Here is a 95,394-nt window from a genome sequence, read left to right on the forward strand (position 1 = left end):
ACAAGGCGGGAGCGACGCACGCCTGAGCTCAGCCAAGGCCGCCTTCGATCTCGAGTTCGATGAGCTTGTTGAGCTCTTGGGCGAAGACGAGGGGCATCTCGCGGGCCACCGGGTTGATGAACCCGAGGACAATCATCTTGACGGCCTCGTCTTCGGGGATACCGCGGCTCATGAAGTAGAACAGCTGCTCCTCGCTCACCTTGGACACGCTGGCCTCGTGTTCTAGGACGACGTCTGCGGTCTTTACTTCGTTGTACGGGAAAGTGTCCGAGGTGGAGAGGTCGTCGAGGAGGAGGGTGGCGCAATCTACCTTGGCCTTCGAGCCGCGGGCGTTGGCCCCGAAGGCCACGAGACCGCGGTAGTTCGTCTTGCCGCCGTCCTTACCGATGGATTTGGAGACGACGGTAGCCGTGCAGTTCGGAGCGTTGATGAGCACCTTCGTCCCGACGTCTTGGATTTGCCCCTTTCCCGCGTACCCGATGGAAAGGACGTCTACACGCGCCCCTTCGCCCTTGAGGATCGCAGAGGGGTACTTCATCGTCACCTTGGCCCCGAGGTTGCCGTCCACCCACTCCATCGTGCCGTGGGCCTCGACGCTCGCCCGCTTCGTCACGAGGTTGTAGACGCTCTTGGACCAGTTCTGAATCGAAGAGTAGCGCACGTGCGCACCGCGCTTCACGACCACTTCCACGACGCCCGCGTGGAGGATGTTCGTGTTGTAGAACGGCGCAGCGCACCCTTCGATGTAGTGCACGAAGGAATCCTCGTCGGCGACGATGAGGGAACGCTCGAACTGCGCCATCCCCTCGGTGTTGATCCGGAAGAACGCGTGCACGGGGAGTTCGAGCTTAAGCCCCTTGGGAATGTAGAGGAACGTTCCGCCGGACCAAAAGGCGGCGTTGAGCGCCGCAAACTTGTTGTCGCTCGCCGGAACGACCGTCCCGAAGTACTCGCGGAAGAGCTCCGGGTACTCCTTGAGCGCCGTGTCCGTGTCGAGGAAGATCACACCGCGTTGCTCGAGCTCCTTTTTGAGGCCCGTGTAGACGACTTCCGAGTCGTATTGGGTGGAAACCCCCGCGAGAAACTCCTGCTCTTCCTTGCTCAGGCCGAGGCGTTCGTAAGCCTTCTTGAACTCTTCGGGAACTTCGTCCCACGTGCGGGCGGGACGCTCCACGGGCGGCTTTACGTAGTACGTGAGGTCGTCCAAATTGAGCTCCGAAAGGTCCGGTCCCCACGTGGGCATGGGCTTCTTGAAAAAGATCTCCAACGCCTTGAGGCGGTACTCGGTCATCCAGTCCGGTTCGCCCTTGGACTGCGAGAGGTCGAGGACCAGCTCGCGGACGATCCCCTTGGGAGCGCGGTAGGCCGCTTGGATGGCGTCGCGCACGTGGTAGCGTTCAATCCCTTCCACGAGAGGTTCGCCCACGACGCATCCCCCCTTTTCTTCAGTTTACCCTAGGCCGCCTTCGATCTCGAGGGCGATGAGCTTGTTGAGCTCCAACGCGTACTCCATGGGAAGCTCTTTCGTAAAGGGCTGGAGGAACCCCTGGACGATGAGTTGGGTCGCTTCCGTCTCCGTAAGACCTCGGCTCATGAGGTAGAAGAGCTGCTCCTCGCTCACCTTGGACACGCTCGCCTCGTGCTCGAGGACGACGTCCGCGGTCTTCACCTCGTTGTACGGAACGGTGTCAGAAAAGCTTTGGTCGTCCAAAAGGAGCGTCGCGCAGTCTACCTTGGCCCGCGAACCCCGGGCCTCGGGGCCGAAGAGGACAAGTCCCCGGTAGTTCACCTTGCCGCCGTCCTTGGCGATGGACTTGGAGACGACCGTGGCCGTGCAGTTCGGGGCGTTCACGAGAATCTTCGTCCCCGCGTCCTGCACCTGGCCCTTCCCCGCCAAGGCGATGGAAAGCACGTCGGCGTGCGCTCCCTCGCCGCGGAGGATGACGGACGGGTACTTCATCGTCACCTTGGACCCGAGGTTGCCGTCCACCCACTCCATCGTGCCGTGGGCCTCGACACTCGCCCGCTTCGTCACGAGGTTGTAGACGTTGGGGGACCAGTTTTGAATCGTCGTGTAGCGTGTCCGCGCGCCGCGCTTCACGATCACCTCGACGACGGCGGCGTGCAGGGAATCCGAAGCGTACAGGGGGGCCGTGCACCCTTCCACGTAGTGGACGCTCGCCCCCTCGTCGACGACGATGAGCGTCCGCTCGAACTGCCCCATGTTTTCCGCGTTAATCCGGAAGTACGCCTGCAAGGGAATGTCCAGCCGAACCCCCGGCGGAACGTAGATGAACGTCCCTCCGGACCACACGGCGCTGTTTAAGGCGGCGAACTTGTTGTCGCTCGGCGGGACCACCGTGGCAAAGTATTCGCGAAAGAGCTCCGGGTACTCCTTGAGCGCCGTGTCCGTATCGAGAAAGATCACGCCCTTGGATCCGAGCTCTTCCTTGAGGCTCGCGTAAACGACTTCCGATTCGTACTGCGCCGTGACCCCGGCGAGGAACTTCTGTTCCGCCTCGGGAATCCCCAGACGTTCGAAGGTGCGCTTGATCTCCTCCGGAACTTCGTCCCAGGAGCGCCCCTTGCGCTCCGTGGGCTTCACGTAGTAGACGATTTCCTCAAAGTCGATCCCCGAAAGGTCGGGCCCCCAGCGGGGAAGGGGCATCTCCAGAAAGAGCTCGAGCGCCTTGAGGCGGAACGCCGTCATCCAATCGGGTTCGCCCTTCATGCGCGAGATCTCCAAAACGAGGTCGCGCGTGAGGCCCTTAGGGGCCTTAAAGACGTACGCTTCCGGGTCGCGAAACCCGTAGCGGTAGGCGTCGGGAAGGAAGGAAGCGTCCGCCACGTCCATCACCCCATCCTCGCACCCGGCGGTGCGGCGTTTGCGCCAAATTCGCGTCTCCTACGCGAGTCGAAGAGGAGGCGATCCTTCGCGTTTCCCAGTTCCGCGGGCCACGCCCCGAAGCGGCTCAGCGCGCCTCCGCCGGAACGAGGCCGAGCTTCCGCTCGACGCCCCGGGCGATCTGCTCGGGAAGCTCTCCCGCGGTGAAGTCCCGCAGGACTTCCTCGAGGAAGCCGAGCACGAGGAGGCGTTCCGCCTCCGCGCGCGAAAGACCGCGGCTCATGAGGTAGAAGAGTTGGAGGTCGTCGACGCGTCCCGCGCTGGCGGCGTGGTCCGCGTACAGGTCGTTGTCGTCGATGAAAAGGAACGGGTTTGCGTCGCCGCGGGCGCGGCCTCCGAGCATGAGGAGGCGCGTTGTCTGCTTCCCCGTAGACTTTTTGGCACCCTTGTGGATGTGGGTGATCGCGTTGAAGACGTGGTGCGCCTCATCCTTGAGGATGGCCTTGACCAACGTACGGCTTTCCGTGGCGCGCGACCGGTGAATTTGGGAAAAGGTGTAGGCCCCCCGCTGCTTCCCGGAGCCGATCCCGGCAAAGCGGATCGTCCCCCGCCCCCCGTCGGCGTCGTAGAGGAGCGTCGTGAGGATCGCCCCGTCGGCGTCGCCCAGATCGGCCTCCCGGACGTCAAGCGAAGCGTCGCGCCCCACGCGCCCCGTACGCGCCTCGAAGCGGCGCGCCCCACGACCTCCGACATGCAAGACTTGGTAGTTCACCTGCGCCCCATCCGCGGCAAAGACCTCGGCGACGTGGGTGGCGAGGACGCGGACGTCGTCAGCGAAGAGACGACGCTCGACGAGCGTAAAGCGCGACCCCCGACCGGCGACGACGAGCGTTCGCGTGTGGCGCGCAAGACCTTCGTTACGGTCGGTCGCCACCCAGACGATTTCCAACGGTTCGGCCACCTCCACGCCCGGAGGGACGTAGAGGAAGGCCCCCTCCTGCCAGAGCGCCGCAGACAACGCCGTCAGTCGATCGGACCCGTCGGGTACGGCGGTGCCCAGGTAGGGTTCGACGAGTTCGGGGCGCTCGGAAGCCGCCTCACGCAGGGAGAGGAGGAGGACGCCTTGTTCGCGCAGGTGCGGTGCGATTTCCGCACGCACCAGCGCTCCGTCTGCTGCGAGAAACTCGGCCATGGCCCCCGAAGGGAGAAAAGCGGAGAGCGGCTCGGCGAGTTCCCGTTCCGCAAACTCTGGCGCCCGGTCGCCGAATCCCTCGGGTAGGTGGGAAAATTCCTCGATGCGCAGGTTGGCGGCGTTGTACTTCTCGATGTGCGGGTAGGCCAGTTCTCCCACGCGGGCGAGCGCGTTCTTGCGGCGGTTTAGGAGCCATTCGGGTTCGCCGAGGGCGCGCAAGCGCGCGATGAGGCCTTCCGCTTCGGCCGCGTGCAGGAGTTCCGTTGCCATCGAAATCCCCCCTCACGCTTCCTGGCCGACGACTTCGTCGGTGATCCCGAGCTCTTCCCGAATCCAGTCGTACCCGCGGGCCTCGAGTTCGCGCGCGAGTTCCGGCCCTCCGGACTTCACGATGCGCCCCTGCATCATCACGTGGACGAAGTTCGGCTCGACGTACTGGAGGATGCGCTCGTAGTGCGTGATGAGGAGGAAAATGCGCTCCGGCGAAGCGAGGTGGGTGATCCCCCGGGCGACGACCTTGAGCGCGTCGATGTCGAGCCCCGAGTCGACCTCGTCCAAAATGGCGACCGTCGGCTTGAGGAGGAGCATCTGAAGGATTTCGTTGCGCTTCTTCTCGCCGCCGGAAAAGCCCTCGTTTACGGAGCGCCCCGCCATCTTGACGTCCATTTCGAGGAGGGCGAGCGCTTCGTTCAACTGCTTCATGAACTCCGTAAGGGGGATCGGGCTGTCGGCCGGGCGGCGGGCGTTGATCGCGGCACGGAGAAAGTCCGCATTCGTCACCCCGGGAATCTCGCTCGGGTACTGCATGGCGAGGAAGAGCCCGCGCCGCGCCCGTTCGTCTACCGAGAGCTGGAGGAGGTCCTCGCCGTTGAGGAGGACGCGCCCGCGGGTGACCTCGTAGCGCGGATGTCCCATGATCGCCTGGGCGACCGTGCTCTTGCCCGCGCCGTTGGGCCCCATGATCGCGTGAATCTCCCCACCCCGCATCGTCAGGGAAAAGCCGCGAACGATGGGCTTCCCGTCGACGCTCACGTGCAGATCTTCGATGACGAGTTCCGGCTGCGCCACGTTGATCCCTCCCTGAATAATCGGCCGCTCGGCCCGATCTGGTCGTTAGAAGTACGCACGGAAGCGCTCACACGTAAGTGTGCCCGGATACATACCCCATCGGGTATCGGGGCGCACCCCGCCCTTCCTAATGGGCATAGTACCAAAACGTGGAGCAAGAATCAAGTGATTTTCACCAAATGTTCACACCATCCCATACCGGAAGGTGCGGACGAGGTGAGAACTAGAATCACCTGCAAAACTGAGTCTACTCCTATCTAAGAAAAAAAGCAAGTCGAGAAGCGCAGGGCGCGCCACGTTTCGCGCCTGGGCTCCTCGACCGGAAATCAGCCGTTTGCGGGTTCTTCGTACGGACCCTTCTCCGCAAAGGCGAGGCGGTCTCGGTACCGCGCGGCGAGCACGGAAAACCTGCGGCGGAGTTCCCCAGCCCACGCCTCATCGGCGAGGTGTTCAGCCGCCCCGTACAGGTCGAGGGTGTGGTCGATGAGCTCCGCGAGAAGTCGCTCGTCGACCTCTTCCTCGTCGTCCACCCAAAAGGGGACGGTTTCCTTGAGGGCGTCCCAGTCCACCGTGGCCACCTCGTCGAAGTAAAAGAAGGCCGATTCGATGTGCTCGCTCATCTCTTCGATGATCTCGAACTCTCCGTACACCTTGGGGTGGATCTCCCCGCGCCCGCAGACGGGACATACGAGAAAGGGGACGTTTGCGACGACGATCCCGCCGACCTGAATCTTCGCCTTCGTGCCCACCATAAGCGCTCCGCAGCACTGCATCGTCCCCGCCTCCCCCGCGTCGACTCGGCCCGTCTGCCGAGCGCCGATGAATCCATCTCGCATGTCTGGTTCACCCATTATACCGCGTCTTGCACACCCGGCAAAGAACCAAAACAAAGAAGGCGCGGCGCAAGGCCCCCCATGGACCTCACCGCCGCGCCGACGCGCCTTCCGACGAAGCCGCCACTCCACGTGGATCCGGGAATTTCTACGCTTCGCCCACGTGCGCCCGGTAGGCGTCCGCATCCAAGAGTTCGGCAAGTTCGGAGGGATCGCGCATCTCTACGACGATCATCCACCCGTCCCCATACGGCGAGGAATTGATGCGTTCCGGGGCGTCTTTGAGGCTTTCGTTTACCTCTACGACGCGGCCACTCACGGGCGCGTAGAGGTCGGAAACCGCCTTGACCGACTCCACGCTCCCGAATACGCTCCCCTTGTGCACCTCCGTGCCCACCTCTGGGAGGTCCACGTAGACGACGTCGCCCAGCTCGCTCTGGGCGTAATCCGTGATCCCCACGCGCGCGCGGTTCCCCTCGACGCGTACCCACTCGTGTTCCGTCGAATACTTGAGCTCTGCGGGAAACTCCATTCCCATGCTCCTTTCTCCTCTGACCGACGTGTTCTCGTCCGTTCGTAGGTTGGACCGATCCGCCACCACTATAGCGCCTTTTCCGGCAAAAGACAACGAAACCGCCCGCCCCTCGGCGGCGTCCCCTCTAGCTTTCCCTCGCCCTTCCGGATGCCACGGCAACGGAAGCCGTGGAGCTCCCGCTTCGGACGTCGCACCGCGGCAACATCCATAGGAAAAGGGCGGAAAGGGCGCGCAAGAGGGACGAAATCCACATAGCCCCGATGATCCCGAGCTTTGCCGCTATGAGTACGCCGACCTGCGGGGCGAGGAAACCGATGATGCCCACACCGGCGTTGTACAGGGCGATCGCACCGTTTCGGTCCCGCACCTCCCCGAGGGCGAGGAGGACGTTGAAAATGAGGAGTTGCACGCCCGAAAGAAACAACCCCGTCCACAGGTTCACCAAGGCCAGGTAGGGAAGCGACACGGACAGGACCGTGAGAGCGGGAATCGTCGCCATCCCCAAGGTGGCGACGCCCAAAAGGTGCCGCCCGTCTCGCGCCTCGGCAAGCCTCCCCCAAAAACCGTAGGTCACGAGTTGCCCCAAGAGGGAGGTCACGGTAAAGCTCGCCAGCCAAAAGGCGTCGGCATGGGCGATCTTGACGTTGTACAGGGTAAAGAGCGGCCACGCCATCTGCCAGGCAAAGTGAAAGAAGAGGACGGCGGCCAGAAAGCGGCGGAAGCGGGGATCCCGCAGGCTCTCCCCCAGTTCAGCGAGGGAAAAGGACGGAGAAACGCTTCGGTCCGCGCGCGGCGAGGGCACGCGGTGCCGTGCGAGAAAGTACACCTCCAAGAGGCCTGCCGCGAGGGCGACGGAAAAGAAGACCTGATACGGCCAGAGGAGGCGCTTGTCGAACGCGCTCATGAAGGAACCTACGAGGAGGACGGCAAACATCGAGGCAAGCGTGGCCCAACGGTTTCGGGCGCTGAAAAAGGCGTTCCGCCGTTCCGCCGGGATGATCTCCCCGATGAGCGCCTGCCAGAAGAGGTTGGCGAGGGCCTGGGGAAAGGCCATGACCCCCACGAGGAGGACGAGGAGGTCCGCAGCCCTTCCGAAGAGAAGCCAAGGAAGGAGGACAAACGCCGCAAGCAGGCCACGGGTCGCAAGCAGGCTCCAAAGCGTAAGGCGCTTGACCTCCCCCGCATAGACGCGCAAGAGGACCATGCCGAGAAACGTGGCCAAGAGACTCGTGATCTGCGGGAGGGAACTCAAGAGGGCAACCCGGTAGTCGTCGGCGTGCAGGGCTTCCACGGCGAAGAGGGGAAGAAAGCTGGAGACGAGCGTGAGGGATATCGCCGCGAAGAGGCCGTTCCAAAGGCTCATCCGTTCGTTCCAAAGGAGGTCGGAATCCGCCTCTCCCGGGAGTAAGACGTTGCCGAGACGATGCCAAAACGCCCGAAAAGAAAACGGCGGCCGCTTGACCCGCATGGCCTTCCTTCACTTCCCCTCGGGGATTTCGCCGACGACCGGCTCCGGGCATACGCGGATTCCTTCGCCACCTCCGAAAAGCTCGCGCAGAGACGCGAGGGTGTGGGGAACATCCGCTTCGGGGACGTCGACGGTGAGCTGCACGCGCACGGTGAAGTCCGCGGCAAACGAGCATGCGGTTTCGCGCAGAAGGGACTCCACGGCACCGTACCGGCCGTAGTCGACCGTGAGGACGAGACGCCGACAAGGAACGAGCCGTACGTACCCCGCCGCCTCGAGGGCGAGCTGCGCCGCATGGCGGTAGGCACGCACAAGCCCCCCTGCGCCGAGCTTTTTGCCGCCGAAGTACCGGGGGACGGCCACCGCGGCACATACGAGCCCGAGTTGCTCGAGGAGCTCGAGCATCGGCCGACCGGACGTGCCCTGCGGTTCCCCGTCGTCGTCCGCCTTTTTCGCCGGTACCCGGCCGCCGAGGACGTACGCATACGGGATGTGCGTGGCGTCCCAGTGCCTCCGCCGGAGTTCCGCAAGGAAATTCTGGACTTCATCTTCCGTACACGCGCGGCGGGCGTACCCGAGGAAGCGCGAGCGCTCCACGAAGTACTCCACTTGTGCCGGGCCGCGAAGGGTGCGCACGCCCGCCTCGGGAAGCCAAAAGGACCCCTCTGCCGACGGAACCATAGAAGCCTCCGTTCCGCACTCCTCCGAGAGGCCGTAGTCGGGCCCCGGAACGCCTTCCGAACTGCGCTCCAATTCCCACCCTCCCCGTCGCAAGCACATGTAGGCCACGCCGTGCGCGCCCCGCGGTACGCCATACCCAAAACAAACAAAAAAGAAAGCCCCTCGCGGGGCGTGTGTTCTCCTGGTGCCGAGTCGGAGAATCGAACTCCGAACTGCGCATTACGAGTGCGCCGTTATACCATTTAACTAACTCGGCAGGCCGTACTGCGCCAGGCGCAAGTTCTATTATACACCCAAAGGGGCGGTTGTCAACCCGCCGGTTGCCGCTTCTCCGAAGCCCTTTCTCGGGCTTTGCCTACCTGCCGGACTTCCCAAAAGTGCGTGGGCGGAAACGCGCAATCCGCGCTCCGCCCACAGGTTTCCCAAATATCCCAAGCGTCCGGGCGCATCCTCCCTCATCCTTCCCCTCCCGGAGGAGCTACGACGTCCCTCCCGAAAAACCCGACGACGATCGAACCCGGTCCGCCATGCAAGGCGATTGCCGGGCCCATCTCCGTGAGGAGAAACTCGACCTGGGGAAGCCGGTCGCGAAGGCGCGCCACGAAGCGTTCCGCCTCCGCGCGGGCGTCTGCATAGGCGATCCCGATCCGCTTTTTCCCCAGGTCGATGCGCGCCACAACCTCCTCGGCGATCGCCGCAAGCGCACGTTCGCGCCCGCGCACCCTACGGAAGAGGTCAAACACGCCGTCCCGGATGAGAAAGATGGGTTTGATCTGGAGGAGTCCGGCGAGACGTCCGTGGAAGCGGTCGATGCGCCCGCTCCGCATGAGGTTTTCCAGAGTGTCGATGTACACGAAGAGATGGAAGCGTTTCACCGCTTCGCGCAACTCCGCCGCCGCCTCCGCCAGAGAAGCCCCCTTCTGACGAAGCTCGTCGGCAAACAAGGCGAGAAGCCCGAGGCCGACGGAGCCCGTCTTGGAATCGACGACGACGATCTGGGCGTCCGGATGGGAGGCGCGGAATTCCTCCGCCGCGAGGTAGGCGTGTTCGTACGTAGCCGAAACCCCGCTGGAGACGGTGAGCGCGAGAATTCCCACATCGGGGGCGGCGGCGTACAGTTCTTCGTACGCCCGGTAAAAGTCGTACGGAGAAGGGCTCGACGTCGTGGGAAAGGTACGGGCCTTGCGGACCACTTCCGAAAAGGCTTCTCCGCGAAGTTCGACGTCGGGGAGCTCCCGACCGTCGACGACGACCTTTTGCGGGACGACGGTGAAGCCGGATGCAGTGAGGAATTCGGGAGGGAGGTCGATCGTGCCATCGACGAGGATTCGGAACAAAGGAATCGCCCTTTCAACCGAAAAGTTTCTCGACCCGCGCCGAGGATCCCGTGCGAAATCCAGCCTCTGCTGGGAGGGACGGGGGCGCGGACCGCGCCTCGTGCCAGCGGGCCACGAGGACCTCGAGCAGGCGGGCCGTGAGTCCCCAGACGAACGCGCCGCCGAGTTCGTAGGCGACGCCCTGCATTTCCGCCCGCCGGAAAGGGTAGGCTTCTCCTCCGGGAAGGCGCGCGTAGGGGAAGGCGCCGCGCGGGCGAAATTCCACTTCGAAGGGATAGCGCTCCGCCGGCGCAGCGAGCACCTCGGACCACGGAACAAAGAGGAGTCTGTCGACTTCGGCGGGGTTGGGCCGATGCGGGAGTTCGGCGAGTTCCCCGACGTAGGCGTGAACGGCGTAAGCGTACGGCGTGACGAGCGTGCCCAACTTGCCCCACGGCCGCACCGCTTCCGGCGAAACGCCCAACTCTTCCGCCGCCTCGCGTACAGCGGCCGCAAGGTAGGAAGGATCCCCTTCTTCTACCTTACCGCCGGGAAAGGCGATCTCCTGCGGCTGACTGCGGAGGGAGGAAGCCCTGCGTTCGAGGACAAGTACGGGTTCATCGGCCTCTCCGACAAAGGCAAAAGGAAGAAAGACGGAAAAGTGCCGGAAAGGGGCAAAGCCGATTAGCTCTCGCTCGCTCACCCGTCCCAGGCCGGAAACGTCCTCCGGCGGGAGGAGGATCCGCCCCCACGCCCGAGCCAAACTCTGTCGATCCCACCGGCCGCCCACGTCCTCACCCCACTTCCGTTCGTCCCCCAAACCCTCCCCCGCCGCTCGCCGCGCGAAGGCGGAAGAAGGGCCTCTATGCCACCATCCTAGCACATTCCACTGCGTTCGCAGAACGGGAAAGCTTTCTCCCCGCTCGGACCTCCGCCGGAAACGATCTCTGCGGGAAAGCCCCGTACCCCCGTTCTCAGATTTTCATGCCGCATATGGTACGATGTAGACACGAAACACCTTAAGGCACCACAAAGACCTCCGGAGGTGAAGGTCCGACCGAAATCGGTCGGGCGTGCCATGCGCTACACACCCAAAACGTACGAAGGGTACCACATGCTCCACGACTTCCGCCGCATCGACTTCTCCTTCTGGCGCGCCCTGGACGAACATGAGAAACAGGCGCGCCTCGAATCCCTCCGCGAGCTCCTCACGGGCTGGGCCGAGCTCGAAACCCGGGGCGAGGGACATTCCCGGATTTACGCCGTCCTCGGCCACAAGGCCGACCTTCTCTTCCTCCACTACCGAAAGTCGTTCGACGCCCTCCTTGACGCCCAATTCGCCCTGAGCCGCATCCCCGCAGGGGACCTCTTCCCCCCGGCGTACGGGTACTACTCCGTCGTTGAACTCGGAAGCCACACAGGCGATCCTTCCTCCGATCCCAAACTCATGGCCGAACTCTACCCCACGCCTCCCAAAGACGGCTACGTCGTCTTTTACCCTATGAGCAAGAAGCGGAGCAAAGACGAGAACTGGTACTGGATGCCCCAAGAAGAGAGGGCGCGGATGATGCGCTCCCACGGCGAGATCGGCCGCAAGTATGCGGGCACGATCCTCCAAGTCGTCGGCGGCTCCCAAGGTCTCGACGATTGGGAGTGGAGCGTAACCCTCTTTGCCGACGACCCAATCGCCTTCAAAAAGATCGTCTACGAGATGCGCTTCGACGAGGCGAGCGCCCGCTACGGCCTCTTCGGGCCCTTCTTCGTCGGCCGCGCGCTGGACGAAACGCAACTCGAACGGCTTCTCACGGGATAGCGTATTTGCGAAACCACCGTCCGTACATGCAAAACGGGGCGCCGTGCAGCGCCCCTTTTTTCCTAATCCGGAGGTTTTCCTCGGCAATATGGTGGAGGCGAGGGGACTCGAACCCCCGTCCGAAAGCCTCACCACGGCCGCTTCTCCGAGCGCAGTCCGGGTTCTCTTCTCGCGCCCGAGTCTCCCCCGGACGGGATCCCCGAACGCCAGCCCTCCTTTGTGTCGCCCCTCCCCGGAGGGCAAAGAGAGTGGCCAAGCCCGCTCAGATGTCCCCTATGCCGCCCTGCGGGCGCGGACGACACAGAGGCTGACCGCGCTAATTAGGCAGCCAGAGCAAGTTCGCGTTCGTTCGCACTTCTTGGTGCCCGCGTTGTTCCGGGGCCGCGGCCCCCCGGCTCGCTACGGCCGCTTCAAGGCCCCCGTCGAAACCAAGGCGCCCCCATGAGTGCGGCAAACTATATTGTACATTGAAAAGGACGTAATACGCAAGACCTCCGACCGACACGGCGTTCGGCCAAACCGCACGCGATTCATCCGGAGGCCGTCCTCTCGGAAGACATCTCGGGAACCTCCGCAGGCGGCTTGGGAACGGCGGGTACGGAGCGGGAACCTACGAGACGGTCGACGCCTAGACGCCGCCGGGCCAGGCTTACGCGCGCCCGTTCCACAAACCATACATAAAACCCCGCGTAAATCCCCACGACCACGACGAGGTAGATCCAGAGCAGAGGAGGTTTGAGAAACGCCGCGACGACGTGCACGCCGACAACCAACGCCGCGGGAAGCCGCGCGAGCCGTTCCGGCCAGCCGGCTTCCCTGAGCCCCCACGAGAGGAGTGCCGCCAACCCAATGCCGAAGAGGACACCAAAGACCGCTGCGCTGGTCATTGTCCTTGTCCCCCTACGTTCAGGTCCCAGATCCAGGTCGTCCACTCGTAGCGCACGCGGAGCGGAGAATCCCCAACGAACCAGGGGGCATGCGTGTTTTCCCCGTCCAGACGAAGGGGCGTGGTGAGCGGCGGGGCGGTCGATAGGGCGGCGAAAAACGCGCTCAGCGCCGCGTACGTCCCTTCAAAGGTCCCCTGCCAGCGCAGGCGCTTGAGGGGAATGTTTTGGAGTTTGTCTGGCAGCATCCCTTTGTCGAACGTGGCCTCCTCGACGACGCCGAGGTCGACGATCGTCACCTGGCTCGCCCTGGCCAAGAGTTCCACCTCGCGCATGATCGACCATCGGTCCCCCTTTGACGGAAGGTACGCCGCGGCCAGGGGATCGGCTTGGCTCGGCTTTTCCTGTTCTGCCTGGCGGATCTTGCTCGCGTACACGTCCACTTCGCGCTTCACCCGGTCGCGCTCTTCCGCCGCACTGCGGACTTCCCGCAAACCTCCGAGGAAGAGAAAGGCAAACACGAGCACCGCGAGTAGGAGAAATGCGAGGGCCGTAGCCCCGACCTTGCGAAGTACGCGCGCACTCGAGATCACTTCTTGCTCCCCCCTTGCGTGGGCGGCGTCTCTCCGGACTGCGGGGGCTGCGCCTTCGCCGCAGCCGCCTTCCGCGGGAGGAGCTCCACCGTGGCCGTATACCCGTTCCCTTGGGCGTCGCGGGTGAAGGGCGTAGGCTGCACGGACCACTCGCCACCCGCCTGCGCGTCCAAATAAGGGATTTCCTTGCCCCAGCGGTCGAGCTTCTCCAAGAAGTCCGCGGCGCTCGTGAGGTCGGCGGACCGCACCTTGAGGACCACCCGTCCGTTGTTCTCGAGAACGAGACCTTCCACGGTCACGCCGGGGACGAGGAGCGAAGAGAGCGTCTGGAGGGCGTCCGTCGTCGGGAGGCGATGGTCCCGTAGGAGCTTGACGGCCTCGACACGGGCCGCCTCCGCGAGGGCGGTTGCCGCGACTTTTTGGTAGTCGTTTTTGAGCTGGCGCAGCTGCGCCTCCAAAGACTCGCGCTCTTTTGCGAGCGGAACGAGGGCGGCGTGCTGGGCCTGAAGGAGGGCGAACAGCACGAGGCCGAGGAAACTGAGGAGAAAGCCTCCCAAAAGAAGTTTGCGGCCGAGGACGAATTCCTCGCGTACGGGCCTAAAGCTCACCGAACGAAAACGAAAGCGGAAAGGCAGCGTTTTGGCTTCCGCGCTCACGCTCGCTCCCCTCCTTGTACCGACGCCAGCGCCGCCGTCAGCTCCCGCGCTCCGGTCAGACCCTCGAGAACGGCGCGCTCGAAAGACACCTTGGGGAGGGCGAGGGCGCGCGGTCCGTACTCTTGGGCGAGACGATCGCCCACGGCCTCGAGGAAGGTGGCGCGAACGTCTTCTTCGCCAAAGAGGACGACGAGATCCACGCTACCCCCTACCCCCCATTCCGGCCCCCAAGCGCCTTGGTAGAAGCGCTCGAGCCGCGCCAAGGTGCGGAGGATTTCCTCGATGAGTTCACCTTCTTCGTCTTCGGAAACCGCACCGGGCAAATCCCGCACGAGCACGGGGATCCCGCCCTCGTACAACGCGAGGAGGACGCGCTCCGCGCCCGCAACGACGATCGCCTTGACGCCGGACGAACCCCCTTCTCCCCCGCGAAGGGTTGGCACGGCCCGCGCCAAAGCGGAAAGCGGGTGTTCGACGCGCTCCACGGCAAACCCGAGCGCCTCCCAGAGGTCCAGGTAGGCGAGGAGCGTGTCCCGTTCCACTGCGACGAGCACCGCGCGCACGCGGTCCTTTTCCTGCGCCAGGGGGAGGACGCGAAACTCGGGATCGCGCATGGGCACGAGGCTCATCGCCCGGTGTTGGGAGAGGAGGTAGCCGCGCATATCTGCCTCGGCGAGCGCCGGAAGGACGTACGCGCGCACGAGAAAGTGTCCCGGGGGAAGGGCGACGGCCACTCGCCCCGGCTTCACCCCCTGTACGATAAACCCTTGGTGGAGGCGCCAGAACATCCCCTGCGGGTCGGCGATTCGCTCCCACCCGACCTCGCCTTCCAGAGGGTAGCGGAGTACCGCCGCCAGCCCCGCGCGAAGCGGCGCCGCCACGTACGCGGAACGTGGAGAAAAGTACGCACCGATGTGCACCTGGGAGTTCATCTCGCTCCCTCCGCCTGCCCCGCCGTTCGGGGCGTCCTCGCGTATTGCGCGTGTTTCTCTCGCGGACGGCCGCACCGCCGCCCGAAAAGACACATCGCCCTTTTTCCGCGGAAGAACGCGGAACCCTTTGTTCCTATCCTACCACTCCTACCACGCCGTCGCGCTCCGCACCTTGCGTCCGAAGAGGCAGACAATACGGTCCCCGCCGCAATCTCCGAGGATTTTGTCACTTATTGGCGAAAACGAGGCCGCCCAGCCGCGAGGCGGCCTCAACTTTACAGGAGATGTTGTTATTCCCACTTTTTTTGGCGGATCTGATCAGCTGTAAGAACCTTTCCGGGGTTATTACCAAGCTTATCAGATATCAAAGTGACCTGCTTTAGATCTCCATTCGCTCCGAACTCTACACTCGAGGTACCCTCAATCTTTGCTCCCCACCCGTCATACGGCTGAGTGAGGTATCCACTATTAACAAGGGTCGCCACATCCACCGTCTTATTGGCGAGCTGTCCGTTTTCTTCTGAAATGATATAGAGCCTGGCGGCTTCCGCGATCTGGCCCGCCGTGTTGATCGTAGCTTCCTGCTTGGAACGCTCGATGATGTTTCCGATGAGGGGTACGGCGATGGCGATGATCACGGCGAGGATGACGAGGACGGCCAAAAGCTCGAGCAGGGTGAAACCGCCGTCCTTGCGGCGTAGGCGGCGGTTCTCTTGGGCGTTCGGCACCGCAGGCCGAACACAGGCGGCGCGAAGGAGCATGCAGATCACCTCCGAGGGATGTTGAGGAGACCCGAGGGCCTCCGGGGCTCAGCGGACGTTTTGGTAGAGCGTGAGGAGCGGGAGGATGATGGAGAGGATGAGAAACCCTACGACCACGGCCATGGCGAGGATGAGGATCGGCTCGAGGGAGCGCTCGAGGCGCTGGAGCGCCTGCTCGAGGTCCATCTGGTAAAATTCGGCGAGTTTCTCGAGCACCGCGTCCAGCGATCCCGTCGCCTCGCCGACGGCCACGGTCTGTACGAGGAGCGGGGGGAAGGTTCCGCCCTCGGCCAGGGCCTGGGAAAGCGAAAGCCCCTCGCGGAGACGCGCGCGGACTTCCTCCAGTTCCTGGCCCAAGGCGGCGTTGCCGATCACGTCCTTTGCAGCCCCCAGAGCGTCCAAGAAGGGTACGCCGGCCGCGTAAAACACGGCGAGCGTGCGGGCGAAGAGGGCGTAAGCACCCACACGCACGGCGCCGCCTATGCCCGGGAGGGCGAGGAGGAGGCGGTCGCGAAACCCCTTGCCGGCGGCGGCAAAGAGGAGAGCGAGGGCGACGAGCGCCGCCAACACCGCCCACCAGTACGAGCCGAAAAACCCCGCCACGGCGAGGACGACGCGTGTGACCCACGGGAGGGGCACGTTCATCTGGGCGAAAAGGGACGTAAAGCGCGGAAGGACGAAGGTAAGGAGGAAGATCACGACGAGGACAGAAAAGACGAGGAGGAAGAGGGGGTAGGCGACGGCCCCCGCGAGCCTTTGGCGCAGGGTGAAGCTCCGCTCGTAAAAGGCAGCCGCTTCGTCGAGCGTGCGCGAAAGCTCGCCGGAAAGTTCGCCAGCGCGCACCATGGCGACGAAGAAGTTGGGAAAGACGCGGGGGTAGTGGGCGAGGGCGTCCGAGAGACCCACGCCTTCCCGGAGCTTGTCCACGACCCCGAGAAAGACCTCCCGCGCCCGCGCGTTTCGCGCCTGCTCGGCCAAGAGGGTAAAGGCGCGCACCATAGGCACCCCGGCGTCGATGAGGATGGCGAATTGGCGGACGAAGAGGACGAAGTCCCTCCCGCTCAAGGGCGAGACGAGGGTGATCTCCTGCGACAAGAGATAAGGAGCGTACTCCTCGAGTGCAACTACGGTTCCTTGGCGCGAGAGCTCGCTGTACGCTGTCCGCACGTCGCCCGCCTCGTGCGTACCCTTGAGGCGTCTCCCCGTCCGGTCGAGAAGGACGTAGCGGTATGTGGCCACGGTGCTTCAACCCCCTTGGTCGCCGGCGATCTCCTGAAGGACTTCTTCGACGGTCGTAAGCCCCTGCACCGCCTTGGCCAAAGCGTCTTCCCAAAGCGTGGTCATTCCCCGCTCGCGCGCCATGCGGTAGAGCTCGTCGCGCTTTGCCCCTTCGGAAATCGCCTGGCGCAAGGCCTCGTCGAGGTAAAGGACCTCATGCACCGCGATCCGTCCGAGGTAGCCCGTGCCTCCGCACGTCGGACAACCGCGTCCGCGGGTGAGTTCGGCGACGTCCATGCCCGCCTGATGGAGGAGCTTGAGTTCCCAGGCCTCCGGAGTGTAGGTTTCCGCGCATTCCGGGCAGACGCGGCGCACGAGGCGTTGGGCGACGACGCCGTTGAGGGAGGCGGCGATGAGGTACGGCGGCACCCCCATGTCCACGAGACGGTAGACGGTCCCCACAGCGTCGTTCGTGTGGAGCGTGGAGAGCACGAGGTGGCCCGTGAGGGCGGCGCGGATGGCGATCTCCGCCGTCTCCTGGTCGCGGATCTCTCCGACCATGAGGATGTCTGGGTCTTGCCGCAGGAGGGAGCGCAGCCCTGCGGCAAAGGTGAGTCCCGCCCGCTCGTTCACCTGCACCTGGTTCACGCCCGGGATCTCGTACTCCACCGGGTCCTCGATCGTCGTGATGTTCACCTCGTCGCTCTTGAGGTACTGAAGGGCCGCGTAGAGGGTCGTCGTCTTACCGCTCCCCGTAGGGCCCGTGAGGAGGACGATTCCGTGGGGCTGGCGGATCATGCGGAGGAAGAGCTCGTAGTTGTGGTCGGAAAACCCGAGCTCGTCGATCGTCTTGAGACCTGCGCGGCTGTCGAGAAGGCGGAGGACGATCTTTTCCCCGTGGATCGTCGGAAGCGAGGAGACGCGGACGTCGATCTCGCGGTCGTCCACGTGAAAGCTCATCCGACCGTCCTGCGGACGGCGGCGTTCGGCGATGTCCATGTTTGCGAGGATCTTGATCCGCGCGACGACCATGTTGTAGAGGCGGAAAGGAAGGGTCTGCTCGCGACGCAAGCGCCCGTCGATGCGGAAACGCACCTGCGCCCCATCGGAAAAGGGCTCGATGTGTACGTCGCTCGCCCGCAGGCGTGCCGCCCGCTGCAAAGTTTCCGTGACGAAGCGGGCCGCCGGAGAGCTCACGTCGATGGCTTCGGGGGGACGAGACTCCTCCCCCTTCTCGCCCCCGCCCTCCGCCTCCCCGCTGTACAGGCGGGCCACGGCGTTGTGAAAGTCGGCACTCGAGGCGAGGTACGGCTTGACCTTGAGGCCCGTGACGCGCTCGAGGTCTTCGATGGCAAAAACGTCAAGCGGATCCAAAAACGCGACGTGGAGCACGTCTCCGTCCTGCTGAAAGGGAACCGCCCGGTACCGCTCCGCAAGTTCGCGCGGTACGAGGCGCACGAGGCGGGCATCGGGATGGTACCGGGAAAGGTGCACCTGGGGAATTCCCAGCTGCGAACTGAGCACGCGCAAGAGCTCGCCTTCCGTCACGTACCCCAAGGAGACGAGCACGTCCCCCAGGCGCTCGCGCGTCTTGCGCTGGCGGGCAAGCGCCTCCTCGAGCTCGGCCTGCGTGATGATCCCCCACTCCACCAGTAGGTCCCCCAACCGCTTCCTGGCTTCCGTCGCCATGGTCGCTCTCCCTTCCCTCGGTACTCTCGAAAACCCGCCGCCGGTTATCGGGCCAAAACGGCGCGCCATGTATCGCATCCCCGAAACGCGCGGGACCGTCGGTTCTGTCCTTGCGTGATAAATAAACTCAATAAAGAGAAGTTTGCGTCGGACGCGCTTCTTAGGGAAAGTATACCCCAGAGAATCTCCCGTGGCAAGGGAAGCGCGGATATCCGTTTAGACAAAACTTCTTAGCCATAGAAGGGAGGGTATACAAGTGGGGTCTCTTCCTATTTTCGCGCGGAAAATGGTATACTGCAGGTACCAAGGGTCTCGGATCGAGGAACTCGGCGGTGAGACGACGGCGGCGAAATAGCCTTGCAGAGAAAGTAGGTGGGGCCGTGGCAAGCGCGCGGACGAGGGGGCGGAAAAACGGAGAGAAGGCCATTCCCGAGATTTCTCGGATTCTGGGCAAAAGGCGGAGGTGCGAGAGAGACGGGGGCTTCGGTCTCGCGGAAGTCCTCGCGGCACTCGTCCTCTTTTCCCTCATCGCCATAGTTACCTTGGAGCTCGTCGGCGAGAGCGCCCGCATCGGGGCGATCAGCCGGCAAAAGGCGGACGGACTTGAGCTGGCAACTGCCGTGGCGACCGTGTATACGACGGCTCCGCCAGCAAGTCTCGAAGACGAATGGCAAAACCAAGCTAATCTTGCAAGCACCGCCCCCTGCCCCGGAGCGCCGCACCCGGGGTTTTACCGCCTCCCGCAGGAACGCGAGATTTCCTTAAGGGCCCTTCTTCCGCAAGGAACTTGGGAGGAAGGGTGGGAAGTGTGCACGCGCCTCGAAAAACCGTATGCCGGGGTGTACCACCTCTTCGTCCACGTGCGGGGGCCGCTCACACACGTGGACTATGACGCCTACCTGCGAGGGGAAGGCCCATGAGACAAAACGCACGTGACTTCTATCGCCGAAAGCGACAACCCAAAGACGCCGGAGTCACCCTCGTCGAACTCCTCGCGGCGCTGGCGGTAGGCTCGCTCCTCCTCCTCGGCGTCTACGCGATCACGGGGCTCTTCACCTCCACCATCGGCGTTGAGCACGCGGAACGTTCAATCGACCGCCAAGCAGACGCCGTCGTCCAGTTTGTAGAGCGCTCAGTAAAAGACGCAGATCAACTGACCGCAAACGGGACGGAAATCACGGCTACCCGTAAGGTCGTCGAATCGGAGTCCGCCCCCGCGAAGCGCGAAGTCGTCACGCTCACCCTGGGGACGGGAAAGGTGAGCCGGAGGTGCGTGCTCTACGACGCAGACGATACTTCGCTCCCTTGCACGTCTCCCAAAGGCGACTCCGACCTCGAAGTCCCCGACCTTCTGGACACGAGCGAGGCGCGTGCAGATCTCCGCACCCTCGTGCTGACGCTCCGCTTCCGCGTACCCGGAGGAGAGCGGGAAGTGGTGCGCGTCGTACCGCTCATGCGCTGAAGGAGGAAAACGCCCATGAAGTGGGGGAAGGCGCCGCGAGGCGCAACTCGCGGGACAAGCCGGCTCGTCCTATGGGGGAGGAAAGTCCGGGAAAAGGTGCAGCGCGAGGCGCAAAAGGCGGGCGGGTACGCCTTGGTCCTCGTGCTCATCACGTTTCTCCTCTTTTCGTTCTTGGGGACGGCACTTCTGGAACTCACCGTACTTTCGGCACACACGGGCAAGAAAAGCGACACGCTCCTTCGGGCCCAGAGCCGCGTAGAAGACGCCATGGTGCTCTTCGAAGCGCATCTCGCCAAAGAGCTCAAAGCCCTCTCCCCCGCCCCCGGCGGCGGCACGGGCGAACGCCAGATCCGCCAGGCGGTGGACCGGGCCGTTCAGGCCATGCCCCGAGATCCCAACTTCGCGGCGGAGTTCGAAGATCTCAAGAGCACCTTGGATACGGGGGTAGCGTACAGCGGCGTGCTCACGATGAAGTTCACGGGGCGGGACGCCCTGGGGAGCGAGCACGTCGTCCGGCGAACCTACGCCGTGAGCAACCTCCCCTTCGTCTACGCCGTGGCATCTCAGGGAGAAGTCAGACTAAACGGCGCGCCCTTCATCCAAGGGGACATCGCGGCAAAGGGGCCGCTGTATGTAGACAAGAAGGCGAAGTGGCACGGCTGCTCCCGTGAGCAAAACAACTTGATTGGCTTTCTCCTCTGCCTCATCGACCACTACATCCTGGGAACGGGAAGTACGTTTGAATCCGGCTACCCCGCGATGCAGCGCGCCGACGGGAGCGCGGCGTTCATTTCCCTCGAAAAGAAGGACCTCTACATCGACGGAACTCGCTACGACTTCACAGATGCAAACCTCGCCCGGGCCTTCACCCACACGAACACGATCCCCGCGCCGCAGGCGAGCACGGTGACGAAGCAAGTCTTCCAAATCGACGTGGGGGGACTCGTGGACAAAAGGGCTAAGGAAGCAGAAGCGTGGCGGCAACAAATTCTCAGCTGTATGAACGACCGAAAGAACAGAGGCAACCTCAAACACGGGACGGAATCCTACGATCGGTACTTCGATGGGCGAGGAGCGATCCCTCAACTGGTCGGAGTAACGCGCGGCGAAATGGACTGCGGGAACGAAAGGATTTACCTGTACTACGTCGAAAGCGGGCTTTTGCCTAGCCGACTCGAGATCAACATGAGCCACACGGATCCCGTCGGAAATAGCGGTACGGGGCGAACTGTGGTGTACATCAACCGCGACCTCACCATATCCGCGGAGTACTTTCCGGTGGTGTACTCCGTTCACGGCGACCTCATCGTCGACGGCGACCTCACCCTCAAGTGCAGCAAAGACGGGCGTTGCCCGCGGCTTCAGACCACGGGAAACGTCTACGTCACGGGGAAGGTCGACATCGAGGGAGGAAACCTGGACATCGGGAGCGGCCCGGACAGCTGGATGGTCATCCGCAAGTCGCCGCAGGGGATTTTCCAAAAGTTGGGGTGGTTGATCGGAGATCTCGTGACCTTCCTCACGGGGCTGTACGACCAAACGCCCAAGATCCGTAACGCCGAGATGTACTGGGGCAATTTGTACATCAACGACAGCGTGCACATCGAAAACTCTTTCTTAGGCTCCGTGACGAACAAGCAGTTTGCCAAGCCCGTAGCCGTGTACGTGAAGGGAGACGCGTATCTGGACAACTTTACGAACAAGTACGACCAAAACGAGCGTACGGTGTATCTCCTCGCCGAACGCAACATCTACATGTTTAACAACAACGAATTCCAGGACGAACCGCAAAAGATCAAAGCCTACCTGTACACGAACCGAAAGCTCGCGCTCTACGGCGTCGTCTCGAACGTGGAGCTTCACGGGGGCGTGTACGGAAAAGAGGCCGTGATCCTAAACGCCACCAAGGGAAAGACGAGAAACGTAGGCGGCGGCAACCCGGATCCGGAGAGCAACCAGCTTTCCCTCCCCCCCGAACAGTCGCGGCTTAAGGTCGTCTTCGACCCCGATATGATCCTCCTCCCGCCGAAGGGACTCGAATCCGTCTTCAGCCCCGGCGTCTACTCACCGGGCCAACTCACGCTCGAGCCCCTCACGACCGAAATCGTTCGTTAGTCGACGCGCCCCCTCCCGCCGATTGGGTACCTTCGCCTTCCGCGGTTTTGTCGGACCGATTTCCGCCGCCGGCCGCGTATCTCCCAATCGTGTTTCCCGCGCCGTTTGGCGCGGGATTTTTTCTTGCCATTTTCATCTAGGTTCGATAGAATTCGACCAGAAGTCCCGGGACTATCGTCCTCCGTTCATCCCTGCTACGCGGAAAACTCCCGCCGAACGGGACAAAAGGCCTGGTACGCGGTGCCCGGCACCGTAGACGGCGCAGGAGGAAAAGACCCGTGTGTGAAACTCGCGTACGGGAAGCAGAAGCGTGGGGGAAAAACGAGCGTTTGTGCGAGGGAAAGAAGGCGAAGGAAGCCGCGCCGGGCTTCAGCCTCGCGGAAGTCCTCGCGGCCCTCGTCCTCGTAGCCCTCTTGGCAGCCGTAGGTCTCGAACTCCTCACGGGCGTCGCGCACCTCACCGCCGTAAGGGAAGAACGGGAAGGGGCTTACCGCCTCGCCCGGGCGATCGGCGACCTGTACCGCCACCTCCCCGCCCAAGACGTCCGGCAAGAAGCACAAAACTTTGTGGCCACGGGATGCGGAGAAAACCCGGAATTCTCTCCCCTCCCCGAGAAACGCAAAGCCGAACTCCCCGCAGAGCTCCTCGGGACGTACGTCCCCTGCATCCGCTTTGCGTCTGCGAACGACGGGTACCTCCTCCTCGTCGTGCGGGTTCAAGGACGCACTACCGGAGCCGAAGAACGCGTCTTTCTCCCCGCGGCCCCACCCGGGGTGGGTACGAGATGAGACGCCCTTTCTTCCCCCCTTGCGCCATAGATGCGCGTTCGACGTCGACAAGATCGACGAGGCCCCCACGCGACCTGGGGATGTCGCTCGCAGAACTCCTCGCCGGACTCGTCCTCCTCTCTTTGCTCCTCTTTTTCCTCACGGGGATCGTCTCCGCCATGCTCGACCAGACGGCGGATCTCGAGGCGCAGGCGCGCGCCCGCTCCGAACGGGCTTCGCTCGTCCGCCTTCTCGAACGCACCGTAAAGGACGCGACGGCCCTCGAAGGCGAAGAACCCCCCTGCCCTGCGGAAGAAAACGCTTCCCCAGCTTGGTCCTGCTCCGTGCGCGTCCTCCGCGAAGAATTCACGCCGGACGGGGCGGCGCGCACCTTTGTAACGTCTCTCACGTGGGACCAGGAAAAGGGCGCACTGCAAGTCGTTCGCACCACCCCTGAGGGGTACGGAGGCACCTCCTCCGAGGTGCAGGAGAGCATCTACGCCTTTTCCTACCTACGGGAGGTGGCCTTCCGCCCGAGCGGCGACGTCCTCTACGTCCGTCTCCGGCTGGGCGGCGAAAGACGCCCGCGGGAAGAGACGTTCGCCGTGTGGACCGCCGTGAGACCGTAGCCCAAGGGCGCAGACGGAAAGCCGGAGAGGTCTTGACGTCCCGACGAGCCACAAAAACCCACATCCGTTCCGAGGAAGGAGAGCGACGGAATGGTCCGTCCTTACCGAAGTGCCGACCCACGCCGCGAGAAGGGAGGCGCGCTCCTCGTCGCCCTCCTCTTCTTTCTCCTCTTCGTGAGCGTAGGGCTCGTCCTCCTCGCCGCCGTAGGGCAAGCGGGCATCCTGGGAGCCAAGAGTGAGGAATTTTCCCGCGCGGAAAGCGCCGCGGAGGACGGGCTCACCTGGTTCGACCGCGCGTTGCACGACGAACTTTCCGGACTAGGCAACGTCTATCCCGACACCGCGGAACCTCGCATCCGCGAGGTGCTCGCGCGCATTTCCCCGCCACCGGAAATGGGAACGCGTTACGAGACGGACCTACAGCCAGTGCCCGGAGAAAGCGGCAGCCGATCCTACCTCCTCACGGTGACCTCTACAGGCAGTGTTCGGGGGAGCGAAGTGGCGCTTACGCGGACGTACCTCCTTACGACCGTAGCCGAGCAGTTCCTCTACGCCCTCGTCACCGACGGCGACCTCACCCTAAACGGCGCACCTTACGTCGTCGGCGACGTCCTCGTCGGCGGAAAACTCACCACCTCCCCCTACGCCCAATACATCTGGGGAAGACAGCGCGACCACCTCGTCGGCTATGGCGTCGTGCGGGGTTCCCTCTCCACGCCGCGCACGGATTTCGTCCTCGTCGACGAACGCAAGAGCCAAACCGTCCTCCCCCTCACCTCGGACAACCTCGCCCGCGGCTTTGTCCAGCCGCCCACTCTGGCCCCTTCGCGCGCAAAGGCCGTCCCCCTCGACGTACAGGGAGAAGTATCACGGGCGCGGGCAAACGTCCCACCTACGGCGGACATGCAGGTCCTTCCGTGTCCGTGGTGGAGCTCTACGTGCGAGCTCTCAAAAGACGCAACCTACGGGAAGGGACTTTGGGTCAAGGGGAACCTCCGCGTCAAGGGAAGCGGCACGAAGGTCGTCGTCGGCGGAAACCTCCTCGTCGACGGCTCGCTCACCGTGGACGGGGGTGCGACCTTGGAAGTCCGCGGGAACGTCGCCTACGTGAAGCAAGACGCCGCCGTGAAGGGGAAAGTCGAACTCTCCCCCGGCGGCGAAGCCTACGTCGGCGGAAAGCTCGACGCAACCGACGCGTACCTTCGAGGGACGTTTTACGTCGCCGGAAACGCGACGCTCCTCGAACACCTCTACGGCCGAAGCACGATCTACACCGGAGGCGCGGGGGAGGTACACGAATTCGAAATGCAAAAGGACAGCTTCCTCGTCCTCCTCGCCGAAGGACCCGTGCGCGTGTACAACAACAACCTCTTTCAAGACACGCCTCTCGTCGTGTACGCCTACCTCTATTCGAACGCCGACCTCACGCTCTACGGCGTGGGTTCGCACCTGGAACTCCACGGGGGGATCGCCGGGAAGAACGTGACCCTCAACGTCGCCAAGGGAAAGACGCGCGACGGAGGCAAGGACGTCTCCTTTGAAGAGCCGCAGACGGAGATTTCCCCCGAACGCTCGCGCCTTAAGGTCCTTTACGACGAATCCATGATCCTCCATCCCCCGGAGGGGATCGACCGGCCGGGCCCGATCCGGGCGAAGGTGCTGAGTACGCGCTACGGCCGGTAGCGACAAAGCGCACGGCACGTCGCTCGAACGAGACGCTTTGGACTTTCCATGCCCGCGCGTTCGGAGAAGGACGGCGGCCCGGCGACACGCTACGCTCGCCGGAGCACCGCCACGCTCTCCACGTGGCCCGTCTGGGGGAAGAGGTCCACGGGACGCACGACCTGAAGGTCGTACCCGTGTTCGCGGAACCGCGCCACGTCACGGGCCAAGGTGGCGGGATTGCAGGAGACGTACACGACGGCGCGAGGAGAAAGGGCTGCTGCGGCGCGGATCATCTCGGGGGGAAGGCCTTTGCGCGGCGGGTTCACCACGACGACGTCCGCCCGCCTGCCCGCCTCCGCCCAGCGGGGAAAGACTTCCTCCGCCCGACCAAGATGGAACTCGGCGTTTGCAATGCCGTTTTTCCTGGCGTTTTCCCGCGCGTCGCGTACCGCCTCGGCGACGACTTCCACGCCCGAAACCCGCCGCACCTTGCGGGCAAGCCAAAGAGAAAGACTTCCGATGCCGCTGTAGGCTTCGGCGACCTCGTCCTCCGGACGAAACTCCCCCAGGGCTTCCACCTCGCGGTAGAGGACTTCCGCCTGGCGCGTGTTCACCTGGAGAAAGGAACGGTAGGTCACGTCGAGCTCGAGCTCGCCCAGGCGCTCGCGGAGCGTCTCGCGCCCGTAGAGGAGGCGTGCCTCGTCTCCGAAGACGAAGTTCGTCGGACGGGGCTGGACATTTTGCCAGACGGAAACGAGGGCGGGAAAGCGGCGGACGAGCTCGCGGGCAAAGGCCTGCCCCTGGGGGAACTCCCGACGGGCGGTTACGAGCACGAGCATGAGCTCTCCGTAGGCAAACGACTTCCGGAGGACGAGGTGGCGCACAAACCCCGTACGCCGCGCTTCGTCGTACGGCGCAAGACCGAAGGCGTTGAGGATCTTTGCGGCTTCGGCGGCGAGGGAGGCGAACTCCTCGGGAGCGAGAAGGCAGTCGTCGACGGGGACGAAGGCGTGCGTCCCGCGGGCGTAATACCCCACGCGAAGCGCCCCCGGCGATCCGCCCGCAACCATCTGCACCTTGTTTCGGTAGCGCCACGGCTCTTTTGCGCCGCAAATGGGAAGAACCGGCGGCTCGGGGATTTGGGCAAGCCGCCGGAGGGCGTCGCGGACGAAGGCTTCTTTGTAGCGAAGCTGCGCCTCGTAGGTCGCGTGCTGCAGCGTGCACCCCCCGCACCGGCCGTACACGGGGCACGGCGGAGGGGTGCGGTCGGGTGAGGCCGACTCGAGCGCGAGGAGCTCCGCCCGCGCGTAATCGCGCTTCAGCTGCACGACGCGGGCGCGTACCCGCTCTCCGGGAAGTGCCCCGGGGACGAAGACGACGAACCCGTCGCCCCGGGAAAGCCCTTCGCCTTCCTGCGTAACCGTTTCGACGGAAAACGTTCGCTCCTCACCCATCCGAAGCGGAGGAACGGCATCCTTATGCGCCTGCGTTCGTCTCATCGGTAGGGATGTTCACCGCCCCCGGCGCCCGTCCGCCGCATGGGGCAGACGGCGGACGTTTCTACCAGATCGTCGCACCTCCGTCTACCACGAGCGTCGTCCCCGTCACAAACGACGCTTCTTCAGAAGCCAAAAAGAGCACGGCTTCGGCGATCTCCGCGGGTACGGCGGCGCGGCCCAAGGGGGAGGCAGCCTCGATCTTGCGGCGCGTTTCCTCTTGGGCGAAGAGATCTTCGGTCATGGGCGAGCGCACCCAGCCTGGGGCTACGGCGTTTACGCGGATCCGGTAAGGGGCGTAGCTCACGGACATCGCCCGCGTAAGGGCCAAAACCCCGCCCTTGCTCGCCGTGTACGCATGGGTGTCGTTGGGAGGAGTCGAGCCGACAAGGGCGTCGTCCGACGCGATGTGAACCACCGCCCCACCCCGGGCAAACATGAGAGGGAGAAAAGCACGGGAGACGAGGTACACGCCCGTGAGGTTTACGGCCAACACGCGGGCCCACACCTCGGGCGAAAGAAGGTGCACGGGACCGTCGCCCAAGTGGCGGCCGCTGACCCCGGCATTGTTTACGAGAACGTTGACGTAGGAGACCCGCTCCGCCGCAAAGCGGGCCGCCTGCTCCACTTCTTCCGGGTTTGCCACGTCGACGGGGAGAAACCATGCCTCGGTGTCTTCAAGGCACTTTCGTCCTTCGAGAAGCGCGAGAGTCTCCGCGGCTTCCTCAGAACGTACGTCGAGCAAAAACAGCGCCCGTGCACCTTCTTCCGCAAAGCGGATGGCGATTTCCCGCCCGATCCCCCGCGCCGCACCGGTGACGACTACGACCTTGTCGCAAAAGCGGGCTTTACGCCTGCCGCACCCGCAACGAACGTCCCGCCCGGCTTCCATCCGATCTCACGCTCCGCCCGGCTCTCCCAAGGCCTCGCGCAAGAGTTGGTTGACGAGCTCCGGATGCGCCTTCCCGCGCGTTTCGCGCATGACCTGGCCGACGAGGAAGCCGAGGGCCTTTTCCTTGCCCTTTCGGTAGTCTTCCACGGATTTGGGGTTCGCCGCGAGGACCCGGTCTACGATCTCGCGCAGGGCCTTGGGATCCGCGATTTGCACGAGACCTTCGGCTTCCACGATCTCGCGCGGATCCCGTCCGCTCTCCGCCATGCGCTGAAAGACGGCCTTGGCGATATTCGTAGAAATCGTACCGTTCTCGATCAAGGCGAGGAGTTCCGCCCACTGACGCGGGGTGATGGGAACGTCGCGAACGGCGAGCCCCCGCTCGTTCACGTACCCCAGGAACTCACTCATGAGCCAGTTCGCCAGGGGTTTGGGCGGAGCCCCCTCGCGTACGCCCGCCTCGAAGAGGTCGCTGAGTTCGCGGTTGGCCGTGAGTACGCCGGCGTCGTAGGCGCTGAGTCCATATGTTTCCTGAAACTTTCTTCGGCGTTCCTTAGGAAGTTCAGGGAGTTCCGCACGAATGCGTTCTATATAGCTTTCCTCGAGAACATAGGGAACAACCTCGGGTTCGTGTATCGGTCGGTAGTCAAAACCGCCAAATTTTTGACGCATGGAAAAGGTGCGACGAAGATCTTCGTCCCAACGCCGCGTTTCGCTCACCACGCGTTCGCCGCGGCGGAGGAGGGAAATTTGCCGCTCGATCTCGTAGGCGACGGCGCGCTCGACTCCGGAGATGGAGTTCAGGTTCTTCACTTCTACCTTTGCCCCGAAGACAGGAGAACCCTTCGGACGCACAGATATGTTCGCATCAGCGCGGAGCGAGCCTTCCTCCATACGCACGTCGCTGATTCCCAGGTAGAGTATCGTGAGGCGCAATTCTTCAAGAAAAGCCCGTGCTTCCTCTGGAGAAGAGATGTCAGGTTCGGTAACGATCTCGATGAGAGGGATGCCAGATCGATTGAAGTCAATGAGAGTCGCATTATCGCCATCACCCAGCAAGTGGATGCTTTTCCCAGCATCTTCTTCTAGGTGTATCTCGCGAATTCGGATAACCTTGGACCTCCCGCCTACATCGATGGTGAGTGAGCCGTTTCTCCCAATGGGAGCATGAATTTGGCTAATTTGATATGCCTTTGGAAGATCATGGTAAAAATACTGCTTGCGGTCAAAACGAACGCACCGTTCAATCTCGCAACCAAAGGCTAGCGTGGCGCGGAGAGCGTATTCTACAGCCCGTTCGTTTAGGAGCGGGAGCATTCCCGGATGACCGAGGCAGATGGGACACGTATGCGCGTTGGGCGGGGCACCGAATGTCGTCGGGCAGGAACAAAAAAGCTTCGTGGCCGTGGCAAGTTCTACGTGCACTTCGAAACCAATTACCGCTTCGTACTCCGTCGCATGCGTTTCTCCACGTACCACGCTCATCATTCGTTCCCACCTTCCCGAGACGATAACTCCATAATCTTCCCCCCAAAAGGGGGGCGTGCCTCCAACGGACGTGCTTCCTCCCAGGAAAACGCAAAAGCGAGGACGTCTAGATCGGAGTAGCGGGGCCCGACGATCTGAAGCCCCACAGGCATGCCGTCAGAACCGCGACCGGCAGGCACGCTCACCGCAGGCAGGCCCGCGAGGTTGGCAGGTATCGTGAGGAGGTCTTGCGTGAGTTCGACGACGGGATCGAGGTCCCCGGCGGCGCCTAAGGCCGGAGCCGTCGTCGGGGTCGTGGGTCCGAGGAGGAGGTCGTAGTCGGCAAAGAGCGCCTCAAGGCGGATGGCGAGAAAGCGGCGAGCACGGAGAGCTCGTTCGTACAGGTCAACAAAAGACTCAGAAAGTGTGACATAGGTGCCAAAGAGGATGCGGCGCTTCACCTCCCACCCAAACCCTTGGGATCGCGTCCAAGTGCTCAGCGTATCGACGTCCCCTGCCGGAACGCGCAGCCCAAAGCGTACACCGTCGAAACGACCAAGGTACGATGCGGCTTCGGCGGTCATCACCACGGCGTATACGGCGCTCGCGAGCTTGAGCTCAGGGATGGACACTACCTCAACGTGGGCCCCGAGCTCTTCCATGCGGCGGGCAGCAGCTTCTATGGCAATGCGAACGTCGGGCGATACGCCATCTCCGAGGAACTCACGGACAAGGGCCACCTTTACACCGGAAAATCCACGAGACAACAGAGCGTGCAAACGCTCGACGCGGGCAGGGTAGGCGAGCCGCTGGATTTCTGCAAGCTGATTCGCAAAGGCCGGAGGAAGTTTTCCAAAACTCGTAGGATCCTTGTGGTCGCTCCCGGAGATGTGGACAAAGGTATAAGCAGCATCGGCAACTGTATTGGCAAGAACGCCTACGGTATCCAAGGATGCGGCCATATGAATAAGCCCAAAGCGAGAAATAAGCCCATATGTCGGTTTGAAGCCTACGATTCCCGTGTATGCTGCCGGTTGACGCACAGAGCCTCCCGTGTCGCTCCCTAAGGCAAGAGGGGTGAAGCCCGCGGCAACAGCCGCCGCCGAACCACCGCTCGAACCGCCAGCCGTGCGTGTGAGGTCCCACGGGTTACGTGTGGGACCGAAAGCGCTCGTCTCCGTCGAGACGCCCATGGCGAATTCATCGAGGTTTGTTTTGCCCAAGAGTACCGCACCACCAAGAGCAAGATGTTTCCATGCAGTGGCGTCTACGGGCGGCACGTAGGTTTCAAGTATTCGACTCCCCGCCGTCGTTCGCACGCCGCGGGTGAGAAAGTTGTCCTTTAAGGCGACGGGAATTCCAAAAAAAGGAAGCGTTTGCCGATCTTCCACCCTCAGGTTCCGCGCCTCTTCGCGTGCCTCCTCGCGCACGAGGAGGAAGGCGTGGATCTCGGGGTCGCGCGCGGCTATGGCCTCCAGGTAGTGCCGGGCGACGTCTTCGGGAGTCGCCTCGCCTGAGGCGAGGCGACTCCGCCACGCGAGTACGGAAAAGCCATCCATGGGGGTTCCTCACTCCTCGAGGACATTTGGAACGACAAAGAACCCGTTCTGCACTTCGGGAGCGCTCCGAAGGAGCTCTTCCCGCGAGGGGAATGCCTCCGGCACGTCCGCGCGGAGAACCGGTTCCACCTCGACGGGCAGAATCATGGGAGAAACGCCATCCAAGGGCAACTGTCGCAAGGGGGAAACGTACGCGAGGAGCTCCTCGAGCTCGCGCTCCATGCGAACCTTTTCCTCAGGCGTGAGCTCGAGACGGGCAAGATACTGAAGTTTTTCCCACGTTTCGGGTGAAAGCGGCACCTCAGCTACCCCCTTTCAGAGCGGGGCCGCATCGCACGCGTTTCCGAAAACCGAGCCGTACGGCAACCGCGGCGTGCGGCACACACAAATCATAGCACATCTTTTCCCCGCGCACCGCAAGGGAATCGAAACCGAGAAGCGTCCGTTGGGCGAATAAGAGATGCCACACAGGAACTTCGTGCCTAGTGTGCAAAATCCCCCCAAGCAGGTGGACTTCGGGTGTTCCTTACGGTAGGATATTCTTCGGCGCGTATGGTATGGGAACCGTCTTTCTCAGTCCCATTTTCCGAGGAAATTTCCCGCGCGAAGGAGGGGCCCCCTTCGTGATCTCCGGCGAAATCCCCCTGTCCCGAGAGCGCGCGTACGGATTAGAAAAGATTGGTACGTTTTCTCGCTATGTGGTTTTGGGTATGTTTCTTGTTTCTATTAGCGTGTTTTTTATTACATTTTTAACGGAACTAAATATTTTTTCTGAATTTGTTCACGATCGGCTTATGGTGTCGGCTTTCGCAATGCAACTTATTTTTCCTGCTGCGTTTATTTTTGTTGCTTATGAAAACTTAAAAATAAGATTAAACAGTAAATACGTACCATATTTTTTATTATTGTTTTTGGTGTATGCTATATTTTTATTTTCTCTGTTATCTTTTGTATGGAGCGATTACCCATTATATGCAATTAAAAAGTCAATTACAATATTCGTTCCCGTTATTTTATTATCAGTCGTGATGCTATTCGATGATAACCCAATAAAAACGTTTAACTACGTATCTATAATTTTTGTTGCGACGTCATTATTATCTTCGATTTACGGAGAAATAGTTTTGTTCGCTGGAAAAATAAATCCAATCCCACTCAGCGAAAATATTTACGAACAGTCGATATCTTTAGGTATTTTAAAGGTTTCACAAATTGTTTATGGAACGCTTCCTTTTCTTCGTATATCTTCATTTTTGTCGAATCCGAATAGTCTTGCTGTGTTGAACTCTGTTGGTATTGTCTTTACACTTTATTTATCGAGAATTAAGTATATAAAAAATTCGACCGGGGCTTTCTTGTTGTTCGTTCAGGCGGTTTCTCTGCTCCTCACTTTTTCGCGTGACGGAATCCTATTTGTCGCTCTCATGCTCTTTGCCTATTTCCTGTGGTTTGCGAAAAGAGGAACCTTGCAGGTTGCAGGGCTCCTTTTTGCAGGTGTACTCCTCGTTCTCTTCCTCTTGGAGATTTACCTCGTGTACCAAAGCATACACCCCACCTACTCCCACACCGACGGCCAGTCGTTCCTCGAAAAACGACTTTCCTTGGGGCTGAACGGCAGAGATCGAATTTGGAGACCGGTGGTCGAACAAATCACCGCAACGCCCCTCTTCGGCATAGGATTCGGCGCCGCGACGGAAGCGATCCTGCGACCGTTGGGGATCGAACACACCGTCCACAGCTCGCACCTCCAAATTCTCGCGGAGCTCGGAATCGCGGGCTATGCCTTGTTTCTCCTCGTGTTTTTCACCTTCGGCTGGTTTGCGCTTCGCGCAATGCAAAGGCCTTCCGACCTCGTCGTCCGAAACGTTGGCGCCGCCACGTTTTCTCTGGTCTTCGGCTTCTTCCTCCACGACTTCTTGGAAAGCGTGATCGTCCTGTGGGGGCCGTTTACCCTCCTTACGGCGTATGCGATGTTTACCCTCCTCCACCCTAGGGTAATTGGAGAAGTCGTCCGAAAAGGCGAGATGCGCGGAATTCCCGTATCGGAGGATTCCGTGTATACTTGAGGCACATCGCCTTTTCGTCTACAACCACAGTACCGGGAGGTGGGCAGATTGCCCCTGAGCACGGCCAACCTGGGATACCCGCGCCTAGGCCACCGGCGCGAGCTCAAGCGCGCCTTGGAAGGATATTGGGAGGGCAAGATCGACCGCAAAGCGCTCCTCTCCGAACTGGAAGCGCTCGAACGCGCCCACCTCACGCTCCAGAGGGACAAGGGCCTCACCTACGTGCCCGTGGGCGACTTTTCCGCCTACGACCACGTGCTGGACCACGCCGCGCTCTTCGGCCTCTTGCCCAGGCGTTTCGGCTACCGGGGCGGACCGGTGGACCTCGACCTCTACTTCGCCGTCGCCCGTGGGACAAAAGAAGCGCCCGCGTCGGCCATGGTGAAGTGGTTCAATACGAACTACCACTACATCGTCCCCGAATGGGAAGAAGGAGTCACGCCGGAACTCACCGGCGAAGGGCCAGTCGAACGCGTGCGGCGCGCCCGCGCCTGGGGGATCGAAAACGTTCGTCCCGTCCTCCTCGGGCCGTACACCTTCGTCCGCCTGGCGAAAGGGCCCGGCGTAGAGGACGTACGCCGCGCCGTATCGGCCCTCGTGCCCCTCTACGGAGAGATCCTCCGCCGCTTGGAAGCGGAAGGTGTTTCCTGGGTGCAGATCGACGAACCGGCCCTCGTGCAGGACGTCCCGGAAGAACACCTGCCGATTCTCGAAGAGGCGTACGCCGCGCTCGTGGGCGGTCTTTCTTCCCTCCGCATCCTTCTTCAGACGTACTTTGAGGCCGTCGACCACTACGAACGTATCGTCCGGCTTCCCGTCCACGGCATCGGGCTCGACTTCGTTCACGGGAGGGCGCGAAACGAAGCGGCGCTCGCCGCCCACGGCTTCCCCGAAGACAAGGTGCTCGGGGTCGGACTCGTGAACGGGCGAAACGTGTGGCGAACGCCGCTCGGCGAACGCGCGGAATGGCTCAAGGGCCTCACGTGCTACGTGTCTCCTGAACGCATGATCCTTCAGCCGTCGACCAGCCTCCTCTTCGTCCCGCACACCGTGAAACTCGAAAAGAAGCTCTCGCCCGAACTCCTCCAAGTCCTGGCCTTCGCCGAAGAAAAGCTCGACGAGCTCGCCCTCCTCGCCCACGCACTCGATCCCTCGCCGGAGATTCGCGAAGCGTATCGCGAGGCAGACGAAGCCCTCCGGCGCTTCGCCGCCGCCCACCCCTTCCCCGCCGCCCGAAGCGAGGAACACGTCGGTCCGAGAAAAACCCCCTTCCCCGAACGCTGGCGTCTCCAGCAAGAACGCTTCCGCCTCCCCCTCTTCCCCACGACCATGATCGGCAGCCTCCCCCAAACGGAAGACGTACGGGCGGCGCGGGCGCGCTGGAAGCGCGGCGAGTGGAGCACGGAAACGTACGAAACGTTCATCCGCGAAGAAATCGCCCGCTGGATCCGCATCCAGGAAGACCTCGGGATCGACGTGCTCGTGCACGGAGAATTTGAACGCTCGGACATGGTGGAGTTCTTTGCGGAAAAGATGGGCGGCTTTGCCTTCCTCGAACGGGGATGGGTGCAATCCTACGGCTCGCGGGCCGTTCGGCCGCCGATCATCTACGGACCCGCCGCCTACCTCGAGCCGATCACCGTCTCGTGGACCGTGTACGCCCAAAGCCTCACAGACCGCCCCGTGAAGGGGATCCTCACGGGACCCGTCACGATCCTCCAGTGGTCGTACGCCCGAGAGGACGTACCGCGGGAGACGGTGGCCCGCTCGATCGCCTGGGCGATGCGCGAGGAAGTCTTGGCCCTCGAACGCGCGGGCATCGGGATCATTCAAATCGACGAGCCCGCCTTCCGTGAAGCTCTCCCCTTGAAACACGCGGATTGGGAGGACTACCTCCGGTGGGCGGTCGAAACCTTCCACATCCTCTCCAATGGCGTGCAAGACCGAACGCAGATTCAGTCCCACATGTGCTACAGCAAGTTCGACGACATCCTGGACGCCATCAAGGCCCTCGACGCCGACGTCATCCTCATCGAGACGGCGCGAAGCCACGGCGAGCTCATCTCCGCCTTTGAAGAGGGAGGATACCCCAACGCCATCGGCCTTGGGGTTTGGGACATCCACAGCCCGCGGATCCCGCCGGTGGAGGAAATGGTCGCCCTCGTCGAACGGGCGCTCCGCGTCCTGCCGAAGGAACTCTTTTGGATCAACCCCGACTGCGGCCTCAAGACGCGCAAGGAAGAGGAAGTGCTCGCATCGCTTAGAAACATGCTCGAGGCGGCCCGAATCCTCCGTCAGCGGTACGGCGGATGACGGCACGGCTTTCGAAGATGCGCAAGACGCCCCACTAAACGGTGGGGCGTCTTTTTTCGTTTGGAATTTCACCCGTACGGGACAGCGAACGGCTACGGAACGCGTCCCGGTTCGTAGAGAAAGGAGCCGACGGCGGGATCGCGGATGTAGACGGCGTACGTGCGGCCAAAGCTTTGAAATTCGAGGACGAGAGCGACCTCAGAAGGAACGAGGGAACTCCCCTTTTCCACGGCGAAGTTCACGAGGGCCTGCCGCGATACGGCGTCCGCCAAGGAAGTGGTGAAGACCAGGCGAACGCCGACCAACTTGTCCTGCACGTAGTGGGCGGTTCCCGAAGCGTACACCCCTTGGGGAAAAGGATCCCGAAGCTCGCGGACAAACCCCTGGAACTTTTGGGAAAGAAGGTCCTCCCCGCGGGAAAGAAGCACGTAGCGTTCGCGAAACGTCTCCCACTCCACAGAAGAGCCGCTCCCGTTCTTGGAAAGGCCAAAGGCGACGAACGTGCCGGGAACCGCTTCCTTAGAGGAGGGAAGGCGGTACACGGCGACCCACACGTCGCCGGCAAAGCCTTCGCTCCGCAGGTTGTGGACGATCTTTTCTCCGGCCTTGCGGCCGAAGGTCTCCGCATCCTCTGGGGAGGGGGCGTAGACGCCGAGGCCGAGCGCAAGCACCTCCGGAGGCGCGTTGCGCTCGGGTGGAGAGGTATACAGGTTGTACGCGAGGACGGCGACCGCCCGCGGTTCGCGCCGCACGGCTTCAGCCGCCCCCGCGTCGGACGTTCCGGGCGTCGCGGGATCCGCGGGGTTGACGCCGAGCGGGTTCTTTTCCGCGTCGTACGGCTTCAGCCAGTCCCCGAGTTCGGCAACCGGGGGGTAGAGCCCCGCCCGCAGCCCGAACCGGTCGGGCGGAAAGACGCGGGCGAGGTGTTCGAACATACCCGCTTCGAATTCCTCGTAGGAAAGGCGGACCCCCAGAGCGCTCACGAGACTCCCGCGGGATGCGCGGCCCACGCCTTCGGCGGCGTCGAGCGTCGGGTAGACGGCGTACGGCGCACGACCTACCTTGGGCGAAGGAATGGACGGGCCGACCTGCTCCCCTTGTTGTGCCGGGGGAGCGGTGAGCGGAGCTTCGGGAAGGGAGCAGCCGGAAAGGAACGTCGCGGCCCCCCCGAGGAAGAGCCCGCCCGCGAGGAAAAGGCGGAGCGCCCTGTCCCGCGTACGCATGGATCAGCCCCCCAACAGGGCGAGGAACTCCGCCTCGGTGAGCCGGGGAATCCCGTAGGCTTCGGCCTTGGCCAGTTTGGATCCCGGATTGGCGCCGACGATGAGGTAGTCGGTCTTGCGCGAGACGCTGTCCGTCACGTGGGCGCCGAGGGCTTCGAGGCGCGCCTTCGCCTCTTCCCGCGTCATGGAGGAAAGGGTACCCGTGATCACGACCGTCTTCCCCGCGAGGGGGTGCGGTCCGTGCGTCTCCTCCGCCTCGGGCAGAGGCTCTACCCCGAGTTCTGCGAGGCGGGCGAGGACTTCCTGTACGTGCGGCTCGCGGAAGTACGAGACGATCGATTCCGCGATCACCTCGCCCACGCCCGGGACTTCCAGGAGTTCCTCAAATGTGGCACGCCGGACCGCGTCGAAGGTGCGGAAGCGCTTGGCGAGTACGCGGGCCGTTTCTCGGCCCACGTTGTGTATGCCGAGGGCGTAGAGGAAGCGCGAGAGGGGACGGCGCTTGCTCGCCTCGATGGCGGCGAGGAGCTTGCGCGCCTTCCGTTCCTTAAAGAGGGGCAACGTAAGGAGGTCTTCTTCGCGGAGGGTGTAGAGGTCGGCTACGGTACGGACGAGCCCGCGCTCTACGAGGAGTTCCGCCGTCTTTTCGCTCAGCCCCTCGATGTCCATCGCCTCGCGAGACGCGTAGTGGACGATCTGGCGGGCGAGCTGCGGCGGACAGGAGAGGGTGTTCGGGCAGTAGAGAAACGGGCCGTCGCGCTCGAGAAGCGCGCCGCAGGCGGGACAGCGCTCCGGCGGTCGGATGCGGTGCTCTTCATCCGGAGGGGTATCCTCGGCAGGGCCGAGGATCATGGGGATCACGTCGCCGCTCCGCTTGAGACGTACCTTCCGCCCCAGGGCAAACGTCAGGCCTTTGCGCTCGATGTCCTCGACGTTGTTGAGCGTCGCATGGCGCACGATCACGCCCCCTACCGGAACGGGCTCGAGAACCGCCGTCGGCGTGACGACTCCCGTGCGTCCGACGCGCCACTCCACGCCCACGAGTCGGGTGACGACCTCGAGGGCGGGGAACTTCCAGGCGATGGCCCAGCGCGGGTACTTGGCCGTGGTCCCGAGGATCTCCCGCAGGCGAATTTCGTCGATCTTGATCACCATACCGTCGATGTCGATGTCGAGCTCCGCCCGTTTGGGGGCAAAGGCCTCCACCTCTCGGATGAGTTCCTCGACGTCGGTAAAGACCTTGTGGTAGGGGTGGACCTTGAGGCGCATCGCCTGAAGAAAGTCGAGCATCTCCGTGTGCCGGCGGAAGGTCCTTCGACTCGCGTAGTTCACGTGGTAGAAGTAGATGTCGATCTGGCGCTTGCGCACCTCGGTCGTGTCGTAGTTGCGCAGGGCGCCGGCGACGCCGTTGCGGGCGTTCTTGAGGGGCTTTTCCGGATGCTCTTCGTTGTAGCGGGCGAGGGCGCTAAGGGGCATGATCGCCTCACCCTGAAACTCGAACGTCCCCTCCTTCTCTGGGATGGAAAGGGGGACGGAAGGGATCACCTTGACCGTCTCGAGAACCATCTCCCCTACCGTCCCGTCGCCGCGTGTCGCCGCGGCCGTGAGAAGCCCGTCCTCGTACGTGAGGACCACCGTGAGCCCGTCGAACTTGTACTCGAGGACCAGCGTCGGGCGCTCGGGAATGTCCTCCTCCGGGTGTTCCGCCCGGTAGGCAGCGATGGCGCGGAGGACGCGGTCGTACCAGTCGCGAAACTCCGCAGCGCTGGTCACCTTGTCCAGACTCCAGAGGGGGTTTTTGTGGCGGTGGGGCGGAAAACCTTCGAGGATCGGTCCGCCCACCTTTTGCGTGGGAGAATCGGGGAGAATTACCCCCGTCTCCTTTTCGAGCGCCACGAGCTCGTCGTAGAGCCTGTCGTACTCCTCGTCGGACACGCTCGGCTCCCCGAGCGTGTAGTACTCGTAGTTGTAGCGGTTGAGGAGCTCGACGAGTTCGCGCATGCGCGCCAAGACTTCCGGGGGGAGCGCGCGTTCCGCGGACGAATCCCTCGTCGAAGGCTTCCCTTCGGCGGGATTGGAAAACTCGAAGAGCGACCCTTGCTTCCCGGAGGGCAGCACATCCCACCGCCCAGTTGTATCGGAAGCCACGAGAGATCACCTCCCTCTCCGGGATTCCAGGTTTTTCCCGCCTCTGGAAAGGCGGTTCGGGATTAGCCTGCCACATCAGGAACCTTTCCGGCGGATGATCGGCGCATAGCGGGGAAGAAGGGTTCGCACACCCAACGGATGGGGAAAGGCGACGACGAGTTCGATTTCGTCGCCCCGTTCGCGAACCTGGACGACCGTCCCCTCCCCGAAGATCGCGTGGACGAGGCGATCGCCGGGCTGCCAAGGTTCGTCTTCGGGGCCTGCTTTCCCCCCTGTCTTCCCGAGCCTTTCTTCGCGGGAACTTCCGAAGCGTCCGAAGGACGGCAATCCTGCGACCCCCGCGGTTTCGCGCTCATCCGCAACAGCCGTGGAAAACCTGTGCCGGCGCAGGATTTCCCGTGCCCACGGAGAACGGACGTCTTCGACGACGAGAAGCTCCGAGGGGATTTCCTCGAGAAACCGACTCGGTCGGCTCGGCCGCATGGGAGATCCGTACTGGGAGCGGTACTCCGCGTAGGTGAGAAAGAGGCGCTCCTTGGCGCGCGTCATCCCCACGTAGAGGAGGCGGCGTTCCTCGTCTACGTTGCCCTCCTCGACGGAGAGGTGGTGGGGGAGCAGGCCTTCCTCGAGGCCGAGGATGAACACCACGGGAAACTCGAGCCCCTTGGCGGCGTGGAGCGTGAGGAGGGTTACGCGGTCCTCCGCCTCCTCGAACGTATCGACGTCCGTAAGGAGCGCCACCTCAGCGAGGAACGCGGGCAGGTCCGCTTCGGGATGGAGGGCCTGAAAGGAGGTGGCCATGTTCAGAAACTCCTGCACGTTTTCCAGCCGAGAGGAACGCTCCGGCTCGGGAAGCGCGAGGAGGGCCGCCCGGTAACCCGTCACTTCGAGAACTTCGTCCACGAAACGCGCAAGCGGCAGTTCCCGCGAACGCGCGCCGAGTTCGCGCAGGAGGGTGCAAAATCCGATGAGGACTTTGGCCTTACTTCGGGGGATGTCCGCTTCGTCGGCGCGGCAGGCGGCGTGAAAGAGGGAAGACCCCATAGAATCCGCAAAGTCCCGCAGACGGGCAAGGGTTGACTCTCCGATTCCGCGCCGCGGTTCGTTCACCACGCGGAGGAAACTGAGGTCGTCGACCGGGTTGGCAATGAGCCGAAGGTAGGCGAGGACGTCTTTGATCTCCTTGCGCTCGTAAAACCGAAGACCGCCGACGATGCGGTAGGGAATGCCGGCGGAGAGGAGGGCTTCTTCGACAACGCGGGACTGTCCGTTGGTCCGATACAGGACGGCGATGTCGCCCAACGCGTAGCCCTCGCGCGTGAGGGCGTCGATCCGCTTAACGACGGCTTCGGCCTCCTCGTTCTGGTTGCCGGCGAAGAGGACGCGCACGGGCTCTTTCCCCTCGTTTTCCGTCCAAAGTTCTTTGGGCGGGCGGCCCGGGTTGTGGCGGATCAGGGCGTTGGCGGCATCGAGGATCTTCTGGGTCGAACGGTAGTTCCGCTCGAGGGTGATCACCTTCGCTCCGGGAAAGTCCTCGACAAACGAGAGAAAGATGCGGGGGTCCGCACCGCGCCAGGCGTAGATGGACTGGTCGGCATCTCCGACGACGAAGAGGTTGGCGTGTTCGCGCGTCAGGGCATGCAAGAGGCGGTACTGCATGGGGTTCGTATCCTGGTACTCGTCGACGTGGATGTAGCGAAACCTCGTGGCGAGGCGCGACCCCGCCTCGTGCTCGAGAAGTTCGACGGCGCGGAGGAGGAGGTCGTCAAAGTCGAGGGAACCGGTCTGAGCCTTCCTTTCCTCGTAACGCAGGTAGATCTGGGCGAGCAGGCGCTCCCAGGGACGCGTGGGGTCAAAACGCTTGAGGTAGTCCTCGGGCGAGGTCCCTTCGTTTTTGAGTCGAGAAACCTCTGCCGCATACCGGCGGGGATCCTCGCGCTTGGGATCGAGGTTGAGTTCTTCGAGGATCGCGCGAAAGAGGCTCCGCACGTCGTCCGTGTCGAGAATCGTGAAGTTCTGCGGCAGGCCGATGGCCTCCCCGCCCATGCGGAGAATCCGGGCGGCAAAGCTGTGGAAGGTGGAAATCCACACCTCGCGGGCCGCATCCCCGACGAGGGCTATGGAGCGCTCCTTCATCTCTCGCGCCGCCTTGTTCGTAAAGGTGATCGCGAGGATCCGCGAGGGCGGAACGCCGCGAGCGATGAGGTAGGCAATGCGGTGGGTGAGGACGCGCGTCTTCCCGCTTCCGGCACCCGCAACGACGAGAACGGGCCCTTCCGTAGTCGTCACCGCCTCGCGCTGCTCGGGACTTAAGTTGCACAAAAGTTCCTCCATGTCCGCCTCCCCTTCGCTCTTCGCGCATCGGGTATGCGAAGGAATCTGTCCCTCGGGTAGTTGGGAAAGGAAAAAGTCCGCATGCGAAGTCGATGGCGGGACATCCGCCCGCTTCTACCCGCCATTCTAACGCAAGCAGGGGCACACGCCAAAGGGTGTGCCCCCGTAGAGGACAAACGCTTTTCGCTCACCGTCTGGGATGTGGAACTTCGCGTGCCTCGGCTTCGCCCGAAGGCGGCGGACTTGTACTTGCCTTGGGGGAAGGCGAACCTCCCCGGCACTCCTTGAGCTTGCGCAAGACGAGGGCGTAGCCGTCGCTTCCGTAGTAGAGGCTGCGCTTTACGCGGGAGATCGTCGCCGTGCTCGCGCCGGTTTTTTCTTCGATGGCGGCGTAGGTCTCCCCCTCCACGAGCATGCGCGCAACTTCAAAGCGCTGGGCCATCGCCTTGAGCTCGTTTACCGTACAGAGGTCGTCGAAAAAGGCGTAGCATTCCTCGAGCGTCTCTAGGGTGAGGATGGCTTCGAAGAGAGAATCCAACCCGGAATCGCGGAGCTTCTCCAGGCGCTGGGAATTCATCCGCGCATCCCCCTCAACCGCTCCCGGTCGGTGTGCCTCGCGTATACTTTACCACATCATCGAGGTGAAATACAGGCGAGGCGGCCGGAGGACGGCGAAGAAGCCCCGGCTCTCTCCGCGCTTCCTAGGGGGCGAAGTTCACGTCGCAACCGCGGAGCGGGAGCACCGCGACCCACGTCGTTCCGGGAACGAGGGGAACTTCCTGCGATCCGAGGAACAACCGGTACGGCCCGTTCCCCTCCCACCGGGCCTCCACGGGGACGGCCTCCCCTTTGGCAACCCACCACGCCTCCCGCACGTCGGCCAGGTCGATCTTGAGGTGCCCGGCATCGTCGACTACCGCGTGGGGAACGCGCACGATCACGAGGTTGGACAGCTGAATGGGTGCCTGCGTCTTCCGGTCTACGTCGGGTTTCCCTGCCGTAGCCCGGACGTACGTCCCCCTGTCTTCCGCGTACGTGTAGGTCACGGGAGATGAACCCCAATAGGTGATGTGCACGCGGCCGGCCGGGCGAACGTCGGAAGACAAGGACGCCGGCCCTCCCGGCGCGAAGGAAAACCGCGGAGGTTGTCCCGTCTGCGGAATGCCGCGGGCGGCCATGTACGCTTCGAGCTTTTCGGCGCTCGTGTACAGGTTGTGCGGGGGCTTTCGGTCCGAAGAACGCCAAAAGTATGTGCCTTCGGCGGCGAGACCGTCGAGGTGCGGCGGATCTCCACCCGCGAGGATCGCGTTTGCCTCGTCGCTCCCCCCCGCGTGTACGAGGACGGCCCCGAACGCGCGGGCCACTTCGATGAAATACGGCCGGGCGCTGCGTACGGGACCGATCTCGTCGGGCATGCCGCTGTGGAACACGGCGAGAAAACGCGGAATCCCCCCTTCCGCGAGCATCTCGTAGACGAAATCCGCGGCAAAGAGGCCCGACTGCGGACGGGCGTCCGGCGCGTTTTCGATCACCACAGCCAGCGGCCGCCGGGGGATCGGCTTTCCGATCTCGCGGCCAGTAAGGGGGGCGTACTCCGGAACGGGCTGTGGGGCTTTCGGTGCGGGTGAAGGAACGGGGGCGGGCGGCTCTTGCGCCGGGCGGGAAAGACAACCCGCAAGGGCGACGAAGATCGTCAGGACTACCGCCCACCCCGCGTGCACCCGTAGCCTCTTCATCTCCCGGAGTTCCTCCTTCCGCCGGCCACGTGGGGGTCCGGCCTTGGAAACTCGAAAACTCCGCCCAAGGGATCATACGGCAGAAAAACGCTCGGCATACCGCCGGAGGTGCTCTTCATCGGCGACGTCTTCGCGCAGGAAAAACCCCGCCTCCCGAAACGGGGCCGCCCAGGCGTACGCGCGACGGCGCGCCTCTTCCCAGTCCGCGCCCAATCCCACAACCGTGAGGAGTCGGCCGCCGTGGGAAACGAGGCGGGCGTCGTGGGAACGGAAGACCCCACGCCGGGTGCGCGTAAAGTCTACCCCCTCCGCCGCGCGCACGTTGGCGTAGTACACGCGCAAAAGCGGCGTCTCCCCGCGAGCCACGGGAAGCGTCGGGTCGGCAGGATAGGGCAAAGGAAGTCCCCGAACCGGGGCTTCCGGATAGCCGGGAGCGGCGACGACGACGCCCACCGCCCGTTCTTCGCGAAAGCGCAGGGCATCGGCACGCAGGCGCCCTTCGGCGAGCCCGGAGAGAACTGCGCCGAGATCCCCGGCGACGCGGCTCAAGAGGATCTGAGCCTCCGGATCACCGAAGCGCACGTTGAACTCGAGGACGTGCGGCCCTTCCGCCGTCCACATGAGCCCGAGGTAGAGGATGCCCCGGTAGGAAATCCCCCGGCGATCGAGGGCGGCGAGGAGGGGATCGAGGACTTCTGCGCGTACGCGCGCCTCCGCCGCGGGACCGTACCCCGGAAGCGGGGAAAACCCGCCCATCCCCCCGGTGTTCGGACCGACGTCCCCTGTCCCTAGGCGTTTGTAGTCGCGGACGGGCGGCAGAAGGACCGCCTCGTTGTCGGCGACGAGGGCGTGCACGGTCAGCTCCACGCCCTCGAGAAAGCGTTCGACGACCACCCGGCTTCCCGCCTCGCCGAAGCGGCGGGCCTCGAGCATCTCTCCCAGGGCGGCGCGGGCTTCCTTCTCGTCGCCGGCGACGACGACACCCTTCCCCTGGGCAAGGCCGTCGGCCTTGATCACGAGAGGGTAGGGACCTGAGGCGAGGAGGTCTTCGGCTTCGGAGATATGCTCGACCACGCGAAACTCGGCCGTTGGAATTCCCGCCTCGCGCATGAGCTCTTTGGCGAACACCTTGCTCGCCTCGAGGCGGGCCCCTTCCCTACCGGGGCCTACCACGGGAATCCCGCGCGCGCGGAGGACGTCGGCAAACCCGTGGGCCAACGGCTCTTCCGGGCCGACGACGACGAGGTCGACGCGCTCCGCGCGCACGCGTTCGGCGATCTCTTCCGGCTCAGTCCAGGGGATTCTCCACACGTCGCCGAGGACGCCCATGGCATCTGTTCCCGGCGTGAAGCTCACGCGCCGAACGCTCGGCGAGCGAAGAAGGGCGACTCCCAGGGCGTACTCCCGCCCACCAGACCCTACGACGAGCACATGCACACGGGCCACCTCCCCGGCACCGCGCGACGGGGTGCGCACGGTATTTTCTCCCATCTACGTGCCGCTTCCGTGATCAGTGGCGAAAGACGCGGACGTCCGTGAAGACCATGGCAATGCCGGCCGCATCGGCAGCCTGAATGACTTCCGCATCGCGTACGGAACCGCCGGGCTGGACGATCGCCCGTACGCCCGCGGCGCGGGCGAGCTCTACGGTATCGGGAAAGGGCAAAAATCCGTCCGAGGCGAGGACGGCGCCGCGGGCGCGCTCGCCGGCCTGGCGCAGGGCGATTTCCGCCGAACCCACGCGGTTGGGCTGTCCCGCACCTACCCCCACCGTAACTCCGTCTCGGGCGAGGACGATGGCGTTCGACGTCACGTGGGCGGACACCGTCCAGGCAAGGCGCAGGCTCGGCCAGAGCTCCTCCGGGACCGGATGGGCGCCCACGGTGCGGAAGGAAGGCGCGCGCCGTTCGCGTACGGAGAGGAGAAGCCCTCCCCGGACGCTCCGAAGGTCGAGGTCTTCCGCGGGACGGAGGAAGTCGCGGGGGTACACGAAGACGCGCAGGTTTTTCTTGCGCGTGAGGGGCTCGAGGAGGTCGAGGTCCGTCCCCTCCGGAAAGAGGACGACGTCGAGGAAGATCTCCGCCAACGCCTGTACGAGCGCCTCGTCGGCGGGCCGGTTTACGGCCACGACGCCGCCGAAGATGGACACGGGGTCGGCGTCGTGCGCCCGGCGGTACGCTTCGAGGACGTCCGCGCCGATCGCCGCCGCCGCGGGCGAGGCGTGTTTGAAGACGACTGCGGCCGGAGCGGAAAATTCCGCCTCAAGGTCGGCGAGGAGGCGCAGGGCGCGTTCGACGTCGAGGTAGTTCGTGTACGAAAGGGGCTTCCCACTCAAGAGTCGGAGATCGGCCAGGGAAGGCCCCGAAGCTCCGGCGAGGCGGAAAAACGCACCGCGCTGATGGGGGTTTTCGCCGTAGCGGAGCTCTTTTCCTTCTACACCCCAGACGACGATCGACCGCGGCAGGGGCGAGGGAGGTTCCGAAGCCGCACCGCCCGGAAGGGCCGCTGCCCCTCCGGCAGCGAGAACCTCTTCCCAAGGAAGTGGGGCGCTTTCCTCCTGCGCCCCTTCGTTTTCGGGTTTTTCCGCGGGGGAAGCCGTCCCCAGTTCCCCGAAGCGGCCTTCGCGAAAGGCGTAGGCAATGGCCAAATCGTAGAAGGCCGTACGGCGAAACGCGCGTTCGGCGAGCGCGCGACGTACGGCGAGGGCGCGCTCCGGAGGGGCGTCGAGACCTTCGAGGGCGAGGGAGACGTCCGCAGGAGAAGAGACGACGAAGACGCGCGCGTGGGCCTTCGCCGCGGCGCGGAGGAGGGCGACGCCACCGATGTCCACGAGTTCGACGAGTTCCTCGCCGCGCAAGCCCTTGTCCCGCGCGTCCTCAAACGGGTAGAGGTCGACGACGACGAGGTCGAACGGTACGCCTCCCGCCGCCTCTACGGAAGAGAGGTCTTCGGACGTGGGGCGTGCGAGGATTCCCGCAAACACGCGAGGGTGCAAGGTCTTCACGCGCCCTCCCAAGAGCTCAGAAAAGCCGGTCAACGTATCGAGGGAGATCACGGGGAGCCCAGCCTCCCGCAGGTAGGCCGCCGTGCCCCCAGAAGCGTAAAGTTCTACGCCCCGACGCACCAGTTCTCGGGCAAAGGGGAGATACGGCGGCTTCGTGTAGAGGCTCATGAGCGCGCGGCGTACGGGCATGTCCGAACCTCCTTTATTTCTCGCTCTTTTTGCCTTCGCCTGTGCGGGAGAGCGAAGGCCGCAAAACGATCCGCACGACACCTAAGTTTCGGGTTCTCCTTCTCGCAAGAAGCGTACGCGCCGGCCTTCGAGGACGAGCCCTTCGCGGAGAATCCGGGAGAGCACGGCCGGGTAGAGGCGGTGCTCAACGCGCTTGATCCGCGCCGCCAACGTCTCCGGAGTGTCCGTAGGCCGCACGTCCACGGGGCGCTGGGCGACGATCGGGCCCGTATCCACGCCCTGGTCCACGAGGTGGACGGTCGTTCCGGTCACCTTGACGCCGTAGGCGAGAGCCTGCCCGACGGCGTCCTTTCCCGGAAAGGCGGGGAGGAGAGCGGGATGGAGGTTGAGGATTCTCCAAGGATAGGCGCCGAGGAGCGTAGGTCCTACGAGGCGCATGTACCCCGCGAGGACGAGCCACCGCGGGGCGAAGGGGCGCAAAAAGGCGAGAATTGCCTCCTCAAAGGCTGCCTTGTCGGGAAAGTCGCGCACCGACCGGGCGAAGACCGCCCGTCCCAGGCGGCGAAACTTCCGCACAACGGGGGCTTCGGGCCGGTCGCTCACGAGTGCCACGACGCGGTAGACCCCTTCTTTCCGGACGAGTTGTACGGCGTTGGATCCCTCCCCCGAGGCGAAGACGGCGACAGGCACCGGCTCCGCTCCCGGGTGCCACTCCGGCGGGATCTCGAGGCGTTCGGCGCGTTCTTCTTCAGACACAAGTTCCCCCTCCCCGAATTCTTCCTCTTCGACGCTTCCCGCCGCATCGCGCGAACGCCGAGGCGGGGCTGCGAAGGCGGTTACACGGGAAGCTCCCCGCCGTACCGGAAACGCACGGCGGCCTCTTCCCCACCGCGATCCCGTTCTACGAGGCGTCCGAGGACGACCGGCCTTTCCCCGAGGGCTTCGAGGGCCTGCCGCACGTCGCCGAGGCGTTCCGGAGGGACGACGAAGACGAAGCCGATCCCCTGATTCCACACGGTGTATGTCTCGCGGTCCTCGAGGTTTGCGGCCGCCTGCGCGCGCCGAAAGACTTCGGGAACTTCCCACGCGCCGAGCACGACTTCCGCCGCGAGCGTGGAAGGAAACACGCGGGCGAGGTTTTCGGGAAACCCCCCGCCGGTGATGTGTGCGGCGGCCTTGGCACCTGCGGCAAAAGCCGCCGCGGCCTGACGGACGTAGAGCCGCGTCGGCATAAGGAGCTCGTCGGGGGTGAAGAGGTTTGGGTCGCGGGCGAGGAGGGCGCGGAGCAGGCTGTAGCCGTTTGCGTGAAAGCCGGAACTCGCGAGGCCCACGAGCAGGTCGCCGGCAACCGGCGTCGGCCGCGCGAGGGAGGCGCGGGAGGCGACGCCCACCGCAAATCCCGCGAGCTCGAGGGATCCTTCCGGAAGCATCCCCGGGAGTTCGGCGGTTTCGCCCCCTAGAAGAACTGCTCCGACCTCGCGTAGGGCGTCGACCATGCCCGCAACGAGGCGTTCGATTGCGTCGGGGTCGAGGCGCCCCATGGCCACGTAGTCGAGGAAGAAGAGCGGCCGTGCCCCCTCCGCCGCCAGGTCGTTCACGTTCATCGCCACGAGGTCCCAGCCGGCAACCTCGAGCCGACCGTGGGCCTGGGCGAGAAGGAGTTTCGTACCCACGCCGTCGGCCGAGGCGAAGAGCACGGGGTCGTCGAGCCCCTCCGGAAGGCGGATCGCACCGGCAAAGGCGCCGATGCCGCGCAAGACTTCCGGTCCGTGCGTCCCTCGGACGAGTTTGGCGACGCGTCGGACGACCTCCGCACCCCGATCGAGGTCGACGCCGGCGCGGCGGTAGGCTTCGGCGGAACCCGATTCGCGTGCCCGCTCCATCGCTCGTACCTCCTCACTGAACGTTCGGTTCGCCCGCACCTATCCGTTCCTCGGAACGAGGCAGGCCGTGCACACGCTTCCCCGGGGGAAAAGGGAGGCAAAGGTTTCGAAGTCGAGGTAGGCGAGGGAATCCGCGCCGATGCGCGCGGCGAGTTCCTCGGAGGACATCGCGCCCATGGGCGGGGGTTCTGGGCCAAAGAATCCGTATACGCAAGGCGCGGTCACCGGAGGCGAGGCGATGCGGACGTGAACCGCGCGCGCCCCCGCGTCGCGCAAGAGCTTGAGGAGGCGCGCCGCGGTAGAACCGTACACGAGCGAATCGTCCACGAGGGCGAGGCGCTTTCCGTGCACGAGCTCGCGGACGAGAGCGAACTTGGCCTCGAGGACAGCGTCCCGTTCCCCTTGGGCGAGGAGGAAGCTGCGGGGTGCGGCAGGAGACTTTACGAGCACCCCTTCGAGCGGAAGTCCGAGGGTCTGGGCGTACCCGAGCGCTTGGGGAAAGGCCGTATCCGGGGCGTACACCACCATATCCGCCTCTGCGGGCGCCTGGCGGGCCAACTCCTCTCCCAGGCGCTTCCGCGCCGCGTACAGGCTCGTGCCGAAAAAGCGGCTGTCGGGCCGGGAGATGTACAAAAGCTCGAAGGCGCATACGCCGCGGGCAAAGGGATGCGCCTCGCCTCGAGATCCCGCCTCCCCAGGGAGAGGGCGTGGGATGTAGCGAACCTCGCTTCCGTTCCAGCGCCAGCGGCTCACCTGTCCGGCACGAACTTCCGAGACGGAAAATCCCAAGGCTTCCAAAGGAGACGTCTCGCTCGCCAGCGCTACGAGATCCCCCTTGCGCCCCACGAAGAGAGGATAAACGCCGGTGGCGTCGCGGACGGCGGAAAGCCCGTCCCGGGCCACCATTACGGCCGCAAAGGGTGCAGGCAGAGCGGCGGCCTCGGAGCGGCCCGCAAGGACGGAACGGACGCCCTCGGCCTCTTCAGGAGGTAGCGCCCCGAGGTAGGCGACGGCTCCCTCGCCCGATGCGCCGTCTGTGGTCGGAACGTCGATCCACCCGCCGCCTTCGGCGAGCACGAGCGCCAAAGTCCCTAGCGCACCGCCTTCCAGGCGGACGGGGGAACACCCGCCGACCCCCACGGTCGCACCGCTCCCACCGCCCCGTCCGGGCACCCCTGCGTCGGCCTCGGGGACGGAAACGCGACGCTCGGCGGGGGTGAGCCCGAGGACGCGCCCGCCGCGGTGTAGGAGGGCGTGAACGGCGCGCGAGGCGAGGAGTTGGAGGTCTTCGGCGGCCGACGGCGCCCCCTCCTCTCCCCCGATCGGGGGCAAGTAGAGGGCGAAAAGCCCCCCGCCTTTCACGGCGTTTCCCCCTCCCGAGAAGGCTCGCGGTCGTCTCCCGAGGAGGACGGGGGAGACACGAGGCCGAGGAGGGCGAGCTCGCGGGAGAGCCAACCTCCGATTTCCTCCGGCCCGAGGCGCACGGAAATCCCGCCGATTTCCACGCCCTCCCGCCGCACCTCCCCCAAGGGGATTGCCCGGAGGCCCTCGCCGCGCGCCCGCGCGCAGAAATCGTCTGCGGCCGCCCGCCTGACGACGAACACGCCGTAGGCCCCTTCGCCAAAGAGAAGGGCCAAACCTTCTAACGCCGTGCCCCCGACCTCGCCGAGGGCGACGCCGCTTCCCGAAGAGGTCGCCATCTGGAGAAGCGCGCCGAGGGCTCCGCCTTCGCGGACGGCACGCGCCGCGAGAATCCCGTGGCGGAAGGAGCCGTCGGCGTACAGGCGCGCGAGTGCGCTGCGCAGGCGCTCTTCCCCTTCGCGTTGCGGCGCCAGGGGGATTCGGCTCACGCGCGCGAGGATTTCCCCCGCCCGCGCGCGGAGTTCCTCCGCTCCGTAGGCCGCGGCGAGGAAGGGAAGGAGGCGCAAGGGACCGCTTCCTACCAAGAAGACAGGGGCCGCTTCGTCTACCGCTTCCTCATCCCACGTTCCGGGAACGGCGGGGCGCGGCGAAGAACCAAAGGCTACGAGGAGCGGGGTAGGAAGAATCCCCCGTTCCGCCGTCTCGTTGTACAGGCTTACGTTGCCGCTCACGAAAGGCACCGAAGCAGCGCGCGCCGCGGCGGAAAACCCGAGAACCGTCTCGACGAGCGAGCGGTAGACGTCGTCTCGCTCCGGGGAGCCAAAGTTCAGGTTGTCCGAAAGTCCGAGCGGCGTAAGGCCGCGTACCGCGAGGGAACGGAGGGCGGCAAAGACGGCCATCTGGGCGGCACCGTAGGCGTCCAACGCAAAGGCGTTCCCCTCCCCTGCCCCGCTCATCCCCCATGCGGCGGGAGGTTCGGAGCCCACGTCCACGAAGGCTACGTCGTCGAAGGCCCACCCCCGCAAAGGAGGCTCCGCCCCTTTCCCGCCATCAGGCCGCACCTTCTCTCTCCTCCGGACGAGGCGCCGCGGAAAGCGGGGCGAGGTGAAGTAGCGTTGGAGGAGATCACGAACCGTCGAAGCGTCAAGGAACACGAGGCCAATTTGGGCGAGGAGTTCGCGCTCCTCAGGAAACACGAGCTCCTCTTCCGCCCGCTCCGGACGCGCATCGGGGGAACCTTGCGGTACGGCTTCCCGCACCTCTTCGGCCGCCCGGACGGAGGCGAGCACGTCCTCGCGCACGACGGGAGCGACATCCGTGAGCTCCGCCAGAGGAACCTCCGCGAGTAGGGCATCGCCCCGACGGACGGCAAACGTGCCGGAGGAAACGAGGCGCCCCACGACGGCCGCCGGCACCTGATGCGTGCGGAAGTGGTCGAGAAGTTCCTCGACGTGTGCCGGATCGGCTACGACGAGCACCCGTTCCTGCGTTTCCGCGAGAAGGAGGACCTCCGGGGGGAAATCCCGCATGCGAGGAACGTGTTCGAGGTCGAGGACGACCCCGCCCGGGCCGCGGCTTGCGAGCTCGGCGGCCGAACCCGCCACACCCCCTGCACCCATGTCCTGCACGGCGACGACCCACCCGCGGCGGGCGGCGGCGAGCAAGGCGTCCATCACGCGCCGACCCATCCGCGGATCCGCAGGGGGAACGAGGGGCGGGGCATCGGCGGAATCCCCTTCGGCTTCGGGAGGCAGCGCCTCTTCGGAGGCGAAGGCGCGGGAGGCAAAGGCCGCCGCTTCGTACCCCGCACCGTCCACGGGGCGACCCGCGTACACGAGCACGTCCCCGTCCCGCCCGCCGCGCGCGGAAAGGCGGGGGCCTACGATTTCGCCCAAGGCGAAGACGTTGACGAGCGGGTTTGCCGCGTAGGAAGGATCCGCGGCGTACTCTACGTACGCACCCTCGCCGACGCCGAATTCGGCGACGTACTCCGCAAAGCCCCGGACGAGCGTACGCGTGAACTCCACTTCTTCTGCCAGGTGCGCGGGGCCAACGCGGAGGAGCGCTGCGGCGAGCCGCGGCTCCGCCCCCATCGTAAAGACGTCCCGGTACAGGCCGCCGATTCCCGTGGCCGACCCGGCGTAGGGGTCGATTTTGGACGGGTGGTTGTGGCTCTCGATCTTAAACGCAGCCGCGTTTCCGTCCGCAGCTACCACACCCGCGCCCTCGCCCGGCCCGGCAAGGACGTGGGGACCCTCGCGCGGCAAAAGAGCCAAAAGGCGTTTCGTATGGCGGTAGCTCATGTGCTCGGATGTGAGGATCTCCTTGAGGGCGGCGGCGATCTTCGCGGCGGTCGTCTCCTCCTGCGGAGTGCGCTCAACCTCTGCCATCCTCGCGTCCCTCCGTATGTATCGTTTGGGCGTCGCCCGGCTTCTTACGGCGAGGCAAATTCGGGAAACCGTTCTGCTAGGCGCCGGTAGACGAAGGCGTACCCTTCGAGGAGGTCGCCCAAGTCGCGGCGAAAACGGTCTTTGTCGAGCCGCTCGCCTTCCTTCGTCCAAATGCGCATGGAATCGGGCGAGAGTTCGTCGGCGAGGACGATCTCTCCGTCGGAAGTTTCCCCAAACTCGAACTTCACGTCCACGAGGACGAGGTCGACGGCGGCAAAGATCTCTCGAAGCGCCTCCGCGGCGCGCCTCGCCTCGTCCTTGAGGTACCGGACGACTTCCGGGGACGCGAGGCCGAGAAGGGCGACGTGGTCTTCCGTAAGCAAAGGATCTCCGAGTTCGTCCGACTTGTAGTAGAGCTCCACGAGCGGAAAAGGAAGCGGTTGTCCCTCCGGAATGCCCAAGCGACGGCTCAAAGACCCCGTGGCGAGGAAGCGCACGACGACCTCCAAGGGAATGATGCGGACGCGGCGCACGAGGTGCTCCACCGGCGCGAGTTCGCGCAGGAAGTGCGTCCGTATCCCCTTGGCGGCCAAGGCGCGGAAGAGAAGCGCGCTCGTCCGGGCCGCGAGCTCCCCCTTTCCCGGAAACTCCTCGCGTTTCGCGCCGTCCCCCGCCGTCACGGCGTCGGTAAAGACGACGCGCACGCGGTCGGGATCGTCCGCGGCGAAGACCTTTTTGCTCTTCCCCGCGTAGAGGGGCGTCCCGCGGGGTTCTGCGGCACCGGTGTGGGCGGAGTTGTGCTCGTCCATCGGGATCCCTCCTGAAGGGCGTCTATTGGGCGGAAAAAGGGGCGCTACGCCTCTCCCTCCGCGAACGTCGGCCCCAAAACGCGGCGGTACCGCTCCGCTTCGTGGCGGAGGAAGTGCCGCACGAGGGCGTCGAAAAAGCGCTCTTCCGCCTCCGCCTCGCCCCCCGAGGCGACCTCGGGAAAGACGCGTTCTACCGCAGCGCGGAGTGCGGAATCCTCGAGGATGCGCCGGAGAAACGACGGCGGCCCCTCGAGGGCGCGAAAGGCGAGCTCCTGAAGGCGCGCGTACGCATCCTCGCGGCGGATTCCTTGGGCGACGAGGAGGTCGAGGAGGAGGGAGGAGGCAAACAGGCCGCCCGTGCGCCGCAGGTTTTCCCGCATCCGTGTTGGGTCGACCTTGAGGTGTACGAGGAGTTCACGCGTGCGCCAGAGCATGTAGTGAAGGACCGTCGTCGCGTCGGGAAAGATCACGCGTTCTACGGAGGAGTGGGAAATGTCCCGTTCGTGCCAGAGGGGGACGTTTTCGAACGCGGCGAGCATGTAGCCCCGAAGAAGGCGCGCCAGGCCGGAGACGTTTTCGAAGCCCACTGGGTTTCGCTTGTGCGGCATCGCCGACGAACCCTTCTGGCCAGGGGAAAAGCCCTCCTCCACCTCCTCCACTTCGCTCCGGGCGAGATGGCGCATTTCCACGGCGAGGTGTTCGAGGGATGTGCCCAGAAGCGCGAGGGCGGCGAGGTATTCGGCAAAGGTGTCGCGCGGGAGGACCTGCGTCGCCGCAGGCGCCGGCTCGAGGCCGAGGCGCCGCAGCGCCGCCTCTTCGATTTCCGGGGGAAGGTGGGAAAACGTCCCTACGGGACCGGCGATCTTCCCCCGCGCCGCACGCCGCGCCGCCGCCCGCAGGCGTTCTTCGCCGCGGCGGAGCTCGTCGTAAAAGCCGAGGAGCTTGAGGCCGAAGGTCGTCGGTTCCGCCGCCTTCCCGTGGGTACGGCCGAGGATGGGAACGCCGCGGTAGGTGAGGGACATATCCCTGAGGAGCTGCAAAAGGCGGTCGAGCTCGGCGAGGAGGAGTTCGGAAGCCTCCCGGAGGAGAAGCGCCCACGCCGTGTCTACGACATCGGCACTCGTAAGCCCGTAGTGTACCCATCGCCCGGCGGGGCCGACCTGCTCGGCGACGTGCTCGACGAAGGCGATCGTGTCGTGGCGCGTGCGCGCCTCGATTTCCGCGATGCGCGCAGGGTCGATGCGCACCTCCCGCTTGAGCACGGCGAGGTCTTCGGGGGGGACGACGCCCGCCTCGGCGAGCGCCTCGAGTACGGCGAGCTCTACCCGCCACCACGCGTGAAACCGGTTTTCTTCGGACCAGAGGCGCGCCATTTCCGGTCGCGTGTAGCGCGCGAGCACCTTCCTCCCGCCTTTCCCTAGAATTTTCCGTTGACGGACGCCCGCCTACTCTTCCGCCTCGCGCCTAAGGTCGCGATCGCGGGCGCGGATTTCCTCGCGCCGCGCGGCGCGATGCGAGCGAAGCCGTGCGGCGAGTTCGGGATCTTCTAAGGCGAGGATGTGCAGGGCGAGGTAGGCGGCGTTTTCTCCGGCGTTTACCCCAACGGTCGCCACGGGAACGCCCGGGGGCATCTGGGCGATGGACAAGAGCGCGTCCACGCCGTGGAGCGGGCCCACGGCGAGAGGCAGACCGATCACGGGGAGGACGGTTTGGCCTGCAACCACCCCCGGGAGGTGCGCCGCTAGACCTGCGGCGGCGACGATCACGCGCACCCCGCTCCGCTCCGCTTCGCGCACGATCGCGAGGACATCTTCGAGATTCCGGTGGGCGGAGGCGATCCGGACGTCACCGGGTTCGCCAAAGCGGGCCAAGACGTCGAGGAGCGGCCGAACGCGCTCGAGGTCCGAAGCGCTGCCCAACATGACGAGAACGCGCGCCAATCTCCATCCCTCCGCGGGGAAAGGGTGGGCCGTGCGGGAAAGCGCCCGCAACTCGCCGGAATCGGCAATAACCCCGAACAATCCCAGGGTATTGTACCACACCTACCGCACAAAATGCGAACTCGAACGGGAGAAGAAGAGAAAACGTTCGACGTTGTGTCCGTTCCGGGGAGACGGGGGGGTTCGCAATGCCCCCGCATTTTTGATAGGCTACAGGTGCCTATCGTACGCGGGAGGGATTTCCATGCGGCGCTCGATCGTCCGCCTGATTGGGGTGTTCGAAGAAGCCCTTGCGGTGATCATCATCCTCGCCGTAACCTTCGAAGGCATCGCGATGCTCGGCGACCTCTACCGCTACGTGTCCACCTGGGAACTCTCCACGCACTTCCCGCAATTCCTCGCCGACGTCCTCTTCTACATCATCGGCCTTGAAATCGCCCACCTCCTCATCAGCCGAAGTCCCGTCCTCATGCTCAACGTCCTCATCTTCGCCATCGGCCGAAAGGTGATCATCCAAAGCGAGACGGTCGGGGAAATGCTCGTCGGTTCCTTGGCGATCGCCCTCCTCTACGTCCTCTACCGCATGTTCACCCACGAAGAGGCGTCGCCCCCCAAAACGCGCCTCTCCTTTTCCTGGACGCGCGGTCCCGTCCCCCAAAAGGAAGAGGGGACGAGCGAAGCAGGGAAGGGAACGGCCGAACAACCCTCGGCAAGGTAAAGAAAACGAGCGGTGTCGCAGGACACCACCCGTTTTGCGGCCAAAGCCCGTCGGCAAAGGCACGAGAACGCACCGGTTACGGGATCAAGGCACGAGAAAGACGAAATACAGGAGAAACGCCGCTCCCAGTACCCAAAGGAGAGCGTGTACCTCCCGGGCCTTCCCCCGGACAAGCTTGAGGACGGGGTAGAGGATCACGCCGGCGGCGATGCCGTTCATGATGCTCGTCGTGAGCGGCATGAGGATCAAGGTGAAGAACGCCGGCGCCGCCTCGTCCCACTCGTCCCACCGGATCTTGCGCACGCCCCGGGCCATGAGCACGCCGACGACGATGAGCGCCGGCGCGGTCACGGAAGGGGTAACCACGCCGAGAAGGGGGGCGAAGAAGAGGCTCAGAAGGAAAAGTAGCGCCACGACGACGGCCGTAAGACCCGTGCGTCCCCCGGCGGCGACGCCGGCGGCCGATTCGATGTAGGAAGTCGTGGAAGACGTCCCCAAAAGCGCCCCGGCGAGGATCGCCGAGGCGTCGGCGATGAGGGCGCGGCCGCCCCCCTTGAGCTTCCCCTCCTCCAAAAGGCCGGCCTCCTCCCCGACGGCGACGAGCGTCCCCGTCGCGTCGAAGAAGTCCACGAAGAAAATCGTGAGGACGACGGCGAGGAAGGCAGTCGTATGCGTCCAGAGTCCGGAAAAGTCGAGCTTGAGGAAGGTCGGGGCGAGGGAAGGAACGGCGCCGACCACGTCGCCAAGCCCACGCGGAGCCGGAATCACCCCCGTGAAAATCCCGGCCGCCGCCGTGAGGACCATGCCCCAAAAGACGGCCCCCCGCACCCCCCGGGCGTAGAGGAGGAGCGTCGCCGCGAGGCCGAAGAGCGTGAGGAGCGCCTCCGGTCGGTGAAGTTCGCCGAGAACAGGGATGTTGGCGCCGGAGGCGACGGTGACCAGGCCTCCGTTCCTGAGGCCGATGAAGGCGATGAAGAGCCCGATCCCCGCCGTCGTCGCAGACTTCAACCCTTCCGGAATTGCGGCGATGATCGCCTCCCGAAGTCCGGTGAGCGTGAGGAGGAGGAAGAGCAAGCCGGAGACGAACACCGCGCCGAGGGCGACGGGCCAGGGGATGTGCATCGCCCCCACGACCGTGTACGCGAAAAAGGCGAGGAGTCCCATCCCCGGCGCCTGCGCCACGGGAAAATTTGCATACAGACCCATGATGAGCGTGCCGACGGCGGCGGCAAGGGCCGTAGCGACGAACACGCTTTCCCGCGGCATTCCCGCCTCGCCGAGCACCTGGGGAACGACGAAGAGCACGTACGCCATGGAGAGAAAGGTCGTGAGTCCGGCAAGTACCTCGCGGGAAACCGTCGTCCCGCGTTCGTGCAGAGAAAAGAAGCGCTCCAAAGCAGAAGACAAGCGGCACCCCTCCTGAGGTAACAAAGGCGACGATCGGCCCCGACGGCGACCGGCAACCCGATTCGCGCCTCGGGCTACAGGAGCATCACTCCCACTCGATCGTTGCCGGTGGTTTGTCCGTGACGTCGTAGACGACGCGAGCGACGGCGGGAAGTTCGGTCGTAAGCCGGTGGGCGATTTTGCGCAGGAGCTCGTAGGGGAGTTCGGCGGCGCGGGCGGACATCGCCTCCTCGGAAACGACGGCGCGGACGGCGACGACTTCCCCTTCCCGCCTCCGTCCGTCCTTCGCCCCTACGGTTCGAACCCCCGGAAGCACGGCGAAGTACTGCCAGAGGGTGGGGGCTACGTCCGACGAACCAATCTCCTCGCGCACGATGCGGTCTGCCTCCCGGAGGAGCTCAAGCCTCTCCGCGGTGACCTCGCCGACGACGCGTACGGCAAGGCCGGGACCGGGAAAGGGTTGGCGCTCCACGAGGGAAGCGGGAAAGCCGAGGTGGCGGGCGATCTCCCGAACTTCGTCCTTGAGGAGCGGACGCAAGGGTTCGACGAGCGTAAAGGACACGCGTTCGGGCAACCCCCCAACGTTGTGGTGCGCCTTGACCCCTCCGCGTCCCACGCTCTCGATGAGGTCGGAATACACCGTACCCTGCACGAGGTACGCAACGTCCGGGATGCCGGCAACCTCCCGTTCGAAGACGCAGATAAACGTCTCGCCTACGGCGCGGCGTTTCGCTTCCGGGTCGACGAGGCCACGAAGCGCCGCGAGAAAGGCGTCCCGCGCGTCCACCCGGCGCACGGGAAGGCCGAGGATTTGCGTGAGCGCGGCGGGAACCTCTTCCGCCTCTCCCGCTCGCAGGAGGCCGTGGTCGACGAACAGGGGCACAAGGCGATCCCCAAGGGCTCGGGCGACGAGGGCAGCGGATACCGCCGAATCGAGTCCGCCGGAAAGGGCGACGACGGCCCGACCTTCTCCGAGGTGTGCGGCAAGCTCCGCGACGCAGCGTTCGGCAAACGCGATCGGCGTGTAGGCCGGCCCGCCCCCGACGAGTTCGCGAAGGGCGGCGAGGAGCTGGGAAAACCCTTCGTCGTCGGAAAACGAGACAAAGGCGTTCTCCCGCGTTCCGGAAAGAAACGTCTCTCCGTCCGGCGGAGCCGCTCCTTCTTCCCACAGCACAGGGACCCCTGCGGTGCGAAAGCGGAAAAAGAGTTCGCGTTCTTCCGGGGTCCAAAATCCCTCCTCCGTCCGGGGAAGGACGAGGGCGGCGGGGAGGTCGTCGCGTTCTCCCGGAAGCGGAAGCTCCGCGTAGATCCCCGCCCGGCGCAGGCGGCGAAGGAGGCGTTCGTCGGCGGTAAAGACGAGAACCCACGGGCGGAAACGGCAGGTAACGAGGGACATGGGCGTGCTCCTTCCCTACGGTGGTTTTCCTTACGAGTTTACGGAAGATGGGGGACGGGGGCGAAACGAGGGGACGGCGCGGCAGAGGTACCGCCACAGACAGCGCGGAAGGTGGCGGCGTACGCTCGCCGCAAACTCCCGCTCGCGCGCGAGAAATTCCGCATCCTCCCGAGGCGGAGGTCCGTAGTAGGCGGCAAGGTACGCTTGCGTCAGGCGCCGAAACGAATCTTCTACATCTCCCCGAGGTAGGCGGGCGGCATACGCCCCTACGGCCTCGCCGCGTTCCCTGGGGCCGCCGCACAGCCCAACGATCCACAGGGCCTTGCGGTACCTCCGCCGAAGCGCTTCCCGATCGAGGGGGGGCGAGCGCCTCCCCCTTCGGCGGCGGGAAAAGGCAATCCCCGCCACGAGTCCCGTCACGACGAGGGCGAGCCCTCCGAGAACCAACGTGCTTGCCGGCGCAGGGATCGGGGAAGAGGAGGTTCTGCTTTCGGATGGCCCGGGTGCCTGCGTATCCTTCCCGGTTTCCGGAAGCGGTGCAGGTGCAGACGGCGAAGGGGTCGGTACGGGCGCGTCCGCAGACCGTGCCGTCGCTTCAGGAACGCGCGCCCCGGGGGTGACCTCGAGCGGGACAAACCCCAGCCCCTCGAGGTACACCTCCGCCCAGGCGTGGGCGTCGCGGTCGCGCAGGACGACGTGCAGGCCCTGGGAATCGGAGCTCACCTCGCCGGGTCCGTACCCCACGGCAAAGCGGGCGGGAACTCCGGCCGCACGAAGGAGGACGACGGCGGAGGAGGCAAAATGCTCGCAGTACCCGCGGCGCGTCGCGAAGAGGAACTCCGCCACGTAGTCTTCGCCCGGACGTAGGAAGGGGACGTCCCACGTCTCGTAGGTAAAGTTTCCCTCGTCCCGAAGGTACGCCTGCACGCGCCGGGCGAGGCGCCACGCCTCTTGGGGGGTCTTCGGCGGGCGATCTCCCCCGAGAGCCTCGAGGCGCAGACGGGAGGCTAGCTCGCGCACCGAGGGAGGAAGGTCTTGGGGGAGTTCGAGGGAAGTCGGCGGAGGGGGCGGCGTAGAACGTGGAATTGCCTGTGCGAAGGGAGACGCCTCGAATTCCGGCGTGTAGGGGACGGCGCGCACGGTGTACGGTACGCCGATGGGGACCCCCTGCCACGCCCCGCGTCCGAGGAGGTACAGGGGGTGTTCAGCGCCTTCAAACGAAGCGTACGGGCGCTCGAGCACACCCGGAACGGGAACGTCCCGCAGACGGGCGACGATCTCCAGATCGACGCCGGGACCCGAGGGGACGGCGAGAAGAGGGGCGGCAGGGGCGTCGGGCGCGACCTCCCAACCCTTTCCCGTGTAGACGTCGTAGGCGGCGGTGCGCCAACGCGTCGGAACTGGAGAACCCGCAGGTAAAGAAACCGTCGCGTGCACCTCGCCGTAGGCTACGAAGGGGCCGCCCAAGGGGTGAACCGCGGCGGACGTCCCCGGCGCAGGAGCCCGCGCCGTACGGGCGGAGAGGCGTTGCGTGAGCCCCGGCCACGGGTCGTCCCACGCGGGCGGCGGTTTGGGGAGAGCCGCGGCAGTGCCCAGCACGCTCGCCCCGAGGAGGAGAAATACGAAAAACGCGAGAAAGGCTCTACGGGGGACGAGGAGCCGCAATCCCTCAGCCGTAGAGAGCAGGTAGAGCACGGCCGCGCCGACAAGGCACAAGGTGAACCGCGGCTCGGAAAGCCCGATCGCCTCTCCGGAAAACCCGAGGTACGCCTCGCCGACGCCCACGAGGACGAATGTCAGGAATACCCAAAAGAACCCCAGGCGGCGGAGGGAGCGAAGGGCCAAGAGGTACATCCCCACGATCGTGAGGTCGAAGGCGAACGTCCGAAGCGCCGGAAACGCATCTTCCCGCCAAAGCGCAAGGGCGACTTCTGGACTCCAAAAGAGCGCGGCATACCCGACCTCTGCCTCGCGGAGGAGGGCGAAAAATCCCCGTTCTCCCGGGAAGGTCCCTAGGGAGTAGGCGATCGCCGCAACGCCGGCTAAGGCACGTACCGCAAAGGAGGAAGGGACGCGAAACGGCCAGAGCCCGCCGACGGCAAGGGCGAAAAAGAGGAGCGCGTAGTGGGCCAAGTACCCCCGCTGAACATGTCCAAAGGCGGTGAGCGCCGCAACGGCCGCAAACCCTAAAAACGCAAAGGAAGCCCCCTCCACGAAGGAAAAAAGCCAACCTTCCGGAGCGCAGAGAAGAGAAGAACGACGTGCGGGCGTCGGGGACGTCATGTTCCTCCCTCCCCGTGTCCCCGAAAGGGCGGCCGCGACGCGGATCGGACCGGACGGAATACGCGCATTTCCGCCTCCCAGAGCGAAGCCTCGCGGAGCCTAGGCGCGGTCGACATTTCGCGAAGAAAGACCGTGCGCCGCAGCGGTCCTCGTGTACCTACCTGCGGCGAGAATTCCGGTGCGAGTACGGAAAGAAGGAGCCATTCGCGATCCGGAACGAGGTTCCGGTGCGAAGCGGACAAAGGAGAAGACGAGCCGAGGCGAGGAAGCCCCGCAAGCAGGAGCCCCGCCTTTTGGGCATTTTCGAGTTGGGCGAGGGCCTGTGCCTCATCCGCTCGGAGGGCGGGGTAAGCCGCCACCCGAGCGGGGCGACCGGCGCGGACGGCGGCGAAGAGGGTGCGTGCGGCATCTTCCAGCATCCGTTCGACCGACCCGGAGAGATGCGAATTCGCGCCTCTGGGCCCCCGATCGCTTCCTCCTAGTGAGGGGGAACGTCGGTCGAGAAGGAGAAACAAGGGACGACGGCGAACCTCGCCCCCGCGCACCCAAAGGCCGCGACCGCGGGCAAAGGTCTTCCACACCACGTGGCTCAACGGATCCCCGGCGCGATAGGGGCGGAATTCCGCGGGGTCGACAACCGCCTCCGCGGAGGAGACGCGGGAGGCGCCCTTCAGACGCGCTGGCAGTGCGGGGAGGACGGCTACGTAGGCGACGCGTTCCGGAGAAGCAAGGGAGAACCGATTCCCGTAGAGAAGGGCGGCGGAAGACAGCCGCAGGCGGAGCCGGTAGGCGCCGCGGGGAAGATCTGCGAGCAAAACCCGAAAGGGAACACGCCGGCGAAAGGCCGCAAACTGCGCCGTCCGGACGTCGCCGCGTTTCCCGCCGGATGTGAAGGAAACGAGGGAGAGGGCCACAAGGAAGAGCGTGGGAGGCGGCGGGAGGAAAAAGCGCACCTCTCCCTGCAGGGAAAGGCTCTCGCCGTGAAATACGGGGCGAGAACCCGGCAAGAGGACGGCCCGAGCGGTGAGAAAGGCGGCGGCACGCCACGCTTCGTACGCGGCGAGGAGCGAAAAGGCGTAAAACACCGTATTTGCCAAATCTCCGCCGACGAACTGGCGGTAGGCGTAGAGGGCGGATCCCCCGGCGACGAGGGAAAGGAAAAACGCAAAGGCGCGCAGGGCTTCACGCCAGGTGCGGTGCACGGTGCACCCCTCCTCGATCAGCGCCGCCGTTCTTCCGGCAAGGGGGTCGAGCGGACGACCTCCGCGAGAAGGTCCCGGACGGCCTCTGCCGAGTTCTCTTCGTCCGCGAGGAGGATTCGATGCCCCCAGGCGTACGGGAGAAGCCGCTGAACATCTTCCGGTAGGACGTACTCGCGCCCCCGGAGGTAGGCCCACGCCCGCGCGAGGCGCGCAAGACCCAAACTCCCCCGCGGGCTCACCCCCAGGAGGACCCGGGGGTGCGTCCTCGTCTTTCGGGCGAGGGCGACGACGTAGTCGGCTACGGCCTCGGAAAGGTACACGGCGCGCGCGCGGGCGATGTGCGCCGACAACGCTTCGGCGTCCAACATCTCGGGGAGATCTTCCGGGGAGAGGGGCTCGCGGGTGAGGAGGGCACGTTCCGCGGCGGCCGGAGGGTAGCCGAGGCTCAGGCGAAGGAGGAAGCGGTCGAGCTCCGCCTCCGGAAGCGGGTACGTCCCCTCGAGTTCCACGGGATTTTGCGTAGCGAGGACGAAAAACGGCCTAGGAAGCGGGTACGTCCTTCCTTCTACCGTAACCCGGCGCTCCTCCATCGCCTCGAGAAGGGCCGCCTGCGTCCGCGGCGAGGCGCGGTTGAGTTCGTCGGCGAGGAGGACGTGGGCAAAGATCGGACCGCGGCGAAACTCCGTCTCCCCGCGAGGCGAAAGGTATACGTAACCTGTAAGGTCCGCAGGAAGGAGGTCGGGGGTAAAAGACACGCGGGCAAACGAAAGGCCCAGCACCCGGGAAAACACGCGAAGGAGCGTCGTCTTCCCCACCCCGGGCACGTCCTCCACGAGAACGTGACCCTCGGCGAGGACGGCGGCAAAGAGGAGTTCGAGCACCTCGCGCTGCCCGTAGTAGACCCGTTCCACTTGGGCGAAAAGGGCGGAAAACGCCGTTCCCGCCCCTTCCGCCGCACGCTCCGGCTTGTCCATACGCGGACCGTCCTTTCTCTGAGGCCCCGGGAAGGAGCGGTTCGCCTTTAACTTTACCCCGGAACGAAAGCCGAGGCAAAGGGAAAGTCCACCCCTTTCCGGACCCCTTCTGCGAACTCCCGATTTCCCCCGCGCATACCCTGGGGCGAAAGCGGAATCGGGAGGGGTGGGCGTGGAGCTCTTCCTCATGCTCCTTGGGTTTACCTTCGCCTCCAGCGTCGACAACTACGCCGTGGCGATCACCTACGGCCTCCGACGCGTGCGGATCCCCCTGACCTCGAACCTCCTCATCGCCGGTGTCGCCTTCCTCTTCAGCGCCGCGGGGATGTCCTTCGGCCTCTTCCTCAAAGAGGTGCTCCCCGACCTCCTCCCCACCGTGCTGGGAGCGGCAATCCTCGGAATCCTTGGCCTCCGCGTCGTACTCCTCGCCTGGCCCCGAAACCGACGAACGGCCGAGAAACCCAAGGAAAAGGGCAATACGGAAGCCTGGCCTTCCCTCGAAGACGTCTTCCACTCTCCGGACAGCGTGGATCGCGACGGAAACCGGGTCATCGGGTGGGGAGAGGCGGTCCTTCTCGGGGTGGCCCTCTCGGCAAACGCCCTGACGAACGGCGTGAGCGCGGGCCTCTTCGGCCTTCCGGTCCTCCTCCTCTCCGCACTCACGTCCTTGGGCAGCTTCGTGAGCGTATGGCTCGGCGCGCTTACCGGCGAAACCGTCGCCCGCGTGCGCGTGGGCCCCTTCACCGTAGGGCAATTTGGAACGATCCTCTCGGGCGCCCTCCTTCTCGTCATCGCCTTCTTCGCCTTGTTGGACTGAGGGGAAATCGCAAAGGGGAGCCGAGGAAAACACCCGTTCCGTAAAAAAAACACCCCCGGACGACCGGGGGTGTTGCCTTTGCCGGGATCAGAAATCCATGTCCGGCGGCGTGGGCGTGGACTTCTCCTCTTTTTCGGGAAGCTCGACCACGGCGGCCTCCGTGGTGAGGACCATCATCGCCACGGAAGCGGCGTTCTGCAGCGCAGAACGGGTGACCTTTACGGGGTCAATGATCCCCGCCTGGATCATGTCCACCCACTCGCCGGTCGCGGCGTTGTACCCAATGCCCGGCTTCTCCTTCTTCATCCGCTCCACCACGACCGCGCCTTCCTCACCCGCGTTGGCGGCAATCTGCTTGGCGGGCTCCTCGAGGGCCTTGAGGACGATCCGCACGCCCGTGAGCTCGTCGCCCGTAGCCTGGACCTTCTCCACGGCGGGGATCGTGTTGATCAGCGCGACCCCACCGCCGGGAACGATGCCCTCTTCGACGGCGGCGCGCGTGGCGTTCAGAGCGTCCTCGATGCGGGCCTTCTTTTCCTTGAGCTCCGTCTCCGTAGCGGCACCTACGCGGATGACCGCCACGCCTCCCGCCAGCTTCGCGAGACGCTCCTGAAGCTTCTCCTTGTCGAACTCGGACGTCGTCTCTTCGATCTGCTGCTTGATCGCCTTGATCCGCGCCTGGATTTTCTCCTGCGAACCCGCACCGCCGACGATCGTCGTCGTGTCCTTCGTGACGATCACGCGCTGCGCGCGGCCGAGCTGGTCGAGCCGCGTCTGCTTGAGCTCGAGGCCCAGCTCTTCGGAGATCACCTGACCGCCCGTGAGGATCGCGATGTCCTCGAGCATCGCCTTACGCCGGTCGCCGAAGCCCGGAGCCTTGACGGCGACGGAGAGGAGCGTTCCGCGAAGCTTGTTCACGACGAGCGTCGCGAGCGCCTCGCCTTCCACGTCCTCCGCAATGATGAGGAGCGGCTTGCCGGCCTGGACCACCTTTTCGAGCACGGGGAGAATGTCCTGGATGTTGGAAACCTTGCGGTCCGTGATCAGGATGAGCGGCTCCTCGAGCTCGGCCTCCATGCGTTCTGTGTTCGTCACCATGTAGGGGGAGATGTACCCGCGGTCGAACTGCATCCCTTCCACGACTTCGAGCTCGGTCTGGAGGCTCTTGGACTCCTCGACGGTGATCACGCCTTCGTTGCCGACCTTCTCCATCGCCTCGGCGATGAGCTTCCCGATCTCCGGATCGTCCGCGGAGATCGCCGCGACCTGGGCAATCGCTTCCTTCCCCTCCACAGGCTTCGCGATGCGCTTGAGCTCTTCAACCGCCGCCTGCACCGCCTTTTCGATTCCGCGGCGCATGACCATGGGGTTGGCTCCCGCGGCGACGTTCTTGAGACCTTCGTGGATGATCGCCTGGGCGAGGATCGTCGCCGTCGTCGTCCCGTCGCCGGCCACGTCGTTCGTCTTGGAAGCGACTTCGCGGACGAGCTGGGCACCCATGTTCTCAAAGGGGTCCTTGAGCTCGATCTCCTTGGCGATCGTCACGCCGTCATTCGTGATCAGGGGAGAACCGTACTTCTTCTCCAGGACGACGTTGCGCCCCTTAGGTCCGAGCGTGACCTTTACCGTGTTCGCGAGTTTGTCCACACCCCGCAGAATCGCCCGACGGGCATCCTCGGAAAAGCGAATGTCCTTGGCCGCCACGAGATCTCCCTCCTTCGATTCCCAAAGTGATGTTCCCGTCCGGGATCGGCTGCGCGCACGGCGCGAGAAACCGCCTTACGGCCGCGCGGGGTTAGTCCTCTACAATTGCCAAGATGTCGGCTTCCCGAAGGATCAGGTACTCCTTGTCCTTCACCTTGACCTCCGTCCCCGCGTACTTCGAAAAGATCACGCGGTCGCCGACCTTCACTTCCATAGGAACGAGCTTCCCGTCTTCGTACCGCCCGGGTCCCACGGCTACGACACGCCCTTCCTGGGGCTTCTCCTTCGCCGTGTCCGGAAGAACGATCCCTCCCGCCGTCCGCTCTTCGCGTTCGAGCGGCTCCACGACGACGCGGTCGCTGAGAGGCTTGAGCATCGCCACCCCTCCTCGTTGGAGTTTCTCCCGCCGGTCCGACGGGAAGAAGATTAGCACTCAACCGAGGCGAGTGCTAACACCATGATTTACTATACCCGCTTCTTCCGTCCGATGCAAGGGGGGGAGAAGGTCCTGGTTCCGCCCTCACCCTTGGTATTCCCCGCTTTTCCTCGGATCTTACGCGAAGCGCCGGCATTCGCGCGCGTTTTTCCTTTTCCGTTCGTCTCGAGGGGGACGTTTCAGGACGCGGAAAACGAAACGCCCGGATAGCGCTTTCACGTCCGACGCTATCCGGGCGCATTTCTGACCAAACGAAGAACCCGATCGCCTTAGCTTTTCGCCTGATCGCCGACCTTCTTTTCCTCGGCAACCTTCTCCTCCACCTTACCCTCGATGGGGGGAGCCGTGGCGGTGCGGTCCTCAATGCGATTTTGCGGAGACGGCGGCTTGGTGTCGAGGGAGACGGAGTCTTGAAGCTCCGTAGCCGCCTTTTTGAATTCCTTGAGTGTCGTCCCGAAGGCGCGGCCGATTTCCGGCAAACGGTTCGGGCCGAAGATGATGAGCGCGAGGAGGAGGATCACGAGAAAGCCCCCGACGCCGATGTTGGAGAGCATGGCCTTTACCCCCTTTTCCCCTGGATGAGCTCCAGGGCCGGCTCGATGAAGTCCAAAACGGCCCGCAGGCAGATCTCCGCCGAACGCGGAGCACCGGGGAGGTTCACGAGGAGCGTCGTCTTCCGCGTGCCTATGACCGCCCGGGTGAACAGCTCGTTCGGGGAAATCTGCGAGGCACGGCGGCGCATTTCCTCGGCAAATCCCGGAATGACACGATCGACGACCATGAGCGTCGCCTCCGGCGTGACGTCCCGCGGGCCCAGCCCCGTGCCCCCCGTGGTAATGAGGAGGTCGACACGATCGCGCTCGATCATCTCGATGAGGGCTTCTTTGATCGCCTCGATCTCGTCGGGAGCCACACCGTAAGCGACGAAGTCAACCGGAAGGCGTTCGGCCAAGATGGAGGCGATGAGGTCTTTGCTTTCGTCTTTGCGTTCTCCGCGAAAGCCGCGATCGCTGATCCAGAGTATTCCCAAACGCCACGTCACCGCCCGAGCCTCCCGAACCCATTGTACTCCAGGGATACAACCCCCCGCAACTCTCAGCAGAAGTTGGCGCCGCGAGGGAAAGACAACGTTTCACGTTCCGTCACAATTTCCCGAAGGGGGACGTCCCACGGATCGCGGGGGACGTCGGCGAAGAGGAGCGCGGCAAAGCTCACACCGATCGCCCGGCCGGAATAGGCAGAGAGCGTACGGTCGTAGTACCCTCCCCCGTATCCAAGGCGATACCCCGTCCGGGAAAAGAGAAGCCCCGGCACGAGGAGAACCTCGGGCAATGCCGCCGGTGGCCCGGGCGGGGGTTCCCAAACCCCATACGCCCCGGGAACGAGCTCCGAACGGCGGGCCGGGCGGTACGCGAGTGGTGCATCCGGGCGTTCGACGCGCGGCCAGAACAAAGTCTTCCCCTCTTCTTCCCAAACCCGGTAGAGGGCACTAAGGTCCACCTCCCCGGGAAGGGGGGCGTACACGCCGATCTCCCGCACCCCAGCAGCCGCGATGAGGGCGCGCAAGTTGCAAACGATCGCGGCTTCGGCTTCCCGCCGGTAGGCCTCCGGCAAAAGGGCGCGGAGGGTGCGGGCGGCCCTCCGCCACAGGCGTTTTGCCCGCTCCGTAGGGCTTTGCACCGCGGGGCCACCTCCCTCAGCCGCGGACGCGGTCGGCGAGGTAAGGATCGGAAAGCGGCCACCCATCCAAAGAAAGGGAAGCGCGCGCGGGAAGGTCGAGGTCGGCGGTGATCCCCGCGTGCAGAAGCTCCACCCCGAGGGCGGCGACCATGGCGGCGTTGTCCGTGCAGTAGGCCGGGGGCGGGATCCGCAGGCGTACCCCGCGCGCTTCCGCCTCGCGGGCGAACCGCCGCCGGAGGGCGCTGTTGGCCGCCACGCCGCCAGCGACGACGAGTTCCCTTACGCCCGTCTCGTCTACCGCGCGGAAGGTCTTTTCTGCGAGGACGTCCACGACCGCCGCCTGGAAACTCGCCGCAACGTCTTCGGGGCGAGGGGATTCCCCCGCTGCCTCGGCCCGCTCGAGGAAGTGCCGTACGTGCGTCTTAAGCCCGCTGAAGCTGAAGGCGTACCCTTCGAGCACGACGCGGGGAAAGGAGTAGCGTGCCTCTCCGGATTGGGCAAGACGGTCGATCTCCGGGCCGCCCGGGTAAGGAAGCCCGAGGAGACGGGCTACCTTGTCGTACGCCTCCCCTACGGCGTCGTCGCGCGTGGCCCCCAGAAGGCGAAACGCGAGCGGCCCCTCCACGAGGACGAGCTCCGTGTGCCCGCCCGAGATGAGGAGGGCGAGAAAGGGATAGTGGAACGGGCCCTCGAGGCGCGCGGCGTAGATGTGCGCCGCGAGGTGGTGGACCGGAAGGAGGGGAACGTCCCACGCCCAGGCGAGGGCCTTGGCGGCGGCTATGCCGACGTGAAGGGCGCCGACGAGGCCGGGACCGTAGGTGACGGCCACGGCCCGAACCTCCTTCCGCAAGGACGCCGCGCCGCCGGCCACTTGCTCCAAAAGGGGGAGAATGGCGACGAGGTGCTCGCGGGCGGCGAGCTCCGGGACCACGCCGCCGTAGGCAGCGTGCCGCTCCATCTGACTTGTGAGAAAAGAAGCTCGGACGGAAAAGGTGTCGTCTACGAGGGCGACGGCCGTCTCGTCGCAGCTCGTTTCAATCCCCAAGACGGAGGAAATCCTCGTCCCCTCCTTCCACGAAACGCGTCCACGCGGGAATGCGGGCCTCCATGAGGAAGGCGTCCTCACCGTCGTCTTCGTAGTAGTGCGGGCGAACGCCCACCACGCGAAAGCCGAGCTTGCGGTAGAGCTTCTGCGCGACGAGGTTAGAGCGCCGCACCTCGAGGGTTACGAGGCGGGCCCCCTCGAGCCGGGCGCGCTCGAGGAGGCGGCGCACGATCCCCTCGCCGATGCCGCGCCGGCGGTAGGCGGGATGAACGGCGATGTTGGTCACGTGCGCCTCGCCGAGGTGGGAGAGCACCCAAATCCCGCCGTACCCGACCACCTGCCCGTCCACAACCGCCACGACGTAGCGCGCAAGGGGGTTTTCCCGCAGTTCCCGCAAAAAGCTCGCCTCGCTCCAAGGGGAGGAAAAGGAAAGGCGCTCAAGCGCCGCGACCTGAGGGACGTCCTCTTCGCGCATCCGCCGATACTCCGCCGCTCCGCCCTCGCGTTCCACGACGATCGACCCCTCTTGCCCTGCACTACAGCTCACCGAAAGAAAGTACGCGGGCTCGACGGTAAGGGGATCCGTTTGGCCCTTTTCGAACTTGCGACCCGCCAAGGCCGCGAGAACCGCCGCCCGCGGAAAGCCGAGAGGGGGCTCGAAGAACGCGGCGGCGCTTCCCAACGCGGCGCGGATGCGCGCGGCAAACGGCGCGAGGTCAGTCCCCGCAAAGACGACGGGCGGTCTTCCGTGTGCCTCCCACGCTCTGCGGAGCTCGTCGAGAAACTCGGAAAAGGACGCCTTACGGTCCGCCAGAACGGGAAGGGGAGTACCGTCACGGGAATCCGCGCGGTAGAGGGCGGCGTACACGTTGTCGTTGCGGGCGTCGAGGACGGGGGCCGCCCAACCCGATGCCCCAGCAACCGACGCCGCCCAAAGTTCCAACGTGGAAACGGCGACGAGAGGTTTCCCCAAAGACCAGGCTACGACCTTTGCGGCGGTGAGTCCGAGGCGCAGGCCGGTGAACGATCCGGGGCCACGGGCCACCGCGACGAGGTCGACGTCCTCCGGCCTCCACCCTGCTTCGGCTACCGCCCGCCGAAGGAGCGGGAAGAGGAGCTCTGCGTGGCGCCGCTCCGGATAGAGGTAGGAAAACTCCGCGAGGACGCGCTTACCCTCGCTTGCGGCGACGGCGAGCGGTTCGGTGGACGTCTCCAAGGCGAGAATGCGCACGGGCTTACCCCTCTCCTCCGTCGGCAGGGCGACCTCCCTCCCCTTCCCCGCCTCCCTCGGACGCCCGAAGTGCCTCCTTGGCAAGCGCAAGCGCAAAGGCGGCATCCGGCGTACGCGGCCTTAGGACGACGCGACGGGGTTCGTCGCCCGCCCCCGCGATTTCCACCGCGAGCGTCGGAAGGCGCCACGACCAGTTTCCGCGTTCGGGCCATTCTACGGCGACGATAGCGCCGCGCCGGACGTCCTCTTCGATTTCCTCCATCAAAGGCTCCGCCTCCTCCGGCCGCATCCGGTAAGCGTCCACGTGGTAGAAGGGACGCGTACCTTCGTAGCGGCGAAGGAGGAGAAACGTGGGGCTCGTAACCTCTTCTTGCACGCCGAGACCCCGCGCGAGCCCTTGGGCAAAGGTCGTCTTGCCCGCGCCGAGGTCGCCGTACAGGAGAAAAACAACGCCGCCGCGCAGGCGGCGGGCGAGTTCCGCGGCAAACGACCGAAGCGCTTCCGGAGTGGAAAAGTTGGCGGCAAAGCTGGACGTCGCCGTTCACCCCCGTAGGACGCGGGCGAGGCGCGGCCCGAGTTGTGTGAGGACCTCGTAGGCGATCGTACCCAAACGGTCGGCGACCTCCCAAGGGGAAAGAAATTCGGTCCCCTGCGTTCCGAGGAAGACGACGCTGTCTCCTACGGAGGCCTCGGGTACGTCGGTCACGTCGACGAACAAGGCGTCCATGCTCACGCGACCCACGATGGGTACGCGTCGGCCCCGCACGAGCGCCTCTCCGCGCCCGTCTCCGAGCGCCCGAAAGATCCCGTCGCCGTACCCCAGCGGTACGACGGCGAGACGCGTGGGCCGGCGCGCCACGAAGCCGCCGCCGTATCCCGCCGTCTCCCCGGGGGCGATAAGGTGGAGTTGGGCGATCGGCGCCGTGAGCCGCATCACCGGCCGCAAAAAGGCGAACGAAGATGCAAGGCGCGGCGAAGGGGGGATGCCGTACAGGGAAATCCCCAGGCGGACGAGGTCGTAGCTCCGTTCGGGAAAGCGGACGAAGCCCGCGCTGTTGTTCACGTGGCGCAAGGGGGGCGTGAGCCCTTCCGCATCCAACCGCGCAAGCAGGCGGGCAAACCGTTCGTGTTGCCTCTCGGCATCGTCTACGTCCGGTTCGTCGGCCCGGGCCAGGTGCGTGTATATCCCTTCCACCTCGACCTTGGGCACCTCGCGCAGGATGCGGAGCACGTCGACGACTTCTTCTTCCCGGCCAATCCCCCACCGGTGCATCCCCGTATCCACCTTCACATGCACCTTAAGGCGGGGAAGGCTGGACTTCAGGGAAGTGCGCAGGCGCGAGACGAAGGCCGGATCGAATACGGTAACCGCGATCCCCTGGGCTTGGGCGTCGGGAAGGCATTCGGCGTCAACGGGTCCGAGGACGAGGACGGGCGTGTCCACTCCGAGGGTGCGAATTTCGAGCGCTTCGCTCAAGGTGGCCACGGCAAAGTAGGACACGCCGAGTTCCGCAAGCAAGGGGACGAGCTGACGAACGCCGTGGCCGTAAGCGTTCGCCTTGACGACCGCCATGATTCCCGACGACCGCGGAAGCAGGCCGGTGAGTGCGAGGACGTTGTGGCGAAGGGCATCCGCATCGAGTTCGATGCGCGAGGCACGACAGGTTCGAGGATCCACGCCGGTCCCCTCCTCGTCCTCATCTTACCCGACGCGAAAAGAGGAGGCAAGAAGACCTGCCTCCCCGATGAATGCCCCAGACGTGCACACGAACGTCGGCTATTTCCGCGGCAGGAAGATGGACTGGGCGACGGCGACAAGTTCGTCTTCCGGGACGTCTGTGCTCATGAGGCGGACGTCGAAACCGCGGTAGGTGAAGCGCAGGATCCGCAAGTCGTCGCTCCGCGTGAGCCCCCCCATGTGAACAAGAGGTCGACGGGGACGCCGTCTTGGGCGGTCACCATGAGCTCCCGCGCCGGCGAGACGGTGAGGGTGAAGCTCCGGCTCCCTCCCTCGCGTTCATAAGGTGGGTGTCTATCTCCTGCAGAACCCAGGCGAAAATTCCGAGGGTCATTTCTAAAGACTGCCTCTGCACTTCCTTCTCTAGTTGGTAAAAGTCGCGGCAACAGATGATCAATTCGTTGATTTTATCTCCAAAAATAAGAATCTGGTCCACCAGAGGTTGAATAAAAGTAAACTGAAGTTTTTCGCTTCTATTCATGAGACCTCGCTCCTCCTTGCCCCTTCTTTCAGTCCATGAAAGTTGTCTGTGGGGGGGGGCGAGGTCCACTCCTTCATGAACCTCCTCCGTCACCTACTGAAATTGTACGCTCTCCTGGCCTGACGTGCACTTGATGAAGGAAATTCAATGTTGACCTAAATGAGCCCATTTTCGGAAAAACGGTCGAACGCCGAACACTATTTCCGGCTACGCATCTCGAGGATGGCGAACTTGAGATGCTCGCCTTCGTCAGCCCTGTGGATCACCGGATGGTCCTTTCCGGCCATGCGAAACTCGACGAGCAGGAGGATCTTCAGCGTGTCGAGGGCGGCATCGACGATGACAGTCCGGTTTTCGCGCTGGTCGAAGAAATAACCCGTCTTCTGCCCCTTGGCCAAAAGACGCCCTGGCGGTTTTAGACGCGCACAAGATCCCCGAGTTGGAGATAGCCCTCTACGCGGGCCGCTTCGATCCGGCATAGATCCACGGATGATGCCCCCGCTCGAGTCGCAACCGTTGATTGCACTGATGAAAAAGACGCGACCCACCGCCATGCCCCTTTTGCGGATGGGCGGGGCTCCACCACATTTAAACGTGTTCGGCACCGGCGCTGCCTACCCTCCTGGCTTGTTGCCGGCTGAACGATAACCCCGAAGTCCGGATTGCCCACGCGCCATTGCTGATCAACCTGTATTACCTGTATTGTCCCGTGTCCGCGCTCCGACCCCGATTTCACGGCACTCGGCGTGCCGAGGCAAGTCATGTCGCTTCAATCAACGGGGATCCGAGGAGACGATCCCACATTAAGCCCACATCAGCCTTTGCCCACACGTTCACGTCGTCGTATCCGTGCTCCCGCTGCTGCCGCACTTCCCGAGGCGACGGCCACCCAACATCATTGTTTTCCTATCTGCAGGCGAACCGCCCCCTTTTCAGCCCGCCGAAAAAAGGGGCGCTCTATTTCCTTACCCCCAATGTTTTTCACGGGTGAGCATCCCGAAACCGCACGCCAGCCAACGGCAGGTGATACCACCCCGCACGCCCCTTTCCTCGGCGAACGCGCACAGGGCCGTCTTCCCGACCGTCTCGTCCGATTCCAGATTTCCTAGAAAACACCCCCTTCCCGCAGCGATCTTCTATTCCCCAGAAATTCCCAGAAATTCCGCGAAGTCGTAGGCGTTGGAATGCTTCCGGTAGATCACGCCACCGGCGAACACCTTGCGCTTCGTTTTTCTCAAATCGATTGCGCAAAATAGGGAGACACTACACCTACGACAAAACCATCGAACACTTCCTCCTTTCACCGCCTCAGACACGCCGATGGATATCGCTTCCTTGAATCTCTGGGCGGCCAGCGGGCACTGACTCCATTTCCGTCAACCTTAGCCTCTTGCCGGTTCCATGGAGCATGTCGATAGAGCGCCGTCCCTTTTCCTAACCTTTCAGACCCCGACAAAAACTCACGCCTGATCCGCCTGCGTCCGCGTCTGCCTCATCTTCCCCAACCCGCTGCGCCCAAGACCAGCCGTCCTCGCCAGACACCTTAGAGTCATACCCGGCAGCGCGGCGTGGAAGGTAATCGGCGCAACGGACGGCTTCGGCTTGGCCGTTGGCTCGATGACGCGCAGGTTAGGCAAATCATACCAGCGCGCTAACGTTACGTTTCCCGTCGGCCTTCTCGATGTCGAAAAAGCCCCCTGTGAGTGAAAGCTCACAGGGGGCTTTTTCGAACTGAAAACGTCCTTACATTCTAATCGGTCATCTCAGCCAGCGCACCGGGATCCCCTTCTTCGCCAAGTAAGCTTTGGCCTCGGCCACCGTATGCTGGCCAGAATGGAAGATCGAGGCAACCAGCGCCGCATCGGCCTTTCCTTCTGAAAGCACTGCCACAAGATGCTCCATGGTGCCGGCGCCACCCGAGGCGATCACAGGGATGCCGACCCGATCGGCCAGCCGGCGATGCAGTTCCACGTCATATCCAGCCCGGGTCCCGTCAGCATCCAGCGACGTGACCAGGAGCTCACCTGCACCAAGCCGCTCGGCCTGCTCAGCCCAACGCAAGACGTCCAGTCCGGTGGGCGTCCGTCCTCCGTGCACGTAAACCTCCCACCAGCCGTCGGGGCGCCGCTTGGCGTCAATCGCCACCACAATGCACTGGCTCCCGAAGGCTTCTGCCCCCGCTTGAATCAACTCCGGATTTTGCACCGCCGCTGTGTTGATGCTGACTTTGTCGGCACCGGCCCGGAGCACGGCCCTCATGTCCTCCGTGGAACGGATGCCCCCGCCTACGGTGAGCGGGATGAACACCTCTTCCGCCGCCCGAGCGATCACATCTAGCATGATCTGGCGACCCTCCACCGAAGCCGAAATGTCAAGAAACACCACCTCATCGGCGCCCTCTTGATCATATCTTCTCGCCAGCTCGACCGGGTCGCCAGCGTCCCAGCGGTTTTCATGAAAGCGCACGTTTTTGACCACTCGGCCATGATCGATATCCAAGCAAGGAATGATGCGCTTTGCTGGAACTCCGTTCATTCCTGTCCCCTCTCATCTTCTCCTCACGTTCTCCTCACGCGGAAGACGACGGTGGGCGCCGCTTCTTGAGGGTGCGCAGCCAGTTACCCAAGAGCTGAAGCCCGGCTGTCGAAGACTTCTCCGGGTGAAACTGTACCCCCACCACGTTTCCGCGGGCAACAATGGAGGGAAAGGTGCGCCCATATTCCGTCACGGCGATGACGTCGCTCTCTTCCTGAGCTTCAACCGCATAGGTGTGTACAAAATAAAACCACGTACCTGGTTCCAGCCCTTCCCATATAGGATGGGGGCGGAGAAACATGACCGTGTTCCACCCGATATGAGGTAACTTGACTTCCGCCGGCAGGCGAGTCACCTGTCCGGGCAGAATTCCCAAACCTAAAGTTAATTTATGCTCTTCACTCTTTTCAAATAAAAGCTGCATCCCTAAGCAAATGCCCAGAAGAGGTGTTTTACGAGTCACCAGCTCCCTTAAGGGGGCCACAAGGCCGTGACGCTTGAGGTGATCCATCGCGGCGGGAAACGATCCCACGCCCGGCAAGACGATCCCGTCGGCGGCCTCCAGTTCCTCCGGCGAGACGGTCAAGCAAGCGTCGGCCCCGAGCCGTATAAGCGCTTTTTGCACACTTCGAAGATTGCCAAGGCCGGTATCCACGATCGCGATGCGCATAGCTGAACGGCTCTCCTTCCGCGAAGCTTAATCTCGAAGGCAAAAGCCCGGGGCTCGTTCTTCAGACCTCCTAAAAAGAGGGGGACCGTGTCTATTTTATCATGTCATAAAAACGAACCATCTTCCAAAGGATTACGGATCATGGGAAGCGTACTCGATAATGCTCTGCGCGATCTCGCGCAACGGCTTTCGCTGCCGCATGGCGGTGTCCCTTAAGAGTTTGTAGGCCAACGATTCGGACAGGTCAAACCGATCCATGAGGATCCCCTTGGCCCGCTCGATGAGTTTGCGATCCTCTAGCTTGCGGAGTGCCTCTTCGGCCCTCCGCTTGGCTGCATGCAGGCGTTCGGCAGTAGTCATCAAAACCCGACAGACGGCAACCATCTGCCAGCGAGGGACGTCCCTCGGGAGCACGGTCCAGACAGGCCAGTCCTCAGAGCCCAAATGCTCCCACAGATTCTCAAGGCCACGGGCGGGAATACCAGAAGCTCCCGGCACGTGCCCGGCAATGGCATCGCCAGTTCTCTCCGCCTCAGACGACACCGGATCCGAAATCCAAAGCACCGGCCGCCCCGTCACTCGGCCTAAGGTTCGCGTACGTTCGACCACGTTGTCGACGCCTTCCATACGCAGGACAAACAGATTCGCCTCCTGCCGCATAAGCCATTCTTCAGACGGCCAATCCAGCTGCACCTGAATCAACCACCCCGTTTCCACCAAGCTCCGAGGCAATCGGGCAGCGGGATCCACAAGATCAAAGCCGAGCGCGACGACTTTCGGCTGGGTCATCGCGATCACCTTTCCCCGTGTCCACTAAAAAACATTGGTCCGTCACCTTCGTCTCACATTCCATCGATGACCCTGGCAACGGTCTTCGTCGGCGGTGCGTCCATCGGTACCCTTTGACTGACGCTGTGACCACCCTGTGCACAAAACAAACGGAGGCCGGTACCATGCGGGTTCCTGAAACAGGCTCCGGGGACCGGCCTCTTTGCTGAACACTTCAAGACGAACGTCTCAATACTTCATGAGGTACTCCTGCAACTCCCACGGAGTAACCTGGGTTTGATAAACTTCCCACTCGATCTTCTTCGCCTCAAGGTAATGAGATGCCACATGACGCCCCAGCGCCTCTAGGATCACGGGATCCTGCTCGAGAGCCTGAATGGCTTCCGCGAGAGAACCCGGCAGGCTAGCAATGCCCCGCTCTTTCCGTTCAGCGGCGCTCATCCGGTAGATATTCCCTTCCACAGGCTCAGGGGGCATGAGACCGCGCTTGATCCCGTCCAACCCCGCCTTGAGTGTGACCGCAAGAGCCAGATAAGGATTAGCGGAAGGATCGGGTGAACGCAGTTCAATCCGAGTACTAAGCTTCCGCTTGGCAGGAATACGAATCATCGGGCTACGATTGCGGTGTGCCCACGTCACATAGATCGGGGCCTCATGCCCTGGAACTAAACGCTTGTACGAGTTGACCAGCGGATTGGTCACAGCGGTGATTGCCGGAGCATGTTCCATAATTCCGGCAATAAACTGTTTCGCCACCTCGCTCAGCTGATCCGGCGTTTCGGGATCGTAAAAGGCGTTTTCGCCGCCACGAAAGAGCGACAGATGTAGGTGCATGCCCGATCCATTTACGCCGTAGAGTGGTTTTGGCATAAAGGTTGCATGAAGTCCGTGCTTTAAGGCTATGGTACGCACTACAAAACGAAAAGTGACGATGTTATCTGCCGTCGTTACAGCATCCGCGTACTTAAAATCGATTTCATGTTGGGATGGCGCCACCTCGTGGTGAGCGGCCTCGACCTCGAAGCCCATCTCTTGCAAGGTTAGCACGATTTGAGCTCGCACTTCCTCACTCATGTCGACCGGCGCCAGGTCAAAATAACCGGCACGGTCGGTGCTCACCGGGTGCCCCTGCTCAGCTTCCATACGCTTGAACAAGAAAAACTCCGGCTCCGGACCGACGTTCATAATGTAACCCATCTCGGCGGCCTCGGCCGTCACCCGTTTAAGGACATAACGGGGATCGCCCTCAAAGGGAGTGCCGTCGGGGTTATAGATGTCGCAAATAAGGCGCGCCGTCCGTCGACCTTCAAACGTCTTCCACGGCAAAATGACAAACGTATCGGGATCAGGCCGCAGGTACATATCGGATTCTTCAATGCGAACAAACCCTTCAATCGACGAACCATCAAACATCAATTCGCCTGCCAACGCTTTGTCAATCTGATCCGCCGGAATTTCAACATGTTTGACCATTCCCAGGATATCCGTGAACTGCAGACTGATGGTGCCGATGTTCATGTCGCGAATTGCCGCTTTAATATCCTCGACTGTTTTGACGGCGACGGGCTTCATAGACGACATGCGGACATCTCCTCCTTGTTTGTGATTGCCTAGTCCTTAAGCCTCGAAAAGTAGCAGCTATTCTGCCTTCGCCCCCATCGCACCACCTCCCCGGCGAGAGGCGCTGGACGGCTTAAACAACGAAAATACCCCCCGCGAGTCCAATCGCGGGGGCGCCGTTGCCCACATAGCTATATTAGAGTATACACCGGCCCCATGGCACTGTCAATAACCCCCGAACGGTCATCAACGCTCACGGAAATGATTGGTAATGGGATAACGTCTGTCACGCCCAAAAGCGCGTGGTGTCAGTTTCGGACCAGGCGCCCCCTGGTGGCGTTTGTATTCGCTACGACGCACCCGTTCGGCGACCTGTTGAACGATTGCTTCCGGATATTCGCGGGTGACAACGGCCGATACGGGTAGATCTTGTTCCATGTAGAGCTCCAAAACAGCATCCAAGACGGGGTAAGGCGGCAACTCGTCTTCGTCCTTCTGCCCGGGGCGCAGCTCGGCAGAAGGAGCCTTTCTCAGCACCGACAACGGGATCACCGGCCGACCCTCCCGGCGGTTCCGGTACTCCGCCAGGCGATAGACAAAGGTTTTGGGAACGTCCTTGAGTGGACAAAAGCCACCCGCCATGTCCCCGTAAAGCGTCACGTAGCCCACCGCCAATTCACTTTTGTTGCCGGTCGCCAGAACCAGCCAGCCGAACTTGTTGGACAAAGCCATCAGCAGGCTCCCCCGGATGCGAGCCTGCAGATTTTCTTCCGCCACGTCGCCCGAAAGCGAGACAAAAGCGGAATTGTCGAAGGTGGGCGCGAGGGTGCGGCGATAGGCGTCAAAAATTTCCCCAATGGGTATAGTGAGCAGACGAATCCCCAAGTGGGCTGCCAGTTCCTCCGCATCGCGCATGCTGGCCTCAGAGGTGAAAGGCGAAGGCATCCGAACCCCGATCACCTGCTCGGGGCCCAAAGCGTCAGCGGCGATCGCCGCCACCAAAGAAGAGTCAATCCCGCCGCTTAAGCCCAGCACTGCCTGAGAAAATCCGTTCTTGCGCGCATAATCCCTCACCGACAGGACGAGGGCAGCATAGACCTCGGCCTCCCCTTCCAGCACCGGAACCTCCCGTCGATCAAGCGGGGACTTCCCTCGAGCAGCGCCTCCGGCCTCCGAGAGGCGGACGCCGAATCCCGGATCTTCCGCTTCTGCAACGCTTTCCCCTTCGCCATCGAGGTTTACCGTCCAAAGCGAACTTGCCTGCTCTGCGCCGGGCGGCACGTGACGCCAGCGGGGTTCGTGCAAACGCCTCGGGAAGGCTTCTCCGAAGTCCAGATAACACAACACCAGATCTTCTTCGAAAGCTTTTCCACGGGCCACCACCTCTCCGCCCGCATCGATCACGAGGCTACGACCGTCAAAGATCAGCTCGTCCTGACCCCCGACCAGATTGGCAAAAACGATAGCCACGCCATAGTCGCTGGCTCGGGTACGCAGCATGCTTTCCCGAATCGCGGACTTGCCGGCATGAAAGGGAGAGGCTGAAAGATTCAAAATCACCTCGGCGCCGCCATTCCTCACCTGCTCGCGGTAAGGCCCGACCGGGGCCCACAGATCCTCGCATATCGTGACGCCCATGGTGATGCCTGCCAATCGAACCACCAGAACCCGGTCTCCAGGGCTGAAATACCGCTTTTCATCAAATACCCCGTAATTCGGGAGAAAACGTTTCCGTGCCACCGCCCGCACGGACCCGTTACGGATCACGGCGGCAGCGTTGTAAAGGTCGCCTTCTCGATCGACAAATCCCACCAGTGCCGTCAGCTTCGGCGGAATCCGCTCGGCCACCCACTTCAGCCACCGCAAGTTGGCCTCGACAAAGGCGCTGCGAAAGACAAGATCTTCCGGAGGATAACCCGTCAGGGCAAGTTCAGGAAAGACGATCAGGTCAGCCCCCATCCTCCACGCCTGCTCCGCATAACCCGTGATCTTTTCGGCGTTTCCGGCGAGTTCCCCGACGGTGACGTTAATCTGGGCGATGCCGATGCGCAGCTGTCCCACAGAATACCTCCTTTCCATTTTCATCCGGGAAACCGCACCACCGAAAGGCCACGCCGGGCTCTATCTGCCCCTTTACGGCCCAAATCGGCCGCCCGGCAGAGAGGTTAAGTGCCGGAAACCAACCATCGTTCCAACCCCTCCTGCCATTCCCGTCGAAGCGACTCAACGGGAAGATCGATAAGCGACCGCCGGAGTGCCGCCCCCTCTTCCGGCGACGGCTGCAGGACGGCCAGACGGAACCGGCCGTCGGCCGTGACTTCCCCCAACAAGCGGATCGGGACATCGTGCTCGAGCGCCAGTTTTTGCAACCGCTCCACATCCTCTCGTCCAACCGTGACCAAAACCCGAGACTGCGTTTCCCCAAAAAGCTGGCCGTCCGCCCGTCCCGGCCCGAGGGGCACGGTCACGCGGCATCCCCCCGCTTCCGGCGAGGCCTGGATGCACATTTCCGCGAGCGCCACGGCCAGCCCTCCCTCGGTCACATCGTGGGCGGCGGTGACAATCCCCTGATGGATGGCGGCGAACACGCATTCTTGAAGCCTGCGCTCCAAATCCAGATCGAGCTCAGGGGCATCCCCCGCCACCACCCCGTGAATCACCCAACAATACTCGCTTCCGCCGAGATGCGCACCTTCCGGCTGGCCGAGGAGGACAATCACGTCCCCCGGGCGTTTGAATCCCGGCTGGACATGGCGCTCGACATCGGGAGAAACGCCGACCATGCCGATGGTGGGCGTGGGATAGATCGGCCGGCCCTCGAACTCGTTGTAGAAGGACACGTTGCCGCCGGTCACGGGCGTGCCGAGAGCCCGACACGCCTCCGCCATCCCTTCCACGGCCTCCACAAACTGCCAGTACACTTCCGGCTTCTCCGGACTGCCAAAATTGAGGTTATTGGTAATGGCCTGCGGTTTTGCGCCGACACAGACCACGTTGCGGGCCGCTTCCGCCACCGCGATCGCCGCTCCTCGACGCGGATTCAAGTAGCAGTACCGGCCATTGCCGTCAATTTTCACCGCGACGCCCTTTTTCGTCCCCGGCAATCGCAATAGCGCCGCGTCTCCCCCCGGGCCTACCACGGTTCCCAGACGGACATGGTGATCATACTGCGAGTACACCCATTGGCGGCTGGCGATGTTGGGCGAAGCGAGTAGCTTGCGCAACACATCTCCGTAGTCCTCAGGCTCGGGAAGGCAGGCAAAGTCAAACGCCCGAAGCAGCCGAAGATAGTCCGGTTCCCGAGCATCCGGCATATACTCCGGCGCGCCGTCAGCCAAGGACCGAACTGGAACTTCCGCCACGACCCGAGCACCTTCCTTGACCCGAAAAACGCCGTCATCCGTAACCACGCCGATCACCGCCGCCTCGAGCCCCCACTTGCGAAAGATGCGGATTGCCTCCGCTTCACGGCCCCGCTCCAGGCAGACCACCATGCGTTCTTGGGATTCTGACAGCATGACCTCCCACGGCAGCATTCCCTCTTCCCTGCGCGGCACTTGAAGGACATCGATTTCCATACCTACACCGCCCCGATTGGCCATTTCCACGCAGGCCGAAGTGAGACCGCCGGCACCGCAATCCTGTACCCCCACGACACCCCCCACTTTGTAAAGCTCATGAATGGCCTCCATTAAAAGTTTCCCCATGAAAGGATCGCCTACCTGAACGGCCGGTCGGTCCGCTTCCGATGCCTCAGAAAGCTCTTGGGACGCGAACGCAGCCCCCCCGATGCCGTCCCGGCCCGTGCGGGCCCCCACCACCAGAATAAGGTTGCCGGGCCCTTGAGCGATAGCGCGCTGGATCTCCTCCCGTCGGGCCAGTCCCACACACATGCTGTTGACCAGACAATTGCCGCTGTACGCGGGGTCAAAGTACACCTCCCCCCCCACGGTGGGAATGCCCATGCTGTTACCATAGTGCCCAATTCCCGCTACGACACCTGACAACAGATACCGCTGCCGAGCGTCGTCGGGCCACCCAAAACGCAAAGAGTCCAAAAGAGCGACCGGCCGTGCACCCATGGCAATCACATCCCTCAAGATACCGCCTACGGCGGTGGCAGCACCTTGAAAAGGTTCAATCGCGGATGGATGGTTGTGGGACTCTATCTTGAAAACAAGCGCCAAACCATCTCCTAAATCCACAACCCCTGCGTTCTCCCCGGGACCCTGTAGAACTTGAGGACCTTTCGTAGGCAAGCGACGAAGAACCGGTTTTGAGTGTTTGTACGCGCAATGCTCGGACCACATGACCGCGTACATCCGCAGTACCGTTTCGCTCGGCTCGCTTCCGAGGTCCTCGCAAATTTTGAGGTATTCCTCCTGCCTCAACCCTAAAACGGCCCATAGCGGGAGGCTAGTCGACATGGAACACCCTCCCCCTGGTCAGGTAATGAATCATCGACGCAAAAATCCCACATCCATCTTCCGACCCGAGAATGGCCTCACAGGCCCGTTCTGGATGGGGCATAAGCCCCATCACATTGCCGGCTTTATTCATGATGCCGGCAATGTGATGCAAGGAGCCGTTGGGATTGGCCGTTTCGGTAAGCTGACCGTCAGGGTTCGCGTAACGCAACACCACTTGTCCCCATTTTTCGATCTCGGCCAGCGTGTCGGGATCGGCATAGAAATTCCCCTCACCATGGGAAATCGGGATCCGGAGCACCTGTCCCTCCCGGTAGGCGGAGGTAAACGGGGTGTCGATGCGCTCCACCCGAACGTGGGTCCATCCGCAAACGTAGCGAAGGTGGCGGTTTCGCTGCAGCGCCCCGGGAAGCAAACCGGCCTCGGTCAGAATCTGAAAACCGTTACAAATCCCCAAAACGAGACGCCCTTTTTCCGCGATATCATAAACCGCCTCGATCACCGGTGCCCACCGCGCTATCGCTCCAGCTCTCAAGTAATCCCCATATGAAAAGCCCCCGGGCAAAATCACGGCATCGTAACGCTCCAGATCTTGCTCTGTATGCCACACCAATTCCGCGTCTTGATGCAAAAGATAGCGTAGTACCCGCAAAACGTCGATCTCGCAATTCGTTCCTGGAAAGACCAAAATGCCAAATTTGGCCAAAATCCCTCACCTCTTCGCGAGAAATGACCAAGCCAGTAACACTCTCTCGATATTCACCGATCATCTCCTGCTTCCTTGAGTGTCACCTGGTATGTTTCCAGCACCGGGTTGGCCAAAAGGCGCCGGGCCATCTCTTCTGCCTGGGACTGGGCGTCCGCGGGCGACGGCGCCTCCAACCAAAGCTCGATCCACTTGCCCATCCGAACGCGTTTGACGCCGTCGTAGCCCATCGCGCGCAACGCTCCCTCCACCGCCGACCCTTGCGGATCCAAAACGTCGCGCCGCAAGGTCACTCGAACCTCTGCCTTAAATCGCATGGACCTCGCCCCTTTCCGCGGAAATCGTATCGAATCCGCTACCCCTGTACTATAATACTCTTCCAAAAAGCACAGCCCGGGCGGGGAGATTTCACCGTGAAACCTCCCCGCCCGGGCTTTTATCCCCACGGTGTAACGGCAACAGCGCCGCTTTGGAATCCCCCGCTCGCCGCCTGTGCCGCTCGGACCAGACAAGCCTTCTTCGCCTGCGGAACCCTAGGCACACTTTCACCCCATGCCCCGTATTCGTTTTCCATGCACGCCTCGCCTCGGCCCTTCCCTTCTAAAGCCCATCCTACCGAAGGAACGAACGGATGTCAACCGGCTACTCCCACTCGATCGTGGCCGGAGGCTTGGAAGTAATGTCGTAGACCACGCGGCTGACATTCGGCACCTCGCGCGTGATGCGATGCCCAACCCGCTCCAAAAAATCCCACGAAAAACGGAAATAATCGGCTGTCATGCCATCTTCGCTCGTGACCGCCCGAAGCGCGATGATATACCCGTACCGCCGCTCGTCGCCCATGACGGCCACACTCCGGGAATTGACCAACACCGCAAAAGCCTGCCAGATGACCTCGTAGAGGCCAGCCTTACGGATCTCCTCAAGAAAAATCGCATCGGCTTCCCTCAGAATGGCCAGTTTTTCCTCGGTCACTTCGCCCAGCACCCGGATGGCCAAACCCGGTCCCGGGAATGGGTGTCGGGTCACGATGGCTTCGGAAAGACCCAGCTCTCTTCCCACCGCCCGCACCTCATCCTTGAAGAGAGAGCGCAACGGCTCCACCAGGCGGAATCGCAAATCCGGCGGGAGACCTCCCACATTGTGATGAGTCTTGATGACGGCTGTCGGAGCGCCGGGCGTGGCCCCTGATTCCACGACATCCGGGTAGATGGTCCCCTGAACCAGGAATTCGAATGGGCCCAATCGCCGAGCTTCCTCTTCAAACACCCGAATAAACTCGTGGCCAATGCGCCGCCGTTTCTCCTCGGGGTCCACCACCCCCTGGATCGCCCGCAAAAAACGGTCGGCCGCATTCACGAGCACCAGCGGGACGCCCAGGCGTTTCTGAAAGGTGTGCACCACCTCCTCCCTTTCACCCTTACGAAGAAAACCGTGATCAACAAAGAGGCAAGTCAGGCGATCCCCGATCGCCCGGTAAACGAGGGCCGCAGCCACCGCGGAATCGACGCCCCCCGACAACGCACACAGCGCTCGGCCAGCGCCGATCTCCCGTCGAATCGATTCCACCTGCGCGGCCACAAAATTCTGCGGCTTCCAATCCCCCCGCATGCCGACCACGCGGTAAAGAAAATTCTCTAAGAGGCGGTCCCCTTCCAACGTATGCACGACCTCAGGGTGAAACTGCACGCCGTACCGGCGCCGGGCGTCGTCTCCGATCACGGCGATGGGCGTAACTTCGGTGGAAGCCAACACCCGGAATCCGGGGGGCAGCTTCTTGACCGAATCGACATGGCTCATCCAAACCTGTGTCCGGCGCTGCAACCCCTTAAGCAGTGGTGAGTCCGGTTCAAGGATCTCCAGTAGTGCTTTTCCGTACTCCCCGAGGTCGGCCCGCTCCACTTGTCCTCCCAATTCTTGCACCATCAGCTGCATCCCGTAACAAATGCCCAGAATCGGAACGTCCAACTCAAAAATCTCGGGATGGCAACGAGGGGCATCCGAATCATACACCGAAGAGGGTCCCCCAGACAAGATAAGCCCGCGCACCGAAGGCGTTCGAACACGGTCCGGAGGGGTGGTATACGGCCAAATTTCGCAATAGGCGCCAAGTTCCCGAATTCGCCGGGCTATCAATTGGCTGTATTGGCCGCCAAAATCCAAAACCACAATGCGCTCGGTTTCGGTAGTCGATTCGGTCTTAACCAAAACGGTTTCCCTCCCATCACTCCACCGTGACGCTCTTGGCCAAATTCCGTGGTTTGTCCACGTCAGCACCGCGGGTCACGGCCGCATAGTAGGCCAACAATTGTAGAGGCACCACCGTAACTACCGGCATTAAAAGCGGGTGAACCGCGGGCAACATCAACGTCGTTTGGGCGTGACGATCAGCGCCCGCTAGGTCCTGACGGGCGATGAGCAACACGTCCGCGCCGCGGGCCCGCACCTCTTCGATGTTGCTGATCATTTTTTTCCTCTGATCAGGCTGCGTCATTAGGGCAATCACAGGTGTGCCCGATTCGATGAGTGCCAATGTGCCATGCTTCAGTTCGCCAGCTGGATAGGCCTCTGCATGAATGTACGAAATTTCCTTCATCTTGAGCTGCCCTTCAAGAGCGGAGAAATAATCAAGCCCGCGACCGATAAAAAAAGCGTCGTGCCACGTCCGCGCGCGTTCCCCGATTGCGCGCACTTCCTCCTCTAGCTCCATCACCTCCTCTAAAGCCTTCGGAAGAAAGCGCATCTCCTCGAGTAAGTCGCGTAACTCCTGCTCGCCGGTGTGCCCCGTAATCTTGGCCAAGCGGATCGCCAAAAGCGCCAACGCCACAACCTGGGTGGTATACGCCTTCGTCGAAGCAACGGCGATCTCAGGGCCGGCCCACGTGTAAACCACATCGTCGGCTTCACGGGCCACCGAACTTCCCACCACATTGGTGATAGCCAAAATGCGGGCCCCTCGCCGTCGGGCCTCCCTTAAAGCGGACAAAGTGTCTGCCGTTTCGCCCGACTGGCTGATGACGACAAACAGCGTGCGTTTGTCAATCAAGGGATCGCGGCTGCGGAACTCCGAAGCCACCTCGTTCCAAACCGGGATGCCGGCTAGTCGCTCGATCAGTCGTCCTCCGATTAGGCCCGCGTGATAAGCCGTCCCGCAGGCTACCAAATACACACCGCGGAGGTCCTGAACCCATTTGGGGTCCAGGTGCACCTCGTCCAACAAAACGTCGTCGCCTCTCCGGTTGATACGGCCAGAGAGCGTATCCCGCACCGCCCGCGGCTGCTCATGGATCTCTTTGAGCATGAAATGTCTGTACCCGCCTCGCTCAGCCTGTATGGGATCCCATTTCACCCACATAGGCGCGCGTGTTACCAATGTGCCGTCAAGGCGAATGAGTTTGACGCCATCGCTGGTCAACACAGCCATTTCTTCTTCTTCCAGAGGAATGACCCGACGGGTATAGGGCAAAAGTGCCGGGATGTCCGAAGCTAGAAAATTTTCTCCCTCGCCGAGGCCGATGATCAAGGGAGATGCTCGCTTGACGGCCACGATCTTGTCCGGCTCTTGCCGGCTAATCACTACTAGGGCGTAGGCCCCTTCCAGACGGGCCGCAACCCGGCGCACCGTGTTTACCAGATCGCCGTCATAAAGGGATTCGATCAGATGGGCGACCACCTCTGTGTCTGTCTCTGACTTAAAGCGGTGTCCTTGGGCCTTCAGTTCATCGCGCAGCTCGGCATAGTTCTCGATTATCCCATTGTGCACCACCACGTGATCCCCTGTGCAGTCCGTGTGAGGATGGGCATTCTCATCCGACGGCTGCCCGTGCGTAGCCCAACGGGTATGGCCAATACCGAGGGTTCCCTGCAGAGGCCGTTCGCCCACGAGCGCCTCCAAATGATCGATCCGACCCTTCCGCTTTAGTACCTGCACGACGCCGTTGCCATAGACGGCAATGCCAGCCGAATCATAGCCGCGGTACTCCAGGGCGCGCAAACCGTGGATCAAGATGGGGGCCGCTTGCTTTGCCCCCACATAACCGACGATCCCGCACATACGTCCGCCAACCTCCTCTCTCTTCTGGCCCACTCAAACGTCAAATGAACGACCAAGGGAAGACCCGAGTAGAAGAAATCGAGTAGAAGAAATAAAGAAGGGAAGACACACGAGCGTCAGACCACCAAACCTGTATTGTCTCCGGAATCGTTCCCAAGATTTGCCAGGTCGCTCACGATTGTAGCCAACCGCGAGGAGATCCACCGAACCTTCGATACACCCCAACCTCGTCAATTCACCTCTGCCGTAGGAGACGAGTCCCAGAGCTAGCGAAGCATACCTTCGCTTTTCGATTCCAATCTCTGACCGCCGTTCCCCATTTTCTTTTCTCGAATCCTCTTTACCTACCCTGGTCATCCCCTACCACGGTAAAACCGTTTATTACAGTGCTCTTTTGACGCCCTTCCTCCAGGGTACACCTCCCTTCCTAGTATATGCACTATCCGCAGGCTGTCAACGAATAATCCTCGCAGGCCCAGCAAGAAGGGCGCCGTTCGACGAAAGGACATCGCGCAACAAAGCAAAAGGGGACAGGCTTTCCTATGCCAAAGGATCTGTCCCCCGCATCAAGGCCTAGCCTTTCAAAACCTTTCGGATTCGGTCAAGCGCTTCCTTTAGCCGTTCTTCTTTGAGACTAAGGCTGATACGTACATAGCCCTCTCCGTACTGTCCGTATCCCACGCCCGGTGTTACCACCACCGCTGCCTCAGTCAAGAGCAGGTTTGCAAAGGAGATGCTAGTGTATCCCTTTGGCACCGGGACCCAAAGGTAGAATGTTCCCTTGGGCGGCTCGACCTGAAAGCCGATAGCGCGCAACCCTTCCACTGCCAGATCCCGGCGGTGCTGATAGATGGCATTCATTTCCCGAATGAACGCCTCGCTTTGGGGATGGGTGAGCGCTTCAACGGCAGCCATTTGAATGGCCGTAAACTGGCCCGAATCGGTGTTGGTCTTGATAATGCCGAGTCCCTTGTAGAGGGCGTCGGCGTTCCCCACCGCCGCGGCGATCCGCCACCCCGTCATGTTGAAAGGCTTGGAGAACGACCAGAACTCGACGGCAACGTCCTTGGCCCCCGGCACCTGCAGCACCGACGGGGCGACGTAGCCGTCAAACGTCGTCTCGGAGTAGGCGTTGTCCGAAACCAGGAGGATGTCATACCGCTGGCAAAACGCCACGACCTCCTCATAGAAGTCGAGGCTGGCCACGGCCCCGGTGGGGTTGTTTGGATAATTGAGAAAGATGAGCTTGGCACGCCGCGCCACCTCTTCCGGGACGAGAGAAAGGTCGGGCAGAAAGTTCCGCTCCCGGGTAAGCGGCAAGAAATACGGAGTCCCTCCCGCCAGGGACGTATGGATTTGATAAACCGGGTAGGCCGGGTCCGGGATCAGGACGACATCGCCGGGATCGACGTAGGCCCAAATGAGATGAGCCAGACCCTCTTTGGAACCAATGAGGGTCAGAACTTCCTGTTTCGGGTCCAAGTCGACGCCGAAGCGCCGCCTGTAAAAGTCGGCAACCGCCTCCCGGAAAATAAGATGCCCGTCATAATCGGGATATTGGTGCCAGCGGGAATTCGCCACCTCCCGCTGCATGCGCTCCACGACAAAGTCAGGCGTGGGCAAGTCCGGGTCTCCGATGCCGAGAGAGATGACGTCGACGCCCTTGGACATCAGTTCGGATTTCTTTTTGTCGATTTGGGCAAAGAGATAGGGCGGTACGGTCGCAATGCGCTGGGCAACCTTTGGCATGCCAAAGCCTCCTTTACGGTCAAACTCGCGTGACTCGTCCACGCTTGCCTTTCCCCTTAAGGGCCCCTTAACGCGATGTTTCAATTATAACCGAACATAAAGAGACTCGTAAAGATGCCGCTATCCTAACCACTTCCCTGTCGGGTGGATCGAAGAGCGCCCCTGTCGTCCTCCCGTCCTTCCCAACCCCCAAAAAGCATCAACATCTCCCTTTAGTCGATAAAACGCTTTTCAAACAAACGCGCCGGGTAAGTGCTAAAGAAGTCTCGATGAACCGTCGCGTTGCAGACACGGACGCGCCGGCACTCTGAACACGTTGCCCCGAAACCTGCACACCCGAGAGAAAATGCGGCCATTATCGCCTAAACGGACAGGCACGGACCCTCCGTTAAAGACATAAGATACCTTGAAAAATTGGGCAGCCGCCCGGCTAAACCGGAATCGGAAGCCGGCAGAGCCGACCTCTTCATAGGTAAGACGGTAACCGACGAGGACAATTGACGAGGAGGTAAACCATTTCATGTGCGGCATCGTGGGCTGGATCGATTGGAATCGGGACCTTACGAGGCAGCGCCCAGTGCTGGAAGTCATGACCAACACGCTCGACCGCCGCGGCCCAGATGATTGTGGCTACTGGGTTTCCCGGCACGCCGCTATCGGTCACCGGCGACTAATCGTCATCGACCCCGCCGGCGGCGAACAACCCATGGTCCGTGATCACGGCAAACATCGGTTCATCCTGACCTACAACGGCGAGCTTTACAACATCAAAGAGTTGCGCCGCGAACTTGAGCACCTGGGACACCAGTTCCGCAGCTCTTCAGATACCGAAGTGGTGCTGGCGGCGTTTATCGAATGGGGCGTTCACTGCCTCAAACGCTTCAACGGCATCTTCGCCTTCGGCATTTGGGACGAGGGCGAGCAACGGCTGTTCCTGGCCAGAGATCGCCTCGGCGTCAAACCCCTTTTCTACGTCCAAAAAAGCCATGTGTTTCTCTTTGCGTCCGAAATCAAAGCGCTGCTGGCTCACCCCGATGTGAGGCCGATCGTCGATGCCGAGGGCTTGGCGGAAATTTTCGCCCTTGGCCCAGCGCGGACCCCCGGCCACGGTGTATTCAAGGAGATCCGCGAGCTGTTGCCCGGACACTTCCTGCTTTGGGACCGCGGCGGGCTTTCCCTAAACGCCTACTGGGCGCTGGAAAGCCGACCCCACGAAGATGCTCTCGAGGACACCGTTGCCCGCATAAGAACTCTCTTGGTCGACGCCACCGAGCGGCAGCTGGTGTCCGATGTTCCCATCGGTGCGCTTCTTTCTGGCGGCTTGGACTCCAGCGCGATCACTGCTTTTGCGGCACAAGCCGTCGCGCGACGGGGGAACAATCCACTGCGAACGTACTCGGTGGACTACGTCGATAACGAACCATATTTTCGCCCCAATTCCTTTCAGCCCGAGATTGACACCCCTTACGCCCGTTTGGTTTCAAATGCCTTCAGCACAGATCATCGAACGGTATGGATCGCCACGACCGACCTCTTCGAAGCGCTGTCGAAAGCGGTGAAGGCACGCGATTTGCCTGGAATGGCCGACATTGATGCCTCCCTCTACCTCTTCTGCCGGGAGCTCAAAAAGGAAACCACGGTGGCACTGTCAGGGGAGGGAGCGGACGAAATCTTTGGCGGATATCCCTGGTTCTTTCGGGACGAGGCGCTGCAAGCAGATACCTTTCCTTGGTCGGTGAAAACGGAGGCGCGGCTGAAGATCCTGTCGCCGGACGCCGTCCACCTCATCCAGCCTCAAGCTTATCTGGAGGAGCGCTATCGGCAAGCTCTTACCGAAGTGCCGCGCCTGAAAGGCGAGGAACACGCAGAAGCCCGAAGACGGGAAATCGCGTATCTCACCCTGACCCGTTGGTTGCCGGTGTTACTCGATCGGATGGACCGGATGGGGATGGCCGTGGGATTAGAAGTACGCGTGCCCTTCCTGGATCACCGGCTGGTGGAATATGTCTGGAACGTTCCTTGGAAGATGAAAACGGCTGGAGGACGAGAAAAGGGGTTGCTGCGCCGCGCGCTCGAAGGTGTGCTTCCCCATGCAGTCCTTTCGCGAAAAAAGAGCCCTTACCCCAAAACCAATCATCCCGCGTATCTAGAAGCCGTACGCGCTGGGGTGGAAGAACTCCTTGAAGATCTTTCCTCTCCGCTACGGCCTCTTTTGAACATTCCGGCGGTCCGGAAGCTGGCCCGCATGGAAGAAGAGTTCGACCTGCCTTGGTTTGGCCAGCTCATGCGGCGCCCGCAGCTTTTGGCTTACTTGATCCAAGTGGATGTGTGGATGCGACATTACCGGGTGTCGATCCTCTGACCTCTCGCTCCGCGACCTTCCGGCAGACGAAGAAGCGGGAACATAAAAGAAAAGGATAGAACATCGCGGAGACATTCCATCTCTTTTTTCATCTCTAAAAAATCACCTCTAAAAAATCACCGGTTGCTCCCGGACTTGAGAACCGCCTATTACCGCTTCGAGACTTCCCTGGCTTGACCGACCATTGCCTCCGCCGCCAGAGGAATCACGCGCCAGAAATGAGGAAGCACCTCGTCCCAGTGATTCAGAAGCTCCTTTGCCCGTGGGCTCCCCGTGCGCTCTGCGTGGGCGACGATCAACGCCCGCAGCTCCTCGACGATCTCCCCTTTCCCGTCTTTCCCGCTGACGGCGCCGGAGAGACGCTCGATGCGCACCGAAGGCTGATGATAACGCGTCGGCAGCAACCCCTCCGGGTCGTAAACGAAGACCTTCCCGTTGGTCATACCAGCGCCGAAATTACGTCCTACACGTCCCAGAATCACCACAGTGCCACCCGTCATGTACTCGCACCCGTGGTCGCCGACTCCTTCCACAACCGCGACGGCGCCACTGTTGCGGACAGCAAAGCGCTCGCCCGCCGCCCCGGCGCAGAACAGAGCTCCTCCCGTCGCGCCGTAGAGGACGGTGTTGCCTACAATGACGTTCCGTTCCGGCGCGGTAGGTGCACCTGGCTCGGGGCAGATCACGATTTCACCGCCCGCCATACCTTTCCCGACGTAATCGTTGGCCCGTCCAACTAACTTCAGGCTCATTCCGTTTATACAGAAAGCGCCGAATGACTGCCCCCCCACACCGCGAAACTCGAGGCGCACGCTACCCGGAGGAAGCCCCTGATCCCCATACCGCCGAGCGATTTCCCAAGCTACCGTCGCGCCAACCGTGCGATCCGTGTTGCGGATCTCGTAGATCCGCTGCACCGGCCGGGCTTCTTCGATCGATTCACGCAGCTCCTCGGCAATCCGACGACCCAAGGCGTCTTCCGGAGGCAACGGATTGGAGAGCTGCGTACGGCGCATGACCGCCGTCGCGTCTCGAGCCAAAAACGCCGCCGGCACCAAAAGCTCTCTGAGGTCGATCCGGTCGATTCGCGGGAGGCCGGTGGATCGCTGAACCAACAGGTCAGAACGTCCGATCACCTCGTCCAGGCTCCGATAACCCAGCTTGGCGAGAATTTCTCGAACTTCCTGAGCAACGTTAAGGAAGTATGTAATCACGTGTTCTGGCGTGCCTGAGAACCTCTTACGCAACTTCTCTTGTTGAGTGGCAATGCCCACCGGACAGGCGTTAGTATGACACACCCGCGCCATCTGACATCCCATAGCCACCATCGCTGAAGTACCAAAAGAATATTCATCGGCCCCTAGAAGGGCAGCGATCATTACGTCACGACCCGTTTTCAGTCCACCGTCTACCCGAATCGTGACCCTCGAACGCAGGCCACTGGCCACCAGCATGCGCTGGGTCTCCACCAGTCCAAGCTCCCAGGGCAGACCGGCATGCTTAATGGAACTCAGCGGAGAAGACCCGGTACCGCCACTGTGCCCGCTGATGACAACGATATCGGCAAATCCCTTCACCACACCAACCGCGATAATGCCCACGCCTGTCTCCGCGACCAGCTTGACGGAAACCAAGGCTTTGGGGTTGGCCTGCTTGAGATCATAGATCAACTGCGCAAGATCTTCGATTGAGTAGATGTCGTGATGAGGCGGAGGCGAAATCAGCGGTACCCCCGGCACCGCATAACGCAGGCGGGCAATTAATTCCGTTACCTTGTGCCCCGGAATCTGACCCCCCTCGCCGGGTTTAGCACCTTGGGCTATCTTAATCTGGAGCTCGATAGCCGAGGCCAGATAAGCCGGTGTAACACCAAAGCGGCCTGAGGCTACCTGCTTAATCGCGCTGTTACGCTCCGTGCCGTATCGGGATGAGTCCTCTCCGCCTTCGCCGGAATTAGAACGAGCACCCAACCGGTTCATGGCGATCGCTAACGTTTCATGTGCTTCCGGCGATAGTGCCCCGAGAGACATGGCGCCTGTGGAGAAGCGACGAACAATTTCCTCTATAGGTTCAACCTCATCTACCGAAATCGGCGGCCTGTCGGAGCGAAAGTCCAGGAGATCCCGGATTTGGCTTGGCGAACCTCCGTGCACTAGTTGGCTAAAATGGCGATAAAGATCGCTCGTTTCGGTTATCTTTTCCCCCGACAGAATCGGCCTTTCCCGCACAGCCCTGTGCAACGCCCGCACAACCTCTGGATTGAACTCGTGAAACTCACCATCCTTTCTGAACTTGTAAAACCCATAGCCTTTGACAACCCCTGCAATCACACTTCTTCTTGTAGAAGTGCTGTCACCTTCGATCCCATCCGCCTCCTTCTGAAGCCAACCGGGCGTCCCGGCCTCCTCTGAGAAAGCAAGTCTGTGCCAGTAGAGGACGTCCTCCGCCAGCTCCCGAAAACCATTGCCACCGACCTGGCAAGGCGTGCCTGAGAAGCATCGTTCGATCACTTCAGGAGCTAGACCAATGGCTTCAAAGGTTTGAGCACCCGTATAAGCATCCAACGTCGAAATGCCCATCTTAGACATGACCTTCTTGAGACCGCCTTCAATGGCCCGGATAAAGTTCCCCTCGTTTCCCAACTCCCTCGCAACAGCTAATGCTAGGTAGGGGTTGACAGCGGCCGCACCATAGCCAATAAGGGTAGCAAAATGGTGGACATCACGCGGCTCGCCGCTTTCTACCACCAAAGAAACCTTCGCTCGCTTACCCACCCTTAATAGGTGATGATGAACGGCACCAGTAGCAAGAAGGGATGGAATGGGTGCCTGCTGGTCGCTAATCCCTCGATCACTCAAGATTAAGATAGTATACCCGTTGTCAACGGCTTCTTCGGCCCGCCGGCATAGCTCTTCTACCGCCGGTTCTAGTGCTTCAGGCCCGGCGGCAGGGAAAAGCATTTCTACGACAGCGCTTCGAAACAGCGGATCTCTAGTACCCAACGCTTTCAAACGAGCCAGCTGTTCGTCGGTAAGCACCGGGCTTGAAAGTTCGATCATTCGCGCATGCTCCGGCGCTTCTGTGAGCAGATTGGGGCGAGCACCCAAACGGATCGTCAGGGAGAAAACAAGCTCTTCCCGTAAATAATCGAGAGGAGGATTGGTCACCTGCGCGAAACGCTGTTTGAAATAGTGGTGTAGGGGCCGGTGAACTTGGGAAAAAACGGCAAGAGGCGTATCGTCGCCCATGGAACCGTCCGGTTCCTTGCCGTTTTCCACCATGGGTTGAAAGACGGCACTCAATTCTTCTTTGGTAAAACCGAATGCCGCCATCAGGCGAGAAAGCGGCGTCGAGGAAGTGGAGGCGTTGGCGGCGGCGGCGTTCCAGTCAGCGCCGGATTCCTTCAAGGTGCGAATGCCTCTCCGCACCCACTCGCCGTACGGCTTTTGTTTGGCGAGCTCTGCTTTGATTTCCTCATCATGGTAGAACCGGCCCGTCTCCAGGTCGACGGCGATCATCTGGCCCGGCCCCAGCTTCCCGTGCTCCCGTACCCGATGCGGATCGACATCCACCACACCGGTCTCCGAAGCGGCCACCACCATCCCATCGTCGAGGACGGTGTAGCGCATGGGCCGCAGCCCATTGCGGTCCAGTCGCGCCCCTACCCATCGACCGTCGCTGAAGACGAGCGCGGCCGGCCCGTCCCATGGCTCCGTCAGGCAAGCGTGGAAACGATAAAAATCTTTGAGTTCCTCCGACAGGTCAGGAACTTTTTCCCAGGCCTCAGGCACCAGCATGAGAAACGCGTGTCGAACGTCGCGGCCCGCAAGGGTCAGCAGTTCGGCCATGTTGTCCAGCATAGCCGAGTCGGAACCGCCCGCGTCGATGATAGGCAATAGCCGTTCTCGCGTGGCCTCCGGCCAATCCGGGACAGACAGGAGCGGTTCCCGCGCGGCAATCCCATTTACATTGCCTTGTAGTGTGTTGATCTCCCCGTTGTGCGCCAGCACCCGGTACGGCTGAGCCCGCTTCCAGGAGGGCGTCGTGTTGGTGCTGTAGCGCTGATGAAAAAGGATAAAACGCGTCTCGAATTCCGGATTCCGGAGATCGAGATAAAACCGATCTACATCGTCCGCCAAGAGCAAGCCCTTATAGACCACTGTCCTCGAAGACATAGAGACGACGTAAGGGGCGCCCTCTTCTGCGGAGGTCCCCCCGACTGTAGCATGGCCGGACGCGTCCCGGGATCCCCATGGCTGCCGTTCCGCCTCCCGCTCAAATTCCCGCCGAGCCAGATACAAGGTTCGCTCGAAAGAGCGGCCCGCGGGGACCGAGTCCGGGCGGACGATCACCGCCTGCCACAGGTCAGGTCGGGAGGCAGCGGCAATAGGCCCGAGGACGGACTCGTCCACCGGTACGCTTCGCCAGATTAGAACGGACAACCCGTAGCGCGCGCAAGCTTCTTCAAACAAACGTTGAGCGCGGGCACGGGCGCTTGCCTCACGTGGGAAAAAGCAAAACGCCAAAGCGTAGTCACCTCTTGCCGGGAGGCGCAAGGAGTGGGCGGCCAGTTCATGTTGAAGGAGTTTGTGGGGGATTTCCGTCATCACACCAGCACCGTCGCCGGTCAAGCCGTCAACCGCCACGCCCCCGCGGTGGCGCAGGCGGTACAACGCCGTAAGCCCGAGGCGCACCACTTCATGGGAGGAGCGCCCGTCACCGACGGCAATGAACCCGACGCCGCAAGCGTCATGCTCATGGAGCGAAACCCGCCCCACGGAATCGGTCGAACGGCGCGACTCTTGGGCGCAACAGGACGCCTTGTCCGTGACCGAAACGTCACGGCTTGGCTTGCGGGTATGGCAAGGCAACATGGTGGGCGGACCCTCCTTTGTTTTTAAACTCCTCGAGTGAATTTATACCTGTCCCATGGGTTCGCAACCACGAAGCCTTGCGCCAAACGCATAGACCCGGCTTTCTACGATTTGGCTCGAACCCCGCTTGGATCGAACCCCGCGCGAGCCAAATCCGCACGTCCAAACTTAATGGAGCTGGCGCTAACCGACGAAGCCGGAGGACAACGAAGGAATCCCTCCGACGATCCAAGACCCTGGAGCCAGGATGCCGCATCATCCAAAGCCCTCATCAACGCGTTGCTTAAATTTTAGCGAGGCCAATTGATCGAAGTCAATACAGATTTCCCGCTCACCCTCACTTCCACACTTCTACCAAACATCGCGCCCTTGAGAACGTCATCTACACGACCCCTGATTTCCCTTTTGCCGGTTTGAACGGCAGATGCTCAAGTTCGATGACGGTCGCGACCTGTCCGCCGCATCCGATGCGAAAGAGACCGCCTTGGGACACCGTGAAGAGCTTGTTCGCCTCACGTCAACGTAGCTGTCATGGAACGCAGGAGTCGACCTTCGCAGATGTAATTGGCTGGTCCCGTCATGTACACATGGCCGTCAGACGCCCATTCGACATGCAGACTCCC

Annotated in this window: 74 protein-coding genes, 1 tRNA gene, 1 other RNA gene and 2 pseudogenes; 12 read left to right on the top strand and 66 right to left on the bottom strand. The window is 63.0% G+C overall.

The features are described 5' to 3' along the window. Positions 1-28: 28 nt before the first annotated feature. The 11 genes from sufB (C7438_RS05975) to C7438_RS06025 form a co-directional block, all read right to left on the bottom strand. Complete coding sequence (sufB, locus tag C7438_RS05975) at positions 29-1,426, bottom strand: Fe-S cluster assembly protein SufB (protein ID WP_121444445.1); 1,398 nt, start codon at positions 1,424-1,426, stop codon at positions 29-31. A 24-nt stretch (positions 1,427-1,450) separates the two neighbouring features. Beyond that, complete coding sequence (gene sufB, locus C7438_RS05980; protein ID WP_121444446.1) at positions 1,451-2,854, bottom strand: Fe-S cluster assembly protein SufB; 1,404 nt, start codon at positions 2,852-2,854, stop codon at positions 1,451-1,453. A gap of 118 nt (positions 2,855-2,972) precedes the next feature. Then, the gene (locus C7438_RS05985; protein WP_121444447.1) at positions 2,973-4,307 is read right to left on the bottom strand and encodes a SufB/SufD family protein; all 1,335 of its coding nucleotides are present in this window, start codon (positions 4,305-4,307) and stop codon (positions 2,973-2,975) included. A 12-nt stretch (positions 4,308-4,319) separates the two neighbouring features. After that, positions 4,320-5,105, bottom strand: a complete 786-nt coding sequence (gene sufC, locus C7438_RS05990) for a Fe-S cluster assembly ATPase SufC (RefSeq protein WP_121444448.1) — start codon at positions 5,103-5,105, stop codon at positions 4,320-4,322. Between the two features lie 326 nt (positions 5,106-5,431). Then, a complete protein-coding gene (locus tag C7438_RS05995; protein WP_147402002.1) occupies positions 5,432-5,941 on the bottom strand; it encodes a hypothetical protein in 510 nt (169 codons plus the stop codon). A gap of 145 nt (positions 5,942-6,086) precedes the next feature. After that, positions 6,087-6,470 carry a glycine cleavage system protein GcvH gene (gene gcvH, locus C7438_RS06000; RefSeq protein WP_121444450.1) on the bottom strand — a complete coding sequence of 128 codons (384 nt, stop codon included), beginning with the start codon at positions 6,468-6,470 and terminating at the stop codon, positions 6,087-6,089. Between the two features lie 127 nt (positions 6,471-6,597). Then, positions 6,598-7,941, bottom strand: a complete 1,344-nt coding sequence (locus tag C7438_RS06005) for an MFS transporter (protein ID WP_121444451.1) — start codon at positions 7,939-7,941, stop codon at positions 6,598-6,600. A 9-nt stretch (positions 7,942-7,950) separates the two neighbouring features. Further along, a complete protein-coding gene (locus C7438_RS06010; protein WP_170143600.1) occupies positions 7,951-8,694 on the bottom strand; it encodes an IMPACT family protein in 744 nt (247 codons plus the stop codon). Positions 8,695-8,804: 110 nt separating this feature from the next. Continuing rightward, positions 8,805-8,878 (bottom strand) — tRNA-Thr (locus C7438_RS06015). A gap of 199 nt (positions 8,879-9,077) precedes the next feature. After that, complete coding sequence (locus C7438_RS09155; protein ID WP_170143601.1) at positions 9,078-9,959, bottom strand: DegV family protein; 882 nt, start codon at positions 9,957-9,959, stop codon at positions 9,078-9,080. 13 nt (positions 9,960-9,972) lie between these two features. Then, the gene (locus C7438_RS06025; protein ID WP_170143602.1) at positions 9,973-10,758 is read right to left on the bottom strand and encodes an NUDIX hydrolase; all 786 of its coding nucleotides are present in this window, start codon (positions 10,756-10,758) and stop codon (positions 9,973-9,975) included. A 258-nt stretch (positions 10,759-11,016) separates the two neighbouring features. On the opposite strand from C7438_RS06025, the gene hemQ reads away from it, so the two are divergent. Further along, positions 11,017-11,751 (top strand): hydrogen peroxide-dependent heme synthase, encoded by a 735-nt coding sequence (hemQ, locus tag C7438_RS06030; RefSeq protein ID WP_121444454.1) that lies wholly within the window; start codon positions 11,017-11,019, stop codon positions 11,749-11,751. Between the two features lie 89 nt (positions 11,752-11,840). Here hemQ and ssrA read toward each other — a convergent pair. From ssrA to C7438_RS06070, 8 genes are all read right to left on the bottom strand, one after another. Continuing rightward, positions 11,841-12,192, bottom strand: a transfer-messenger RNA (tmRNA) gene (gene ssrA, locus C7438_RS06035). An 89-nt stretch (positions 12,193-12,281) separates the two neighbouring features. Continuing rightward, complete coding sequence (locus C7438_RS06040) at positions 12,282-12,638, bottom strand: hypothetical protein (RefSeq protein ID WP_121444455.1); 357 nt, start codon at positions 12,636-12,638, stop codon at positions 12,282-12,284. Continuing rightward, positions 12,635-13,228, bottom strand: a complete 594-nt coding sequence (locus C7438_RS06045) for a hypothetical protein (RefSeq protein WP_121444456.1) — start codon at positions 13,226-13,228, stop codon at positions 12,635-12,637. The genes C7438_RS06040 and C7438_RS06045 overlap by 4 nt, the downstream gene beginning before the upstream one ends. After that, complete coding sequence (locus C7438_RS06050) at positions 13,225-13,884, bottom strand: hypothetical protein (RefSeq protein WP_121444457.1); 660 nt, start codon at positions 13,882-13,884, stop codon at positions 13,225-13,227. The genes C7438_RS06045 and C7438_RS06050 overlap by 4 nt, the downstream gene beginning before the upstream one ends. Next, positions 13,881-14,816 (bottom strand): type IV pilus biogenesis protein PilM, encoded by a 936-nt coding sequence (locus C7438_RS06055; RefSeq protein WP_121444458.1) that lies wholly within the window; start codon positions 14,814-14,816, stop codon positions 13,881-13,883. Before C7438_RS06055 ends, C7438_RS06050 begins: the two co-directional genes overlap by 4 nt. Before the next feature lie 290 nt (positions 14,817-15,106). Beyond that, entirely contained in the window at positions 15,107-15,577 is a 471-nt protein-coding gene (locus C7438_RS06060) for a type II secretion system protein (protein ID WP_121444459.1), read from the bottom strand. Positions 15,578-15,625: 48 nt separating this feature from the next. Beyond that, on the bottom strand, positions 15,626-16,816 hold the full coding sequence (locus C7438_RS06065) for a type II secretion system F family protein (protein ID WP_121444460.1): 1,191 nt from the start codon (positions 16,814-16,816) through the stop codon (positions 15,626-15,628). A gap of 6 nt (positions 16,817-16,822) precedes the next feature. Beyond that, positions 16,823-18,484 (bottom strand): GspE/PulE family protein, encoded by a 1,662-nt coding sequence (locus tag C7438_RS06070; protein WP_121444461.1) that lies wholly within the window; start codon positions 18,482-18,484, stop codon positions 16,823-16,825. 380 nt (positions 18,485-18,864) lie between these two features. On the opposite strand from C7438_RS06070, the gene C7438_RS06075 reads away from it, so the two are divergent. From C7438_RS06075 to C7438_RS06100, 6 genes are all read left to right on the top strand, one after another. Further along, the gene (locus C7438_RS06075; RefSeq protein WP_121444462.1) at positions 18,865-19,404 is read left to right on the top strand and encodes a type II secretion system protein; all 540 of its coding nucleotides are present in this window, start codon (positions 18,865-18,867) and stop codon (positions 19,402-19,404) included. Continuing rightward, complete coding sequence (locus C7438_RS06080) at positions 19,401-19,946, top strand: PulJ/GspJ family protein (protein ID WP_121444463.1); 546 nt, start codon at positions 19,401-19,403, stop codon at positions 19,944-19,946. The genes C7438_RS06075 and C7438_RS06080 overlap by 4 nt, the downstream gene beginning before the upstream one ends. 15 nt (positions 19,947-19,961) lie before the next feature. Continuing rightward, positions 19,962-22,061, top strand: coding sequence for a hypothetical protein (locus C7438_RS06085; protein WP_121444464.1), 2,100 nt, complete (start codon positions 19,962-19,964; stop codon positions 22,059-22,061). A gap of 278 nt (positions 22,062-22,339) precedes the next feature. Then, positions 22,340-22,849, top strand: a complete 510-nt coding sequence (locus C7438_RS06090) for a prepilin-type N-terminal cleavage/methylation domain-containing protein (RefSeq protein ID WP_170143603.1) — start codon at positions 22,340-22,342, stop codon at positions 22,847-22,849. 80 nt (positions 22,850-22,929) lie between these two features. Further along, a complete protein-coding gene (locus tag C7438_RS06095) occupies positions 22,930-23,457 on the top strand; it encodes a hypothetical protein (protein ID WP_121444466.1) in 528 nt (175 codons plus the stop codon). Positions 23,458-23,547: 90 nt separating this feature from the next. Then, the gene (locus tag C7438_RS06100) at positions 23,548-25,140 is read left to right on the top strand and encodes a bactofilin family protein (protein ID WP_121444467.1); all 1,593 of its coding nucleotides are present in this window, start codon (positions 23,548-23,550) and stop codon (positions 25,138-25,140) included. 89 nt (positions 25,141-25,229) lie between these two features. On the opposite strand, the gene rlmD is transcribed toward C7438_RS06100, so the two are convergent. From rlmD to gatC, 5 genes are all read right to left on the bottom strand, one after another. Beyond that, positions 25,230-26,621, bottom strand: coding sequence for a 23S rRNA (uracil(1939)-C(5))-methyltransferase RlmD (gene rlmD / locus C7438_RS06105; protein WP_121444468.1), 1,392 nt, complete (start codon positions 26,619-26,621; stop codon positions 25,230-25,232). Positions 26,622-26,682: 61 nt separating this feature from the next. Next, positions 26,683-27,510 (bottom strand): SDR family NAD(P)-dependent oxidoreductase, encoded by an 828-nt coding sequence (locus C7438_RS06110; RefSeq protein WP_121444469.1) that lies wholly within the window; start codon positions 27,508-27,510, stop codon positions 26,683-26,685. Between the two features lie 6 nt (positions 27,511-27,516). Beyond that, positions 27,517-28,998 (bottom strand): Asp-tRNA(Asn)/Glu-tRNA(Gln) amidotransferase subunit GatB, encoded by a 1,482-nt coding sequence (gatB, locus tag C7438_RS06115; protein ID WP_353653311.1) that lies wholly within the window; start codon positions 28,996-28,998, stop codon positions 27,517-27,519. Further along, entirely contained in the window at positions 28,995-30,536 is a 1,542-nt protein-coding gene (locus C7438_RS06120) for an amidase (protein WP_121444470.1), read from the bottom strand. Before C7438_RS06120 ends, gatB begins: the two co-directional genes overlap by 4 nt. Before the next feature lie 9 nt (positions 30,537-30,545). Beyond that, positions 30,546-30,836: an Asp-tRNA(Asn)/Glu-tRNA(Gln) amidotransferase subunit GatC gene (gene gatC, locus C7438_RS06125; protein WP_121444471.1), complete on the bottom strand. Its 291-nt coding sequence runs from the start codon at positions 30,834-30,836 to the stop codon at positions 30,546-30,548. 323 nt (positions 30,837-31,159) lie between these two features. Between gatC and C7438_RS06130 the strand changes: the two genes are divergently transcribed. Together C7438_RS06130 and metE are read left to right on the top strand one after the other, a co-directional pair. Further along, positions 31,160-32,602 (top strand): O-antigen ligase family protein, encoded by a 1,443-nt coding sequence (locus C7438_RS06130; RefSeq protein WP_170143604.1) that lies wholly within the window; start codon positions 31,160-31,162, stop codon positions 32,600-32,602. Between the two features lie 48 nt (positions 32,603-32,650). Continuing rightward, on the top strand, positions 32,651-34,915 hold the full coding sequence (metE, locus tag C7438_RS06135; RefSeq protein WP_121444473.1) for a 5-methyltetrahydropteroyltriglutamate--homocysteine S-methyltransferase: 2,265 nt from the start codon (positions 32,651-32,653) through the stop codon (positions 34,913-34,915). Positions 34,916-35,007: 92 nt separating this feature from the next. Here metE and C7438_RS06140 read toward each other — a convergent pair whose 3' ends face one another. The 14 genes from C7438_RS06140 to purE all read right to left on the bottom strand — a co-directional run bounded on the left by C7438_RS06140 (position 35,008) and on the right by purE (position 53,933). Beyond that, a complete protein-coding gene (locus C7438_RS06140) occupies positions 35,008-36,138 on the bottom strand; it encodes a CamS family sex pheromone protein (protein ID WP_121444474.1) in 1,131 nt (376 codons plus the stop codon). 3 nt (positions 36,139-36,141) lie between these two features. After that, the gene (ligA, locus tag C7438_RS06145) at positions 36,142-38,286 is read right to left on the bottom strand and encodes an NAD-dependent DNA ligase LigA (RefSeq protein ID WP_211322104.1); all 2,145 of its coding nucleotides are present in this window, start codon (positions 38,284-38,286) and stop codon (positions 36,142-36,144) included. Between the two features lie 75 nt (positions 38,287-38,361). Beyond that, positions 38,362-40,620, bottom strand: coding sequence for an ATP-dependent helicase (locus C7438_RS06150; RefSeq protein ID WP_121444475.1), 2,259 nt, complete (start codon positions 40,618-40,620; stop codon positions 38,362-38,364). A gap of 187 nt (positions 40,621-40,807) precedes the next feature. Next, positions 40,808-41,197: a YerC/YecD family TrpR-related protein gene (locus C7438_RS06155; protein WP_121444476.1), complete on the bottom strand. Its 390-nt coding sequence runs from the start codon at positions 41,195-41,197 to the stop codon at positions 40,808-40,810. A gap of 124 nt (positions 41,198-41,321) precedes the next feature. Next, the gene (locus tag C7438_RS06160; protein WP_121444477.1) at positions 41,322-42,356 is read right to left on the bottom strand and encodes a DUF3048 domain-containing protein; all 1,035 of its coding nucleotides are present in this window, start codon (positions 42,354-42,356) and stop codon (positions 41,322-41,324) included. A 72-nt stretch (positions 42,357-42,428) separates the two neighbouring features. Next, positions 42,429-43,832: a phosphoribosylamine--glycine ligase gene (gene purD, locus C7438_RS06165; RefSeq protein ID WP_170143605.1), complete on the bottom strand. Its 1,404-nt coding sequence runs from the start codon at positions 43,830-43,832 to the stop codon at positions 42,429-42,431. A gap of 34 nt (positions 43,833-43,866) precedes the next feature. Next, positions 43,867-45,549, bottom strand: coding sequence for a bifunctional phosphoribosylaminoimidazolecarboxamide formyltransferase/IMP cyclohydrolase (gene purH, locus C7438_RS06170; protein WP_121444479.1), 1,683 nt, complete (start codon positions 45,547-45,549; stop codon positions 43,867-43,869). A gap of 81 nt (positions 45,550-45,630) precedes the next feature. Further along, positions 45,631-46,305 carry a phosphoribosylglycinamide formyltransferase gene (gene purN, locus C7438_RS06175; RefSeq protein WP_211322105.1) on the bottom strand — a complete coding sequence of 225 codons (675 nt, stop codon included), beginning with the start codon at positions 46,303-46,305 and terminating at the stop codon, positions 45,631-45,633. Positions 46,306-46,385: 80 nt separating this feature from the next. Then, positions 46,386-47,432, bottom strand: coding sequence for a phosphoribosylformylglycinamidine cyclo-ligase (purM, locus tag C7438_RS06180; protein ID WP_121444480.1), 1,047 nt, complete (start codon positions 47,430-47,432; stop codon positions 46,386-46,388). Between the two features lie 39 nt (positions 47,433-47,471). Next, positions 47,472-48,794, bottom strand: coding sequence for an amidophosphoribosyltransferase (locus tag C7438_RS06185; protein WP_121444481.1), 1,323 nt, complete (start codon positions 48,792-48,794; stop codon positions 47,472-47,474). Further along, positions 48,791-51,184 carry an AIR synthase related protein gene (locus C7438_RS06190; protein ID WP_121444482.1) on the bottom strand — a complete coding sequence of 798 codons (2,394 nt, stop codon included), beginning with the start codon at positions 51,182-51,184 and terminating at the stop codon, positions 48,791-48,793. Before C7438_RS06190 ends, C7438_RS06185 begins: the two co-directional genes overlap by 4 nt. A 44-nt stretch (positions 51,185-51,228) precedes the next feature. Next, a complete protein-coding gene (gene purC, locus C7438_RS06195; RefSeq protein ID WP_121444483.1) occupies positions 51,229-51,993 on the bottom strand; it encodes a phosphoribosylaminoimidazolesuccinocarboxamide synthase in 765 nt (254 codons plus the stop codon). Between the two features lie 44 nt (positions 51,994-52,037). Further along, a complete protein-coding gene (purB, locus tag C7438_RS06200) occupies positions 52,038-53,393 on the bottom strand; it encodes an adenylosuccinate lyase (RefSeq protein ID WP_121444484.1) in 1,356 nt (451 codons plus the stop codon). Positions 53,394-53,438: 45 nt separating this feature from the next. Then, on the bottom strand, positions 53,439-53,933 hold the full coding sequence (gene purE, locus C7438_RS06205) for a 5-(carboxyamino)imidazole ribonucleotide mutase (protein ID WP_121444485.1): 495 nt from the start codon (positions 53,931-53,933) through the stop codon (positions 53,439-53,441). A 244-nt stretch (positions 53,934-54,177) separates the two neighbouring features. Here purE and C7438_RS06210 point away from each other — a divergent pair, with 244 nt between their 5' ends. Further along, entirely contained in the window at positions 54,178-54,651 is a 474-nt protein-coding gene (locus tag C7438_RS06210; protein WP_121444486.1) for a hypothetical protein, read from the top strand. A gap of 84 nt (positions 54,652-54,735) precedes the next feature. On the opposite strand, the gene C7438_RS06215 is transcribed toward C7438_RS06210, so the two are convergent. The 5 genes from C7438_RS06215 to C7438_RS06235 form a co-directional block, all read right to left on the bottom strand. After that, positions 54,736-56,058: an NCS2 family permease gene (locus tag C7438_RS06215; protein WP_245956532.1), complete on the bottom strand. Its 1,323-nt coding sequence runs from the start codon at positions 56,056-56,058 to the stop codon at positions 54,736-54,738. Between the two features lie 85 nt (positions 56,059-56,143). Further along, positions 56,144-57,454, bottom strand: coding sequence for a glutamine-hydrolyzing GMP synthase (guaA, locus tag C7438_RS06220; protein ID WP_121444487.1), 1,311 nt, complete (start codon positions 57,452-57,454; stop codon positions 56,144-56,146). A 30-nt stretch (positions 57,455-57,484) separates the two neighbouring features. Next, entirely contained in the window at positions 57,485-59,737 is a 2,253-nt protein-coding gene (locus tag C7438_RS06225; RefSeq protein ID WP_121444488.1) for a transglutaminase-like domain-containing protein, read from the bottom strand. Further along, the gene (locus C7438_RS06230; RefSeq protein WP_170143606.1) at positions 59,734-60,939 is read right to left on the bottom strand and encodes a DUF58 domain-containing protein; all 1,206 of its coding nucleotides are present in this window, start codon (positions 60,937-60,939) and stop codon (positions 59,734-59,736) included. Before C7438_RS06230 ends, C7438_RS06225 begins: the two co-directional genes overlap by 4 nt. A 17-nt stretch (positions 60,940-60,956) precedes the next feature. Next, positions 60,957-61,913, bottom strand: coding sequence for an AAA family ATPase (locus C7438_RS06235; protein ID WP_121444490.1), 957 nt, complete (start codon positions 61,911-61,913; stop codon positions 60,957-60,959). A 172-nt stretch (positions 61,914-62,085) separates the two neighbouring features. On the opposite strand from C7438_RS06235, the gene ytaF reads away from it, so the two are divergent. Further along, entirely contained in the window at positions 62,086-62,730 is a 645-nt protein-coding gene (ytaF, locus tag C7438_RS06240) for a sporulation membrane protein YtaF (RefSeq protein WP_211322106.1), read from the top strand. Positions 62,731-62,817: 87 nt separating this feature from the next. Here the strand turns inward: ytaF and groL are convergent, their stop codons facing one another. The 22 genes and pseudogenes from groL to C7438_RS06355 all read right to left on the bottom strand — a co-directional run bounded on the left by groL (position 62,818) and on the right by C7438_RS06355 (position 87,535). Further along, on the bottom strand, positions 62,818-64,434 hold the full coding sequence (groL, locus tag C7438_RS06245; RefSeq protein WP_121444491.1) for a chaperonin GroEL: 1,617 nt from the start codon (positions 64,432-64,434) through the stop codon (positions 62,818-62,820). A 91-nt stretch (positions 64,435-64,525) separates the two neighbouring features. Then, on the bottom strand, positions 64,526-64,810 hold the full coding sequence (gene groES, locus C7438_RS06250) for a co-chaperone GroES (protein ID WP_121444492.1): 285 nt from the start codon (positions 64,808-64,810) through the stop codon (positions 64,526-64,528). Between the two features lie 446 nt (positions 64,811-65,256). After that, a pseudogene (gene tatA, locus C7438_RS09710) lies at positions 65,257-65,424 on the bottom strand (twin-arginine translocase TatA/TatE family subunit); the annotation flags it as partial. A 5-nt stretch (positions 65,425-65,429) separates the two neighbouring features. Next, positions 65,430-65,912: a MogA/MoaB family molybdenum cofactor biosynthesis protein gene (locus C7438_RS06265; RefSeq protein WP_121444495.1), complete on the bottom strand. Its 483-nt coding sequence runs from the start codon at positions 65,910-65,912 to the stop codon at positions 65,430-65,432. Between the two features lie 53 nt (positions 65,913-65,965). Next, positions 65,966-66,550: a 5-formyltetrahydrofolate cyclo-ligase gene (locus tag C7438_RS06270; protein ID WP_170143607.1), complete on the bottom strand. Its 585-nt coding sequence runs from the start codon at positions 66,548-66,550 to the stop codon at positions 65,966-65,968. Positions 66,551-66,566: 16 nt separating this feature from the next. After that, positions 66,567-67,595: a tRNA (adenosine(37)-N6)-threonylcarbamoyltransferase complex transferase subunit TsaD gene (tsaD, locus tag C7438_RS06275; protein WP_245956534.1), complete on the bottom strand. Its 1,029-nt coding sequence runs from the start codon at positions 67,593-67,595 to the stop codon at positions 66,567-66,569. Then, positions 67,585-68,826 (bottom strand): tRNA (adenosine(37)-N6)-threonylcarbamoyltransferase complex dimerization subunit type 1 TsaB, encoded by a 1,242-nt coding sequence (tsaB, locus tag C7438_RS09640; RefSeq protein WP_170143608.1) that lies wholly within the window; start codon positions 68,824-68,826, stop codon positions 67,585-67,587. Before tsaB ends, tsaD begins: the two co-directional genes overlap by 11 nt. A gap of 4 nt (positions 68,827-68,830) precedes the next feature. Then, positions 68,831-69,322 (bottom strand): annotated as a pseudogene (tsaE, locus tag C7438_RS06285) (tRNA (adenosine(37)-N6)-threonylcarbamoyltransferase complex ATPase subunit type 1 TsaE); the annotation flags it as partial. Between the two features lie 45 nt (positions 69,323-69,367). Beyond that, positions 69,368-70,504: an alanine racemase gene (alr, locus tag C7438_RS06290; protein ID WP_121444500.1), complete on the bottom strand. Its 1,137-nt coding sequence runs from the start codon at positions 70,502-70,504 to the stop codon at positions 69,368-69,370. A gap of 277 nt (positions 70,505-70,781) precedes the next feature. Further along, entirely contained in the window at positions 70,782-71,114 is a 333-nt protein-coding gene (locus C7438_RS06295; protein WP_121444501.1) for a hypothetical protein, read from the bottom strand. A 128-nt stretch (positions 71,115-71,242) separates the two neighbouring features. Continuing rightward, positions 71,243-71,443, bottom strand: a complete 201-nt coding sequence (locus C7438_RS06300; RefSeq protein WP_121444502.1) for a class I SAM-dependent rRNA methyltransferase — start codon at positions 71,441-71,443, stop codon at positions 71,243-71,245. A gap of 1,360 nt (positions 71,444-72,803) precedes the next feature. Then, positions 72,804-73,580 carry an imidazole glycerol phosphate synthase subunit HisF gene (gene hisF, locus C7438_RS06305; protein ID WP_121444503.1) on the bottom strand — a complete coding sequence of 259 codons (777 nt, stop codon included), beginning with the start codon at positions 73,578-73,580 and terminating at the stop codon, positions 72,804-72,806. Positions 73,581-73,614: 34 nt separating this feature from the next. Continuing rightward, positions 73,615-74,250 (bottom strand): imidazole glycerol phosphate synthase subunit HisH, encoded by a 636-nt coding sequence (hisH, locus tag C7438_RS06310; protein WP_121444504.1) that lies wholly within the window; start codon positions 74,248-74,250, stop codon positions 73,615-73,617. Positions 74,251-74,382: 132 nt separating this feature from the next. Beyond that, positions 74,383-75,039, bottom strand: a complete 657-nt coding sequence (locus C7438_RS06315; protein WP_121444505.1) for an ANTAR domain-containing response regulator — start codon at positions 75,037-75,039, stop codon at positions 74,383-74,385. A gap of 228 nt (positions 75,040-75,267) precedes the next feature. Beyond that, the gene (glnA, locus tag C7438_RS06320) at positions 75,268-76,620 is read right to left on the bottom strand and encodes a type I glutamate--ammonia ligase (RefSeq protein WP_252393331.1); all 1,353 of its coding nucleotides are present in this window, start codon (positions 76,618-76,620) and stop codon (positions 75,268-75,270) included. 225 nt (positions 76,621-76,845) lie between these two features. Next, on the bottom strand, positions 76,846-78,660 hold the full coding sequence (locus C7438_RS06325; protein WP_245956536.1) for an NAD+ synthase: 1,815 nt from the start codon (positions 78,658-78,660) through the stop codon (positions 76,846-76,848). A gap of 104 nt (positions 78,661-78,764) precedes the next feature. Further along, on the bottom strand, positions 78,765-81,026 hold the full coding sequence (gene purL, locus C7438_RS06330) for a phosphoribosylformylglycinamidine synthase subunit PurL (protein WP_121444507.1): 2,262 nt from the start codon (positions 81,024-81,026) through the stop codon (positions 78,765-78,767). Next, positions 81,016-81,732 (bottom strand): phosphoribosylformylglycinamidine synthase subunit PurQ, encoded by a 717-nt coding sequence (gene purQ / locus C7438_RS06335; RefSeq protein WP_211322107.1) that lies wholly within the window; start codon positions 81,730-81,732, stop codon positions 81,016-81,018. The genes purL and purQ overlap by 11 nt, the downstream gene beginning before the upstream one ends. A 53-nt stretch (positions 81,733-81,785) precedes the next feature. Then, on the bottom strand, positions 81,786-82,049 hold the full coding sequence (purS, locus tag C7438_RS06340; RefSeq protein ID WP_121444509.1) for a phosphoribosylformylglycinamidine synthase subunit PurS: 264 nt from the start codon (positions 82,047-82,049) through the stop codon (positions 81,786-81,788). 325 nt (positions 82,050-82,374) lie between these two features. Further along, positions 82,375-83,940, bottom strand: coding sequence for a glutamine-hydrolyzing GMP synthase (guaA, locus tag C7438_RS06345; protein WP_121444510.1), 1,566 nt, complete (start codon positions 83,938-83,940; stop codon positions 82,375-82,377). A gap of 16 nt (positions 83,941-83,956) precedes the next feature. Further along, positions 83,957-85,786 (bottom strand): glutamine--fructose-6-phosphate transaminase (isomerizing), encoded by a 1,830-nt coding sequence (gene glmS, locus C7438_RS06350; protein WP_121444511.1) that lies wholly within the window; start codon positions 85,784-85,786, stop codon positions 83,957-83,959. A gap of 573 nt (positions 85,787-86,359) precedes the next feature. Then, positions 86,360-87,535, bottom strand: a complete 1,176-nt coding sequence (locus tag C7438_RS06355; protein WP_121444512.1) for an LL-diaminopimelate aminotransferase — start codon at positions 87,533-87,535, stop codon at positions 86,360-86,362. A gap of 520 nt (positions 87,536-88,055) precedes the next feature. On the opposite strand from C7438_RS06355, the gene asnB reads away from it, so the two are divergent. Next, positions 88,056-89,897, top strand: coding sequence for an asparagine synthase (glutamine-hydrolyzing) (asnB, locus tag C7438_RS06360; RefSeq protein ID WP_121444513.1), 1,842 nt, complete (start codon positions 88,056-88,058; stop codon positions 89,895-89,897). Positions 89,898-90,046: 149 nt separating this feature from the next. Here the strand turns inward: asnB and gltB are convergent, their stop codons facing one another. Further along, complete coding sequence (gltB, locus tag C7438_RS06365) at positions 90,047-94,771, bottom strand: glutamate synthase large subunit (protein ID WP_121444514.1); 4,725 nt, start codon at positions 94,769-94,771, stop codon at positions 90,047-90,049. Between the last annotated feature and the right edge of the window lie 623 nt (positions 94,772-95,394).

The sequence above is a fragment of the Brockia lithotrophica genome (assembly GCF_003633725.1).
Taxonomy (GTDB): Bacteria; Bacillota; Bacilli; order Thermicanales; family DSM-22653; genus Brockia; species Brockia lithotrophica.

Coding starts and splice junctions, on each gene's coding strand:
- purS (WP_121444509.1), bottom strand. CDS start 82,049: ATGCGATTTAAGGCAGAGGTTCGAGTGACCTTGCGGCGCGACGTTTTG.
- C7438_RS05985 (WP_121444447.1), bottom strand. CDS start 4,307: ATGGCAACGGAACTCCTGCACGCGGCCGAAGCGGAAGGCCTCATCGCG.
- guaA (WP_121444487.1), bottom strand. CDS start 57,454: ATGTCCCTCGTTACCTGCCGTTTCCGCCCGTGGGTTCTCGTCTTTACC.
- hisF (WP_121444503.1), bottom strand. CDS start 73,580: ATGAACGGAGTTCCAGCAAAGCGCATCATTCCTTGCTTGGATATCGAT.
- C7438_RS06080 (WP_121444463.1), top strand. CDS start 19,401: ATGAGACAAAACGCACGTGACTTCTATCGCCGAAAGCGACAACCCAAA.
- sufB (WP_121444446.1), bottom strand. CDS start 2,854: ATGGACGTGGCGGACGCTTCCTTCCTTCCCGACGCCTACCGCTACGGG.
- groES (WP_121444492.1), bottom strand. CDS start 64,810: ATGCTCAAGCCTCTCAGCGACCGCGTCGTCGTGGAGCCGCTCGAACGC.
- C7438_RS06095 (WP_121444466.1), top strand. CDS start 22,930: ATGTCGCTCGCAGAACTCCTCGCCGGACTCGTCCTCCTCTCTTTGCTC.
- C7438_RS06070 (WP_121444461.1), bottom strand. CDS start 18,484: ATGGCGACGGAAGCCAGGAAGCGGTTGGGGGACCTACTGGTGGAGTGG.
- gltB (WP_121444514.1), bottom strand. CDS start 94,771: ATGTTGCCTTGCCATACCCGCAAGCCAAGCCGTGACGTTTCGGTCACG.
- C7438_RS06225 (WP_121444488.1), bottom strand. CDS start 59,737: ATGACGTCCCCGACGCCCGCACGTCGTTCTTCTCTTCTCTGCGCTCCG.
- glnA (WP_252393331.1), bottom strand. CDS start 76,620: ATGTCGTCTATGAAGCCCGTCGCCGTCAAAACAGTCGAGGATATTAAA.
- C7438_RS06060 (WP_121444459.1), bottom strand. CDS start 15,577: ATGCTCCTTCGCGCCGCCTGTGTTCGGCCTGCGGTGCCGAACGCCCAA.
- C7438_RS06315 (WP_121444505.1), bottom strand. CDS start 75,039: ATGACCCAGCCGAAAGTCGTCGCGCTCGGCTTTGATCTTGTGGATCCC.
- C7438_RS05995 (WP_147402002.1), bottom strand. CDS start 5,941: ATGCGAGATGGATTCATCGGCGCTCGGCAGACGGGCCGAGTCGACGCG.
- gcvH (WP_121444450.1), bottom strand. CDS start 6,470: ATGGAGTTTCCCGCAGAGCTCAAGTATTCGACGGAACACGAGTGGGTA.
- glmS (WP_121444511.1), bottom strand. CDS start 85,786: ATGTGCGGGATCGTCGGTTATGTGGGGGCAAAGCAAGCGGCCCCCATC.
- gatB (WP_353653311.1), bottom strand. CDS start 28,998: ATGATGAGCGTGGTACGTGGAGAAACGCATGCGACGGAGTACGAAGCG.
- hemQ (WP_121444454.1), top strand. CDS start 11,017: ATGCGCTACACACCCAAAACGTACGAAGGGTACCACATGCTCCACGAC.
- C7438_RS06040 (WP_121444455.1), bottom strand. CDS start 12,638: ATGACCAGCGCAGCGGTCTTTGGTGTCCTCTTCGGCATTGGGTTGGCG.
- C7438_RS06110 (WP_121444469.1), bottom strand. CDS start 27,510: ATGGAAGCCGGGCGGGACGTTCGTTGCGGGTGCGGCAGGCGTAAAGCC.
- purH (WP_121444479.1), bottom strand. CDS start 45,549: ATGCCCGTACGCCGCGCGCTCATGAGCCTCTACACGAAGCCGCCGTAT.
- C7438_RS06055 (WP_121444458.1), bottom strand. CDS start 14,816: ATGAACTCCCAGGTGCACATCGGTGCGTACTTTTCTCCACGTTCCGCG.
- C7438_RS06150 (WP_121444475.1), bottom strand. CDS start 40,620: ATGGAGGAACTTTTGTGCAACTTAAGTCCCGAGCAGCGCGAGGCGGTG.
- C7438_RS06235 (WP_121444490.1), bottom strand. CDS start 61,913: ATGGACAAGCCGGAGCGTGCGGCGGAAGGGGCGGGAACGGCGTTTTCC.
- C7438_RS06190 (WP_121444482.1), bottom strand. CDS start 51,184: ATGGCAGAGGTTGAGCGCACTCCGCAGGAGGAGACGACCGCCGCGAAG.
- hisH (WP_121444504.1), bottom strand. CDS start 74,250: ATGCGCATCGCGATCGTGGATACCGGCCTTGGCAATCTTCGAAGTGTG.
- C7438_RS06140 (WP_121444474.1), bottom strand. CDS start 36,138: ATGCGTACGCGGGACAGGGCGCTCCGCCTTTTCCTCGCGGGCGGGCTC.
- C7438_RS06160 (WP_121444477.1), bottom strand. CDS start 42,356: ATGAAGAGGCTACGGGTGCACGCGGGGTGGGCGGTAGTCCTGACGATC.
- C7438_RS06100 (WP_121444467.1), top strand. CDS start 23,548: ATGGTCCGTCCTTACCGAAGTGCCGACCCACGCCGCGAGAAGGGAGGC.
- C7438_RS06120 (WP_121444470.1), bottom strand. CDS start 30,536: ATGGATGGCTTTTCCGTACTCGCGTGGCGGAGTCGCCTCGCCTCAGGC.
- C7438_RS06210 (WP_121444486.1), top strand. CDS start 54,178: ATGCGGCGCTCGATCGTCCGCCTGATTGGGGTGTTCGAAGAAGCCCTT.
- C7438_RS06155 (WP_121444476.1), bottom strand. CDS start 41,197: ATGAATTCCCAGCGCCTGGAGAAGCTCCGCGATTCCGGGTTGGATTCT.
- purL (WP_121444507.1), bottom strand. CDS start 81,026: ATGTCGACTAGCCTCCCGCTATGGGCCGTTTTAGGGTTGAGGCAGGAG.
- asnB (WP_121444513.1), top strand. CDS start 88,056: ATGTGCGGCATCGTGGGCTGGATCGATTGGAATCGGGACCTTACGAGG.
- purC (WP_121444483.1), bottom strand. CDS start 51,993: ATGGACGAGCACAACTCCGCCCACACCGGTGCCGCAGAACCCCGCGGG.
- C7438_RS06355 (WP_121444512.1), bottom strand. CDS start 87,535: ATGCCAAAGGTTGCCCAGCGCATTGCGACCGTACCGCCCTATCTCTTT.
- purM (WP_121444480.1), bottom strand. CDS start 47,432: ATGGAGCGGGCACGCGAATCGGGTTCCGCCGAAGCCTACCGCCGCGCC.
- rlmD (WP_121444468.1), bottom strand. CDS start 26,621: ATGAGACGAACGCAGGCGCATAAGGATGCCGTTCCTCCGCTTCGGATG.
- C7438_RS06085 (WP_121444464.1), top strand. CDS start 19,962: ATGAAGTGGGGGAAGGCGCCGCGAGGCGCAACTCGCGGGACAAGCCGG.
- C7438_RS06005 (WP_121444451.1), bottom strand. CDS start 7,941: ATGCGGGTCAAGCGGCCGCCGTTTTCTTTTCGGGCGTTTTGGCATCGT.